The organism is Mesorhizobium shonense, assembly GCF_040545255.1.
Taxonomy (GTDB): domain Bacteria; phylum Pseudomonadota; class Alphaproteobacteria; order Rhizobiales; family Rhizobiaceae; genus Mesorhizobium; species Mesorhizobium shonense.
In genome coordinates this window covers 55,997-167,656 of sequence record NZ_JBEPLM010000012.1, presented here as the reverse complement: position 1 = coordinate 167,656, position 111,660 = coordinate 55,997, and the positions used below count along the sequence as shown (strand labels likewise).

The window sequence follows — 111,660 nt, the reverse complement described above, 5'->3', positions numbered from 1 at the left end:
GTGCTGGTGACCGGCACGGCGACGCTCTTGGCGTTGCTGATCGGCGTGCCGGCCGGCTACGGCATCGCCAGGCTCAAGGCGGAACGCTCGGCGGTCGTCATCATGATCGCGCGCATGACGCCGGGGCTCTCCTACCTCATTCCGCTGTTCCTTCTGTTCCAGTGGTTGGGCATCCTCGGCACGCTCTGGCCGCAGATCATCATCCATCTGGTGGTGACGGTGCCGATCGTGGTCTGGGTGATGATCGGCTATTTCGAGACGACGCCGATGGAACTGGAAGAGGCGGCCAATATCGACGGCGCCTCGTCCTGGCAGGTGTTCCGGCTGGTGGCGCTGCCGATCGCCAAGCCGGGCATCGTCGTCGCCTTCATCCTGTCGGTCATCTTCTCGTGGAACAACTTCGTCTTCGGCGTGGTGTTGGCCAGCCGCGAGACCAGGACGCTGCCGGTCGCGGTCTACAACATGCTGTCCTACGAGCAGGTGAGTTGGGGACCGCTCGCTGCGGCGGCACTGGTCGTGACGCTGCCGGTGCTGGTTCTGACCATGTTCGCACAACGGCAGATCGTCGCGGGCCTGACCGCCGGCGCGGTCAAGGGCGGCTGAGGAAGACCATGGCGAACGTCACTTCTTTCGGAGGTATCCAATGGCATCGGTAACCATCGACAATGTGCAGAAGGCCTTCGGCAACGCCAAGATCATCCACGACGTCAGCGTCGATATCGCCGATGGCGAGTTCGTCATCCTGGTCGGGCCGTCGGGCTGCGGGAAGTCGACGCTGCTGCGCATGATCGCGGGGCTGGAAACGATCTCGGCCGGCAAGATCGCGATCGGCGAGCGCACCGTGAACAATCTCAGGGCGCGCGATCGTAACATCGCCATGGTGTTCCAGAACTACGCGCTCTACCCGCACATGACGGTGGCCGACAATATGGGCTTCGCGCTCAGGATCAAGAAAGCCGATCCGGCCGACACCGCGAGCCGGGTCAAGCGGGCAGCGAGCATTCTCGGCCTCGAAAAGCTGCTCGACCGCTATCCGCGCCAGCTCTCCGGCGGTCAGCGCCAGCGTGTCGCCATGGGCCGCGCCATCGTGCGCGATCCGCAGGTGTTCCTGTTCGACGAGCCGCTCTCCAACCTCGACGCCAAGTTGCGCGTGCAGATGCGCGGCGAGATCAAGGCGCTGCATCAGCGGCTCGGCACAACGACGATCTACGTCACGCACGACCAGATCGAGGCCATGACCATGGCCGACAAGATCGTGGTGCTGCATGACGGCCTTGTCGAGCAGATCGGCGCGCCGCTCGATCTTTACGACCGCCCGGCCAATCTGTTGGTCGCCGGCTTCATCGGCTCGCCCGCGATGAACTTCATCCATGGCCACATCGAGGAAGGCATCTTCCGCAGCGCCGGCGGACTGACGCTACCGCTGCCGGAAGGTATCCAGCCGGCCGAGGCCGCGGGAAGGGAACTGGTCTACGGCATTCGCCCCGAACACATCCGGGCGACCGGCCAAGGTCTATTCGGCACAGTCACGCTTCTCGAGGCGACTGGCTCGGAGATATTCGCCACGGTCGACTGCGGCGGGGAGGCGATCTCCTGCCTCTTTCGCGAGCGGCTTGCGTTGAAGCAAGGGGAGAGCGTGCGGATCGAAATCGACCGCGCCTCGGCGCATCTGTTCGACGCCGAGACCGGTCGGCGCATCTGATCGCTGCCGGCCTTCTCTGACCAAGCTGGACGGGCGGCGCCTGGCCGTCCCGGAATGTACTCTTGGCCAAGCCATGCGACATCGATCACGTCAGCGTGATCGAAACTGGCGATCGTTTGGGAATAAACCGACGGTTCCACCGGTCTTCCCGGCAGATGCCGCTCACGGCATTGCAGGAGACCGACATGACCCATTGCGACAATGCGAACGCCGGGAGGCAGGGAGAGGGCATAAACCGCCGCTGGCCCCTGGAGCGACTGAGCTGGACCAAAATGATTTTGGCCTCGCCGTCATGCCACCGGGCCTGACACGGCGGTTCGCCGTTCCGTTGCTAGGCGCTTGACTCCGGTGACCCCTATGCCTTCACCTCCACCAAAGCAGGCGCCTTCGCCTGCAATCGCGATCTTCACCCGCTCGGGCAGGGACAGATCGGCGTCACCCGCTGAAGGTGGTCGCAAAGCCCTGGCGGGAGCGCCTGACGGTGGAACGGTGTTGAGCGAGAAAATGCTGGCCGCGCGTTTTGCCGAAGTGGTGCTGCCGCATCTTGGCGATGCGCTGTCGCTCGCCCGCTGGTTGACCGGCAACGCAGCGGACGCCGAGGATGTCGTGCAGGAAGCTTGCCTCAAGGCGCATGCCGGCATGGCCGGCTTTGCCGGTGGCAACTCGCGTGCGTGGCTGCTGACCATCGTGCGCAACGCCTCCTATACCTGGATGGCGCGCAACCGTCCCCGCGCGGTGGTTGCCGTCGGCGATCTCGCCGATCTCGACGACGTGTCGCCGCCGCCGGATAGCGACTCCGACAGTCCGGAGGCGGCGCTGATCGCCAAGGCGAACTCGGCGGCGGTGGAAGCGGCGATCGCAAGGCTGCCGGACGTGTTTCGCGAAACACTGGTGCTGCGCGACATAAACGGGCTCAGCTACCGCGAGATCGCGGCGATGTTAGGGGTGCCGCAGGGCACGGTGATGTCGCGGCTGGCGCGGGCCCGCAGCCTGCTGATGACAGACATTGGAGGGGCACCATGAGCCCGCGTGAGGATGGATTGCCAGAAGACCCGCAGGATATGAAGCTGATGATCCACGCTCTTGTCGATGGCGAGCTCGATGCCGCGGCCGCCCTTGCCGTCGAGCGACGCATCGCCGCCGATCCGGACCTTGCCGCCGAGCATGCGCGCATCCTCGCGCTGCGCAGCGCCATCGCGAACGTGCCGCGCCCCGAGATCAGCAGCGATTTCCTGGCGCGCATCGCAGCGATCGCAGAGGTGAAAGCTTCCGGCGAAGCCGAGGCCGCGCAGGCCGAAGCTGTGAAGGCAGACCCGCAACCGCAACAGGGCAAGGTCATCGAGATGCGGCCGCGCGCTACGGCACGCTGGTTCAACTCCTTCGACTGGCGCCAGATGGCGGCCTCGATCGTGCTCACGGCGTTTCTCGCCAGCGGCGCGACGCAGTGGCTGATGGTGGAGAATGCGCCCGACAGTTTCGCGGTCGCCGCCGCCAACGGCCATCGCCGCAGCCTGCTTGCGGCAACGCCGGTCGATATCGTCTCGTCCGACCGGCATACGGTGAAGCCATGGCTCGACGGCCGGATCGGCGTGTCGCCGCCGGCGCCAGACATGGCCAGGGACGGCTATGCGCTGCTCGGCGGACGCGTCGAAGTCATCGGCGACAAGCCGATGCCGGCACTGGTCTATCGCCACCACGAGCATCTGATCACGCTGGTGGCGGCGCCGCGGCAGTACGAGGCCAAGCCTGTGCCGGTGGCGGACGATCTCTCGGCCGGCGGCTTCCTCTTGGTCCACTGGACCGACGACGCCTTTTCCTACTGGGCGATCTCGGATGCCGAACGCCCCGCGCTGGACGATTTCGTCGCCCGCTTCCGGGAGGCCGCCGCCGCCAACCCGGCGGCCGGCAGCCCGGGCTGATTATTTGCCGCCGGGCCCATGGAAAGTCACCGGCAGGTGTAGCCGCCGTCGATCGGAAGGTGGATGCCGGTGATCATCGAGGCGGCATCGCTGAGGCGGAAAATGATGGGGCCGGCGACCTCGAAATCTTAGTCTAGATCACCGGCCGCGCCGACCATCTTTCGGTCAGGGTTATGGCCGCCCCGATGACCGCACCGAGGATCAGTCCCACGGGAAGTCCATAAGCCGCGGCGCCGCTGATCATCACAACCGGGTCGTCGAACTGCTGTTCCAAGCGGTGTGTTACATACTGCACGATGCCCAACGCATAAAGCGGCCCGAACACGACGACGGCCGCGAGGCCGCCGCACGCCAGGGCTGCAAGCGCGGCCAATGCGCTCGTGCCCATGCGCTTGGCATTCAACCGCTCGAAATCGAAATTCACGATCGAAAAAATGATGATCGAGGCGCCGATGATCGAACCCGGCAGAAGATACTCGGGTGTTACTTCCGGCCGGTTCATGCTGCCGAAATAGGCCATGAGCACCGGCGCCGTGACCAGCCCGGTGAGCATGCCGCCGCAAAGCGTGCCCAGCAGGATCCGCCGGCTGGTCGGTTGCTGAACAAGTTCCAGGCGCCCGTTCGACCATGTCACCCGCGTGAGGAAAATACATGCGATCCCGAGCAGGCAGGATATGAGCGCGGCCGCGGTTGCGATTTCCAGCGTCAGCACGCCGAGCGATTCCGGTTCGATCCGAGTGGTGCCTCGGCTGTATGCACTCGACCATGCCAAGAAATAGGGGACGCTGATCCAAAGCGCCGCGAGCTGCGCGCCCAGATAGCCGCCGATTCCTCCTTTCTGGAGACTGAGGAGCAGGTGGCTCCGGACGGTCGTTTGCGTGGCATCCGTGTATTTGAAGTTCCCACGAAGCCGCGAATACACGCTTTGCATGCCGAAGAGCAGAATAGCCAGCGAGATCAGCGGCAGCGCGATGGCGGCCGCAAGCTGTTTCCAGGTGACATTCCACGTGGCCAGAAGCAGCGAATAAGGGATGAACGAAAGCAGGAGCCCGAACAACGCCATGATGTTTCCGAAGAAAAGGAGAAGCGACCCCGGATTGAAGAAAAACGGATCCGTCAGCGAAGAGTTGTCCCATGTGCGCTGCTTGTCTTTGGTGATCGCCAACACTTCCTGGCGGACGCGCAACGTGAGATTGAAAAGCGGAAGATCGACCGCGTCTATGTTGGCGACCAGCGCCTGGGTGAATGGACTCATCTGCCCGCTGCCGTCATACGCAAAGCCGCCGGGCGCGGCTGCAAAGGCAATGAAGATATTTTTATTCGGATCTACTTTCATCGCCGTCAGGCCGGAAACGGTGTGCGCATCGTCTTCCGTGTTCTCTATGCGTCCGCCGACGAGCAAGGCCCTCGCATCGTCGATATTGCTGAGTCCGCGGGTTCCGATCTCGCGCTGCGCGCCCGGGTTGTTCCGGCAGGCGTCGAGCAGGACGAGCGTGACGTCGCTCGACATTTTTTCAATGAGCGGCTGAACTGCAACCATGTGCGTAGCCAGCGGTCCGCCATGTTTGTCGAAATCAACGGGCACGACATAGTTCTGGTCGTCGATCTGCAGGCCGTGGCCGGAAAAATAGAACAGACCGACCGATGCCCGATCCGTCTTAAGCCGATCGACGAAACCGTCTATGCTCTCTTTCATGTCTTTCAGCGTGGCGTCTTCAAGCTTGGTCACCTGAAAGTTCAGCGCCACGAGAGTGGCGTGCATGGCCCTGACGTCATTGCAAGGGTTCGTCAGCGCCATCTCCCCGCTGTAGGCGGCGTTGCCCACGACCAACGCATACTTTCCCCCAGCCATCGCCTTGTCCCCAACCGTTCCGTCGATGTTCCTCTTGCTGAATCCGTTTCCGCCGTATCCTTAGTCAGGCGAATACATCCGGCTCTATCTTCCACTGCTCCCAACTGATCTTCATGTCAGTCGGAAAGAGTTTTAGCACCCGCTTCTCACCCTTCGCCTTCGCCGCGGCGTTGTTCGTCCAGGAAGCCTCCCCGCCGAACCTGACCCCTTGGTAGATTGTCACGATCTTCAACTCCGCCACCTTGAGCTCTTCCATCACGGCTTTCAGCATATTGTCAGCGTCCTCTCTCGAGCAGGGCTGCGTCCAATAGAGGTAATCATGGATGATGGCCGCATAGGTGTAGCTGGCCGTCTTTGGCAGGAGCGTCCAGAACGCAGACGGAATGCTGGCCAGGTCGGTAACAAAGCCGATCGGCACACTCACTTTGTGGTTCGTATCAGTGTCTGAGTGCCACTCCAGTGGGTCTCTTGTGTAGTAGTAGTTCCAATCCGAGAACGGCACGACTGCTGCCGGAGGGCCGAGGAACTTCGGTTTTCCAGCGGGCGACGGTTTGGGCTTCACGGCCAACGCGGCGCGCATGAAGACCTGCCTGGCGTCCCTTGAAAGCTCCCCGGCGGTCATGACTGGCTCTCATAATCTTCGATTGTCTTCTTCGCGGCGGCGATTTCCGCTGCGGCGCTTGTCAACGCCGCGGCGGAATTGGTCATCTCGACCAATGTCGTGGCTTGCGACAGGCGGGCCTTGTCGGCTTGCTCGACTATATCCTGCAGGCTGGACAACCTCGATTTCAGCGCCTGCAATTTATCGCGAGCCGCGGTCTGCTCGGCGGCCGTGGCCTGGTCGATTAGCTTTTGCGTCCGGTCGATCAGATCGGCCGTCTTGGGCAGGCCGCCGATCGTCTTTTCGATCTGCGCGGCGGCTTGCGCCCGCCTGGATGTATCGGAATCGGTCTCCCCCGGGCGGGAGCCGAAGTAGAATCCGATCATCGCGGCCAGGATCGTCGATAGCATCGTAAGGATCTGCTTGGAGACATCCTCCTTCAGCCGATGGTCGACACGCGGATAGAAAACCACGTCGTAAAATGACTCGGCCGGCGCTGCTGCAAGCTCGCCGGCGCCTTCAGGCCTGCCTATCCCCGACGGCCTGAGTGCGAGAATGCCGTCAGTTTGCTGTGCAGCCTTTATGAAGGCTTGAGCCTCGGCCAGCGGCAAATGCATGGCCAGCGCCAGCGTATTATGCTCGTCGAAGGGAGAGCTTTCGTCGCTGTTCGTGATTAGAAAACTTGCCAGCACCGACACGATCACAATAAAGGCCATCGTCAAGACGGCCCGGATAGAGCCCTCGGGCAGGCCAAAGGCCTGCTTGGGGTCGAGAATTCCAATCCAGCTGGAGAGAAGGCTGAAGACTGCGATCAGCCCCAGAAAGCTTGCAAGCCCGAGCAGGATGAGCAGCGCAACCGCGCCAAAGCCCGACGTACTATTGTCGATCAGGATGCTATGGAAGACATAGCCCGTGCCCAAAGCCAGCGCTATGCCGGCCAGTACGCTGCCGCCTGCGTTAATAAGATTTATTGTAGAAGATTCAGTTGCCACGTTACCCCTCCCCCAAAGGACAACCAGAATAATCAAAGCATCAGTTTTTTGTCTGTCGGTGTCAATACCTTTGTATATATATGAATAATTGTCATATTTGCCTAATATCATTTGCATGATGAATGAACATTTTAATAGATAAGAAGGGTTTATTTATATATTATGATATATTAACTGTAGTATATGTCCACTATTCTCCACGATCAATGCTAAGAATAACCATGAAGCATTCAATTTCCGAGGGGTTGATTTCGGCGCTGACTGGGAAAAGGAGTAAGAAATAGGCCCGAGATGGCCAGCCCAGCCGTGCGGGAGCTGTCCCGGGTTGGGTGTGATGCCGGAGTGGTGGTCCTGACAGGAATCGAACCTGCAGATCAGGAACCTGCCGCTCTATCCTACTGAGCTACGGGGCCGTGCGGCCCGAATACACAACTCCATCAGCAGCCTTCGCCTGCTGTGAACACCTATTCCACCATGAACCGCGAGCTAAACGGAAGGCTTGCGGCTCCCACCGCCTTGGGCGAGCGCTCGATGTTGCCGGCGATGGCGGTGATGCCGGGCATGGCCTGCTCCAACTCCCGGCAGATCGCCTTGCACACCGCCTGGGGCGCGTAGGAGGACAGGACGACCGAAGCTAGCGGAACGAACTGCTTCAGCGCCCCTATCGACGACTTCATCTGCTCCACCAACTCGCGTTGCCACGCGGTCTCGGCCTCGCCAAACGACGGCCAGTCGGCCCCCCGTTCCCAGAGCTCGGAGGGCGAGCTGCCGCTCCTCCTGATCTCCTCCTCCAGGCGCAGGATGCCGACGTCGAAGCTGACCGCGGTGGCGGTGTTGTAGATCTGATGGTTGAGGATCAGTCGGCTGTGCAGCCGCGCGCCGAGATAGAAGAACAGATAGTCCGAAAGGTGCTTCGCCACGCCGAACATACTCTCGCCGCCTGCGGCGGCGGTGATGTCGTTCTGGACGTAGACCGGGTAGCCGATTTCCCTTTCGACTTCCTCCTGCAAAGCGTCGAACCGTTCACGGGCCGCCATGGGGGTCAGCTCGAGTTCCGCCTGGTCGCCGGGCAAGGCGAGGCCGATGCCGGCGATGCGCGAGTGGAGGTGCTGCGGCAGATCGGCAATGGCCTTGGCGATAGCGCTCATGAATTGCGGATGGTTGGTGTCATGCCTGGCCGCCGAGAGCGGCAGCACCGTGCGCGAGCGGATCGAGCCGACGAAGTCGACAAGCACGACCTCGACCTGCCGGTGGCCGACGCTGATGCCGACGGAATAGGCACCCTCGGGGTTGAGCGAGATCGGCACCGTCGGCGGCCCGACACGGCCGCGTTGGGCCTCGCCCTTGGCAATCAACCCTTCCTGCTCGAGCGAGCGGACGATGACGGACACCGTCTGCGCCGACAGGCCGGTCCGCTCGCCGATCTCGAGACGGGTGATGCCTTTGCTCTGGAGCAGCAGCGACAGCACGAGGCGCTCGTTGTAGCCGCGCACGCTGACGGCGTTGAGGCCGCTGGCGCGGTCCGCGATGCGAAGCGGATTGGGCGGCGCAAAGCGCATGTCAGGCATGGTGTGCCCTCTCGCAATCGGTCGTGTCCAATATGCCGCCGTCACTTTTCATCCCGCCACCCGATTGCTTCGACTTCGCGGGCCAGCGCGCTGCCCAGCAGCGCATGCGCCTGCCTGTTGATGTGGAACCCGTCGAGAGGGTCGCAGGTGGCGACCGAACCCGCATCGAAGAAATGCACTTCGAGCGAATCGGCGATTATCTCGAATTCGAGCGCCAGCTTTCGCGATTTCTCCGGCGCACCGGCAAAGATCGACCGCCATTCCTTGATGTCGTCCAGCATCGGCGGCGGCGAGACGATCATGATCTCGGGCACGCTGCCGCCCGGGCCGGGCTTCAGCTCCTTGATGTCGTAGACAAGGCAGCCCATGGCCATCGCGACTTCCGAAGCCGGCTGGTTGAAGCGTGCCTTGAGATCGTTGGTGCCCAGCATGATGATGACGAGATCGAGAACTGCGTGGCTCTGCAGGCAGGGCCTCAGATATGTGCGCCCGTTCTTGTGGGCTCCCTCGATCGGATCGTCGCGCACCGTCGTGCGGCCGCTCAGGCCCTCCTCGATGACATGCCAGCCGGCGCCCAGCTCCCTTGCCATGACGCCGGGCCAGCGCTCGGCCGGACCGTAGCGGTCCAGCGGCGTGCCGCCGGGTACCTGCCCGTGCGTGTTGGAGTCGCCATAGCACAAGACCGATCGCATGCTCCTCCTCCGATCTCGCCAAGGTTCTGATTTGCAGAGGTAATCGGACGAGAGTCGGTCGTCCGCCACACCGCGACCCTGCCATTTGGCGCAAAGGTAGCGCAAGCGGCGAAAATAATCCATCACTCTGAATAATTATTGACAGCCCGTCGGATCGATGGTTGAAGTGAGCCTGGGAGGAATGCCCCGAACCTTTTGCGCCGACCGGCTGCCATGACCCATGGCGGCAACGCTGGACCATGTCTCCGGCGGCCCTGGCGTACGGGTTGAGCAATGAACTGAAGCAATGCCGGGATCGTCTGGCAGGTGCGGCGCTCGGCCATGGCCGGACGCCGATGGGGAAGTCGTGACCCTGGCTCCAGGGTCGGAGGAGCTTGAGAAGGAGGATGGCTCAGTGAAACGGATAATACAATCAATCGCAGCGGCGGTGATCGCGACAACGATGTTGTGCGGTCCCTCGTTCGCCGACGAGGTGCCCCTGCTGGATGGCGTGACGGCACGTGCCGGCGACAACCCGACGGTCGAGGCGGGGAAGTTCAAGAAAGACGCGCCCTGGGTCATCGGCATGAGCCATTTCGGCGTCAATGCCAACACCTGGACCGTGCAGGTCGCGCATGAAGCCGAGGCGGCCGCCGCCAAGGACAAGCGCATCGCCAAGTTCATCCTGCTCGACGCCGGCTTCGACCAGAAGAAGCAGGTCGCCGACATCGAGGACCTGATCGCGCAGAAGGTCGACGCCATCATCGTCCAGCCGGTCACGTCCACCTCGGCCGACGCCAGCATCGCCAAGGCGGTTGCTGCCGGAATCCCGGTCATCGTGCACACCGGCCGCATCGAGAGCGACGCCTTCACCACCGAGATCCAGGGCGGCGCCGAGCATTTCGGCAAGGTGATGGGCGACTTCCTGGTCAAGGATCTTGGCGGCAAGGGCAACATCTGGGTGCTGCGCGGGCTCGCCGGCCATCCGGAAGACACCAACCGCTACAACGGCCTGCTGCAGGCGCTGAAGGGGACCGACGTCAAGATCATCGCCGAGGAGCATGGCGACTGGCAGTACGACAAGGCCAAGAAGCTCTGCGAGACGCTCTATCTCAACAACCCCGAGGTCGACGGCATCTGGTCTTCCGGCGCCGACATGACGCGCGCCTGCGTCGACGTCTTCAAGCAGTTCGGCGCCAAGATCCCGCCGATCACCGGCGAGGGCAACAACGGCTTCTTCGGCCAGTGGATCGCAGACGGCTTCAAGTCGATCTCGGCCGAATACAGCCCCGCCCAGGGCGCCGCCGGCATCCGCGCCGCCGTGGCCCTGCTCGAAGGCAAGGATCTGAAGAAGCACTATGACTACAACCCGCCGGGCTGGGATCTCGAGAAGGTCAAGAAATATTATCGCGACGATCTCTCGGCCAATGTCTGGTGGCCGTCGGAGCTGCCGGAAGACAAGCTCAAGGAGTTCTACGCCAAGAAGTAAAGGGTGGCGCCATCGTGGCGCGGGCGGCGCTGAGGCTGCCCGCGCCACGGAAAATTCTCCCGGACGCAACGGTGCTTTGGTCGTGAAAACCCCTGTCGCGAAAATCCTTGTCGAAATGTCCGAAATCCGCAAGGCGTTCGCCGGCACGGCGGCGCTGAAGGGAGTCTCGATCGCGCTCCAGTCCGGCTCCGTGCATGCGCTGATGGGCGAGAACGGCGCCGGCAAATCGACGCTGATGAAGATCCTTGCCGGCGTCCATCAGCCGGACAGCGGAGCCATCCTTCGCGAAGGGCGCCAGGTCGTCTTCCACAAACCGAAGGATGCGCTGGAGGCCGGCATCTCGACCGTCTTCCAGGAATTGTCGCTGCTGCCCAATCTGACGATCGCCGAGAACATGTTTCTCGGCCGCGAGCCGGTCACGGCCTTTGGCGGCGTCGACCACCGGCGCATGCGGCGCGAGGCGGGCAAGGCGCTTGCCGAACTCGGTCTCAGGCTCGATCCGGGTACGCTCGTCTCCAGGCTCAGCATTGCGGAGCGGCAATTCGTCGAGATCGCGCACGGCATCATGACCGATGCCAGCGTGTTCATCCTCGACGAGCCGACGGCGGCGCTGAATGCCGCCGATGTCGAAATCCTGAACCGCCATATCCGCAGGCTGAAGGATGAGGGCAAGGCGGTGGTCTACATTTCGCACCGCATGGACGAGATCTTCGCCATCTGCGACACCGTCACGGTTCTCAAGGACGGCGAGCTCGTCGGCACCAGAGCAATCGCCGAGATGACGCCGGCGTCGCTGATCGCGATGATGGTCGGCCGCGAGCTTACCGACCTCTTTCCGCAACGCGGCGATGCTTCGGGACCGGTTGTGCTTTCGGTCGAGGATTTCCGGATCACCGAGCGTTCCAGACCGTTCTCGCTGTCGCTCAGCCGCGGCGAGATCGTCGCGCTGGCCGGCCTGGAAGGGCAGGGCCAGCAGCGCTTCCTGCGCTCGCTGGTCGGCCAATACCATCCTTTCGCCGGCCGTGTGACGATCAAGAACAAACCGTTGTCGCTGCCGGTGTCGCCCGGCGGCGGCGTACGCCGCCTGCAAGCGATGGGCGTCGGCTTCGTGCCGGAGGATCGCAAGGAGGACGGGCTGTTCCTCGGCCTCTCCGTGGCGCACAACATTGCCGCCGCGCTCCATTCGAAACGGTCGGAATTAGCTTTTGCCGCAGGCTATCAGCGACTGATCGCCGACACGATGTCGAGCCTTGCGGTGAAGGCCAGCGGTCCGGCCGCCGCCGTCGGCACGCTGTCCGGCGGCAACCAGCAGAAGGTGCTGCTCGGCCGCTACCTCTGCGCCGACATCGACATCCTGCTCGTCGAGGAGCCGACGCGCGGCGTCGACATCGGCGCAAAATCCGAGATCTACCGGCTGCTGCGCGACTTTGCGCTGAAGGGCGGCGCTGTCTTGGTGCTGTCGCGCGAGACGGTCGAGCTTATCGGGCTCTGCGACCGCATCTGCGTCGTCCACAACGACACCATCGTGACGGAAATGCCGGCGGCCGACGCCACGGAGCACAACATCCTCGATGCGGCGCTCAGCGCCAACGGGGAGGCCAATGGGGCGAGAGGTGAGCGCCGATGACAGCCTTGAGCAGGCGCCTGACGGGCGCAAGGGGATCGCGGCAGGGCATGTGGGTGCTGCCCTTGTTGATCGCGTTGGCGATCGCGCTCTGGCTGAGCCTCGAGACCGCGCAGTTCCTCAACGGGGAGAATCTGCTCAATCTGGTGCCGCAGGCGATGCCGCTCGTCATCACGGCGGTGGGCCAGATGTTCGTCATCCTGCTCGGCGGGCTCGACCTTTCGGTCGGATCGATGATCAGCTTCACGACGGCAGTGTTTGCGCTTGGCGGACCCGGCTGGGTGCTGATCCCGGCCGTGTTCGTGCTGGCGGCCTTGGTGGGCTTCACCAACGGCTTCATCATCACGCGCTTCAACGTGCATCCGATCATCGCGACGCTGTCGATGCAGTACATTTTGCTCGGCATCACGCGGGTGCTGCGGCCGGTGTCCGGCGGCACGGTGCCCGATATCGTCATCAGCGCCGTGGCCGGCTCCTTCCTCGGGGTGCCCTTGCCGATATTCTGGGGGATATTCACCCTCCTGGTCGCCTGGAAGCTGCTCTACGGCTCGCGCTTCGGACTGCACCTTTTCGCCATCGGCGGCGGCGTGTCGTCCGGCGTGGAGGATGCGGCGCATAATTTCGGCATCGCCGACAGGCGCAACATCGTGCTGGCCTATGTGATCTGCGCCTGCTTCGCGGCCCTTGCCGGCGTCTTCCTCGCCGGGCGCATCGTCTCCGGCGACCCGAATGTCGGGCTGCTCTTCGAGCTCGACGCTATCACGGCCGTCGCCATCGGCGGCACCCAGCTTTCCGGCGGCATCGGCAGCCTGCACGGCACGGTGATCGGCGCGCTCGTCATGGCGCTGCTCGCCAACGGCATGAACCTGACGAATGTGTCGCCCTTCATCCAGACCACCATCAAAGGGGCGATCCTGCTTCTGGTGGTCGCCCTGCAATCGCGCAAGAAGATGGGGCTGTAAGTGGCTGCCGCGCTCGCCAATCCCGTCATGCGCCGCCTGCTTCGCATCCCGCCGGCATACTACGTCTTTGCCGTGCTGCTTTTGGTTCTGTGGATCGCGCGGCCGAACATGCTCAACCTCAACGTCATGGGCATATTCGTGCGCCAGATCGTGCCGCTCGGCATATTGGTGCTCGGCCAGCTTCTGGTGATGCGGGTGCGGAGCATCGACCTATCGGGCGGCGGGGTCATCCTGCTCATCAACTATACGATCTCGTCCGGCGTCTTTCCCGGCGCCTCGATGACGTTCTTCGTCGCCCTGGCGCTGGCCATCGGCCTTGCCGTCGGCCTCTTCAACGGCCTGATGGTCGGGGTCAGGCGCGTCTCGGCCGTCATCGTCACGCTGGCGGTCGGGATCGTGCTCGTCGGGATCGTGCAATACCTGTCCAGCGGCAAGCCGCCCGGAGACGTGCCCGGCATGTTCGGCGACATCTACAACACCAAGCTCGGCTCGCTGCCGACGCCTGTGATCTTCTGGGTGGCGGTTTCGGCCGCGCTGTCGCTTTTCCTGTCGCGCACGGTCTTCGGCCGCTACGTGACCTCGGTCGGCGAAAGCGTTCAGGCCGCGCATTTCTCCGGCGTTCCGGTCGCCCGCACGGTGGTGCTCGCGCACACGCTTGCCGGCCTGTTCGCCGGCATTGCCGCCCTGGTCCAGACGGCCTCGATCGCCGTCGGCAGCGTCAGGGTCGGTCTCGACCTGCCGATCCTGGCGGTCGCAGCCACCATCCTTGGCGGCGTCGTCTTCGGCCGTGGAGAAGGCGGCGTCTGGGGTCCCTTCTTCGGCGTGCTGTCGTTTGCGCTGCTGTTCGTCGTGATGACCACCTTCGGCGTCGACGAGCCCGGCAAGCTGATTGCGCAGGGCCTCATCATCCTGCTCGCGGCAATCCTCTACGGGATCAGGAGCAGGTCAACGTGACGGCATTTTTGAGGGGACGAGGCCGGAACGGCCAATGATCAATCGCATACGGGAAAATGGATTGGAGACATGACCAAGAGATCGATTTTGTGTTTTGGAGACTCGCTGACCTGGGGCTGGATTCCGGTCATGGAGGGTTCGCCGAGCCACCGCTATCCCTATCAGGACCGCTGGACTGGCGCGATGGCCTCGCATCTGGGCGACAGCTATCACGTGATCGAGGAAGGCTTGAGCGCGCGTACCACCAGCCTTGACGATCCCAACGATCCGCGCCTCAACGGCAGCGCCTATCTGCCGTCGGCTATCGCCAGCCACCTGCCGCTCGACCTCGCCATCGTCATGCTCGGCACCAACGACACCAAGTCGTTCTTCCGCCGCACGCCCTATGAGATCGCCAATGGCATGGCCAAGCTCGTCGGCCAGATCCTGACCAGCGCCGGCGGCGTCGGCACGCCTTATCCGGCCCCGCAGGCGCTGGTGATCGCGCCGCCGCCGCTGACCCCGATGCCGCATCCCTTCTTCCAGGGCATGTTCGCCGGCGGCCATGAAAAGACCGCCGCGCTCGCGGCCGAGTATCGCGCAATGGCCGATTTCGCGAAGGTCGATTTCCTGAACGCCGGGGATTTCATCACCACCGACGGCTGTGACGGCATCCACTTCACAGCGCAGAACAACCACGACCTGGGCAAGGCGATAGCCGCCAAGGTCCAGGAGATCTTCGCGCGACAGCCCGATCGCAAGGTTGCCTGAGGATCGCAGTCCCTTGCCGCGTATCGGCCCCTCCAGACCGATGCGCCGATTGCGGGACCGGCGCGGCACCGTCGGCCCGCATTTTTTCAAAGCCCGGGCGGAGGCCGCGCAACTCGCAATCGGCGTCTCGATAGCATGCTGCCAATGCTGCACTCCCGGCGCTGCGGCGGCTACCCGCGTCCTTGATACACCGGATTCATCCGCTAGCTATTTTAGAAAGGGCCATAGTCGCGAATTTTGCTTGGGGGCGGGAGCGGTTGTGCCGTTCTATCTGTATGCCGCGGAAAGACGGCTGGCCGACGCACCTTTGGAGGTCGCCGTGCATCAATCCCCTGGATTCAGCTTGGCATGTTTCGCATTCGCCTGCGCGATCGCGGTCGCTGGCGCAGGAGCCGCGGCCGGCGGCGAGCACGGCGGAGGGCGTGGCGCCGGCGGCCATCATGGCAATGACGGAAGCCATGGCGCTGGCAGCCAGCACGAAGGTCGCAACAGCGGCGCGCACAAAGGCCCGGGGGACGATCCTGACGTCTCCAGCGGTGATCCTCCGCCGGCCGACGGGACCAGCACTTTTACAACGGGGTCAACTAAGGCGGCCACAGCCGCCAGTGTCGTCCCCTCCGCAGACGGCGGACAGTCGCTCGACCTCCCGCCCACTCTGCAGCCTCCCGGCGACAGCACCATTCCATCAACAATCCATCCAATCGAAGTGCCGGGTGTCCCGGATGATGTCGTTCGCGCCTGTTATGATGCAATCAAATCGGCCGCGGCCCCCTTCGGCCCGGTTAGTGTGCGCGTCGGCAGCGCAGGTTCCCTACATCGATTGAGCTCAAACACGATCTCGGCCCCCGTTCAGGTCAGCATCGACTATGTACATCAAGGCCGCGTGGAGACGCGTCAGGCGCCGGTCGAGTGCGAGTTGAACGCCGAAGGCAGCGTGATCGGGCTGACATAGCGTATGGAGCGGAACTCCTCGCCGACGAGAACAGGATGAATTCGAACGGGCAATTCTTTCCCGTCTCCAGCGTCTCCCCCCACGTCGTTGCGTCCTGCCTCAGTTGCTGCCGGGCTATAGTCTCAAGCCTTCAAACATGGACCGCCCAGTCGTTTTGGAACTCAGTCCAACGCAAAGTGTCTTGGCCAGAGCGAATAAGGCAGCGTGATAGATCGTACGCGGGTCACCCGCGAGGTATTGCGAACCTTGCTGCGCACAGCTTTCTGGCTGACAGCCTTAACCTGGCCCGTGGCGTCTGATGTGCGACCAGAACGCGGCTTCAGCGGCGCCTCGTTCTGCGCGGCGCGACGCTCAGCCCTGAGCCTGTCATTGTCCGCGCGGGCGGCCGCCAAGTCGCGGGCTAGAGAAACAGTGGCCTCCCGTTGCTCGTCCAGAGCCTCGTTCAACCTGGTGACCGGCACCAGAAGGGCTCGGGCGGCGTCGCGCTCGAGGCGGGCTCTGTTGAGATCCTCCTGGGTCGAGACAGCTGCAGCGCGTTCTCGCGCCAAAGCCTGCGTCGCCTCGGCTGCACCCTCCTCGGCACGCTCTTTGGCTGAGACTGCTGCGGTTCGTTCCTGTTCGGCCATGTCGCGCCCGAGGCGGGCTTTTTTCAGCTCCTCACGAACCGACGCTGCCGCAGCGCGTTCTCGCGCCAGAGCTTGCGCCGTCTCGGCTGCGGTCTGCTCCACCCGCTCTCTCGCTGCCGCTGCACCGGTCCGCTCGCGCTCGGCCGCGTCCGCGCGCTCCACGAGCGCCGCATTGGATCGTGCCATTTCGGCGACGTCGCCGCGAAGGCCCGCCGACTTCCGGCGCTCGTCGTCAAGCACTCCGCTCGCTTGCGCCAGCGAAGCCTCGGCCTTGGCGCGATCCTCGGCGGTCTTGGCCTCAAGCTGTTCAATTTGCGCCCGCGCTTGCGATAGATCGCGCGCCATTCGTTCGGTTCGCTGTCGCTGCAGATGAGCAGCGGGCATCGCCGTAACGACATAGTCGATGGCCCTGCCCAGCAGCGTGTGTGCGTCTCCCGCAATGCGCCGCAATGCGTCGAACGCGCGGGCTGCCGCGAGTTCGTTGCGAAATCGCTCCTCGCGCGTTTTGTCGGCTTCCGTCATGCTTGTCCTTAGCGAGTCGATCTGCTTGCGCGACTCGAAGAGCGCACTCTGCAGGGCCGCGCTCCTGGCGCGCTCAGCTTCCACAGCTTGGTGTTCCTGGCCCGCCAATTCCCTCGCCGCGGCTGCCTGAACGCGGGCGGCCTCGGCTTGCGCCGTGGCAGCGGTGATATCCGGGCTGAGCAATCCGGCATTCGTGCGCTCGTCGATCCGGGCTGGTCCACGCAAATCCGGTGCGGCACTCGCCGGAAGCTCCAAGGGGCGCGAAAGGTCGGAGTGGCCCTGGGCCTGCGAAATGGCGGGGGCGCTTTCGACCAAGTTCTGCCTCGTCATCGCATAACCAAGCGGCACGGCCAGGCAGATTGTGGCGACGCCCAGGCGGGACGCAAGACCGATCGGCCTGCGAGCGGCAGGAGGTGAGGCCGTCGCGAGGGTCGTCGCGGCAGCGAAAGCATTGGGCTGGACCCCTTGCGAGCTCTCGCAGGCTTCAGGGTTCGCGTCGAAATACTCAATTCGCACCCCAAGCTGACGGCCGACATCCTGGGGCCGAACATCGGGGTCTGAAGGCACGGCAGACCGAGAAGGCTCGGTTGCAAGGTCGACCGGGCGCTCCCATACCCAAGAAGGCAAATCGAGGGGAGAAGACCCGTATTCGTTCAGATAGGCAGACGGTTTCGGGCGACGCCGTCGCACCGCGGCAAGGATACGCCGGAGCACAAGATAGACGCCCAAAAGTATCACTACCCCGCCTAGGACGACGAAATCTGCATCGTTTGCATAAAATCCGGCAAGATGATCTGGCATCGCCGTGCCCGTTCAGTCTTGGGTGTGCTTTTTAAGCCCGTGAAGTGGTGTTCGGCCCCTCGCCCAGGTGCGGTTTAAAGCCTCTGACTGCTCTCGAAACTGTCACTGCTTCAGGTCCCTCCAGTGCCCGTGCGAATTTGTTGTTGCATGGCGGAGCGCCGGTCGCCGGCTGTCCTCCGCGAACGGCGCGCAGGGCTCCGAAAAGCCCCATTCGCATCTCTCCGTTCTCAACATCCCGAGAGTTCTCCCACGGTGCGTGCCATTCCGCCATTTCGGAGTCTGGACGGTCCATCGTGAGCTTTAAGCTAGGTCACGGACCCCCCTGGTCAACCGCCTCGAAATGGAGTGGACTGGCAAGCCAGTCCAGATAAGGCACCGCGTCGCCCGGCACGGCGTAGGCGAGATAACCGAGACCGGTCGAGAGCAATACACCCGCATTCGCAGCCAGGATTGTTTCAAGAAGCGATCTCATCACGCGCGCAAAGAAAGGCAAACAAGGTGACACCGTTCAACAGAAAAGCTGTCAAATTCGATTGATCCGCGGCGTCGGATAACGAAAGCCGCAAATGAGGTCAGTTGCCTCCGTACATGACCTTCGGCAGCCATATGACGATCGAGGGGAACACGATGCACAGTCCCACTCCGATAGCCTGCAGGCACAAGAAGGGGACCGCGGATCGGAAGATTGTCGCCATCGATATCTCCGGCGGCGCGACACTCTTCAGATAAAACAGCGAATAGCCGAACGGTGGGCTCAGGAACGCCATCTGCATGTTGACCATGAAAATGACGCCATACCAAAGCGGCACATCTTCAGGAGCTACGCCGGCTAATCCGAAAGTGCCGCCGAATTGAAGCGTTTTTAGAATGGGCAGGAAGATCGGTACGGTCAGGAGGAGGATGCCCACCCAGTCCAGAAACATGCCGAGGACGAACAGGATGATCATCATCAGGACAAGAATGCCGTAAGGCGCCAAGCCTGTTCCGAGTATGGATTCGGCGACGAAGTTCTGCCCGCCCTTCAGGATGAAGAAGCCGACGAACATTGTGGCGCCGAAGAATATCCACATGACCATCGCTGTTGCCTTGAGCGTCGCGACCCCGGCTTCCCGGATCGTGTCCCAGGTGAGGCGCCGATGCGCGGCACAGACGATGAAGGCGCCGAACGTGCCAATGCCTGCAGCTTCGACCGGCGTGGCAATGCCCATGAAGATGACTCCGAGCACAAGCAGGATCAGCAGTATCGGCATGAACGTGCGGCGCAAAAGCTTGAGTTTTGCGACGAATGCGATGCGTTCGTTCGGCGACAGCGCCGGGCCGAGCTTGGGGTTGATGTAACAGCGCGCCGTTACGTACGCGACGTACATCCCGGACAGCAGCAGCCCGGGAAACACCGACCCGATCAAAAGCTCGCCCAGCGACTGTTGCGCCACGACGGCATAGACGATCGCCATGACGGAAGGGGGTATGAGAATGCCAAGGGTCCCGCCTGCAAGAAGCGAGCCGCACGCGAGCTTGGCGTCATAATTGCGGCGCAACATGGCGGGCAGCGCGATCATCCCCATCGTGACTTCCGTCGCCCCGACCACGCCGACCATCGCGGCCAGCAGCGTGCAGGAGACCACCGTGGCCGAGGCGAGTCCCCCCTTCAGCCCGCCCAGCCATTTGTAGACGACGTCGAACAATTCCTCGATGATGCCCGCCTTCTCGAGAATCGCGGCCATGAAGATGAAAAGCGGCACCGCCGAGAGCTGATAATCCGTCATGAACGGGAAGACCCGAGACGGCAGCATGTTCAGCATGGCCGAATTGCCAAACAGAAAGAGGAAAAGCACGGCAAGGCTGCCGGTGCAAAAGGCCATCGGCAATCCGAGCAGCAAAAGCACGCCCAGACCCCCGAACATCAATATGCTGAGCCACAGGATCGGAAGCTCGAGACCCATCGGTCAGCCAATCCTTCCGAATGCAGTGGCGATGTCCCGCATCAGCCGGGACAGACCCTGAAGCAACAGGAGCGCCGCCCCGATGGGGATCGCGAGCTTTACCGGCCAGTATTGAATGCCCCATTCGGTGAACGAGCGTTCGCCAACCGCCATGGCATCACTCGCAAATCGCCACCCTGTGACCAGCATGGTGCCGGTGAACAGGAAGAAGAAGGCCGAGGTGATGATGTCGCAGATAGCCCGACCGCGTTCGGAGAGATGGCTGTAGACGATATCTACCCTGACATGGGTTTCGTCGCGATAGGCATAGGCTCCTGCCAGCATGTACTGGATGCCAAACATGAGAAACATGCTCTCATGCACCCAGTTCGTCGGCGAATTGAAGACGTAACGGGCCACGACCTCGTAATAGTAGGCCATGACCGCGAGGACTGACCAGTAGGCGACCAACTCGCCCGTCACCTTGACCAGCCGGTCGACGGGCCGGAAGACAGCGAGCGGAGCTTTGACCGGCGTGGCGGGCACGTCGGCCACCAGCGGATGGGTGTCGGTTGGGGCCGGTTGAACCTCGCGTTCGCGAGCGCGGCGAACCAGGCCCGGCATCAGAAAGACGTCGCCCACGAGAACGAGGCCGAGCAGAAGTCCGGCAATTCGAGCAAGGGTGTTCGAGCGGGCGAGTCCAGCAATGGCAGCAGCGTCATTGCCGTGAGCCGTCACCGCATCCGCCTCGGCCTTCGCAAGGCGACCGGCGGCACCGCTCTTGCCGGATGTGACATCGGCCCTTGTTTGCGTCAGGACCCTTTCGGCATGCTCCGCTTGGGATCGAGCCAGCGACAATGCTTCGCGCCCATCCCGCACCTGGGCACTGGTCCAGAGCACAGCGACGAAGAACGGGATGAACAAGAACCCCCAGCGGCTCTTCAGGTAGAAACGGTGCATGCCGAGAAAACCGGCAGTGACCAGCAAGAAATAGGCGAGGAACAGGTTGGCTCGGCCGGCATCGCGTCGAGCCCGCTCGCGATAGACAAAGAAGACCGCGGCAAGCGGAAAAAGCACAAGGCTCGACCAGTAGAGCCAGTGCGGCAGCACAAATGTAAGTGAGGGCATCGGCGACTGCCTCTTGAAGGAGAGTGCGCCCGCCCGGACAGGACGGGCGCGGAGAGCCTCAGAGGTTGATCGACAATCCCTGATACATGTCCGGCGTGACGTAGCCGACGGTCGGGTTCTCCATCACCTCAAGCTGCAGCTTGAAGATGCGCGCCGCGTCCTTGTCCTTGTTGGCCCACTCGAACCAGATCGGCACCGCGATTTCCTGGAACTTTTGGAGATCTTCTGCGCCAAGCCGGTTGATTTCGATGCCCGCGTCGGTGAATTTGTGCCAAGCCTCCATGTCGGCCTTCTGGATCGCGCCGAAATGGGTGTTCGAATAGACCTGGATCTCGTCTTCCACGAACTTCTTGAGATTGTCCGGGAGTTGGTTCCAGACGTTCATGTTGACGGCGAAATCCATCAGGTCGACGGGCTGATACACCGACATCAGCCCAGGCGGCCCCATGGAAATGTATTTGGTCACTTGCTGGAAGCCGAGCGCCCAGTTTACCGCCGGGCCCGTGTAGTCGGCCGCATCGATCGTGCCTTTTTCCAGCGCGGAGAACACCTCGCCGCCCGGCAGCAGCGTGGTCTTGGCGCCGGCTTTCGCGAATGTCTCGGCGATCATGCCGCCCGGTACGCGCAGCTTCAGATCCCTGAAATCCTCGATCGAGCGGATCGGTGTCTTTGAGTGGATGATGTTCGGGCCGTGATGAATGCGGTTGACGTAGTAAAGACCTTGTTTGGCATAAAGGTCGCGCGCAGCCTGCAGGCCACCTTTCGAATAGAAGAAGATGTCCCATTCGTGCGGATAACGTAGCCCCATCGTGTACGAGGATAGGAACGCTGCAGCGGGAAGCTTGCCGGCCCAGTAAAGCGAAAACGAGTTCATCGCCTCCAGGACGCCGTTCTTCACCCCGTCGAGGAGCTCGAAATCACCAACGATGTCCTTTGCTTTGAACGGCTGAAATTCGAGTTGGCCGCCGGTCTTTTCCTTGATGGTCCCGCACCATTTCTGGAAAGTTTCAAGTCCGACACCCGCCGGCCACGAGGTTTGGATTTTCCAGGTGATCGTGTCAGCGGCCCCGGCCCTTCGAACCCAGGGAACGGTAACAGCCGTCGCCGTTAGCCCAGCGACAAGTCCACTCGTCTTCAGAAATCTTCGTCTTGATTGGGAACGCGATTCTCCGTCCATTGCCTTCCTCCCTGTTCGGCGAGCGGACAAATGATAGGCCCGCCGCCGGTCTCAAAATCGTAAAATCAATGACACAAGGGATGCCCGTTTCTTGTGGGACCAGAGCTGCCCCTTGTCCGCAATCGTTTTTCGCCAAATTGCCAACGCCACAACCGAGCGAAAGGAACTGGCGCAGCTTGCAAATAACATAGCGCGGCGCGACCATTTTCAACCGCCGCGCGCCCCGCCCAAGTATGCTTGTGCGCTATCAATAAATCTACCTATGAATGGGTTATCGCCTAGGCAATACAGCGTCGTCCGGCTCATCCGACGCCGATGTGATCTCCGTCCTTGCTGCTCTGGCTGGAAAAACGATGGCCGAGTGACTGCACTCTATGGTCCTGGTCTGCATCGAAGCGGCATGCCGCCAGCGGTGCTGATGGCAAGGCAATGCAAGGATTTGGAGCGCTGACTGCAATCCGTCTTTTCGCCCAACGAACTTCCAAATTCCGGTCGCGCGGCCGTTGCTGACCGTGCCAGCCACGAAGCATCCGCGACATTTGACATACTAATCTTCAGAAAAAGTACGACGGAAAACTCGCTAACCCATTGAAAACGTGGTGATCCCGGCAGGAATCGAACCTGCGACCTACAGATTAGGAATCTGCCGCTCTATCCTACTGAGCTACGGGACCACGCGGCCCGACACATAAACGCTTCGGGCCGGTTCGCCAAGAGGCGTTGCTGGCGTGCCGGGCAGCACTTTGCTCCGTGACGCCGGCCGTGCGGGCGGCGAGGCGAATCTCGCCGCCGCGCAGTGGAGGCGCTCAGGCGGCCAGCGCCGTCTCCGCCAGCCGCACCCAGTAGCTCATGCCATGCGGGATGACCTCGTCGTTGAAGTCGTACGCCGGATGATGGAGGCCGGCCGAGTCGCCGTTGCCGATGAAGATGAAGGCGCCGGGGCGCGCTTCCAGCATGTAGGAAAAATCCTCGCCGCCCATCACCGGCTGGATGGCGCGGTGGACGTGGGCGTCGCCGGCGACGTCGGCGGCGATATCGCTGGCGAAGACCGTCTCTTCGGCATGGTTGAAGGTGACGGGATAGTTGGCGTCGTAATCGACCTCGATCGTTGCGCCAAAGGCCGACGCAAGGCCGGCGCAGATGGCGCGGATGCGCTCTTCCGCCTTCCTCGCCACTTCCTTCTTCAGCGTGCGCACCGTACCGGCGATCTCGGCTTGTTCCGGAATGACGTTATAGGCATCGCCGGCGTGGAATTTGGTCACCGACACCACCACGGCCTCGACCGGATCGGTGCTGCGCGAGGCAATGGTCTGCAAAGCGCCCACCAGCTGGCTGGTGATGACGATCGGGTCGATGGTGCCGTGCGGCATCGCCGCATGGCCGCCATGCCCCTTGACGGTTATGGTGAATTCAGCGGTCGCCGCCATGATCGGGCCGGGCTTGATGGCGAACTCGCCGACGGGAAGGCCGGGCATGTTGTGCATGCCGAACACCTTCGAGATGCCGAAGCGCTCCATCATGCCGTCCTTGACCATTTCGTTGCCGCCGCCGCCGCCTTCCTCGGCCGGCTGGAAGATCACCGCCACGGAACCGGCGAAATTGCGCGTCTCGGCGAGATATTTGGCGGCGCCGAGCAGCATGGCGGTGTGGCCGTCATGGCCGCAGGCATGCATCTTGCCGGCGACCGTCGACGCATAGGGCTTGCCGGTGATCTCGTTGATCGGCAACGCGTCCATGTCGGCGCGCAGCCCGATGGTCGGGCCCTCGCCCTTGCGGCCGCGGATGATGCCGACGACGCCGGTCTTGCCGAGCCCCGTCACAACCTCGTCGCAGCCGAAGGCCTCCAGCTTGTCGACGACGAAGGCGGCGGTCTGGAACACGTCGAAGTTCAGTTCCGGCGTCTGGTGCAGATGGCGTCGCCAGCCGGCGACTTCTTCCTGCATTTCCGCGGCACGGTTGAGAATTGGCATAATCGGTCCATTTCTTTGTTGGGGCAGGCGGTTCAGGTCGGTTGCCCGGCAATTGTGATTGTGTGGCGCTTTGCCATTTTGGCGTCACATAGGCTAAATAGCACCGCATAATGCGGCACGGCGTCGAGGGACGGTCCGCACCATGCTGGCCATCGCGTAACGAAATCTTACGGAGCCAGCGGCAATTACGGCAAGAGGCGATTTCGGAATTGATCATGCGGCAAAGGCATTTCCTCAACCTATTGCTTGCGGGCGCGCTGGCGCTACCGGTGCTTTCGGGTGCGGCGCGCGCCAATCCGGTGGTGCTTTTCGACCTGAAGAGCGGCAAGGTGCTCGAGCATCAGGACGCCTTCAAGCGCTGGTATCCGGCCTCGCTCAGCAAGCTGATGACGGCCTATGTCACGTTCCGGGCGATCGCGGCCGGCGAGGTGGCGCTCGATTCGCCGATCAAGGTGACGAAACATTCCGCCGGCGAGCCGCCGAGCAAGATGGGCTTCAAGCCGGGCTCGGTGATGCGGCTCGACAATGCGCTGAAGATGATGCTGGTCAAATCGGCCAACGACATCGCCATGGCCGTCGGTGAGAATATCGGCGGATCGCAGGCCGCCTTCGCCGACCGCATGAACGCCGAGGCCGCCAGGCTCGGCATGGTCGGAACGCATTTCGTCAATCCGAACGGACTCTATTCGCCGGACCAGTACACGACCGCGCGCGACCTCGCTGTCCTGGTGACGGCGCTCCGCAACGACTTCCCGCAATATGCGCCGTGGTTCTCCATCGAGGGACTTGCCGTCGGCAAGAAGGCGCTCCCGAACTACAATCTGCTCATCGGCCGCTACCCGGGCGCCGACGGCATGAAGACAGGCTTCGTCTGCTCGTCGGGCTTCAACATGATCGGCTCGGCGACGCGCGACGGCCGCACGCTGGTCGCCGTGGTGCTTGGCGAAAAATCCGCCATCAGCCGCGCTGAAGCCGCGGCGAAGCTGCTCGACCAGGGTTTTGACACTCCGGCGGCCGGCTCGACGACGCTCGCGGCGCTCAAGCCCTATGGCGACACGCTGTCGCCCAACGACATGAATGACGAGATCTGCAAGAAGAAGACGAAAGAAGAGCAATCCGAGGCAGCGCCCACCGTGGATGCCAAGGACAAGCCGAAATCGCCTTATCAGGTGAAGCTCGACCACCCGACGCTGATCGCGGTCGGCCTCGGCGGCGCGACCGGACCGGCGCCGAAGGCCTTCGTCGACCAGACCGATCAGAACTATGCCGATGTGCCGCTGCCGAGCTGGCGGCCCGACAAGCCGCTGCCAGCCGGCGCCGCGCCCGCCGCCACCGCTTCCGCGGCGGCGCAGGGAGATCAGCCGGCCAAGGCCGCGAACTAGCGATGAGCGGCGGCTTTCCCATTCCCGTCTCGGTGCTCACCGGTTTTCTCGGCGCCGGCAAGACGACGCTGCTCAACCGGCTGCTCAAGCATCCGCAGCTCGCCGACACGGCCGTCATCATCAACGAGTTCGGCGAAGTGGCGATCGACCATCTGCTGGTCGAGCAGGCTTCGGACGGCATCATCCAGCTTTCCGACGGCTGCCTCTGCTGCACGGTGCGCGGCGACCTCGTCGACACGCTGGCCGACCTCGTCGACCGGCTGCAGACCGGCCGCATCGCCAGGCTGGCGCGCGTCGTCGTCGAGACCACAGGGCTTGCCGATCCCGCGCCGGTGCTGCAGTCGATCATGGCGCATCCGGCGCTGGTGCAGGCTTTCCGGCTCGACGGCGTCATCACGCTGGTCGACGCCGTCAACGGCGAGGCCGCGCTCGATGGCCATGTCGAGGCGGTGAAGCAGGCGGCGGTCGCCGACCGCATCGTGCTGACCAAGACCGACCTCGCCGAGGGCAGCGATGTCGAGGCCCTGAGGGCCCGACTTCACCAGATAAACCCGGGCGCCCTGCTGCTCGACGTCAACGATCCGGGCACGGGCGCCGCGTCTCTGTTCAATTGCGGCCTCTACAACCCGGAGACCAAGAGCGCCGACGTGCGGCGCTGGCTCGGCGAAGAGGCCGCGCATGATCATCACCACCATGATGACCATGATCACAGCCACCATCATCACGACCACCGCCACGACAGCCGCGTGCGCTCCCACGCACTCGTCCATGACGGCCCGGTGCCGTTCTCGGCGATCGAGATGTTCCTCGATCTTCTGCGCTCCACGCATGGCGAGAAGCTGCTGCGCATGAAGGGTGTCATCGAGTTGATGGAGGATCCGTCGCGGCCGCTGGTCATCCACGGCGTGCAGAAGATCCTGCATCCGCCGGCGAGGCTGCCGGCCTGGCCGGACGGGCAGCGCGGCACCCGCCTGGTGCTGGTCACGCTCGACATGCCGCAAGACTACATCCAGCGGCTGTTCGCCGCCTTTACCAACAAGCCATCGATCGACACGCCGGACCGGACGGCGCTCGAGGCCAATCCGCTGGCGATCGCCGGACTGTAAGCCGAAAAGCAGTTAGGTTGAGGTCGCGCCGCCGCGCTCGACCAGGAAACGATGGCCGCCGTCGACCGCGGCCGTCTCGACCAGCTGGTGGCCGGCATCGGCGCAGAAGGCCGGAATGTCGATCACGGCCAGCGGGTCGGTGGTTTCGAGCCACAGACGGCTGCCGGGCCGCATCGCCGCCAGGCGTTTTCGCGCCTTGAGAACCGGCAATGGGCAGTTCAATCCCTTGAGGTCGTAAGTGGCTGGCCTGGGCAAGGCAAAAATCTCAGCCGCCGAACATGCCGAGCAGCTTCTTCTTCAGCTTCGACACCGTGCCCTCGTCGGCGCTTGCCGCCTGGGTCTCGATCGCCGGTTGGGCGGGCGCTGCCTCGACGCCCGCAGTGACCACCGGCTGCTGGGCCGCCTGCTTGGCGGCTTCCTTCTCGGCCAGCGCCTGCGCCTTGGCCTGTTCCTTGGCGGCCCTGGCGGCCTCGATCGCCGCCAGCCGCTGCTCCTCGGCCTTGCGCTTGGCCTCCTTCTCCGCATCGATCGCCGCCATCTTGCGGCCGAGCGGGGAATCGATGCGGCCCATGCGCGTCGTCTCCGTCACCGAACCGTCGGAATTCATCGAAGGCGGATCGATCGGAACGCGTTCGCCGCGGGCGCGGCGCTTCGACCAGTCGGAAACGATGCTGGCTTCCTTGATGCCGGCGATGGTCGGCTTCGGTGCCGGGGTGCTCGACTTCACGGCCGAGTTGAAGGCCGCGTCGTAGCCCTTCTCATAGTTGGCGTAGGCCGTCTTCAACGAGTCCGGCTGGGTGCTTGCCGGGCAGGGGCCGGTCGGATCGAAGGTCGTGCCTTCGGGCGCCACCTGGTTGAAGACGTAGCGCTTTTCGCAGACGTCGACCTTCGGCGGCACCTTGGTGATCTCGAAATTGTCGTAGCCGACCTTCAGCATCTTCCAGAACTCGTAGTTCGGGTCGTTGCGGTAGCGCGCCATGTTGGCGGCGGTCATGCGGAACGGGAAGGCCTGGATCTGGAACTCGGTCTGGCCGCCCTGGAAGGCGTCGCGGCCGAAGGCATAGATCTGCTCGATCTGCGCGTCGGTCATCGAATAGCAGCCGGAGGACGAACAGGCGCCGTGCACCATCAGATTGGCGCCGGTGCGGCCGTTGGCGCGGTCATAGGCGTTGGGAAAGCCGATGTTGAAGGACAGATGGTAGTTCGAGCGCGGATTCATCTGCGACGGACGCACCGTGTAGAAGCCTTCCGGCGCCTGGCGGTCGCCCTCGGTGTATTTAGGGCCGAGCTTGCCCGACCATTTGCAGATGTCATAACTGGCGACGAGATCGTAGCGGCCGTTGGTCTTGGCCTTCCAGATCTCCAGCTTGCCTTCTTCCTTGAAGATGCGCGCCATCACCGAGGAGGTACGCACCATGCCCTTGGCCCTCATGTCGGCCAAGATCTTGTCCGGCAGCGGCTTGTTGGCCTCCGGCGCGAAATCCTTCATCGACGAATCGTTGCAGCCGGCGACGCCTATCGCGGCGATCAGGACTCCGGTGCGGGCAAGCTTGGCAAACATCGGTGCGGCTACGTCTTTCTTTCGGGCCAACGGCTTCGGCATGGCCGGGCCCGCAGGCTGAACACCAATGGACCGTAAGCCCGTTAACCTTGAAAATTCCTTACCGCAAGCCTCGGCCAACCCCTCACGGCGATTTCCATTGAACCGAATCCGGCGGCATTTTTGTGGCGGAATTGTGCGTTCCCGCCACAGTTTACCACGAAGAGCCTGATTAAAGGCTGCGTCCCATCGCCAGATATTTCTCGCGGCGCTGCTCGCGGAAATCGGTGTTGGCGCCGGCAAAGTCCTTCATCGTCTTGGCGATGAGATCGCCGGTGGCGGCTATCACCGTTTCCGGCGCGCGCTGGGCGCCGCCCATCGGCTCGGGAACGATGGCGTCGATGATCTTCATCTCGAGCAGGTCCTGGGCGGTGATCTTCATGTTGGTGGCCGCGTCCTTGGATCGGGTGGTGTCGCGCCACAGGATCGAGGCCGCGCCCTCCGGCGAAATGACCGAATAGATGGCATGCTCCAGCATGTAGACGCGGTTGGCGGTGGCAATCGCAATGGCGCCGCCCGAGCCGCCTTCGCCGATGACGACCGAGATCGACGGCACTTTCAGCGCCAGGCAGGCCGAGGTCGAGCGCGCGATGGCCTCAGCCTGGCCGCGTTCCTCGGCGCCGACGCCGGGATAGGCGCCTGCGGTGTCGACCAGCGTCAAAAGCGGGATCTTGAAGCGGTCGGCAAGCTCCATCAGGCGCACCGCCTTGCGGTAGCCTTCAGGCCGCACCGAGCCGAAATTATGCTTGATGCGGCTTGCCGTGTCCGAGCCCTTCTCCTGGCCGATCACCGCCACCGGCTCGCCGCGGAAGCGGGCGAAGCCGCCGACGATCGCCTGGTCGTCGCCGAAATTGCGGTCGCCGGCCAAAGGCGTGAAATCGCTGAACAGGCCCTTGATGTAGTCGACGCAATGCGGCCGGTCGGGATGGCGCGCGACCTGCACCTTCTGCCAGGGGGTGAGCGCCTTATAGAGGTCGCGCAGCGCATCGCGCGAACGCTTCTCCAGCCGGTTGATCTCGTCGGCGACATCGACCGCCTCGCCGTTTTCGGCAAGCTTCTTCAGCTCGAGGATCTTGAGCTCCAGATCCTGCACCGGCTTTTCGAAATCGAGGTAATTGTACATGCTTGGGCGGACCGATCCGTCGGAAGGCAATGGCAGGCGGAACCTTAGAAATGCTGGCTCCGGGCGGTGGAACGTCGCCCTCACATAGCGATATGAGACCTAGTCGGCAAGCGGATGATGATCGTTGACCAGCCGCACCAGCCGCTCCTCCAGCACATGGGTGTAGATCTGTGTGGTGGAGATGTCGGCGTGGCCAAGCAGTTGCTGGACGGCTCTCAGATCCGCCCCGTTCTGCAGCAGGTGGCTGGCAAAGGCATGGCGAAGCACATGCGGCGAGATTTTGGCCGAGGCGATGCCGGCCCGAGCCGCCAGCCCCTTGAGATCGCGCGCGAAGACCTGCCGGGAGAGGTGGCCGCTGTCGGAGGCGGCGGGAAACAGGTAGGGACTGTCGGTAAGGGCGGGCCTGGATGCCCGTTCTGAAAGCCATGCCCGCATCGCGGCGCGCGCCTTGGCCGACAGCGGCACCATGCGCTCCTTGTCGCCCTTGCCGCGCACCATGAAGAAACGGTCGTCGCGCTGCGCCACCGTCACCGGCAGGCCGACCAGCTCGGAGACGCGCAGGCCTGTGGCATAAAGCACCTCGACCAACGCGTGCAGGCGCAACGCCGCCAGCCGGTCGCCGTCCGGCGCGGCACCGGCCGCTTCCTCGGCCGCGCGATCGAGCAGGCGGCCGGTCTCGGCTTCGGTCATCGTCTTCGGCAGCGGCCGGCCCTTCCTCGGGCTGTCCAGCGTTCCCGTCGGGTCGTCCCCACGCAGACCTTCGGCGTAGAGGAATTTGAAGAACTGGCGGATCGCCGACAATTTGCGCGCCTGCGAGGTCGGCGCGAAGCCTCTGGCCGCGATGTCGTCGAGATAGGCGCGGATATCGGCCGCTCCCGCTCCCGCCAGCCCGCCGCCGATGGCTTCGGAGGCGTCTTCCAGGTCGCGGCGGTAGGAGGAAAGCGTGTTCTCGGCCGCCCCCCGCTCGGCGCTCATCATCTCCAGGAAGGCTTCGATGCGGGCCGCGCTGTTCATCTGGCCGGATCAGTTCTTCTCGGTTAGTTTTTCTTCGGATTGAGCTTCTCGGCGGGAATGCGCACGCTCATTTCCGCCTTCTTCGGTTCCACGAACATCGCCAGAGCGAACATCGCGCCATAGGCAACGCCTGCAAGAACCGCCAGCGTCACGACAAAGCGAAACAATGTCGGCATTCAGTTTTTCGCCCGTCTTCTTGTTCTGCGTTTTCCAAACCCTGTGCCCTTATGGGACGCCAATCCGGGCAATTCAAGGACGAAGGGTTTGTCGACGAAGGTTCCGGGTGGAAAGTCGCGCGATCCGCTCCGCTTGCGGCGCCGTGCTTGACGCAAACAGGCTTTTGATGTCGATACGGCGCAAAGAGGGTTCCGCATGAACGCGCTACCAGCAAATCCGCCGGACGAAGGCCGTGCCGCGCTGCTCGAGCAGCTCGGCAGCCGGTCGATCGTCTTTGTCGGGCTAATGGGCGCCGGCAAGACGGCGATCGGCCGCAAGGTGGCGGCGATGCTTTCGCTGCCCTTCATCGACAGCGACCAGGAGATCGAGAACGTTTCGCGCATGACCGTGCCGGAGCTGTTCGAGCGCTATGGCGAGCCGGAGTTCCGGGCTCTGGAGCAGCGGGTGATCCTGCGCCTGCTCGAAAACGGCCCGCAGGTGCTGTCGACCGGCGGCGGCGCCTTCATGAACGCGCAGACGCGCGAGGCCATTTCCAGCCATGGGATATCGGTGTGGCTGAAGGCCGATCTCGATCTCTTGATGGAGCGGGTCTCGAAGAAACAGAACCGTCCGCTGTTGAAGAATCCCGATCCGCGCGGCGTGCTGGAGCGACTGATGAGCGAGCGCTATCCGGTCTATGCCACGGCCGACATCACGGTCCCGACCCGCGACGACCGCAAGGAAGTCATCGCCGGCGAAGTGGTGTGCGCGCTTTGTTCCTTTCTCGGGATCGCCGCCATCGCGACCAGCGACGAGGTGGACCCGTGAGCCATACTGAGCCAGTGAAGGTCGAGGTCGGCCTCGGCGACCGTGCCTATGACATTTTGATCGGCCCCGGCCTGCTCTCCGGCGCCGGAACGGAAATTGCGGACCGCCTTCCCGGCACGCGCGCGGCCATCGTCACCGACGAGAACGTCGCCGCCGCGCATCTCGAAACGTTGAAGGCCGGCCTGGAAAAGGGCGGCATCCGGGCGGCCGTCATCACGCTGCCGGCCGGCGAAAAGACCAAGAGCTTCGCTCACCTCGAAGAGGTCGTCGACGGCGTGCTCGCCGCCAAGCTCGAACGCCGCGACGTGGTGATAGCGCTCGGTGGCGGCGTGATAGGCGATCTTGCCGGCTTCGCCGCCGGCATCGTGCGACGCGGGATGAACTTCGTGCAGGTGCCGACCTCGCTGCTGGCGCAGGTCGATTCTTCCGTCGGCGGCAAGACCGGCATCAACAGCGCGCGCGGCAAGAACCTGGTCGGGGTCTTCAACCAGCCAAAACTGGTGCTTGCCGACACCGGCGTGCTCGACACGCTGCCGATACGCGAGTTCCGCGCGGGCTATGCCGAGCTTGCCAAATACGGCCTGATCGACCGCCCGGGCTTCTTCGCCTGGCTGGAGGAGAACTGGCAAAAAGTATTCGCCGGCGGAGAGCAGCGGACCGAGGCCATCGCCGAGGCTTGCCGCGCCAAGGCTGATGTCGTGGCCCGCGACGAGTTCGAGACCGGCGACCGCGCGCTGCTCAATCTCGGCCACACTTTCGGCCATGCGCTCGAAGCCGCCACGAATTATGACGGCGCCCGCCTCGTCCATGGCGAGGGCGTCGCCATCGGCATGGCGCTGGCGCATCGTTTTTCCGCGCGCCTCAACCTGGCGAGCCCGGACGACGCGGAGCGCGTGGAAGCGCATCTTCGCGCCGTGGGCCTGCCCTGGCGCATGGCCGATATTCCAGGCGAATTGCCCGACGCCGAAGCGCTGCTTGGCTTCATCACCCAGGACAAGAAGGTCTCGCGCGGCGCGCTCACCTTCATCCTGACGCGCGGCGTCGGCCAGGCCTTCATCGCCAAGGACGTGCCGCCGTCGGAAGTGCTGTCCTTCCTCAAGGCGAGCCATCCCAATGGCTCAAGATGAGCCATTCCAGATGATCGACGCCGGTTGGATCGCCGCCGCCATCCTTGCCGCCATCGTCGTGCTGGCGCTTGTCTTCCTCACCCGCCTCTTCGCGGCGCTCGGCTATAGTCTGCAGCCGATCGAGCCGATGGCGCCCGAGGACGATCTCTCGGACGAGAACGGCGACGATCCCCGCCGCAACGGGCAGGCGCGCGAGGACCGCAACCGGCTGGGCGAGCTTTTCGATCTCGAGGAGCTCGAAGTGTCGGATGTTATGGTCCATCGCACCAACATGCGCTCGGTCAATGCCGACGATCCGCCGGAAATGGTGGTGCGTGAGATCCTGCAGAGCCCGCACACGCGCATGCCGCTCTGGAAAGGCTCGTTCGACAACATCGTTGGCGTGCTGCACGCCAAGGATCTGCTCAGGGCCCTCAACGAGGTCGGCAACGACTTTTCCAAGATCGACGTGACGAAAATAGCGTCGAAGCCATGGTTCGTGCCCGACACCACCACCTTGCAGGACCAGCTCAACGCCTTCCTGCGCCGTAAGGCGCATTTCGCCATCGTCGTCGACGAATATGGCGAGATGGAAGGGCTGGTGACGCTGGAAGACATCATCGAGGAGATCGTCGGCGAGATCGCCGACGAGCACGATGTCGACATGCAGGGCGTCAAGCAAGAGGCCGACGGCTCGGTCGTCGTCGACGGCACGGTGCCGATCCGTGACCTCAACCGTGCGCTCGACTGGGACCTGCCGGACGAGGAGGCCACGACGATCGCCGGCCTCGTCATCCATGAGACGCAGACGATCCCCGAGGAGAAGCAGGCCTTCACCTTCCACGGCAAGCGTTTCGTCGTGATGAAGCGCGACAAGAATCGCATCGCGAGATTGAGGATCCGGCCCGCCGGCGAGGGCTAGTTGCCGGGCACAGAAATCTTGACCGGGTCGGCTATGTTGCGTTGGCAGGTCGCATACCTTGGAGATTGGCCGAAACACCCATCGCGATCGTCATCCTTGGGCGGAGCGGGAAGCGAAGCGTACCGCGTAGACCCAAGGATCCATTCCGTTACATATGAGCGTTGCAGCGGTACAGAATTCTGCTCCGCTGCCCTCTTCGATCAAGGTAACGGAATGGATCCCAGGGTCTCCGCGACGGAGCTTCGCTCCTGCTTCGCCCTGGGATGACGAGGTTGGGAGGCTTCAGCCAATCCCCAGCGTCTGCACTGATTTACGGAAATGAACGGTGAAAATCTCGCCCATCGACAAATGGCAACCGTTCAGACCCCTATGTCGAGGAATTAGGCGGCTCAAAGTTCCTTTGTCGAGCGCTCGCTGAGCATCGCGCCGGTTTCGCCGTCCATAGCCGCCAGGCTGACGTCGTAGCCCCAAAGGCTTCGGATATGGCGCAGGGTCGCGTCGCGGCTTTCGTCCTCGAGCAGGATGCCGTCCTTGACATTGTGCTGCAGCCGCAGATGCCGGTCGCCCAACAGGTCGACGTCAACCACCTGGATGTCGGGCCTGGTCGCCCCCACGTCGTAGCTTTGGGCCAGCGCGGACCGTATCTTGCCGTAGCCGCGCTCATTGTGGATCGAAGCGACTTCGTAGTGCGGCTCGTCGGCGCCGTCGGCCAGCACGAAGAGCCGCCATTTCCGGATCAGAGTCGGGCTCAGATACTGGCGGATGAAGGATTCGTCACGGTGGTTGGCCCAGGCGTCGAGCAGGGTGTCGCGCCAGTCGCCGCGGCCGGCGATGTCGGGAAACCAGTCGCGATCCTCCGCGGTCGGTGCGGTCGAGATGCGCTGGATGTCCTGCATCATGTCGAGCCCGAGGGCATAGGGATTGATGCCGGAAAAACGCGGGTCGTCGAAGGCCGGCTGGAAGACCACGTTCGAATGGTTGCGCAGGATCTCGAGCATGGCGCCTTCGCTGATGCGGCCGCGGTCGAAAAGCATGTTCATGAGCGTGTAGTGGACGAAGGTGGCGCAGCCCTCGTTCATCACCTGGGTTTGCCGCTGCGGGTAAAAATATTGCGCAATGACCCGCACGATTCTGATGATCTCGCGCTGCCAGGGCTCAAGCACCAGGCTGTTCTTCTCGAGGAAGTAGAGCAGGTTCTCCTCGGGCAGATTGAGCGATTTCTTCCGCTCGGCAAAACCCGCGTCCTCGGCTTCCGGCTTGTTCTTTCCCTGCGAGGGGGGCAGCGTGCGCCACAAATCATTGTAGGAACGCTCCTCGTATTCGAGGCGTTCGCGAAGCCCTTCGCGCTGCTGCTCCGACGACAGCTTCGGCGGCCGATGGTAGCGGAAGACGCCTTGTTCCATCAGCGCGTGGGCGGAATCGAGGACCGCCTCCACGGCCGCCGGGCCATGCCGTTCCTCGCATCGGGAGATGTAGCTCTTGGCAAAATCCAGATAGCTCAGGATGCCTCCGGCGTCCGTCCATTGCCGGAAGAGATGATTGTTCTTGAAGAAATGATTGTGCCCAAGCGCGGCATGAGCGGTCACCAGGGCCTGCAAGGCCATGGTGTTCTCTTCCATGAGGTAGACGATGCAAGGGTTGGAGTTGATGACCAGTTCGTAGGCCAAACCGCGCGCGCCCTTGCGGTAGAGAAGCTCGTTGTAAAGGAAATGCTTGCCGAATGACCAATGCCGATACATCAGCGGCATGCCTACCGAGGAATAGGCGTCGAGCATCTGCTCGGAGGAAATGACCTCCATCTGCACCGGATAGATGTCGAGGCGAAGTTCTTCGACCCCGATCGATTCGATCTCTTCGTAGGCCCGCGACAGTTTCTTGAAATCCCAGTCGGCTCCAGAAAAAAGCAACTCGGATTTGCGCGCCTGACTGACCATCGGCCTCTGTCCCATCGGCCCCTGTCCCTTCGGCCTATGCCCTCACGCGCTCTTGCGCAAGGCGGGTTGCCTGGCGAAAAGCTCGCGAAAGACTGGATAGATATCGGCCGGAGCAGCGATGCGCCTCATCTGGAAGTTCGGCCATTTCTCGTCGATGGCGCTGTAGGCGCGCCACAGCGACGTCCCGTTTTCGGTCGAGCCGAAAATGTGGCTTTCCCGCTCGTCGATGATCTCCACATAGGCGAAATACTGGCAAAGATGCATCAGCCTGCGGTCGAGCAGTTCTATGCAGCGTTCCGAGTCGGTGGCGAAGTTGTCGCCGTCGGAAGCCTGGGCGGCGTAGATGTTCCATTCGGCGACCGGATAGCGTTGCTCGATGATGCGGTGCATTTCCTCGAGCGCCGTGGAAACGACGGTGCCGCCGCTTTGCGTGTGGTAGAAGAATGTATGCTCGTCCACCTCCTGGGCTTCGTGGGTGTGGCGAATGAAGACGATCTCGGTGCGATCGTAGCGCCGCGTCAGGAACAGATGCAGCAGCACGAAAAAGCGTTTGGCCAGATCCTTCTCGCGCTCCCCCATCGATCCCGACACGTCCATCAGGCAGAACATGACCGCGCTGGCATTCGGCACCGGCTGGGGGTCGAAGCGATTGAACCGAATGTCGACCGGATCGACATAGGCAATTCGCCTGCGCCGCCGTTCAAGGCGCTCAAGATCCTTGCGCAGGGCCGCGATGCGGTCGCGTGCTGCCCCGTTTGGCGGTTTCGATTCCAGTTCGGCCAGTTGCCTGGCAACCGCGTCCAGTTCCTCTTGCTTGGGCCGCTTGAGCGCGATGCGGCGCCCGTGGCTGTTGCGCATCGTGCGCCCGACATTGATGTTGGTCGGCGCGCCGCTTGCCGTGAAGCCCGCCCGCCTCGGCTTGAAGCTCAATATCTGCTTCAGGCTGAGCTTGACCAGATCGGGCAGTTCGAGATCCTCGAAGAAGAGGTCGAGCACTTCCTCACGCGACAGCACAAAGCGGAAGTCGTCTTCGGATTCGGTGGTCCCCGGACCCGAAGGGCCCGTGCCCCCGCCGCTGGGCTTGGGGATCAGGTCACCGGGGCTGAACGACCTGTTGCCGGGCAGGATATGCTGGCGCCGTCCGCTGTCCTTGGCGCCGCTGAAGGTCGGCTCGCTGGTGCCCTTGCGAGGCATCGGCACGGCATGCTCCCGGTCGAGCTCCGCGATGCGGCCTGTGCGGACGTGGTCGCGAATATTCCGCTTGAGCTCTTCCCGCGCGCGCCTCAGGAAGCGCTGACGGTTGCCCAGGCTTTTGTCCTTCGGGTTCAGGCGGCGGTCGATGAAGATCGGCATGGAACCGTCCCGGTTTTGCTCAGCCCGCCTTGTTCACGCGCATGTACCAGTCGACCAGCCGGCGCACCTGCCGCTCGGTGTAGCCGCGTTCCACCATGCGCTGCACGAATTCATTGTGCCGCTTTTCCGTGACGCTGTCCTGCTTGGAGCCGAAACTGATCACCGGCAACAGATCCTCGACCTGGCCGAACATGCGCTTCTCGATGACCTCGCGAAGCTTTTCATAGCTTGTCCAAGACGGGTTGCGGCCATGGTTGCGAGCCCGGGCGCGCAAGGTGAATTTCACCACTTCGTTGCGGAAGTCCTTGGGATTGGCGATGCCGGCCGGCTTCTCGACCTGCGACAATTCCTTGTCCAGAACCTCACGATTGAGGATCTGCCCGGTATCGGGGTCTTTGTAGTCCTGATCCTCGATCCAGGCGTCGGCATAGGCGATGTAGCGGTCGAAGAGGTTCTGGCCGTACTCGCTGTACGATTCCAGATAGGCCTTCTGGATCTCATGGCCGATGAACTCGGCATAGCGCGTTGTGAGCTCCGACTTGATGAACTCGAGATAGGCGGCTTCGGTCTCTTTCGGGAATTGCTCGCGCTTGATCGCCTCCTCGAGGATGTACATCAGATGCACGGGATCGGCGGCCACCTCCTTGGTGTCGTAATTGAAGGTCTGCGACAGGATCTTGAAGGCGAAGCGCGTGCTGACCCCGGTCATGCCTTCGTCGACGCCCGCGGCATCGCGATATTCCTGGACCGACTTCGCCTTCGGGTCGATTTCCTTGAGATTCTCGCCGTCATAGGCGCGCATCTTGGTGTAGAGCGGGGAGTTCTCGTGCTCGGCAAGGCGGGTCGAGACGGTGAAACGGCTCAAGATGTCCAGCACTTCAGGCGCGCAGGGGCTGTTCGCCAGATCGCTTTCGCGCAGCAGCTTCTCGTAGATTTGCCTTTCTTCGGTGATGCGAAGGCAATACGGAACCTTGACCACCAGGATGCGATCGAGGAAGGCCTCATTGTTCTTGTTGTTCTTGAACTGCTGCCATTCCGATTCGTTTGAATGGGCAACGACGATGCCCTGATAGGGGAAGGAGCCGAAATTCTCGGTGCCGTTGTAGCTGCCTTCCTGGGTTGCCGTCAGCAACGGGTGCAGGACCTTGATGGGCGCCTTGAACATTTCGACGAACTCGAGCAGGCCCTGCGTAGTGCGGTTCAAGCCGCCGCTGTAGGAATAGGCATCCGGATCGGACTGGCTGAAGTTCTCCAATTGCCTGATGTCGACCTTTCCGACGAGGGCCGAGACGTCCTGATTGTTCTCGTCGCCGGGCTCGGTCTTGGCGATGGCGATCTGGCGAAGCCGCGACGGCAGGAGCTTGACCACGCTGAATTTGGAAATGTCGCCGGAAAGCTCGTCCAGGCGCTTGGCCGCCCAGGGCGAGATCAGCCCATTGAGCCGACGGCGGCTTATTCCGTATTTGTCTTCCAGCAAATCGCCCATCCGGTCGGGATGGAAAAGGCCGAGCGGCGATTCGAAAACGGGGCTGATCTGGTTGCCGACCTTCAGCGTGTAGATCGGGCGCTGCTCCATCAGCTTCTTCAGCCGTTCGGCGAGCGAGGACTTGCCGCCGCCGACCGGGCCGAGGAGGTAGAGGATCTGCTTGCGCTCCTCCAGCCCCTGCGAGGCGTAGCGGAAATAGCCGGCGATGCGCTCGATCGTATCCTCCATTCCGTAGAAATCGGAAAAGGAGGGGTACACCTTCACGGTGCGGTTCGAGAAAATGCGCCCGAGCCGCTCGTCCTTGCTGGTGTCGACCAGGTTCGGCTCGCCGATTGCCTCGACCATCCGTTCGGGTGCCGAGGCATACATCGACTTGTCCTCTCGGCAGCCAAGCAGATATTGCTGGAGGCTCAACTCTTCCTGGGCTGCGTTGGAATAAATCTCCGAAAACAGATCGAAGACGTCGGATTGGTTCTCACGCATGATATTGTGCCCTCAGAGCCGCTCTGGCTTCCAGTCGGCCAAGTCGGCCCGTCTCGTATTCAACTGCCGGAAAGCATTGTGGTTCCCTCACATGAAGGAGAGCGTCTGCAATCGGGCATCGACGTCTCAAAGCACCCGACTCAGACGGAATGCTCACCTGTTATATTTAGGTGGTGATAGCCGGGAGAGCTTCAAGGAGAATCTTGGTTTTTCCCCCACTTACATGTCGTGGTCGGGAACATAGAGGCAGAACGAGTGCCGGGAATTTGCGTCGCCGCCGGGCTTGCACTCGTGAAAGAACTCGTCGCCCGAGCGCTTGATCCGACTGTCGGAGTAGGGAATGAGCTCTCCGGTGGAGAGCTGGTAGCCATATTTCGTCTCCTTCACGTCGGCCGTGGGCGCCTGGTAGCAATCCATCCCCGAGCAGCATGAGCTGTCGTACTGCCAGCCCTTGGGAGCCTGATGCGCGGCGGCGGGACCGGAAAGGAAAGCCGCGAGCGCAATTGCGGGAAACAGCCGCAGAAGCCGCAAACTGCCTGGGCGCCCGTTACGATGCGCGGCTGGAACTCGATACGTCTTCTTCATGGGTAATCACCGTTCGGAAAGCACCGGCTGAGGGCGTCGGTGGTCCGGTCTGACTAGCAATCCGCCCGGCAATCAAAACTGCCAGACTAGGGAAATGTTCCATGGTCCGCCCAGGCGGCTGAGTTGCGCGCCGGCGCATTCGACGGGCGAAAGTTGGCCAACTGTTGACGAGCCAATCGTGCGGCCGATGAACAATCCTTAACTGGACGCCCGCCGCGCTCGCATGCACTCTTTGCTGGCGCGGTCGGGGCCGAGGGGGGTCAGGGCGGGATGGGTGGTCAGGAGATGACGATGATCGATCGGCGACATTTTGTCCTTGTGTCCGTTGCCGCGCTGCTGCCGACAGGTGCGCAGACAGCCTGGCGCCTGCGCCGGCCGCCGCAGACGCTCGACTATGGGCCGGCCAAGCTCGACGTCTCCGCACGCGACGGCGCCAAGGGCGATCCGGTCGTCTTGTTCATCCATGGCGGCGCCTGGCGGCTCGGTAACCGCAACAATGTCAACGCCAAGCCGGGCTTCCTGCTCGCCAACGGCTTCCTGTTCGTCTCTATCGACTACCGCATGCTGCCCAAGGCGGATGTCGCCACCCAGGCGAGCGACGTCGAGAAGGCCTATGCCTATGTGCGGGCCAATATCGCCAAATATGGCGGCGATCCCGACCGCATCGTGGTGATGGGCCACTCGGCCGGTTGCCATCTCGCGGCGCTGACGGGGTTTCGCGGCGGCTTGCCGGGCGCCGCCGGGCTGGTGCTCGACGATACCGAAGCCTATGACATCGAGGCTCTGGCCAAGGCGCAGGGCGGCACGCTGCGGCCGATCTACGCGCAAGCCTTTTCGGATCCAAGCCAGTGGCGGGCGCTGTCTCCGGCGACCTATATCGGCAAGGACAAGCAGCCGCCTGTCTTCATCGCCTATTCGAACGCGCCGATCCGCGCGGCCGTGGCGCGTGATTTGGCGGATCGGCTGCGGGCAGGGGGCACCAAGGTCACGCTGTTCGACGGCAGCGCCTATTCGCACATGGCGATCAACCGCCGCGTCGGCGAGGATGGCGATGCGCTGACCGCCGCGGTCATGGCTTTCCTGAAGGCGACGGTCGCCTGAACGCCGGCGAAACCGGATCACGTCAAAGTCGGTGGAAGCGGCCGCGCCGGCACGTTCGAACGTTTCGACGCGCTGCTCGAAGGCGCGCTGTCGCGCCCGGGGCTGTTCCTCATCGAAGCGGTGGCCAGGCACGCTGCGACTAATTGTCGGCGCGGCGGTGCAACCTTTGGGGAGAAGGGGCGTTCGCGTTCTAGTTGAACGTCACCCCTGAAAGGTCTTGCCCGAGATGATTGATAAACGCGCGCAGGCGACCCTGATGGCCGCATTGTTGCTCGTCATTGGGTTTGCTGCCTGGCCAACATATGCTGCCGAGCCAGCCTTGAAGAATGCCCGGCTGATCGGACGGTTTCTCGACACCGGCGATCAAGCGGTTTTCGAGTGGCCCGGCAGCGCGATCGAGTTCGCGTTCGAGGGCAGTTGGCTGGACGTCGTGCTTGACGACCGCGGCAAGAACAGCCTGGTGCTGGATGTCGACGGCAGACTGTCCCGGATCGATCTGAAGAAGGGCTCCAACACCTACCGTCTCGTCGCGAGGCAGGGCGCGGGTCGCCACTCCGTCCGGCTCGTGCGCCGTACCGAGGCGTTTTTCGGAACCACCACTCTCAAGGATGTGCGCACCGATGGCACGCTTCTGCAGCCTGAGCGGAAGAAGCGCAGCCTTTTGGTGATCGGAGACTCGATTTCCGCCGGTTACGGCATCGAGGGCAAGGACGCAAAATGCAAGTTCAGCGCCGATACGGAAAACCAGTACCTGACCTATGCCGCGATCGCGGCGCGACGCTACGATGCGGACGTAATCACCTTGGCCGCTTCGGGAAAGGGGCTCGTTCGCAACTTTCAGGGAGCCAAGGGGCGCACAATGGTGGATTTGTACGACCGGGTTCTGCCCTCGCGGCGGGATCGCGAAACGCTGCCCAAAACCGACGTCATCATCGTTCATCTCGGGACGAACGATTTCAGCGGCGGTGCCCGGCCCGCCAATTTTGCAGCCAGCTATGCCGAACTGCTGGCGAAACTGCGCGCCAATGCACCTGATGCGATGATCTACGCCGGGTTCGGGCCATTGCTAACGGGGGAGGACTTCGCCGCGGCGGACAAGGCAGTGGACGACGTGGTCAAGCAGCGGCGTGACGCCGGCGACAGCAAGACGGCGATGATCCGCTTCACCGAACCGCCTGGGGCGTCGTTGCGCGGCTGCGACTGGCATCCCAACGAGGCCGGCCAGAAACGCATGGCCAATCAGCTTGAGGACCGGATCGAGGCGGACCTCGGCTGGACGCACACCCAATGAGGGCAGCATCCACGACTGGCTTGCAAGACGCCGGCGCGCCGCCGCGCGGGCCGTCCGTCCGTTCCAAACTGCTCGGCCTGCAGGTGCTGCGGTTTGTGGCCGCCTTTTTCGTGGTCCTGTTTCATCTTGGCGTCAGTTTGCAGGCCGAATTTGGAAACCGGACCAACATCTTTCGCAACGGAGCGGTTGGGGTCGACATCTTCTTTGTCATCAGCGGCTTCATCATCGCCTACACGACCGATCCCAAAACAGGCGCGCTGTATTTTGTCAGGCGTCGGCTTATGCGCATCGTCCCACTCTACTGGACGCTGACCGCGGGCATTGCGGTCCTGGCCATGCTGAAACCCGATCTGCTGAATTCGACGGTGGTCAACGGCGAGACCTTGATCAAGTCCCTGTTCTTCATCCCGTTCGCAAAAGCGAATGGAGCCGTGCAGCCGATCCTGTTTCTGGGTTGGACGCTCAATTATGAGATGTTCTTCTACGCCACCTATGCCGCGTGCTTGGCGCTCGGCCAACGCAGCCCGCTCGTGCCGGCCGCAATCATCGTACTTCTCGTCGCCGCGGTGAGTCTTGTGAAGTTGGATTATGTCCCGTGGCGGTTCTATACCAATCCTTTGATGCTCGAATTCGTGCTCGGCATCGGCCTTTACCTTCTTTACAGGCGCAGCCCCGCGATCTTTCACGGGCGCTCGTTGCCGATATTCCTCATGTTCGTAGCGGCTATGGCGTTGCGCGCGCCGCTGCTTGAAATCCATTGGCTGGTGGCCAACGGCATTCCGGCGGTCCTGCTGGTCGCCGCCGTCCTGCCATGGGCGCCGGCCCCGACGCCAATCGTCCTGTTCATGGTTCTGCTGGGGAACGTGTCCTATTCGCTTTATCTGTCGCACCCTTACGTGCTTCAACTCGCCGTCAAACTGATGCCGGACCACGCGGGGACTGCCACGCAGGTCCTGCTGGGCGGTGCCGCCTGCGTGCTTTCAATTGCCCTGTCGATCGTGCTGTATTTTGTGATCGAACGGCCGGCGCGGCTTGCCGCGCCTGTCCCGAAGCCACAATGACAGGGCTCGCTGCACTTACCAGCGGGTCTTCTCGCCGGGCGCGGCCGGCTCGATCGCCAGCGCGTGCACGCCGGCCTTCAGCTCGTCGGCAAGCAGCTGGTTGACGGCGCGGTGGCGGTCGATGCGGCTCATGCCGGCAAAATCCGGCGAGACGATGCGGACGCGGAAATGCGTCTCGCCGGTGCCGTCAAAGGTGGCGTGATGGCCCGACTCGACATGATGATGGCCGGCGTGAAGGTGGCTTTCGTTGATGACGGTGAGTCTTTCCGGCGAAAATGCCGCCTTCAGCTTGTTTTCCATCGTCGACTGTATGGACATCGGGCCTTCCCTTCACCACATCTGCGGCATAGCCGCAAAATCTCAATTTTCGACCGCTTTTAAGCCGCGATTCAGCGGTTAGGGCGATCATGGGCGAAATGTCAATTCTTGTTTCGCACTAGCGAACAGCCCATAAATGGGTGAGATGAAACCGTACCCCAAATATTTCGAGAAAATCCGCATTCGGCCGGAAAAGGATGCGGAGCTGAAGTCGCGCGCCCCGATCTGCCAGTGGGACGGTTGCAGCGAGGCGGGGACGCATCGCGCGCCGGTCGGACGCCTGAAGGAGGGCGAGTATTTCCGCTTCTGCTTCGAGCATGTGCGCGAATACAACAAGGGTTTCAACTATTTCTCGGGCGTGTCGGACAGCGAGATCGCCCGCTTCCAGAAGGAGGCGCTGACCGGCCACCGGCCGACCTGGCGCATGGGCGCCAATGGCGGCGGGATGCGTTCGGCGCCCGATTTCGCGCAGCAGCGTTCGGGGCGCGCCGGTTACTACAATCGCATGCGCGACCCCTTCAACCTGTTCGGCGGCGGAACGCGGGAGGTGCGCGAGCGCAAGGCAAAGCCGCTTGAGGCCAAGGCGCTGGAAACGCTTGGCCTTGATACAAAGGCGACTGGCAAGGATATCAAGGCGCGCTATAAGGAACTCGTAAAGCGCCACCATCCCGATGCGAATGGCGGCGACAGGGGTTCGGAAGACCGGTTCCGCGATGTGCTGCAGGCCTATCGCGTGCTCAAGCAAGCAGGATTGTGCTGAGCGACCCTACGGTCCGTGTCGTTTTCCAACTTACATAAGGTTGGAAAAGGCTCTAAGACCGCCCCCGAACAAAATCGATTGCCGGCGAAACGCGGCGTTTCGCCCGTGGAGACGTTGATAGTGATGAACAAGGTCGATCGCGACATCGCCAACCTGCCCGACACGACGGTGCCGGTGAAGGAGAAATTCGGCTTCGATTCCAAGATGGTGGTTCCCGCCTATTCGGTCTCGACCGAGCATGTGCCCGACATCGACCCGGACTACCTCTTCGACAAGGCGACGACATTGGCGATCCTCGCCGGCTTCGCCTACAACCGCCGCGTCATGGTGTCGGGCTATCATGGCACCGGCAAGTCGACGCATATCGAGCAGGTCGCCGCGCGCCTCAACTGGCCATGCGTGCGCGTCAACCTCGACAGCCATGTCAGCCGCATCGACCTCGTCGGCAAGGACGCCATCGTCGTCAAGGAAGGCCTGCAGATCACCGAATTCCGCGACGGCATCCTGCCCTGGGCCTATCAGCACAATGTTGCGCTCTGCTTCGACGAGTACGATGCCGGCCGCCCGGACGTGATGTTCGTCATCCAGCGCGTGCTGGAATCGTCTGGCCGCCTGACGCTGCTCGACCAGAGCCGGGTCATCCGCCCGCATCCGGCCTTCCGGCTGTTCGCCACCGCCAACACGGTCGGGCTGGGCGACACCACCGGCCTCTATCACGGCACGCAGCAGATCAACCAGGCGCAGATGGACCGCTGGTCGATCGTCACCACGCTCAATTACCTGCCGCATGACAACGAGGTGTCGATCGTGCTGGCCAAGGCCAAGCACTACCGCGACAGCAAGGGCAAGGAGATCGTCAACAAGATGGTGCGCGTCGCCGACATGACGCGCTCGGCCTTCATCAATGGCGACCTGTCGACCGTTATGAGCCCGCGCACCGTCATCACCTGGGCCGAGAACGCCGAGATCTTCGGCGATATCGGCATGGCGTTCCGGCTGACCTTCCTCAACAAATGCGACGAACTGGAGCGGTCGGTGGTCGCCGAATTCTACCAGCGCGCCTTCGGCGAGGATCTGCCGGAGAGCGCCGCCAACGTGGTGCTTGGCTAAGCGCGTGCCGGAAGGCTTGGCCTTTCGGGCCAAATCGCGCAGGGAATGATCGATGGCGGGTCCGGGCGACAACACGCGCAACAAGCCGAAGAACGGGTCTGAAGCCGACAGCTTCAAGCGCGCCGTCACCGTCTGCATGCGCGCGGTCGCCGGCGACAAGGACCTCGAGGTCGGCTTCGCCAAGGACCGGCCGGCGCTGGCGGGAAACCGCGCCCGCCTGCCCGAACTGCCGAAGAAGGCGTCCCGCACCGACATCGCGATCACCCGCGGCATCGGCGATTCCATGGCGCTGAAGCGCGCCTGCCACGATCAGCGCATCCACACGAAGCTGGCGCCGGAAGGCAAGCTGGCGCGCGCCATCTACGACGCCGTCGAACAGGCGCGCGTCGAGGCGATCGGCAGCCGCGCCATGCAGGGCGTGGCCGACAACATCGGCTCGATGCTCGAGGACAAATACGCCAAGGCAAACCTCGTCGACGTCAGGGACAAGGCCGATGCGCCGCTCGAGGAGGCGGTGGCGCTGATGGTGCGCGAGAAGCTCACCGGCCGCCCCGTGCCGAAGAGCGGCGAGCGGCTGGTCGATCTGTGGCGCCCCTGGGTCGAGGAGAAGGCGAGCGCCGATCTCGACGGCCTGTCGTCCAAGCTCGATGATCAACAGGCTTTCGCCCGGATCGTGCGCGACATGCTCGTCTCCATGGAAATGGCCGAGGAGCTCGGCGACGACCAGGAGACCGAGGACTCCGAGGACAACGAAGAGGACGAGCAGCAGGGCGAGGAGCAGAGCGAGGAGGGCGGCGAGGACGATTCCGGCTCCGAGCAGTCGCAGTCGGAGGATGCCGAGGCCTCCGCCGACGAGGAGGACTCTGCCGAGACGGAGGCGACGGACGCCACATCCGACGACCTCTCCGACGAGGACGATTCCGACGCCGAGACGCCGGGCGAGGCGCGCCGCAACGACAATCCGTTCCTCAACCTGCCGAAGGAAATCGACTACAAGGTCTTCACCACCGCCTTCGACGAGACGGTCGGAGCAGAGGACCTTTGCGAGGAAGAGGAGCTCGACCGGCTGCGCGCCTTCCTCGACAAGCAGCTCGCCAATCTCTCCGGCGTGGTCGGCCGGCTCGCCAACCGGCTGCAGCGTCGCCTGATGGCGCAGCAGAACCGCTCCTGGGATTTCGACCTGGAGGAAGGCTATCTCGATCCGGCGCGGCTGGTGCGCGTCGTCATCGATCCGATGCAGCCGCTGTCCTTCAAGCAGGAGCGCGACACCAAGTTCCGCGACACGGTGGTGTCGCTGGTGCTCGACAATTCGGGCTCGATGCGCGGCCGGCCGATCACGGTGGCCGCGACTTGCGCCGACATCCTGGCGCGCACGCTGGAGCGCTGCGGCGTTTCGGTGGAAATCCTCGGCTTCACCACCCGCGCCTGGAAAGGCGGGCAGGCGCGCGAGAAATGGCTGAAGGACGGCAAGCCGCCGAATCCCGGCCGGCTCAACGACCTGCGCCACATCATCTACAAGTCTGCCGACCATCCGTGGCGGCGCGCGCGCCGCAATCTCGGCCTGATGATGCGCGAGGGCCTGCTCAAGGAGAACATCGACGGCGAGGCGCTGCTTTGGGCGCACAACCGGCTGATCGGAAGGCCGGAGCAGCGCAAGATCCTGATGATGATCTCGGACGGCGCGCCGGTCGACGATTCCACTCTGTCGGTCAACCCAGGCAACTACCTGGAGCGTCACCTGCGCGCGGTGATCGATCTCATCGAGACGCGCTCGCCGGTCGAATTGCTCGCCATCGGTATCGGCCACGACGTGACCCGCTACTATCGCCGCGCCGTCACCATCGTCGACGCCGAGGAGCTGGCGGGCGCCATGACCGAGCAATTGGCCTCGCTGTTCGACGAGGAAAGCGCGCGAGACGTGCGGCGCGGTGGCCTGCGGCGTACGGGATGATCTTCTCGCGGGGCGGGATACGGCAAGCGCTTCTCGCTTGCGTGTTGGCTTGCGCGTCGGTTTCGCCGGCATTCGCCGAGGCGCGCGCCCCGGTCGAGGCGATCGAGGTTTCGGCGCGGCCGATCACTGAGTTCCAAGTCGGTCATAACCAAAAGCTGTTCGGGCCGCTGGAATTCGTCGGCGGGCTGGAGATGACCGCATCCTCGCGCGATTTCGTCGCGCTGTCGGCCTTTCGCTTTCTCAAGCCCGGCGGCGATTTCATCGGTGTCGCCGACACCGGTTTCTGGTTTTTCGGCACCATCACGCACGATGCCGACAAGCGTCCCTCGGGCGTGTCGGATTTCCGCATGCAGCAGATGGTCGACGCTTCGGGCCGGCCGATCGAGGAGAAGTGGGAGGTCGATGCGGAAGGCCTCGCGGTCAAGGACGGCATCGCCACCGTCGGTTTCGAGCGCGAGCAACGCGTCGTCCAGTTCAAGATCGATCCGGACAATATGAAGGCGCCCTTCAAGACGCTCGACTATCTGGTGCCGGCCCGGGAGCTGCGCCAGAACCGCGGCTTCGAGACGGTCGCTCATGCCAATCCCCATGGCCAGCACGAGGGCGGCCTGGTCGTGGTCTCGGAAAAGAGCCTCGACAAGGCCGGCAACATCTATGCCGCCATCATCAAGGGACCGAGGAAGGGCGTCTTCACCGTCAAGCGCAACGGCGATTTCGACATCACCGACGGCGCCTTCCTGCCGGACGGCGACCTGCTTCTGCTCGAACGCAGCTTCTCGATGGCGCGCGGGGTGAAGATGCGGCTGCGGCGCATCTACGGCGAGAGCATCGAGAAGGGCGCGGTGGCCGACGGCCCGGTGCTGATGGAAGCCGATATGGGCTACCAGATCGACAATATGGAAGGGCTGGACGTCTGGACCCGCGACGACGGCGCGCTGATGGTGTCGCTGGTGTCGGACGACAACCACTCGATCCTGCAGCGCAATCTCTATCTGGAGTTCATTCTCCATCAGGATTGAGCAGCGCTCTATTCCTATTTCAGACAATCCCTGGAATTGATCCTCAGCGGACCTTGTAGATCTCGACGGGCTTGTCCGCCGTCGAGATCACCAATTCCAGCCAGTCGGGCACGTCTCGCTTCAGCAACCGCGCGGCCAGGCCCGTGGGAGCTTCGGCGGCGAGCGACATCTCTTCCGAATTGCCGCGGCATATGGCGACCAGCCCGACATGTTCGCGCTCGACGATGGCGCGGGCGGCGTCCGGCGTTCCCATGAAGGCGTCGAGCATGGCGAGGTTGCCGCCGACATTGCGATGGTAGGGGCCGGCCAACGCCCTGTGGCCGGTAAACATCACTATTGCCGAGCCGAGATTGGAAGACGCTAGCACCGTCGTCGCCGGCATGGCGGCCAGCTCGCTGAAGTCCGAAGCCTTGCTGCAGGTCAGCGCATGATCCGCATCGGAATTGACTCCTGTCGGCGCCTTTTGGACCACGGACTGCGCGGCGACCGCAACGCCCGCCCAGGTCGCGTTGAGCGACACCAGCCATGCCGCCGCGATGCGGAAGGAGATGCGCCATGACTGGGCGGCGCTCGCCTGCAGGCGAATCCCGGCGATCCAGGTCGAGAGCGGCAGCACCGCGAAGGCGACCGAGAAGGTCGAGCCGCGCACCTGCCAGAGGCTAACGACGAAAGCGACGACCAGCAGCACTGCGGCAAGGGCTTCCTCGCGGCGCAGGCGGCGGCTGCGCAGCTGAAGACCGATCAACAGGATCGCGATGAAGGGCGTCACATAGCGCGCCGCCATCAACTTCGGCTGGTTCACGGCAACGCTGAGGAAGGGCTGCGCCTCGACGACGTCGTTCAGCCAATAGGTGCGAACGCGCTCGTCGATGCCGGCATAGGGCGCTGCCAGGCATTGCGGGAAGAACAGGATCGCGACGGCCGCGACCGCCACGGCCAATGCGGACATCGAGACGAGCCGCGCCCTGGCCGTCGATTGCCCGGACAAGCCGGCAACCGCCGCCAGGCCGAAGCCGGACAGCGCCGCGATGACGAACTGAAAGGCCGAGAAGGCGTCGCACTGGGCTACGGCCCAGGCCGCCGGCGGTATGGTGGCGACAAGGACCAACGAGGCTGTTGCGGCAAATCCGATGCCAAAGCCGCGCGCGGTCAGGCGCTCCTTTTCATCGAGGATGAAAAGCACGGCGGCACAGGCGCCAAGTGCGGCCACATAAGGAGCGGTCTCCATGCCGACGGCCAGCGTGAGGCCCGCGCACAGCCCGGACAGAAGGGCTGCGGGCCGCCAGAAGGGAGCCTCCATCAGAAGCCAGAGACTGGCCGCCGTCAAAAGGAGCTGGACATTGTGATGGTCGAGCGTGCCGGGGCTGAAAACGCCGAGAAAGAACAGCGCCGCGGTCGCGAGCACCAGCGACGGCATCGCCACGTCCGCTCCCGCAAAACGCCGCGAGGCGCGCAGGATGACGAATATGGTGAGCCCATAAAGAGAGAGCGGCCAGATGATCTGCGCGGCTCTTTCAGCGGCGGCGGTGCCGGCGCCCAGCGCGTGGAAGGCGAGGATGATCAGGGCGATCGGCGTGTCGACCAGCCGCGACCAGTGCATGACGAAGCCGCCGGTCAGGCCCATCCTATATTGGTGGAGATCGAACCAGCCCTGGCCAGCCAGCAGGTCGCGAACCTCGACCAGCCTCAGCATGCTGTCGTTGTCGGGGCCAAGGTCCGCGATCGTCGGGAAGCCCGAGATCGCATTGATCGCCAGCACGACCAGCGTCGCGCAAAGCGCAAGCAGGAAGTCATGTTTCCAACCGGTGCCCTGGATGGTCATGCTGATGGCGAGGTCCTGGATCGTTTTCGCGATCCTGCACCAATGGCCGTAACAAAGCGTAAAGCCGATGAAGGCGGATAGCGCGGATCGCCAGGCGATGGCGGGCTGGCCCAGGTGGGCGGTGGGCAGCCTGCAGAGGTCAGCCCCCGTTGGTTGCGATCCAGATGACATGGCGGGCGCCGCGCTTGCCGCGGGCGCGCGTGTTGATTTCCTCGACCACGAAACCTGCCTGTTTCAGGCGCCGCGTGAAGCCGCTGTCCGGTCCCTGTGACCAGACGGCCAACACGCCGCCGGGTTTCAATGCGGCACGCGCGGCTGCGAGGCCGGCCGTGCCGTAGAGCGCGTCATTGCCCTTGTAGACGATGCCTTCCGGGCCATTGTCGACGTCGAGCAGGATGGCGTCCCAAGCGGCCGCTTGCGCCCTTATCAATTGACCGACATCAGCCTCGCGAATGGTGACTCGAGGGTCGTCGAGGCAACCGCCGAAGATCTCGGCCATCGGGCCGCGCGCCCAGGCGACGACCGCGGGGACCAACTCGGCGACGGTGACGGCAGCGTCTCCATCAAGTGCGGCCAGAGCGGCGCGCAGCGTGAAGCCCATGCCGAGCCCGCCGATCAGGGTTCTCGGCTGCTTGCGGCCAGCGATCCGCTCGCAGGAAAGCCTGGCCAGTGCCTCCTCGGAGCCGCTGAGGCGGCTGTTCATCAGCTCATTGGTGCCCAGCATGATCGAGAATTCAGCGCCGCGCTGCTTCAGGCGAAGTTCCTGGCCGCCATCAGGCGTGCGGGCTGAGTCGAGCTGAACCCAAGGGATCACGATTATACAGCGATCGCGGGCTGGCTCCAGCGGGTGGCAAGCAGCCGGTAGGGGATCAACGCAACCACCGCGATGATCAGCTTGACCGAGAGATCGCCCAACGCCCAGGACACCCAGCGCATCGTCTCGACAGGCAGCACACCCATCAGCGGCGCCGTCTCCAGCGCGAAGCCGTCGTTCGGCCCGGCAAAGGCGAAGGCGGCGGAGAAGGCGACGCCGAAGAACACCACCGTGTCGAAGATGGAGCCGACCAGCGTGCCGACGATCGGCGCGCGCCACCAGCTTTGCCGGCGCAGCCGGTTGAACACGGTCACGTCGAGCAGTTGCGCGGTGAGGAACGCGGCGCCGGAAGCAGCCGCGATGCGCACCAGCCGGTCGGCGGCGGTCTCGAATTCGATCAGGCCGTGGCGGAACAGGAAGGGCGGAACCAGGATCGAGCAGATCACTGCCGTCATGAAGCCGACGAACACCACCTTGCGCGCCACGGCCGGGCCGTAGCGGCGATTGGCAAGGTCGGTGACCAGAAAGGAGAAGGGATAGGTGAAGGCGCCCCAGGTGAGCAGGTCGGCCAGCGACAGGCCGCCGATCTGACCCTGCATCGGGAACTGGACAAGAATGTTCGACGCCACGACGACAAGCGCCATGGCGGCCACGAAGGGCAGGTATCGTGTCAGGAAGTTCATTTTTTTATCCTGGGTAATGGAACCAGCGGAATGTCATGCCGAATCCGCACGACACTCCTTGGAAGGCGGTTCGTCCCCGCCTGAAAGCGGTCTTAGGCGGCCGGTTGCTCAGCGAGCTTCTTGGCGATCTGCTTCTTGAGCAGGCGCGCGCGCTGCGACAGGTCCTTGGCGTCGGCCTTGGCCAGGAAGGCGTCGAGGCCGCCGCGATGCTCGACAGAACGCAGCGCGTTGGCCGAAATGCGCAGGCGCACGTTCTGGTTCAACACTTCGGAAATCAGCGTCACATTGACCAGGTTCGGCAGGAAGCGGCGCTTGGTCTTGTTGTTGGCATGGCTCACATTGTTGCCGGTCTGGACTGCCTTGGCAGTGAGCTCGCAGGTACGGGACATCTTGTCTAACCTTCAGTTCTAAATCTGCCAAACCATTCTGCCCGCGCCAGGCGGCGCGCGGTCTCGGTCAGGCGGCCTTTGGAAAAGTTGGCGTTCCATAGTTGCATTTCGCCACCACGTCAAGCTCCGGCACGTGCGGGTAGTGTCTCAGTTTGAAATTTGACCATGCGACGCACCCTACTAGCACAGCACGAAATAGCTCGTATCGACGCCGCGTTCGATCTGTCTTATAGACAGATGAAGAATGGGAGGGGTGAAGATATGGCGAAGACGAAGAAAGGCCTGATGGAAGATCGTACCGCGCGAGCACCAGCACACGCCGCACTGGCCGACCCTGGCGTTCATGTGTTTGTTGACGATCAAAATCTGTTCTGGGGCATCACGAATGATGCGCGATATGGGAAAAGCTATCGCATGGATTTCGGCAGATTGCTTCTTGAAACAGCAAAGGGTCCAGACGGACGAGCTAGGCCGGTGAGGTCTGCTTACATCGCGGGTGTTATTCCTGATGACGATTACTTTTGGGAGGTAGCCAAAAGCCAAGGTTTTCAAGTGCGGCGTGGTTACTTGGGTTCCAACAATCGCTCAAAACAGGATGATGCATTTCTTATTACAGAGATCATGGAAACTCTCTATGAGAAGGCAGGCCCTGCCACGATGGTTCTAGTGGCAGGAGATGCGGACTATGTTCCACCGCTGCAAAAAGTTTTAGCGAAGGGATGGCGTAGCGAGGTAGCTTTCATCGGTCATGGCGTATCTGTCTCGCTAGAGCCTGTCGCGGATGAGTTTAAAGAACTGCAGCCGAGCACGATCCAAAAGTATCACTCATAGGTCGCGCTTTTTGTAGGAGCCGCGTTTGCCCGACTTCGGCGCAACAGCGTCCATCTTCTCGCAAAGGTCTTCCATCGACCAGAGCGTCTGAGACACGCCAGCCGCCACAGCCAGCATCGACCAGCAACTTGGAAACCGTATTGATCGACACATCGGCAACGCGGGAGATCGACCGCATCGAGCTATCCTCGCAGAGCATCGAGAAGATTTGGACGCGGGTCTGCAGGGGGAGCTTGTTCATGCCCAATGTGAACTTTCATGCTTAGTGTCAAGCATGAAAGGTCATTTAACTACGCGAAGGAAACCTGCTGTCGCTCCGGTCTCGCCGACGATCTCTGGCCGATACATTGATTGAAATTCTTCCACAGTCAGATGCAGCATGTTGGCAAGGTCGGTGACGGAGTAACCCAGTTTCTTGATGTGGAACGCAACCATCCGGCGAAGCAAAGATGGTATTTCCTTGGGCGGCTCATTCGGCTCTCGCTTTCGATATCCAAGCCGCCCCATTTCCATCCAGAACGATTTTCGCTGGTAAGGGGTAATGAGACTGAGGCGATCAGCTCTTACGGCGAGAGCCGCCATGGAAACCTTCCAATAGCCCTTCATGTTCATCAATTGACGGAGGTCAAACCGCCGCAATTGTGGTCGAACCTCCGCTGCCGGCAACAGGAAGGCACCGGCGAAGGCATCGGCTTCGTCTTCCATTTCTTCGTCGCTCTTAACTGCTATCGTATGAAGCAGCATGTGCCCCAGCTCATGTGCAAGGGTATGCCTCATTCGATCTGCCGGCGCGTTTACGTTCACGAAGAACAGCACCGGCAACCCGTCGATACGCTGGCTCATGGCGTCGATAAGATCGGATCCAAAATCGCACGGTACAACGACGCCCCCCAAATCCTCGATTAGCTCGACCATGTTCGGGATTGGGCCGGTCGGGATCATCCATTGCTCACGCATATGGCGAGCGATCTCCTCAATAGAGAACGCGGCTCTCGACTTGCCGATGTATTCGTCGCGATCAATCTCGGGGATGAAGCCGTTGGTCTTGTGCTCGTAGGATCGCAGGAATTTGACGATATGCATTCGACGGATGTTCATTTCCGCCACAATGCGCGCAAGCGCCTTCGCCGATAGCTTCTTCCGCTTGCGGTAGTGGAACGGCGGCATGCCATACGGTCTGCCGACTTCGAAGAAAAAGTTGATTTGATAACGCAGGATGCGTGCGACATCCTCGACGAAAGCAGAGGGCGGGTCTGACAATCCGCCCTCATATTTTGAATACGTCCCCTGTCCCACGCCAAGCAAGTCGGCCAATTCTGACTGGGTCAGGCCCCGCGAATCTCTCGCGAGCATCATCATGTGATGATTAAAGTGTCCCATATGCTGTACCCGAAAGTGCGTTAGGCGGCGAAACGCGACTGTCTGGTCACATCGATCCAAATCGGCTTATCGGCTTCCCGATCTTCCTGCGCAACAATCGCGGCGCACCAAGCGATAGAACGACCTTCTGGATGCGCAACTTGCGAGCGCACAAATTGCGTCCCCGTGCGGTCCAGATGATAGCCAATCGTCAGACGTACCGGGGGCATGGGCAAATTCGGCAGTTCCTTGCCGGCGTCAAAGGCCTTGGCCTGTTTTGTCGGGTAGCGCCTGGAAGCGCCATTCTCATCCATCTTCTTCAAGCGGATAACGACGTTCGGCTCATCGAGGAGCCACACCTTAAGGCCGCGAATCTCAAGCGGGCGAACGCGCGGCCTTCCGTCGAATCGGCGATCGGCGGCGGCGACCATATGGGCATAAGTGCATGCCGCCTGCGCCCTTACGTCCAACTCCAAGAGGTCTGCCGGACTGTAAGCCCGATATCGAGAGTGCGCTTCTCGCGCAATCTGATCAAAATCATCAAGGAAGCCCTCCATCGCTTCCATGATTTCCGTAATCGAACGTTTCGGCATGTGGTTTTACCCCGCTGAGTCCCGAGGTGAAAGCATACCTTTCACGCGACAAAAATCAAGAAAAATATTCCGAGAATTATTCGAGGCGACCACCCCAGCGCTTTTCCGCCGCCTTCTTAGCGATCTCTGCGCGCCGCTCCGGCGTCATATTGGCGGCGCGCTTCTTCCCACCTTTCGGACCAAGCTCTTTGGCGGCGGCGCTCTTGCCGTCATCAATCACGTCGTCGGCTTCCTCGCCTGTGGCAATGCGCATAGCGCGGACGGCGTTGCCAATCACGTCGGCTGGTTTGCCTCCACAAGTTGGAACGTGTCGGCGCTAAAGCCTCTCTGACCAGCTTGAAGCGCCGCTGCGTCCAATAAAGCCTGAACAGCTGCACCATTGAATGCCGGATCGCCTGGGTTCAAAGCCAAGTCCGTTTCGATTGTTATCGTGGTTGACGTTACGCCCCGTGAATATGCCAAGGTGGTCCACACCGTCTTCGCGTTCGGGTGATTTACGACGAGCCCCATGCGTTTCTCCCATGCTTTTGCGCTAAGCATATAGGAGTTCGGCCTGTCAGGCGACAGTCAGGCGACCACCATTGACGGCGGCGCAAATTTCAAACTGAGACACTACCGCGTGCGCGGTGACGTGACACGCTCCATATTAAGGCCGGATTTCGCCCTATAAGCCCTTCGCGAAGGGATTGCCGGGCTGGAACCGATGCGTTTCCGGCCAGTATCAAGGACTTACCGCCCGCCATGCTTCGACCATCCCATGCCCTTGCCGCCCTGCTCGCCGTCTCTGTGCCGACGACGGGCTTCGCCGCTGCCTCGCCGCAGTCCTTCAAGGGCGAATACACGGTGTCTTTCCTTGGCCTTTCGGTCGCCAGGGCGACTTTTTCGAGCCGTTACGACGGCGACAACTACGCCATCAACGGCACTGTCTCGGCCGCCGGCATCGCCAAGCTGTTCGACGACACGAAGGGCACGATCTCATCGCAAGGCACGATTTCGGGCCAGCAGATGCGGCCGCAGGCCTTCCGGGCGGATTACACCTCCGGCAAGAAAGCCTCGGTGGTCGACATACGCTTCGCCAAGGGCGATGTCGCCTCGACGAAGGTCGTCCCGGAACCCGGCAAGCGCGATCCCAAGAGCTGGGTGCCGGTCGGCGACGGCGACCTGAGGTCGGTGCTCGACCCGATGGCGGCGACCGTCATCCACGCCGACAGCCTGGACAAGGTCTGCGGGCGGACCGTCAAATTCTATGACGGCGAGATGCGCGCCAACCTGTCGCTGACCTATGCCTCGAAAGGGTCGATCTCGGTGCCCGGCTTCAAGGGCGACACCGTCACCTGCAAGATGGGCTTCGAGCCGGTCGCGGGCTATCGCAAGGGCCGCAAGGCGCTGGAGTTCCTCAAGAACAAGAGCCGCATTATGGTGACATTTGCGCCGGTCGGCCAATCCGGCGTATATGCGCCGATCCGCGCCACGGTCGGGACCCAGATCGGTCCGCTGACCATCAGCGCGAGACGGTTCGAAGCCGTCGAGTAATTTTATGCAATTCCGGACGGAAAACCGCCACGCATTTTTCCTGGGATTGCTCTAGTCATTTGTTTTTACGCAGTTCCGAACGGTTACACACTTTTCCTGGAATTGCTTGAGGGGCGCCCCGGCGCGCCGTCGGGGGGCAGCTATGGGGCGCGCAACACTGATCGGCTTCTCGGCGGTCGCCATGTGGGCGCTGCTCGCACTGCTCACCGACGCCTCGGGGCAGGTGCCGCCATTCCTGCTGTCGGCAATCACCTTCGCCATCGGCACCTGCGTCGGGCTTGCCGCCAGGCTGGTGATGCCTTCTCGCGACAAGAGCCGGAAGGTACCGCCGCAGGTGTGGCTGATCGGAATTGCCGGCCTGTTCGGCTACCATTTCTTCTACTTCACCGCGCTGCGCAACGCGCCGGCCGTCGAGGCGAGCCTGATCGCGTATCTGTGGCCGCTCTTGATCGTGCTCGGCTCGGCGCTGATGCCTGGCGAGCGGCTTGCCTGGAACCATGTCGTCGGCGCGCTGCTCGGGCTGGCCGGCACTTTCCTCATCGTCACCAAGGGCGGTGGGCTCGCCTTCGACGCGCATTACGCCTTCGGTTATACGATGGCGGCCGTCTGCGCGCTTTTGTGGTCGTCCTATTCGCTCTTGTCGCGGCGCTTCCCGTCGGTGCCGACCTCGATCGTCACATGGTTCTGTGCGGCGACGTCGGTGCTTTCGCTCGCCTGCCACTTGCTGCTCGAAAAAACCGTGCTGCCCGACGGCCCGGGCCAGTGGCTGGCGGTCATCGGGCTCGGCCTGATGCCGGTGGGGGCCGCCTTTTATGCCTGGGACATCGGCGTCAAGCGCGGCAACATCCAGGTGCTGGGCGCCGCAAGCTACGCCGCGCCGCTTTTGTCGACGCTGGTGCTGATCGCCGCGGGCGTGGCCGAGCCGTCGCCGCGCATCCTCGCGGCCTGCGTGCTCATCACCGGCGGAGCAGCACTCGCAGCCAAGTCGCTGTTGCCGCGCAGGCCCGCGACCGGCGGGGCGCACGCATGATGCCGTTTCCAGGCGGCATCGACGCCAACCCGAACGCGACGCTTTTATTTTCGATCGCAGCTGCTGCGATCTACGCCTTTGCGCTCGAACTGTCGCCGCGGCTCGCCCGCTCCGCCGCGAAGACGCTGGCCGTCGCCTTGCTGGCGGCGCTCGCCGTCATGCAGGGCGGTCCGCTGCTGCTCGTCGCGGCGCTGGCGCTGAGCGCCGTCGGCGATGCGTTCCTCTCGCAGCACGGCGAGAAGGCCTTCCTCGGCGGGCTGGCGAGCTTTCTTGCCGCGCATATCGCCTATGTCGCCCTGTTCCTCGAGGCAGGCGGCGGGATCGGGCTGCTCGCCGCAGAATCCTGGCGTGGTGCGATGGCGCTGGCGATGGCGGCGTTCGTCATCGTTATGCTCGCCGCGTTGTGGCGCCGCGTCGGCCCATCGCTCCGTATCCCGATCGCTGTCTATGTCGCCGCGATCCTCGCCATGGGCATCTCGGCGCTCACCGGCTACCATCCCTGGGTCATCGCCGGCGCCGTGCTGTTCATGGCCTCGGACGGGTTGCTGGCAGCGGAGCGTTTCCTGCTAGCGGCGATCTCGCCGCAGCGCGTCTGGATGCGCTACGCGGTCTGGGTGCTCTACTATGCAGCCCAACTCGCCACTACGCTCGGTTTCCTGCTGAGTTAAGCGGTTTTCGGCTGCCAACCCGGCTCGGCCAGCTCGAAGGCGGCGAAGTCAAAGCCAGGCGCCACCGTGCAGCCGACCAGCGTCCATTCGCCGAGGCTGCGCGCCGACTGCCACCAGCCTGCCGGCACGACGATCTGCGGCCGCTCGCCCGAGGCAAGTGCCGCGCCCAGCACCTGTTCGATGACGGCGCCGGTGCCTTCCTCATGCATGGCGAGCGCGAGCGGCGCGCCGGCATAGAAGTGCCAGACCTCCGCGGCATCCTTCACCCGGTGCCAGGCCGAAAGCTGGCCTTGCTCCAGAAGGAAATAGATCGCGGTCGAATGGCCGCGCCTGCCTCCCGCACCATCGCGAAAAGTCTCGGCATACCAGCCGCCTTCGGGGTGCGGCTCGAGGCCGAGCGTTGCGATGATTTCAGCGGCGCTGGTCATGCCGGTCTTTGTTTGATGCATGTCGTTATCCCAGAACCGCTCTTTATTTTAGCGCAATTCCGGTTTCACACTTTTCCTGGAATTGCTTTGCGCACTTTCGGGCAACAGCTCTAGAAATGGTCCTTGCGCTTGCGGATTTCCGCGAACACCTCGACGTCGCTCGCCCGCTCCATGCCGAGATGCCTGCGAATCGCCGGGTCGTGCCAGCGCAGGAACGGGTTGGTCGACAGTTCCTCGCCGATCGTCGTCGGCAGGGTCGGCTTGTTGTCGGCGCGAAGCGCCTCGATCCTGACGGCGCGCTCCTTCAAGGCTGAATTCGTGGGGTCGACGGTCAGCGCGAAGCGGGCGTTGGCTAAAGTGTATTCGTGGCCGCAATAGACGACGGTCTCGGCCGGAAGGGCGGCAAGCTTCTTCAGCGAGTCGTGCATCACCGGCGGCTTGCACTCGAAGATCCGGCCGCAGCCCAGCGCGAACAGCGTGTCGGCGGTGAAGGCCACTTTCGAGGCCGGCAGATGGTAGGAGACATGGCCGGCGGTGTGGCCGGGCGTTTCGATGACGTCGATCCTTTCCTCGCCAAGCCGGATGACGGAACCTTGCCTGACGGTCTCGTCGATGCCGGGGATCTTCGCCTTTTCCGCTTCCGGCCCGACGATGGTGAGCTTGAAGCGCTCTTTCAGGGCCAGGTTGGCCTCGACATGGTCGCCATGGTGATGCGTGGTCAGGATCATCGTCGGCGTCCAGCCGGTGCGCTTGATCGCGGCCAGGATCGGGGCTTCCTCCGGAGCGTCGATGATCGCCGTCTGCCCGCTTTCGGGATCGTGCACCAGCACGCCGAAATTGTCGGTGCGGCACATGAACTGTTCGATTTCGACCGGCATCCCATCGCTCTCCGCTAGAGCGCCGTGCAACCAGGTGGATGCACAAAAGGACACTCTAATACTTGGTATCTGCCGCATCGTGCTTTCCGAAATCGAAACCGATTTCGGGCCGATGCAGGAGCTGCCGCAGACATAGGGCGGCCGGCGGCCGATGTCATCGGCCTTTGTTGAACTCGGCATTTATCGCGGCTACCGTCGCCCGCATGCATTCGGACATCGTCGACCTCCGTTCCTTCTATTCGACCACGCTCGGCCGCCTGGCCGAGCGCGCGATCACCATGGCGCTCTCATCGATATGGGCAAGCGTTCCCAACGAGCGTCTGGTCGGCCTCGGCTACACGCTGCCCTGGCTGGAGCGATTCGGCACCGATGCCGAGCGAGTCTTTGCCTTCATGCCGGCGACGCAAGGGGCGGTGGTGTGGCCGGCGACGGGACCGACGGCGACGGCGCTGGTCTTCGACGAGGAGCTGCCGCTGGTCGATTCCTGCATCGACCGCATGCTGCTCGTGCATTCGCTCGAACATGTCGAAAATCCGCGCGAGACGCTGAACGAGATCTGGCGCGTGCTGTCGCCGGCGGGCAGAGTCGTCATCGTCGTGCCCAACCGGCGCGGTGTCTGGGCACGCTTCGAGCATACGCCCTTCGGCAATGGCCGGCCGTTCTCGCGCGGCCAGCTCACCGAATTGCTGCGCGAGGCGAATTTCACGCCCGCCGCATGGTCCGACGCGCTGTTCTTCCCGCCATCGCCGCGGCGTTTCATGATGCAGTTCCACAATGTGCTGGAGCGCGCCGGCCGGCGCTTCTGGCCGATCTTTTCCGGCGTCATCGTCGTCGAGGCGCAGAAGCGGCTCTACCAGGGCGTGCCAGTCGCGCAGCGCGCCTCGCGCCGCGTCTTCGTGCCGGTGTTCTCGCCGCAGGGCGCGACGCGGCTTGGACGAAAGACGACCGAGGCAATGTCCCGGACCGGGCAAGTGACGCGTTCGTGATCGGGATCAAGCCTTGCGCCGCACGGCAATCATCGCCCTATCTCAGGGACGGGGACACGGCGCGGCATCGGCGTCGATGACCATTCCCGAAAGCAGGGATTTTGCACATGGACTACCAAACGGTTGACAAGCCAGAAACCGAACAGACTGTCTCGGTCGAGGCAAGCAGCCTGCGTGACCAACTGGCGACAATCAGGCAGGCGCTGAAGACGTCTCCGGTTCGCAGGCAGCTTTCGTGGGTATCGATCGGCATTGTCGGCGTCATCGTCGCGACATCGGTCGGGCAGGTCCTGCTCAATCGCTGGAACCAGCCTTTCTACGATGCCCTGGCGCGGCGCGACTTGCCGGGTTTCCTGCACCAGCTGATGGTTTTTGCCGTAATCGCCGGTAGCCTCCTGGTGCTCAACGTCGGCCAGACCTGGCTCAACCAGATGATCCGGCTGAGGCTGCGCGAGGCGCTGACGCTGGACCTCATCGATGAATGGATGCGGCCGGCGCGCGCCTTCCGGCTCACCCACGCGGGAGCCATCGGCGTCAACCCCGACCAACGCATGCAGCAGGATGCCGGCCATTTGTCGGATCTGTCGACCGATCTCAGCGTGGGCCTCTTGCAGTCCTTCATCCTTCTTGTGTCCTTTATCGGCGTGCTTTGGGAGCTCTCTTCCGGCTTCGTCTTCCATGTCGGCGGCCATTCCCTGGCCATACCCGGCTACATGGTCTGGGCGGCGATCCTCTATGCCGGCATCGCCTCGTGGCTGAGCTGGCTGGTGGGCCGGCCGCTGATCCGCTTCAACAGCGATCGCTATACGCGGGAGGCGGAGCTGCGCTCCTCCATGGTCCGCATCAACGAGAATATCGACGCCATCGCGCTTGCCCATGGCGAGGCCGACGCCAGCCGGCGGCTCGATGTCGACCTCGGCGGCGTGCTTGGCGCCATGCGGCGCATCTACGGCGCTCAGATCAACCTGTCCTGGGTCACCGACGCCTATGGCTGGGTCACCGTGGTGGCGCCGATCCTCGTCGCGGCGCCGGTCTATTTCGCCGGCGACATCAGCTTCGGCGGACTGATGATGGCGGTCGGCGCCTTCAACCAGGTGAATTCCTCGCTGCGCTGGTTCATCAACAATATCGGCGCCATCGCCGATTGGCGGGCAACGCTGATGCGCGTCGCCGACTTCCGCATCGCACTTGGCGAAACGGACATCCTGCACGCCAAGGAAAAGCGCATCGAGTTCGGCGAGAACGAAAATGGCAAGCTGACATTCGACAAGCTCGAAGTCGCGTCGCCCGACGGCTGCACCAAGCTTGCCGAGACGAGCGTCGAGATCCAGGCCGGCGAGCGCGTCATGATCACCGGCGATCCGCGCGCCGGCAAGACGCTGTTCTTCCGCGCCATCGCCGGCCTCTGGCCATGGGGAAGCGGCCGCATCGGCATGCCGGCGGGGGAGACGCCATTCTTCGTGCCGCGCACGCCCTATTTTCCGCTCGGCACGCTGCGCGACGCGCTCAACCATGCCGAAGGCGCGAGGATAGACGACGCCGAGATTTCAGCGGTGCTGAACGAAGTCGGCCTGGAGCGCCTGTCATCCCAGCTCGACCGCTCGGCGCGCTGGGAGCATGAGCTGGCCGACGACGAGCAGCGGCTGCTCGCCTTTGCCCGGCTTGCGCTGAGGAAGCCGAAATGGGTGATCATCGACGAAGCGCTGGATACGTTCGACGGCGCCACGTTGCGGCGCGTGCTGGCCATGCTGCAGGCGAGACTGGCGGACGCTGCGATCCTCAATATCGGGCGCGGCCTGCACAACAACCAGTTCTTCCCGCGCGCGCTTACCATCGTCAAGGACAGCGGCGGATCGGCGCTCAAGCCGGCCCGCCTGCGCGCCGGGGCGATCGAACCGCCACCGACCGCGGCGAGAGCCAAGAAATAGCTTTATTTCGCCGCGATCGCCGGGAAGAATCCCGGCGTGGTCGGAGCTGTGCCATGCTCAAGCTGCTCAGTCTGCTTGCCTGCCTTGCCTGCGCCGAGGCGGCGCCAATGCCTGCAATCGGCGGCGATACGCCCGTCGATGTCGAGCTCGTGCTGGCTGTCGACATCTCGCAGTCGATGGACGAAGGGGAGTTCGCCCTGCAGCGCGCCGGCTATGTCGAGGCGCTGCGCCATCCCGACTTCATCAGCGCGGTGCGCTCAGGCCCGAAGGGCCGTATCGCGCTCGCCTATTTCGAATGGGCGGGCGTCGTGCGCGACGACGGCGTGATCGCCTGGCAGGTCATCGACGGCGCAGACAGCGCCAACGCCTTTGCCGACAAGATCGCGGGCCGGCCGTTCCGGAGCTTTCGCGGCACCTCGATTTCCGGCGCTCTCGGCTTCGGCGCCGGGCTTTTGGAGAAAAATGGCTTTTCGGCGCCGCGTCGGGTCATCGACATATCGGGGGACGGGCCCAACAATGCCGGGCTGCCTGTCGCCCTGACCCGTGACGCCGCCCTGGCCAGCGGCATAATCATCAACGGCCTGCCGATCCTGATCAGCCCGTCGCCGAGCGTCAGCCGTCTCGATCGCTACTATGCCGATTGCGTCACCGGCGGCCCCGGCTCGTTCGTGTTGCCGATCTATGCGGCGTCCGAATTCTCGACCGCGATCCGCCGCAAGCTGATCCAGGAGGTGAGCAGTGTCGGTGATGCCACAAAGATCCGCGTCGATGCGGAGGCGCCGACCGACTGCCTGCTCGGCGAGCGGCTGCGGCAGCGGTTTTCCGATCCGTATTTTCCGGAGCTGGATCGGTGAGGCACCACTTGGTGCGCCTCAGGCCGCCCGGGCGCCATATTTGGCGCGGAATTCGTCATAGCAATCGCGACGCCAGCGGCGGCCGACAACATAGCCGCGCAGCAGTTGCGGCAGCGAATAGCCGAGGGCTTTGGACGACCGGTTGGCCAGATAGCCCGAGAAAGCCTGAGGCAGCCGGCCTTTCAGGGTATCGGCGATGATCTGGCGCGCGATCATATAGGGCGGCACGTCGGGATAACGGTCGGCGATATAAGGGTGCTTGCCGATCAAGTTGGCATAGGCCTCGACATAGCCATCGCGGCGGCCGGAGATCGAGTTCTCCGAATTATACTTCTTCCAGTCGATCTCCTCCGACAGCAGGGCGCCGCCGCGGTTGGCAAAACGCAGCAGCAGCTCGCGGTCCTGCATGCGCGTGATGTCGCTGTCGAAGCCACCGATCGCAAGCAGCGATTCGTGCCGGGCGCTAATCGCCGAACCGGCGATGAAGATCGTCTGCGAGACCAGCGCGCGCTGCAGCGTGCTCTTGTCGAGCAAGGCCTGGCGATTGATACATTTGGTGCTGCGGTTGCCCTTCACCGAGATGAAGGAGCTGATCAGCACTTCGAGCGAAGGGTTTTTGTCGAAATGCGCCACCGTCCGCTCCAGGCGGTCCGGCAGATAGACATCGTCCGAATCAAGGAAGGTCACGATCGGCGCCCGCGCGCGCTCGATGCCCGCGTTGCGCGCGGCATTGGCGCCGCGCCATTTCGCCCCGACATAGATCAGTCTGGGGTCGCGAATTTCGGCGAGCGCCAGGGCCGTCCCATCGGTCGAGCCATCGTCGACCACGATGTGCTCGAAGCGCGTAAGTGTCTGGGCAAGAACGCTTTCCACGGCGCGCACGACCTGGCTGCGCCGGTTGTGCGTCGGCGTGATCACGGTGATCAGCGGAGCTGTGTCGGAAGCAGCCGGCATCTAACTTTCGTTGTGGAGCGGATACGCGATGATCGGTTGGATCTCGTACCTGCCCCTCCGTGTCCGCCCCCGGATGGACAAAACGCTACAGAAAAGAGGCGTCTATGTCACCTGAAGCGTCGCGTCAGGATCAAGTTCGGAGCATATTTCTTCAAAGCCATGCGGTTTGAAAGCAACACTTTGCGGGCGACTTGTCCTCAACTGTGGCCCACATAGTCCGGCACGATCTCGATTTCGTCGCGAACGAGACCGGCTGCGAGGCTGAAATGGCCGAAAAATGCCAGCGTGTAAAAGGCCAGGCCGACCGCCACTGAAAACGGAATCTGCCAGATTGGCATGCCCGTTTGCGGCGCATGACCGATCACGCGTCGTGTCGTGCGCCACGACATCGTCCCCCAGCGTGTGAACGATTTGACGATACGCTGGGCGCGGGTGGGGGAATGGAGCTCGACGAATTTTCGGTCGGCATCCCTGCCGGTCACCAGCGCGCGCCAATAGAAGAACCGCCAGCCGCGCGGCGAGTAGTGATAGACGCGCGCATCGACATTGACGATTCTGTGGCCCTCGCGCCAAAGCTGGTGCATCAGCAGCGTGCAGGAAACCTTGAAGCCGTTGTGTGCCGGGAACGGATGGCTGGCTATCCAGTCGCGTTGGAAGGCAATGTTGTTGGCATTGATCGCACGTTTCGAGGCGAACCTTTCGTCCCCCCGGGCCATCGGGAAGAACCAGATCAAAGCAAAGGTTCGCGAGAAAAAATCGTCGTAGGAAAGATAGGTATGCCCGTTTACGCAGAGGGTTTCCGGGTGTTGGAAGGGCTTCAGCAGAGTTGAGAGCCAATCCCGCTCGGGGACTGTGTCGGAATCCAGGAAAACGACGATGTTTCCTTCGGTCAAGGGCACGCCATTGTTCTTGAGGTCGTAATACCGACCACCGGAGCAGGCCGCGAATGTCAGTTCGGCAACCTGCGTAAGTTGAGGTGCTTCAGCGTCGATGCTCGCTCGCAGCAAATCGGCGTCCGAATCGGGCCCGCCATGCGACACGACAACCTTCGGCCTTGCGAAACCAGTTGCGGAAACGGCAGCAATTTCACGCGCCAGGGCCTTCAGGCCCACGCCAATCTCGTCCCAGTCAATGGATTTGGCGTTCTCCATCTCCACGACGATCGAATAGGTTGGATGTTCAGCCATAGAGTTAATCACCACCAGCTTATCGGGATAGTCGCTATAGCCCTGAACGTATGCTGTCAAACGATCAAAGGCGCCATCTATTTGCGAGTTTCCGCTTCGATTGGCGGTTCACCGATTGCTAGTTCTTCAAGAAGCCACGGATATAGTTTTTTCCATGCCGGAAGCTCGACGGGTCGGTATATTCAGACAGGAAACGCTTTCTCCATTCGTCGTTGATCGCGTCGCGCTGGACTTCGAGACCTGACTCGAGGTTCGTTCTCCAGACGGGCTCTACACCCGCCAGCTGCGCGATCGTCTTGAGGCTTCCAACCGGATCTTGCTGAATTTGCTCATAGGTCAATGCGAGAAAAGACAGTCCGTTTTTCGCGAACCAAGCATCCCAAGCCAAATTCTCCATCAAAATCTTCTCAAGCGACTCGGCAATCGCTCCGCTGTCGTAGCGTGGCGGTGCATGGCTGACTTCAGTGGAGCGGAATCTGCGGGTTTGCCGCGCGCGTGCCCATGAGATCGCCTGGCCCAGCAGATCGCTACGCGTCAGGCGCACATAGCGCGGGTTCGGAAGACTGGCCGGCAGGTTCACCTTCTTGGCCACTTGAGCGAACTGGCTCGCGAAGAGCTTGATCGCGTAGACTCCGGAAGAGGACCGCCCCTCCGTCAACGCACGAAGAAGCTGGGCGCTCGGTTCGCGCGGGTAGCCGGGCAGTTCAAGCAGACGGCGACCGCCAAACCATTCCAGTGGATTGCCCAACCCGGCCGAAGCCATTAGTCCTGCAAGATGATTGCTGCCGCTGCGCGGCGATGTGCAGACGAGAATTCCCGCTCGTATCTCCGACAGAATGTCCGGAGGGATTTTAACCGTCGGCGGCCGCCGACGAAAAAGCTGCATCCCGATCATCGCTTCAGCAAAAACACCGCCTGCTGGCCGAAGAAATTCCAGAACCACCAGGGCATCGACAGGCCGATCTTCTGGCCGTTGGCGTCGAGTGCGGTCGCCTTCTCGACCGTTGCGCCAAGCTCCTCGCACAGATTGACGAAGTCGCGGATGGTGCAGAAGTGGATGTTCGGCGTGTCGTACCAGGAATAGGGCAGATCCTTGGTGACCGGCATCCTGCCCTTGATCAGCAGCGAGAAGCGCACGCGCCAATGGCCGAAATTGGGGAACGATACGATGGCGCGGTTGCCGATCCGAAGCAGCTCGTCGAGCACCAGCTTCGGATTGCGGGTCGCCTGCAAGGTCTGCGACAGCACAACGAAATCGAAGCCCTTGTCGGGATAGAATTCGAGGTCCTTGTCGGCATCGCCCTGGATCACGGAAAGGCCGCGCGCCACGCATTCGTTGACGCCGCGCTGCGACAGCTCCATCCCGCGGCCGTCGACCTGTTTTGTCTCCTGGAGAAGCTCCAGCAGCAGGCCGTCGCCCGAGCCGACATCGAGGACACGCGAACGGGCCGGGATGAGATCGTTGATAACCTCGAGATCGACACGTTGGGCACGATTGACGCTCATGGGAACACCCGCGGCCTTAGAGCATTCGAAGCCAAAGCGGAATCGCTCGGTGTCGCAGAAATGCTGCTAAAACGAAGAGATCGCGAGCCGCTCATAGGCTGAGTCCCCTGGCGCGGGCGGCCGAGGCGATGAAGCCGTTGATGGCCGCGAACAGTTCCGGTTCGTCGAGCAGGAAGGCGTCATGGCCGCGATCGGTCTCGATCTCGACGAAGGAGACGGAAGCGCCGGCGGCGTTCAGCGCATGAACGATCGAGCGGCTCTCCCCGGTCGGGAACAGCCAGTCTGATGTGAAGGATACCAGGCAAAACCGCGTCTTGGTGGCGGCGAAGGCATCGGCCAGCCGTCCGCCATGGTCGGCGGCGAGGTCGAAATAGTCCATTGCGCGGGTCAGGTAGAGGTAGGAGTTGGCGTCGAAGCGATCGACGAAGGTCATGCCCTGGTGGCGCAGATAGCTTTCGATCTGGAAGTCGGCGTCGAAACCGAAGGTGAGCGCCTCGCGGTCCTGCAGGTTGCGACCGAACTTGCGGTGAAGGGCCGCCTCCGACAGATAGGTGATGTGGGCGGCCATGCGCGCCACGGCGAGCCCTTTTTCCGGACGCCTGCCGAAATCGAGATATTTGCCGCCGTGCCACTCCGGATCGGCCATGACGGCCTGCCGCCCGACCTCATGGAAGGCGATGTTCTGCGAGGAATGGCGGGCTCCGGTGGCGATCGGCAGCACCGAGAAGACGCGCTCCGAATGGCTGGCGGCCCACTCCAGCACCTGCATGCCGCCCATCGAGCCGCCGAGCACGCAAAACAGCTTCTCGATGCCGAAATGGTCGACCAGCATCAGCTGCGCGCGCACCATGTCGCGGATGGTGATGATCGGCAGGTCGAGGCCGTAGGGCCGGCCCGTCGCCGGATTGATCGAGGCCGGGCCGGTGGAGCCGAGGCAGCCGCCGACGACGTTGGAGCAGATGACGAAAAAGCGGTTGGTGTCGATGATCTTGCCGGGGCCGATCAGCACCTCCCACCAGCCCGGCTTGCCGGTCACCGGATTGGTGTTGGCGACATGCTGGTCGCCGGTCAGCGCGTGGCAGACGAGGATGGCGTTGGAGCGGGCGTCGTTGAGGATGCCATAGGTCTGGTAAGCGACCTGGAACGGCGACAGCACCGTGCCCGCATCGAGCTTCAGCGGCTTGTCGGGGCCGAACTGCAACACCGGGCTCGATGGGTGGTCGGCCTCGTTGTTGGTCCTTAGAGCGCGCTGAGCGGCCATCGCATTCCCCATCCAGTCCGCATCGATTTCGCCGATGCGGTATCCGGCCGGCAGCGGACAACAAAAAACCGGCCTGCCTTCGCAAAGCCGGTTACAGGTTGCAAACGGCCCTTTAGCGAATTGTTTAACGTGGCTGCAAGCCGACCGGCCAAATCACCACGGAGTCCGGCTGCTCTTCTAGGACCAGCGCCGCGCTTCGTCAACGGGCAGCATCCTGGGGGCAGCATCTTGGGGGCAGCACCTTGGGATCAGGATCTTGGCGCAAGCACCGGCACTCGACATTCGGGGCCACGGCCTGTATTTCCGCTGCGGCCTCGACGGCCTTCTCGACGGATTTGTGACATGAAGCAGGATCAGCCACGTCCGACGCCCCGCGCGGGCATCATGGACATCGAGGCCTACGTGCCGGGCAAGAGCACGGCACCGGCCGGCGTGACGAAAGTCTACAAGCTGTCGTCCAACGAGAACCCGCTCGGGCCGTCGCCGAAAGCGATCGAGGCCGCGCGGGACGTGGCTTCCAGGTTGGACGTCTATCCCGACGGCTCAGCTCGCCGGCTGCGCGAGGCGATCGGCGACGTGCATGGGCTCAATCCGGCAAACATCGTCTGCTCCAACGGCTCCGACGAGATCCTCGGGCTCCTGGCGCAAACCTATCTTGCGCCGGGCGACGAGGCCGTGTTCACCGAACACGCCTTCATGGTCTACAAGATCTACATCCAGGCCGCCGGCGCCAGACCGGTCGCGGTCAAGGAAACCGACGAGCGCGCCGACATCGACGCGATGCTCGCGGCGGTGACGCCGGCGACCCGGATCGTGTTCCTCGCCAATCCCAACAATCCGACCGGCACCTATGTGCCGTTCCAGGAGGTGCGCCGGCTGCATGCCGGGCTGCCGAAGAACGTGCTCCTGGTGCTCGACGCGGCCTATGCCGAATATGTGCGGCGCAACGACTATGAAGCGGGCATCGAGCTCGCGGGCAGCGCCGAGAACGTGGTCATGACCCGCACCTTCTCCAAGCTCGGCCTCGGCGGCGCGCGCGTCGGCTGGATGTACGGCCCGGCGCATATCGTCGATGCGATCAACCGGGTGCGTGGGCCGTTCAACGTCAACGCGACAGCGATCGAGGCGGGCATCGCGGCCATCCGCGACCGCGCCCATGTCGAGCGCAGCGTGGCGCATAACGAGAAATGGCTGGCCTGGGTCAGCGAACAGGTGACCCTGCTCGGGCTGCGCGTGACGCCGAGCGTCGGCAATTTCGTGCTGATCCACTTTCCCGACGACAGGCGGCATTCGGCGGCGGCCGCGGACGATTATCTCAGCGCAAGGGGCTATATCCTGCGCCGCGTCACCGGCTACGGCTTCCCGAACGCGCTGCGCATGAGCATCGGTACCGAAGAGGCCAATCGCGGCGTCGTCGACGCGCTGACGAGTTTCCTGAAAAGCTGAAGCACCATGACATCACCGATGTTCGAGAAAATAGCGCTGGTCGGCATCGGCCTGATCGGCTCGTCGCTCGCCCGTGTCATCCGCCGGGAGGGGCTTGCCCGCCATATCGCCATCGCCACGCGCAGCAAAGCGACGCTCAAGCGGGCCGAGGAGCTCGGCCTCGGCGATTCCTACACGACCGAGGCCAAAGAAGCGGCACGCGACGCGGATCTCGTCATCATCTCGGTGCCGGTCGGCTCGTCCGGCGAGGTCGCCGCCGAGATCGCGCCGGCGCTGAAGAAAGGCGCCATCCTCACCGATGTCGGCTCGACCAAGGCATCGGTGATCGCGCAGATTGAGCCGCATGTGCCCGACGGCGTGCATTTCATCCCGGGCCACCCACTGGCGGGTACGGAAAAATCGGGCCCCGATGCCGGCTTTGCCGATCTTTTCGACAACCGCTGGTGCATCTTCACGCCGCTGCCGGGCACCGATCCTGAGGCGCTGGAGAAGCTGTCGGAATTCTGGCGGCGCTGCGGCTCGAACATCGACACGATGGACCCGCAGCATCACGACATGACCCTGGCCATCGTCTCGCACCTGCCGCATATCATCGCCTACAACATCGTCGGCACCGCCGACGACCTGGAATCGGTGACCAAGACGGAGGTCATCAAATATTCCGCTTCCGGTTTTCGCGATTTCACCCGTCTGGCGGCCTCCGACCCGACAATGTGGCGGGACGTGTGCCTGCACAACAAGGACGCGATCCTGGAGATGCTGGCGCGGTTCTCGGAGGATCTCGCCTCGCTGCAGCGGGCGATCCGCTGGGGCGACGGCGAAAAGCTGTTCGACCTCTTCACCCGTACCCGCGCCATCCGCCGCTCGATCATCGAGGCCGGCCAGGACATCGATGTGCCGGATTTCGGCCGCCAGGCGGTCGAGCATCCTGGGGCCAAATCTTAGTCAGGTCGACGACGGCCAGTGCGCTGCCATCATCGCCAGCGTCTCGGCCCTGTCCGGAGCGCCGAGCCGGCCGCCGAAGCGCAGGCATTTGAGCGCCGCGGCGGCGCTGGCAAAGCGCAGCGCCCGCTCGGGCGGCATCGCTTCGGCAAGGCCGACGGCAAAGGCGCCGTGGAAGACGTCGCCGGCGGCGAGCGTATCAACCGCCTTGATCTTCGGCGCCTCGACATGGCGGACGCGGCCGGCTTCCCGGTCATGCCACCAGGTTCCGGCAGCGCCTCCCGTCACCGCGACAAAGGCATCGGTGCGCGAGGCAAGATCTGCGCAGGCGCTTTCAGGGGCGGGCGCGTGGCCGCAGACGATGCGGGCCGCCGGTTCCGAGGCGACGATGTGCGAGGCTAAAGGCAGCAGTCGCTCCAGCACCTCGACGGGCGCTGTGTCGGCGTCGAGGATCGCCGGATGGCCAGCGTCCCGCGCGGCCGTCAAGGCGAGCGCGGCGGCGCCCGGCCAGCGCACATCCACCAACACGGCATCGAAGGCGGAGAGATCGGCGAGCGGCAAGGAGTGAGGGTCAGCCTGCGCTTGTCCGTCGTAGAACGGCACGATAACACGCTCGCCATGGGCATCGACCAGGATCGCGGCCAGCGCCGAGCGCGCGCCGGCGACGCGGCGGACCAGGCTGCAGTCGACGCCCTCCGCCTCGATCTCGGCGATGAGCTGGTCGCCGACCGCGTCGTCTCCCGCGCTCGCCCAGAGCGATACGCTGGCGCCGAGGCGATGCGCGGCGCAGGCGGCGCTCGTTGCCATGCCCGAGGCGATCTGGACGCCGTCGCTGGCGATGAACTTGCCCTGATGCGTTGGAAGCGTCTCGACACGAAGGATAGTGTCGAGGGTGAATGCGCCGACGCTGAGCAGTCTGACCGGTTCCGCCATCGCAGCCCTCAATCGACCGGCTTGATCTTGCCGAGCGGAATGAATCCGAGCGAGGCCTTGCCCTTGACGATCCTGAGCGGCATGGACGGCTCGTTGCCGAGCATGGCCAGGCCGGCAAAACCTTGCTCGATCTCGCTTTTGTGCTCGGGGATCGCACCTGAGAGAATGGCGGCCACCGCCTTCGGATCCTTGAGCTTGATCGTCAGATTGGCGTCGATCAGCCCGTCCGCGTCGACCGAGACCGGTCCGGACACCGTCACGCGCGCCGTTCCGGACGACAGGTCGAGCTTGGCGATGTCGACCGACTGGCCGCGCAGGCTTTTGGGCGGTGCCGCGATCAGCGCGACGCCGTTCTTCAGCGTCGCCTCACCGCCGCCATCGAGCGCCGGCAGCACGCGGCCGCCGATCGCGTCGGCATCGATTTCAAGATCGCTGAAGCTGCCGGTATAGACGACGTCCTGGTCCTTGGGGGCCAGTTGCCCGGCCGCGTTTGCCGCGTAGAACAATTCGGCTGGATCGGAATCGTCAGCCGGGTCGGTCTGGCCTGACAGGCCTTCAGCCTGCAGCGACACGCGCCTGGGCAGCGGCCAGGACAGTTTGACCGTCGCGTTCAGCTTGTCCCAGTCGATCCAAAGCGGCGGCATGCCCGGCGCCGAGGTTCTGAGCGGGCCCCGCACGTCGGCCACCGGCGACAAAGGCTGCGTGATCCCGGCGACCGCGTTGAAGTTGCCCGTGGAGGCGGCGATGTTTTTGCTATCGTCCTGATAGGCCAGGCTGTCGCAGGAAACGGCAAAGCTCAGCGGATAGCCGCTGACGGTAAGGTTGGCGCAGCCGGCGGCGATGCCCTTGGTGCCGAGTTTGGCCACCGCCTGGTCGGTCTCCGTCTTGAGGCGGTCGGCAAGATAGAACCAGCCGGCGCTGTAGAGCGCGAACAGCACGACAATGAATGCGGCAAGCCAGAACAGCCGGCGGCGAGGTTTGCGCGATCGCTCGTCACTTGACGTCATGCTGCGGCTCTCGTTAACCCCTCGTGCGGCGAGCGGGCTGTTAATCTCATGCACAACAAGCGGGGGACAGAAGAAACACCTCACGGTGCGATGTCGTCACTCGAGTGCGATCAGGCTTGGCGATATGGGCGATTTTTGGGTTTTTGGCTATGGGTCGCTGATCTGGCGGCCGGGATTCGCACATGTCGAGACGCGGCGGGCCCGCCTTTACGGCTATCGCCGGTCGCTTTGCGTCTATTCCTTCGTGCATCGCGGCACACGCGAGAGACCGGGCCTGGTGCTGGGTCTCGACCGCGGCGGCTCCTGCATCGGCCTGGCGTTCCGCGTGCCGGGCGATTTGCGGAATGAAGTGCTTTCCTACCTGCGCGAGCGCGAGCTGGTGACCAATGTCTATCTCGAACGCATGCTCGATGTCCGGCTCGACGGGAATAGGGCGGGAGGAGACCGAACGGTCGAGGCGGTCGCCTACATCGTCGACCGCGCGCATGAGCAATATGCCGGCGGACTCGACGCCAGCCATGCCGCGGCAGTCGTTCGCGGCGCCGTCGGCCAGTCGGGCCGGAACGAGGACTATGTGCTCAGCACGCTCGAGCACCTGAAAGCGCTCGGCATTCGCGATCACTGGCTGGAGCAGGTTGGGCGGCAGGTCGCGCCTTCGTGACGGCCTGGCCCGATCAAAAAGCAAAACCATGCCTTTGACCTCGGCGGGACAAGACCTAGCTTAACCGCAATCCATCTCGGCAATCCATCCTTGGGCGGCGTCGAGGCCCCATCCCAGCATCGGAGATCAATCTTGCAGAAACGCCGTCTCGGTCGCACCGACCTTTCCATCGCGCCGCTGGTTCTGGGCGGCAACGTCTTCGGCTGGACCGCCGACGAGAAGACTTCCTTCGACCTGCTCGACCGCTTTGCCGAGGCCGGCTTCAATGCCGTCGACACGTGGGTCCCGGGCAACAAGGGCGGCGAATCCGAGACCATCATCGGCAACTGGATGAAGAGCCGCGGCAACCGCGACAAAATAGTCGTCATCACCAAGGTCGGCTCCGACATGGGCCAGGGCAGGCGGGATCTGTCCGCGGCCTACATCGAGAAAGCCGTCGATGCGTCGCTCAAACGGCTGCAAACCGACGTCATCGACCTCTATCTGTCGCATTGGCCGGACCCGGCCACGCCTTACGAGGAAACGCTCGGCGCCTATCAGCGCCTGCTCGAGAAGGGCAAGATCCGCTATCCGGGCTGTTCCAATCTCGATGCCGGGCAATTCCGCGCGGCCCTCGACGTCGCCAGCCTGCGGAGCCTGCCGCGTTATGAAGTTCTGCAGCCCGAATACAATTTGTACGACCGGTCTTCGCTGGATGGCCCGCTGCTCGATCTCTGCAAGGCGGAGGGTCTCGGCGTCATCACCTATTTCAGCCTCGCCAAGGGGTTCCTGAGCGGCAAATACCGCTCCAAGGCCGATCTCGGTCAGAGCGAGCGCGGTGAAGATGTGGCCGAGTATCTCAACGAGCGCGGCATGCGCATTCTCTCCGCGCTCGATGCCGCCGCCGGGCGCCATTCGGCCAAGCAGGCGGAAGTGGCGCTGGCCTGGATCATAGCGCGACCGGGCGTCACCGCACCAATTGCCAGCGCCACGACGCCCGCCCAGATGGACAGCTTGATCCGTGCTGCATCGCTGAAACTTTCCGCGGACGATATCGGAGCGCTCGACCGGGCCAGCGCCTAAGGCGTGTTGATATTCAGGTGATGCCGGTCTGCAAATGGCGGCCTCCTGCGCTTCCGGCCTTCGCCGGCCGAAGCATCCATGACTTGAGAGTGGTGTGGCAGTTAAGGCTACGGCCGGCGTGGGCCGGTGCTCACGTACTTTAAGTACGCTCCGCTCCGGTTCTCGGATGCCGCCATTTTGGTCGCTTCGCGCCCGTCTTCGACTCCGGCTCGGCCTGACCTGAATCTCAACATACCTTGGTGCAGTCCGCACGATCGTCCAAGACCATGCGGGAGCCCCGCGATAATTCCTTGCCGTATCGCGGCGGGAATTGAGGTTCGGCATGGCCGGAGGAGTTCTGTCTGGAGCGCAGCCCTGGCAGCAATTGCTGGCGCTGGTGTTGGCGGCCACCGTGGTGATGGGCAGTCCGGGTCCGGCGACGATCAGCGTCACGGCCGTCGGCGCAGCCTTCGGCCTGCGGCCCTCGCTGCGCTACACTTGCGGCGTCGTGCTTGGAACGATCGCCGTGCTTCTGGTGGTGGCCGCCGGCATTGTCAGCGTGCTCACTTCGATGCCGGGACTGGCGCCCATGCTGACGATCGCTTCGGCCGCCTATATCCTCTATCTCGCCTTCAGGATCGCGACGGCGCGGCCGTTGACCGAAGGCGGAAACGACGCGGCACATCCCACCTTCCTTGGCGGCTTCATGCTCGCCGTCGCCAATCCGAAGGCCTATGTGGCGATCGGCGCCGTGTTTGCCGGCGCTTCGTCAAAGGTCGATGAGCTGGGGCTTTCGAGCAAGCTGCTGGTGCTCGCCGCGATGATCGTCGCCATCCATGTGCTCTGGCTTGTCGCCGGAACGGTCTTCGCAGGGCTGCTGCGCAATCCGTCGGCGTCGCGGGTCATCAACCTGGTTTTCGCGGCGACGCTGGTGCTGACCACCGCCTTGGCGGCGCTGCCGTGAGTCAGGCCTTAGATCGTGATGGCGTTTCGCTGAATCGCCATCCCGATCTAACTCTTTGCGGAGCATGATCTTTCTCCGAAAACCGGTTCCCACTTTTCGGGATCATGCTTTAGCCTGTGCCGCCGCGCCAAGCTCCGCTAGCCGCTTCACCGCCGTCGGCGGCATGGGCGGCGGGTTCGGCGCGCGCGAGGCTTCGATCAAAAGCTGATCGCAGGCGGCTTCGGTCTCGCCGATCAGCCGCTGCATGAATTCCTCCTTGTCGAGCCCGGGCGGAATCGGCGGCAGGAAGCGGGCCTTGATGGTGCCGGGATAACGCATGAACTTGCGGCGCGGCCAGTAGAGGCCGGCGACATGGGCGACCGGCACCACGGGAACGCCAAGCTGGGTGTAGAGCTCGACGATGCCGTATTTGTAGGACGGCTCGGCGCCCGGCGGGCGGCGTGTGCCCTCGGGATAGATGATGAGCTGGCGGGGATTGCGCGCCATCTCTTGCCTGGTCGCGGCAACGACCGCCTTCAACGCCTTCGAGCGGCTGCCGCGGTCGACCGGGATCATGCGCATCTTCATGATGTACCAGCCGAAGAAGGGGATCCAGGTCAGCTCCCGCTTCAGGATATACAAGGCGTCGTCGAGATAAGGAAAAAAGGCGATCGCATCCCAGAAGGACTGATGCTTGGGAGCCAGGATGAAGGACCCTTCAGGCAGGTTCTCGGCGCCCGTGATCTCGCTCCTGGTGCCGGCGATCTTGTCGTAGAGCCACATCGAGGTGCGCGACCAGAATTTCGGCACGAACCAGGCGCGATGGCGTGGCGACAGGAAATAGAAGGGCGTCCAGAAGATCATCTGGACGACCAGGCTGAGATAGAAGGCAAGGTTGAACGCCAGCGAGCGGATATAAAGCATGCGGGAAGGAGCCCGGTGTGAAAGTGTGCGTTGGTTACACCAAGCGCGGCCAAAAAGGAAACGGCGTGGCGAGCGAACCCCGTCACAATGACCGCGCCAGCCTCTCCCTCAGGCGCGGCGCGGCGAAATCGAGGAAAGCGCGCAGCTTCACCGGCAGCAGGCCCTGGCCGGCATGCACAAGGCTGACCGGCCAGGGCGGCGGCTCGAACGGCTCGAGCACCACGCGAAGCGCGCTGGCGCGCACGGCGGCGTCCGCCTGATAGGAGAGCACCTTGGTCAGGCCGAGACCGGCGATCGCCGCATCGATTGCCGCCTCGGCGGTGTTGACCTGCAGCCGCGAGCGTACCGAAACCGCGGTCTCGCTCTTGCCCGTGCCGAAGCTCCATGTCGCAAGAGCGGCAAGCCCTTCGAAGGTTATGCAGTCTTGGCCGACGAGGTCGCGCGGTTCAAGCGGCACGCCGTGCTCGGCGAGATAGGCCGGGCTTGCGCAGACGATGCGGCGGATCGCGCCGACGCGCGTTGCGACCATGGCCGAATCTGGAAGCTCGCCGATGCGCACGGCGAGATCGATATGCTCCTCGACCAGTTGGGTGATCCGGTCGGACAGCGTCAGGCGGATGTCGACGTCGGGATAGGCGGCGAGGAAGGCGGTGACCACGGGCAGCACGTGCAGGCGGCCGAAGACGACCGGCGCAGTGACGGCCAGCTCGCCGGTCGGGCTCAAATATTCGCCGGCGGCGGCGCGCTCGGCTTCGCTCACCTCATCCAAGATGCGGCGGCAGGCGGCCAGGTAGGATTGGCCGGCATCGGTCAGTGTGAGGCGACGCGTCGAGCGGTTGAGCAGGCGCGTCTTCAAATGCTTTTCCAGCTCGGAGAGCTTGCGGCTGACGGTCGCCAGCGGCATGCCGGCGCGCCGCGCGGCGGCGGAGAGGCTGCCGGCCTCCACCGTAGCGACGAACAGGGACATGGCGTCGAGGCGATCCATTCATTCTTCCGGAAAATGGAAGGACAGATTACGAATATGCCTTCTACCTCCGGATTTCGGAAGGGACTAAATGTCCTGCTACTTGGTTTGAGGAGCGCCGCCATGAATGCCTTCACCAGCGATGTCGCCTTCACGCCTACGGTCAAGGCCATCCAGTCCCGCAAAGGTTCGCGCGGAACCTATGGGCGGGTCGAGGAGCGGGGCGGCTGGCAGGCAACGATCACGCCCGATCTTGCCGCATTCATCGAGGCGCAGACCAGCGTGTTTCTGGCGACGGCCAATGCTGGGGGTCAGCCCTATATCCAGCACCGTGGAGGCCCGGCCGGCTTCCTAAAGGTGCTCGACGAGCAGACGATCGGCTTTGCGGATTTCTCAGGCAACCGGCAGTTCATCACCCAGGGCAATCTTCAAGACAACGCCCAAGCCTTCCTGTTCCTGATCGACTACATGCTTCGGCAGCGCATCAAGATCTGGGGCAGGGCACGGGTGGTCGAAGACGATGCGGCGCTGACGGCAAGGCTGATGCCGGCAAACTACAAGGCGCGGCCGGAGCAGTCGATCCTGTTCACCATCACGGCCTGGGATGCCAATTGCCCGCAGCACATTCCGCAGCGTTTTGAAGCAGCAGACGTGGCCGCGGCGCTTGCCGAACGCGACCGGCGCATCGCCGATCTGGAACGGGAGGTCGCAGGCCTGCGCGACAGCGCGGGGAATGAAGCCTAGTTCTTCGACACAGGGATTTTGAAAGGTTGCAGATGCTCGTTTCGGTGAATCATCGCAAACGTTCGTGATTAGGCGAGGCTTTCCCAACGTCGTCATCCCAGGGCGTAGCGACGCGAAGCGGAGCGAAGACCCAAGGATCCATGCCGTGACCTTAGCCGAAGAACGCAGCGGAGCAGAATTCTGCACCGCAGCGGCACGTCGAAGCCACGGCATGGATCCTATGGTCTGCGCCGCGTCGCTTCGCTCCTTGCTCCGCCATAGGATGACGAAGCGAGGGGCGTTTTCGGCCAATCGCCAAGGCATGCGATCTGCCAATGCAAGCGCTATCCGATTCGCTAAAATTTCTGTGCCGGGAGAAACTAGTTCTTCCTGACTGTGGAAGCTTCGGCGATGGTGACGCCCTCGGCGGTCGGGCGAAGCGGAACGACGCCGCGCGCCAGCGCCAGCACGTATTTGCTGTATTCGGTGAGCAGAACGCGCAGCGCTTCAGGCTTGGTCAGCCAGCTGCCGTTGCCGAGTTTGGTGTTGACCACCGGATAGGGTTCGAGCCGCGCGCCATGCAGCAGCCGGCCCATCTCGAGCAGGCTGCGCGGCATGTGATAATTGTTGGTGACCAGGATGATGCTGCCATAGGCGTGGCTTTCCACCCATTTGGCGCTCTCCTCGGCATTGCCGATCGTGTCGAGCGCGGCGCGGTCGATGTCGACGCAGCAGGAGAACAGCTGCTTGTCGCCGCCCATCGCCACTTGCAGCTGGCGGCGGCTGGCCGAGGGGTGAACGCCGCTGATCAGCAACCGCTCGCCTTTGCCCGACGCCAGCAGATCCATGGCGGCGTCGAGCCGCGACTGGCCGCCGGTGAGCACGATGATGGCATCGGCCTTGGCCGGATTGGCCGGCGTCGTCATGCTGCTGACTTTGTCGGCGAACCATCCGAAGCCGCCGGCGAAAAGCGCCAGCAGGGCAAGCACGAAGAAGGAGCAGATACGAAGCGCAAATCTCAGACGCCCGGACCTTGCAGGCACCGCGCCGCGCGCAAGCGCTGCTGGCATCCGTCCAGCCGTTCCGATCGAATCCCGCGCGTCCATCATCCCCAGGTTAATCCTGAAAACATCCTATGGTTAACTCTGAAATGCGGCCTTTGATAGATAAGGCGGCGCACATTGCGTTACGGCAGCTCCCACTCTGTGATCGTTTTCCTTCCCGAACATAACGGTTTCAGACCGGTGTTCATTTCGTCCCACGGCGATCGCGTCATGATCAGCCCGCATCCGGCTGGCGGATGTCGATATCGCTGAGATAGGCAACGACCGTGGCATGCGAGGTCGCCGCCGTCAGCGCGCCGATCACCAGCACCATCAGGCCGACGCCGAGATAGCCGGTGGAGCCGATGGCGAAATTGCCGAACAGCGCGGTCGCCTGGTCGGCCTCAGGCGTCGCCATGTTGCGCGACGACCACCAGGAAAAGACGATGAAGACCAAAATGGCCGCCGCGCCGCCGGCGGCGGCACCCTTCATGCCGGTGACCAGGAAATGCCAGCGGAATTCGCGCGCGATGAAGCGGGCTTCGGCGCCGACGAAATGCAGCACTTCGATGATGTGGCCGTTGCCCGCCATGGCGCCGCGCGTGGCGAACACCACCGTCAGCACCGTCGCCGACAATATCAGCGCCAGAACGGCAAAGCCGATCGTCACCGTTGTATGCGCCATTGCGACCAGCCGGTCGACCCAGGTGCGGTGATCGTCGAGCGCAGCGCTCGGCAGCTTGGGCGTGATCGCGGCGCGCATGGCGGCGAAGTCGGGCGGACTGGCCTCGTCGATGGTGACGACGATGAGGCGCGGCACCGGCAGTTCGTCGATGTTGAGGCCGGTGCCCAGCCACGGCTCCAAGAGGCGCGCCGTCGCCTCGCGGTCGACGATCTTCGTGCCCTTCACGCCGGGAAACTCGCTGGCGATCTGCGAGGCCTGCGCGAGGGCTGCTTCCATGTCGAGGCCCTCGACCGGCTTGATCTGGATCGTCGCCTCGCGCGAGATCTGGTTCTCCCACACCGAAGCGGTGTCGCGCACCAGCGTCACGGCGCCGAAGGTCAGGCAGGACAGGAAGGTCATGATGGCGATGACCAGCACCAGTGCCCGGCCGGCGATGTTCTGCGCCGGCACGATCGGCGCCATCTTGCGCTGAACGCGCCGCACCGTCGCCGTCGTCTCGACGGCCTCGTCATGCATGTGATCGGCCGGAAGGTCAGTCATAGACGTCCAGCCTTCCGCCGGCGAGAATCATGCGGCGCGCATCGACCTGCTCCATCAGGCCGAGATCGTGGGTGGCGATCACCACGGCGGTGCCTAGTCGATTGAGCTCGATGAATAGCCTCAGCAGCCGGCGCGCCAGCGGCGGATCGACATTGCCGGTAGGCTCGTCGGCAAGCAGGATCTCCGGCTGCTCGATCAGCGCGCGTGCGATCGCGGCGCGCTGCTTCTCGCCGCCGGACAGCACCGGCGGCAGCACGTGCATGCGGTCGCCGAGGCCGACCCATTTCAGGAGCTCGGTGACGTCGGTGCGGTAGCCTGCCTCCTCGCGCCCGCGCACGCGCAAAGGCAGCGCGACGTTCTCATAGGTAGTCATGTGGTCGAGCAGGCGGAAATCCTGGAACACCACGCCGATACGGCGACGCAATAGCGGCAGCTCGCCGCGCGAGATGCGCGAGCGGTCCTTGCCGAAAATGGTGATCAGCCCACGCGTCGGCTTCAGCGACATGAAGAGCAGCCGCAGCAAGGTGGTCTTGCCTGCGCCGGAGGGGCCGCTCAGGAACTGAAAGGAGCGCTCCGGAATGTGCAAGGAGATGTCGCGGAGGATCTCCGGACCCATGCCATAGCGGAGGCCGACATTTTCGAAGCGGATCACGTTCGGCGACCTGAAACCTTGGGCGGCGTTCTGCCAGCCTGTTCTGTGCCAAGACCATCGGCCGGCATGGTTAATGGTCGGTTAATTTCGGCTCGTTTTCGACGTTTCACAGCGGTTCCGGTGGGGAAGCGTTAACCATTTGCGTTTACCCAAAACAAACGAAGATTGCACTGGGGCCGTAATGGCTGAGGATAGAACCGCGCGCCCTGTTTCCGGCGAAATCATGACCGGCCGGGCGGCGAATGCCGCGCCGGAGCGCGTCGTGCTCGATGTCCCGCCCGACATCGTCGACGCCGACTATGTGGTGCTGCCGCGTTTCGCAACTCGTCCGGAACCGATCGCGCCGCCGCCGCCAACGCCCTCGACGCCCTCCATCGAAGGCATGGGCATGCTGCGCAAACCGGAGGCCGCGCCCGCGCGCCCGGCTTCGCGCGGCGGTCCGGTCTTCTGGACCGCCGGAGTGGGCGCGGCGCTCGTCGCTTTCTGGGTCTCGGGCGGGCACGCGCTGGTGCGTCAGAGCCCTTTCTGGGCGGCTGCGCAGCCGGCAAGCGCGCTCAGCATTTCCGGCGTGACGTCGCGAATCGATGCCTCGGGATTGAAGCCCGTTCTTTTCGTCGACGGCGAGGCCGCCAATGACGGCGCAAGATCGGAGTCGCTGCCGCCAATCGAGATACGCGTCACAGACAAAGCCAGCAACGTCATCCGCTACAGGCTGGGGACATCCAACCGCCCGCTGGCACCCGGCGAAAGATTCGGCTTTTCCAGCCGGCTCGATGTGCCTAGAAACGGTGTAAAAACCGTCTCTGTAATCTTCGCCGGCTAGGCGATCTCTCAAGAAAGGCAATCGATGCCAGTTGTGCGCGGCAAGGACATCGAGGTCCTGTTTTCGGCGTCGGCGATCGCCCGCCGCAATCTCGAGCTCGCCAAGGAGATCGCCGGGCGCGACTACCACGACCTTCTGGTGATTTCGATCCTGAAGGGCTCGTTCGTCTTCGCCGCCGATCTGATCCGCGCCATGCACGATGTCGGCCTGTCGCCCGAGGTGGAATTCATCTTCATCTCCAGCTATGGCGCCGGTACCACCAGCGGCGAGGTCAAGGTGCTGCGCGACATCGACAATGAGGTTGCCGGCCGCGACGTGCTGCTGATCGACGACATACTGGAATCCGGCAAGACGCTTTCCTTCACCCGCGACCTCATGCTGTCGCGCGGCGCCAGGAGTTGCGCCATCGCGGTGCTGCTCGACAAGCGCATGCGGCGCCAGACCACGCTCAACGCCGATTATGTCGGCTTCGACTGTCCCGACTATTTCGTCGTCGGCTACGGCATGGATGTCGCGCATGCTTTTCGCGAGTTGCCGTTTGTCGGCGTCGTGAAGGGCGATGCGTAGGGCGGCGCTGACAACGTTTCGCCGACCTTTCGAATTTTCAGAAAAAGTCAACGTTTCCCAGCCATGTATTTCGGCATGGCAAAACTTCTGATCGTCGAGGACGATGAGTCCGTCCGTACCCTCGCCGCCCGCGCGCTGGAGCGCGATGGGCACAACGTAGCCATTGCCGCCGACGGCGCGCAGGGCCTGGCGCTGATCCGGCAGGCGCATGGCGGCTACGATCTCGTGGTGTCCGACATCCGCATGCCGGAGATGGATGGCATCGAGATGGCGACGGCGGCAGCAAAACAGTTCCCGGCGATGAAGATCATGCTGATGACCGGCTATGCCGACCAGCGCGAGCGCGCCGAGGAACTGAACGGCATCATCCTCGACGTCGTGCAGAAGCCGTTCACGCTGGCCGAAATCCGCGCCCGCGTCGGTCGGGCGCTTAGCTGCTTCGCTTGACCGTTTAGACAGCATCGCCGGTCGCGGCGACCGTCGGTGCCGCACTGCGCCGGCGTTCACCGTTGAGCGCAACCAGGCCGGCGCCGATAATGAGCGCCGCGCCCAGCACCGTCGTTTCGCGCGGCACCTCGGCGAAAAACAGGAAACCCCAGAGCGGCGACCAAAGGATGCCGGTATATTCGAAGGTGGCGACGCGGTTCGCGGGCGCCATCCGGTAGGCCTGCGACAGCAAAATCATGCCGGCGGAAGCGACGAAGCCGCAGGCGGCCATCTTCAGGAAGTCCGGCAGCGCCGGCCACACCCATGGCCGCACCAGGAAGTCGAGGCTCGGATGGCCCGCGTGGGTGATGCCGGCAAGATGAAATATCGTGGCGACCGCCACAGCGCCGGTGAGATAGGCACCGTTCTGGTAGAAGGCCATGACGGTGGAGGATTCGGTGTCGCCGATCCGGCGCGCCATCAGCTGCGAGAAGCCGTAAAGAAACGCCGAGCCGAGCGACAGGAGTGCTGCCCAGTCGAACAATCCGGCGCCCGGACGCAGCATCACGACCACCCCGACCAGGCCGATCAGCACCGTCGTCAGCGTCCGCCAGGAGACGTGCTCACCGAGATAAGGCCCGGCAAGCGCCATGATGAAGAGTGGCGCCATGAAATAAAGCGCTATGGCGTCGGCCAGCGATAGGGCGGCGATCGCCAAATAGTAGACGGTGTAGGAGCTGAATTGGATGAAGGCGCGCAGCGTCAGCATGCCTGCTCGCTTCGACAACAAAGCCTTCAGACCGACGTCGGCCTGGACGATAACGATAAGGATCGGCAACGCGACGATGGCGCGGATCGCTATCACTTCCGTCACCGGATAGCCGCCTGAAACCGCCTTCACCAGCGGGTCCTGCAACGAAAAAACGAGAACACCCAGGCAGAGGCTCAGAATGCCAAGCGCCGTCCGGTTCTGCATGGTCGATCCAGCGAAAAAGAGCCCGCCACCGTTTCGGGCAGCGGGCACGAGTGAGGACTCTTCGAATTGGTCCGCGGCCGAATCTCGCGGCCGCATATCCAATGGGTAGAGCAACTATCCTGCGGCGTTTGACATGTTGCAAACGAATTGGAATGATACCAGCAATCAAAATTTCTTATGGCGACTTCGATGAAGCCCACCCTCGACAGCGACCTCCTGCGCACCTTCGTGGCGGTGGCCGAGACGGGCAATTTCACCAAGGCCGCCGAAAGGGCCGGACGCACCCAGTCGGCGGTATCCATGCAGATGAAGAAGCTGGAGGACATGGTCGGCGACAGCCTGTTCGAGCGCGGCTCGCGCGGGGTGGCGTTGACACGGCGCGGCGGCGAACTCATCGGCAACGCCCGCCGGATCGTGTCGCTGCTCGACGAGACGGCGGCTTCGCTGGTGGCGCCACCGCTCGGCGGGCTGGTGCGCATCGGGATCCCTGCCGAATACGGCCGTTCGATCTTGTCGCGGGCGCTCGGCGAATTCGCCAAACGCCACCCGCGCGTGGAGGTTACGGTGCGCTATGCCCACTCGGCCTCGCAGGTGAGGGCGCTGGCGGCGGGGGAGCTCGACCTCGCCGTGGTGTTCGAGTGGGAAGGCTTTTCCGGCGGCGAGGTGCTGATGCACGATCCGACGGTGTGGGTGACATCGACGCTGCACCACATGCATGAGGAGCGGCCGGTGCCGATCGCGCTCTACAGCCGCGACGGCTGGTGCCGCGACTTCGCGATCAAGTCGCTGCAGCAACGCGACCTCGATTACCGCGTTGCCTATACCAGCGACACCAATGGCGGCCTGGCGCTGGCGGTCACTTCCGGTCTCGCGATCGCGCCGATCTCGCGCAGCAACATCCCGCCGGATTGCCGCGAGCTGACGGCGGCCGACGGCTTCGGAGACATCGATTCCTCCAATGTGGTGCTGCACCGCAATCCGCAGGCGGCCGGCGAAGCGATCGACGGCATGGAGGACGCGATCCGCGAGGCTTTCATGCTGACCAGGCAGGCGCAAGCGACAGCCGATCTTTGATTGACTGAAACCGCCCGGCTCGCCCGGAACTTCGACAAAGTGGCCTGACGGCTACTTCAGCTCGAGCAGCCGTTCGAGGTAGCTGCGCTCGATGTCCGGGCTCAGCGCGTTGCCGAGCCGCTTGCGGATCGCTTCGAGGATCTGGCGGGCGCGCTGCACATCGATCTCGTCCGGCACCTTGACCGAATTGCCGTCGTCGGGACCCTTGGTGGCGCGCGGCCGGCCGAGCGGATCGCGGTCGGCATCCTGCTGACGCCCGCCCTGCTCGCTGCCGCCCTGGTCGCCTTGCATGGCCTGCATCTGCTTCATCATGTCCTTGGCGCCGCGGCGCAGGGCCTCCAGCGCCCGGCCCTGATGGCCGACCGCCTGGTCGCCTTCGCCTTCGCCAAGCGCATGCTCGGCATCGCCCATGGATTTGCCGGCCTCGCCGAAGCCCTCATTCGGCTGCATGCCCATGCCTTCGAGGCCCTTCTTCAGCTTGTCGAGCTCGCTCTGCAACTGGCCCTGGCCCTCCTGCAGCTGCTTCAGCGCGTCGGAGAATTCCTGCTGCGTCATCGGCTTCTGCCGGCCAAGCGGGTCGCGGTCGTCGCCGGGGCCTGGCTTCTGCCCTTCCTGCGACTGGCCCTGCTCGCCATCCTCACCCATCTGCTGGTCGCCGTTCTGGCCGCGCTGGCCACGCTGCATCTGGTCGAGGCGGAAGGTGTCGTTCATCATCTCCTGCTGGCGGCGCATGATCTCGCCCAGCTTGTCCATCTGCTGGCGCATCTCGCTGTCCTGCTCGCCGCCCTGCTGCTGGCGGCCGGCCTGCAGGTTGTTCATCATGTCCTGCAGCTCCGACAGGAGCTGCTGGGCCCGGTCGCGGTCACCGGATTTGGCGAGGTTCTCTATCTCGTCCATCATCCGGTTGATGTCGCTCTGGCGCAGTTCCCGGCCGTTCTGCTGCATCTGCGGCGCGTTCGGGTTCTGCTGCGCGCGCTGGGCGAATTCCTGCAGGAACTGGTTCATCGCCTCGCGCAGTTCCTTCATCGCCTTCTCGAGCTCTTCATCGCTGGCGCCGTTCTTGATGGCGTCCTGCAGCGCCTGCTGCGCCTGGCGCAAGCGCCGCTCGGCGGCCGACAGATTGCCTTCCTCGATGCCGAGCGCGATCTCCCACAGATAGCCCACCTCGTTGCGCAACTGGTCGTCGGTCCCGGAGAGTTTCAGCCGGCTCCTCGCGCTCATGATCGCGAGATAATGCGACATGTTGTCGAAGGTATCCTCGGGGCGCAGCGTGATCGCGTCCATCAGATCGAGCACGCGCGGCTTGGCGTTGGTGTCGAGCGCCAGCAGCCGGCGCTGCTCGATCACGGCGCGGGCCAGCGGATTGGCGAAGGGCCGCTCCGGCATCACCAAAGTCCTGGTTTCGCTGGTGGCGGTGTGGCCGGCATCGTCGGTGGCGATGAGCTTCAGCTTGATGGTGCTGCCGGCCCAGACATGCTCGGTCAGGTCCTTGGTCGTCTTGGCCGTGTTCGCCTTGCCGCCGCGACGCGGCAGGGTCAGGGGCATGTCGGGCGGGCCATAGAGCGGATGCGCATTGGCCGGCGGCGGATCCGACAGCTCGAAGGCAGCCTTGGCGGAGGCCGCGCCATAATCGTCGTCGATCTGGTAGTTGAGCTCGATGGCGCCGTTGACGGCGCGCTTCGGCTCACCGACGAAACGGATCGTCGGCGGCTTGTCCGGAATGATGGCGAAGGCCCAGCGGCCGAGGTCGTCCTCGCCGGACTTGAGCGTCAGCGTGCCATTGGTGCTCAGCTTGCCGGAGAACTGGCGCACCTTGGGTCCGGGCTGGGCGGCGGCTGGGGCGACACCCTTCGGCGCGGCCGGCTCGATGGCGCGGTCATTGCCGTTCGTGTCGGCATAGCTCAACGTTTCCTCGCCCGAGCCGCCGGTGACGCGCAGCGAGACGTCGCTGCCCTGCGGGATGCTGAAGGTCTGCGCGGCCTGCTTGACGTCGGCGGTCAAAAACAGCGGCGGCTTGCCGGTATAGGCGGGCGGCGTCACCCAGGCATCGATGCGCGGCGGCACGGTATCGCGCGCGGCGCTGGCGACGAAGCCGTCGCCGATCCTGCCGCCGAAAGGACCGAACGAGAAGGCAAAGGCGGTGACGAACAGCAGCCCAACCAGAGCCCGCAGGCCCCAGCGGTCGTAATCCGGCACGCTTGTGCGCGGCCTGTCGGCGCCGAGACTGGAGAGCCGCTCGGCCATGCGCTTCTGGTGCTCGCGCCACAGAGCCTGAGAGAAAAGGCTCTCCGCGCCGCTCGGCCTGTCGGTCTGCACCTGTACGGGGCTGTGCAGCAGCTCGTTCGCGGCCTCGATGCGCCGGTCGACCTCGGCAGTGGAAGGAAGGCGGAAGAAGCGCAGCGGATAGAGCGCCGCCAGCGCCAAGATGGAGAATAGGATCACCAGGCCGATCCGCGCCGGATCCGGCAAACGCTGGAACAGGGCGAACCACGAGACGCTGAGGAACAGGCCGGCGACCACTGCCAGCGGCAGCAGCAACGGCCAGCCACGCTCGAAGATCATCGAGGCCCGCGTCGCCAGCCGACTGAGCGCCAGACGCCCGGCCAGACCGCGTTCGCTGGAAATGGGTCGTTCCGTCATCGGCCCTTCCTGCCCGGGCAGGACAGCCCGAGCCTCATGAGCAAAAGAATAACAGCAAACACGGCAAAGGCGAGGCGGGTTCCAAAATCGTGAAGAGCTTCGCCCAGATTATCGTTAGAAATTCGCGGGATTTGTGTTGGAACCGCAGACCAGGACGGCCACGCGCTCGCCAGGTGCCGGCGCGTAGCGGCCGGAAAGCATCGCGGCGAAGGCAGCGGCCCCGCCGGGCTCGGCGATGATTCGCGCGCGGTCCCAGAGCGCTCTCTGGGCGGCCACGATGTCGTCGTCGCTGACCAGGATCGAGCGCTCGACGAAGGCTTCCGCAATCGGGAACATCATCTCGCCGACGCGCTTCGGCGCCAGCGAATCGGCGGCGATGCCTTCCGCCGGCGCATCGACCGGCTTGCCGGCCTCGAAGGCGCGGTAGAGCGTCGGCGCGCCTTCGGGCTCGATGGCGACGATGCGGATGCGGCCAGCGAACCAGGCGGCGATGCCGCCGATCAAGCCGCCGCCGCCGACGGCGACCAGAAGTGTGTCGATCTCGGGCAGGTCGGCCTCGATCTCGAGGCCGAGCGTGCCCTGGCCGATAAGCGTCTCCTCCTGGTTGAAGGCATGGATCTGCAAGGCGCCGGTCCTGGCGGCAAAATCCTCGCTGGCGGCCAGCGCCTCGGCGTAGCGCGCGCCGCCGACGACCAGCTCGGCGCCATAGCCGCGGATGCGTTCGAGCTTGGCCGGCGGGCTGACCTCGGGCACGAAGATCGTCGCTTTGTGCCCGAGCTTCATGGCGGCGTAGGCGACGGCGGCACCATGATTGCCGCCGGAAGCGGCAACGACGCCTGCTTCCGGCACCTGCCGCTCGAGCAGGTTGGTGAAGGCGCCGCGCGCCTTGAACGAGCCGGAATGCTGCAGGCATTCGAGCTTCAGGTCGACCGGGAAGGCAGGCCGGCCGAAGTCGGCCATGTCGACGCGCATCACCGGCGTGTGGCGGACGTATGGGCGTATGCGCGGCTCCACGGCGGCGATGCGTTCGCGCGTGATCGTCCTGCTGTTCAACATGCCTTGCTCCCTGGGATTGACATCAATTAGTAACTTAGCAAAATGGCTAAATGCAAGAGGTCGAAATCTTCAAGGCGATTGCCAGTGAGCGCAGGCTGCAGATCCTCGATTGGCTGAAGGATCCGCGCGCGCATTTCCCGCGCCAGGCCGATGGCGATCTGGTCGAGGACGGCGTCTGCGCGCTGCTGATCGCCGAAAAGCTCGGCATCACCCAGGCGACGCTCAGCGAACATATGCGCGTCTTGACCCAGGCGGGCCTGCTCAGCGCCAAGCGCACCAAGCAATGGATATTCTATCGCCGCGACGAGGACAGGATCGCCGAAGCCAAGGCGCTCATCCAGCAGAAGATTTAGGCGTCACTCCAGCCAATCGGGCAGCGAGTCCAGTCCGATCAGCTCCTCATAGGTCTGGCGCTGCCGTACGACATGGAAGCGGTCGCCGTCGACCAGCACTTCGGGCACCAGGAGCCTGGTGTTGTAGGTGCCGGCCTGCACCGCGCCATAGGCGCCGGCGGTGGCGACGGCGATGAGGTCGCCGGCCTTCAGCCTGGGCATGTCGCGGTCGAGGCCGATGAAGTCGCCGGTCTCGCAGACCGGGCCGACAATATCGACCTTCATGCGCGGCGTGACAGCCGGCGGCTGCACCACCGGCTTGATATCGTGGAAGGCGTCGTAGAGCGTCGGCCGGATCAGGTCGTTCATGGCGGCGTCGACGACGAGGAAGTTCTTGGCGTCGCCTTCCTTCACATAGATCACTTCCGACACGAGGATGCCGGCATTGCCGACGATCAGCCGGCCAGGCTCGAACATCACCTTCAGGCCGAGCTTGTTGACGTGCTTGCGGACGATCTCGGCATAGGCGTCAGGCAGCGGCGGCGGGTTGTTGTCGACGCGGTACGGGATCCCGAGGCCGCCGCCGAGGTCGATATGCTCGATGGCGTGGCCATCGGCGCGCAGCACGCCGACCAACTCAACCAGCAGCGCGAAGGCGTCGTCGAAAGGCTGCAGCTCGGTGATCTGGCTGCCGATATGGGTGTCGATGCCGGTCACCTTGATGCCGGGGAGCTCTGCCGCGCGGGCATAGACCTGGCGCGCCCGCTGCCATGGAATGCCGAACTTGTTCTCGGCCTTGCCGGTCGAGATCTTCTTGTGGGTCTTGGCATCGACGTCCGGATTGATGCGCAGCGAGATCGGCGCCACCTTGCCGAGGGCGGTCGCGCGCGCCGAAAGCAATTCCAGCTCAGGCTCGGATTCGACGTTGAAGCACAGGATGCCGGCCGCGAGCGCGAAATCCATCTCGCGCGCGGTCTTGCCGACGCCCGAAAACAGGATCCTGCCGGCCGGGATGCCGGCGGCCAAAGCGCGGCGCAATTCGCCTTCCGACACCACGTCGGCACCGGCGCCTTGCCTGGCAAGCGTCTTCAGCACGGCCTGGTTGGAATTGGCCTTCATGGCGTAGCAGACCAGCGCGTCGAGGCCGGCAAAAGCTTGCTTGAAGACGCGGAAATGCCTGGTCAGCGTCGCCGTCGAATAGCAGTAGAAAGGCGTGCCGACCTGCTTTGCGATGTCGGGGATCGCGACGTCCTCGGCGTGAAGCACGCCGTCGCGGTAATCGAAATGGTTCACGGGAAATGGTCCGAAAGTTGGAGCACGATGAGATCGGGCGATCTCATCGGCTCTAGAGCAAGGGGTCGAGAATGAACTTCTTGTCCTTGACCGGTTTCTCCGGCTCGGGCGGCAGCGGCTGCTTCGCCTTCTCCGCGTCCTTGCGCGCCTGGACGGCAGCCTCGTAGGGCGTATCGAGGCCGGCCCTCCTGCCGCAGGCCGTGACGGTGACAACCGCCGCCAGCAGCACGAGCGTCACCAAAATCCTGCCTCGGGTCATCGATCCATCCGTTCGAAACTGTTTTCTTGTGCCGCCGCTTTTAGCTGAGTTTTCGGCGCATTGCATCCCGGCATTACGCCTTGGCCAGGCGCTTTTTCCAGTAGCGGATCTGTTTCCGTACTTCCGACGGCGCGGTGCCGCCGAAGCTCACGCGGCTCTTCACCGAATTCTGCACCGCGAGCACCGAGAAGATGTCGCTGGTGATGCCGGAATGGATCGAGCGCAGGTCCTCCAGTTGGAGCTTTTCCAGGCCGACTTTCTTCTCTTCGGCCAGAGCGACGGCGCGGCCGGTGACATGATGGGCCTCGCGGAAGGGAAGGCCGAGGTTGCGCACCAGCCAGTCGGCAAGGTCGGTCGCGGTGGCATGACCGGCGCCGGCGGCCTTCTTCATGGCGGCGGCATTGATGGCCATGTCGCGCACCATGCCGGTGGTCGCCGCCAGCATCAGGTCGAGCGTCTCGGCGGCGTCGAAGACCGATTCCTTGTCTTCCTGCATGTCCTTGCCGTAGGTCAGCGGCATGCCCTTCATCACCGTCAGCAGGCCGACGAGGTGGCCGTTGACGCGGCCGGTCTTGCCGCGCACCAGCTCGGCGGCGTCCGGGTTTTTCTTCTGCGGCATGATCGAGGAGCCGGTTGAGAAGGAATCCGACAGCCGGACGAAGCCGAACTGCGGCGTTGACCAGATGATGATCTCCTCGGCGAGCCGTGACAGATGCGTGCCGCAGATCGCGGCGATGGACAGGAATTCGAGCGCAAAGTCGCGATCGGAAACGCTGTCGAGAGAGTTGCGCATCGGCTCGCGGAAGCCGAGCGCCTTCGCCGTCATGTGACGATCGATGCCGAAGCTGGTGCCGGCGAGCGCGGCGGCGCCCAACGGGCTCTCGTCCATCCGTTCGATGGCGTCGCGGACGCGCGACAGATCGCGGCCGAACATCTCGACATAGGCCATGCAATGGTGGCCGAAGGTCACCGGCTGCGCCGCCTGCATGTGGGTGAAGCCCGGCATCACGGTCGCGGCGTGCTCCTCGGCGCGTTCGAGGAACGCGGCGATGAGGTCCTTCAGTGCCAGGGCGACCCGCTGGCATTCCTCCTTGACCCAGAGTCTCAGATCGACCGCCACCTGGTCGTTGCGCGAGCGGGCGGTGTGCAGGCGGCCGGCGGCCGTACCGATCAGGTCGGCAAGGCGCGCCTCGACATTCATGTGGATGTCTTCGAGCCTGGTCGAGAATTCGAATTTGCCGGCCTCGATCTCTTTCAGGATCGTGTTCAGCCCGTGAGCGATTTTTTCTTGATCGGCCGCCGAAATAATGCCCGTTTGCGCCAGCATCTCGCTGTGGGCGATCGATCCGCGGATGTCCTGCGCATAGAGTTTGCGGTCGAAGGAGATCGACGCGTTGATCGCTTCCATGATCGCGGCCGGACCCGAGGCAAAACGTCCGCCCCACATCTGGTTGCTGGCCTTCTTGTCGCTCATCGCTATAACCCGTGCTCCGGAGCAGTTTTTAAGAAAATGGCAGACGGCAATAAATTCTTCCCGGCCCCGCGCCTCATCCTCGCCGCCCTTGCGGCGGGCGTGCTGGCGGGCGCGGTCGCGGTATATGTCAGCGAGAGCGGTTCTGGCAACAACGCGCCAGATCAGGTTGCCGCCGCCGGCAGCAGCAAGGACGACGTCGCGTGCAAGGCCAAGGGCGAGCGGGCCAGGCAGGTCGCGGCAAAGGCCGTCGGCCAGGTGGCAGCGCTGCAGCCGGCCGATCCGCCGCAGTCGCTGAAGAGCCTTGCCTTCAACGGCCCCGACGGCAAGCCGATGACGATCGCCGACCGTGCCGGCAAGACGGTGCTGCTCAATCTCTGGGCGACATGGTGCGCACCCTGCCGCGCCGAAATGCCGGCGCTCGACGCGCTGCAGAAGGAAAAGGGCAGCGACGCCTTCGAGGTCGTCTCGGTTAACGTCGACACCGGCGACGACGCCAAGCCTAAGAAATTCCTCAAGGAGATCGGCGTCGAGACGCTCGGCTATTACCGGGATCCGACGATAGCTTTGTTCAACGAGGTCAAGACACGCGGGCTGGCGCTGGGCTTGCCGGTGACGATGCTGATCGACGGCGAAGGCTGCCTGATCGCGCATATGAACGGGCCGGCCGAATGGTCGAGCCCCGACGCCAAGCGGCTGGTGGAGACCGCATTGGCGCCGTGAACGCGGGTCTGCCAAAATTTCAGTTCGGGAGAAGTTCCCGGGTCAGCTATGCCCATCTAATAACAGAGAGAAATCTGCCTGCGCGGTGTCCTGTCCGTTGATTCGAAACGAAACCCCGTGCGCGCCTGGATAGTGCCGCCGCGTCGTGACCTCCTTGAAGGCGTGCCGGCGGCTGAATGTCGTCGCCTCGCCAGGGGCGAGGACGATATTCCCACCCTTGAAGACTTTCGGTCGTCTTGAACCGCCGGCCTTCAGGAGATGCAGCACATAGTCGATGGTCAGGCGCTGCGATTGCGTCGACAGCGACCGCAGGGTGATTGACAGGTCGATTGTTTCGCCCATCCTGACTTCTCGTGCCGACAGCCTGGGCGGTTCCATCTCGATTTCCGGTCGGCGGCTTCCGAAAATCGCAAGGGCGTCTGCCTGGCCTTGCTTGATGAGCGTGCGGCAGGCGTGCCGAAGCAACGCTTTGCGCTCGCCCTCTGCTCCGATCATCCATCGAGCTGCAAGTTCGACAACTATGGCGGGATGATCTTTGGAAATGTCGTTGAGGTGGTTCGCCACTGATCGACGCACATAAGGTTCGGGGTCGTCGCGCAATCGTTCAAGCAGCGGTATAACTGGCCCCGGATCGGTTATCAGCGCCGGCAATTGCATGGCCCAGGGCAAGCGCGGCCGTGTACCTTCTGAAACCAATCGTCGCACATGGCGGTTGGGATCGCCGATCCAACCCGCCATGATCGCCAATGCGCGGGGCTGGTCCGCGAGCAGCAAGTAGCGGATGCCGAACTCCGCTGAAAAGCGCGTGGTCAACTCGCGCATGAGCGACATCGAACGGTCGAAATCGTCGATCCCATGGTGGCCGACCAGCATCGTCAGCGGCATGATGGCCCATCCGCAGATGCCGTCTTCATCGGAAGGCTGATCGGCATGATCGAGCCGGTCAGGGTGGAGCATCGCAAGCAGGATTTCCGCGCGACGAGCCGGATCGGCAGGCAGGGCGTCATGCAGCTGGTCTGCAATCAACTGTGCTCGTGCTTTGAGCTCCAGCCCGGCAAGCCGCGGCTCGATTGCGGCAGCAAAGGCCGCGGCATCGAATCCTCGCATGCACCGCTTCAGGTGCGCCGCCAGACAGCGCACCAAATCCGGCGAGAAGACGTTCTTGAACGGCTCCAAGAGCGGACCTCAGCCGTAGACCGCGAGGGACGTATAGTGAGCAACCCCCTCGTCGGGCTTGTCCGCGTCCATCGCCATAACCGCGAAATACGCCTGGCACTGGGGCGACTCCATCGCATGCTCCATTACCGCTCTGGCGTCGGCAGCGCTTCGCCAATGGACAAGATCGAGGTAGTTTCCTTCGTACAGCCGTAGAAGCTCACGGCGGAGGAACCCCGGTTGCCTGCCAAGAAACTCTCGCTGAAACCGTTCTGATGCAGCGACGAGTTCGGCTTCTGATTTCCCGACGGCCAAATTGATCTTCGCCATTTCCACAGTGATTGCAGTCATTGTCGTATCCTCGATTGCGATGATTTCTCGTAGTTTTAAAGCTGTCATTTTATGGCATATTTCTCCAATGCCACGTGCCTCTGCCCGCAGCCGGCTTGACCGGCTTGATTTGCTCGCGAGCCGTCTTAAAGCGGACGAACCAATGACCATCGCTGAGATCGCCAGCGAGCTCGGCATCAGCGCGCGGACGCTCGCCCGCGACCTCGAGATCCTGCGCGAGCGAGGGCTGCCGGTAGAGTCGGATCGAGGTCGAGGGGGCGGCGTCCGGCTGCACCGGACATGGGGTATTGGGCGCGTGACGCTGACCTATCGCGAAGCGGTCGACCTGCTGGTTAGCCTCGCCATCGCGGAGCAGCTTCAGTCCCCCTGGCTGATTGCCAATCTATCCTCGATTCGGCGCAAGCTGACGGCGTCCTTCGCCCCGGCCCTCCGCGACCGCATCGAAGCGTTGCGGAACCGTATCCTCATCGGCCACAGCGCATCCGCTTCGGTCGTACAGGGCTTCGCGGTCCCCGACGGCGATAGCATCAATGCGCTGTTTCGCGCCTTCCTCGAAACACGCGTGTTGCGTTTCAGCTACACGGACGTGCAGAACAGAAAAGCGATGCGGCTGGTGGAACCGCAACTCCTGCTATTGAACTATCCCGTCTGGTACGTGATCGGATGGGATCGAGATCGTGACGCAGTGCGCAGCTTCCGATGCGACAGGATGAGATTCGCGCTCGTCGAGGAGGAACAGTTTCAGCTGCGGCGGCCTGAAATTTTCGACAAAGCGATTGAAGGCGTGGACGTGATCAAGCCTTAAACATGAGCCGGCGCTGGGCCTGCCCGATCGCGCATATGAACGGCCCGGCGGAATGGTCGAGCCCCGACGCCAAGCGGCTGGTGGAAGCAGCGGTCAGTCCGTCAGGCTGAGCGCGATGCGGCGGCCGGCTCCAGCATCAGGATGCTGCCGCCGCGAGCCTGGGCGCGATCGTTGGCCGCCGGCGCCGGCACGCCGGTCAGCTCGCTGAAGGTCTCGATCGGGCCCGGCCTGCCGAGATAGTATCCCTGGCCGATCTCGCAGTCCTCGGCATCGAGGAAGCGCAATTCGTCCAGCGTCTCGACGCCTTCGGCCAGAACCGGCAGGCCGAGACCGCGCCCCAGCCCCAGCACGGCGCGCACGATGGCCGCGACCTGGCCGTTCCTGTCGACCGATTTGATGAAGGAGCCGTCGATCTTGATCTTATCGAAGGGGAAGGCGCGCAGGTTGGACAGCGACGAATAGCCGGTTCCGAAATCGTCCATCGCGACGCGGACACCAAGCGCCTTGACCTGCCGCAAGGTCGCGAGCGCCCGCGGCATGTCCTTGATAAGCGCCGTCTCGGTCACCTCGAGCTCCAGCCGGCCGGGTGCAAGGCCGGTGCGGAGAAGGATCTCGTGCACCTTGCGGCTGAAATTCGGATTGTGCAGTTGCACTGCCGAAACATTGACGGCGATCGTCAGCGGATTTTTCCAGCGCGCGGCCTCCTCGCAAGCCGTCGCCAGCACCCATTCGCCGATCTGGGCGATGCCGCCGCTGTCTTCGGCGACCGGGATGAAAACGGACGGCGGGATATTGCCTCGTTCGGGATGATGCCAGCGGATCAGGGCTTCGAAGCCGATCATCTTGCCGCTGCTGATTTCCTTTTGCGGCTGGTAGACCAGCCGGAACTCGCCGCGTGCCACCGCCTGGCGCAGATCGTGTTCCATGGCGCGCCGGTCGCGCGTCTCCGCACCCATCGAAGCCTCGAAATAGCGGTAGGTGTCCTTGCCCTCGGCCTTGGCGCGGTAGAGGGCGGTGTCGGCGTGGCTGACCAGCGCCGCCTGCTCGTCGGCGTCGAGCGGGAAAAGGGCGATGCCGATACTGGCCGACACCAGTTCGCCGCCGGGCGACAACTGGCTTTCCTGGCGCAGTTTTGCAAGCACGGCCTCGGCGATCCGGCCGGCGGCCTGCGGATCGGGAAGGTTCGGCGCGATGATCGCGAACTCATCGCCGCCGAGGCGGGCCAGCATCTGCCCGTGGCGGAGCACACTCGATGTGCATTGCGCCACCCTTTGCAGCACGGCGTCGCCGGCCGCGTGACCGAAGAGGTCGTTCACTTCCTTGAACCGGTCGAGATCGAGAAGCATGAGCGCGAGCTGCCCGCCCTTGCGGCTCGTGCCCGCCGCGGCGATCTCGGCTTCGAGCCGGCTGGTGAAGCTGCGGCGGTTGGCAAGCCCGGTCAGCGGATCGAAATGCGCCAGGTGAAGGATCTCCTGTTCGGCCTTCTTGCGCTCGCGAATGTCGCGGACGGCGACGACGTCGTGAGGCTTGCCGCAATAGTCGATGCTGCGGGCGATCAGCTCGACGGGGATCCGGGTGCCGTCCTGGCTGCGCAACTCGGCTTCCTGCGCCTGGCCGGTGCCGCCGGCGACGCCTAAGGCAACGCGCTCGCCGAAAAGATCGCCAAGCGTCATCGTGTTCAGCGTGCCGGCGGTGACGCCGCTCAGCGCCGCGATGCTGTCGTTGGCGCTGACGATGCGGCTGCCGTCGCAGACGATGAGCCCTTCCACGGCGGCGTTGGCCAGGCCATGCATGCGCTCGGCCTCGACCCGGTGACGGCGGAAGCGCAGATCGATCCTGAGCGCCGCGGCCGAGAGCACGAGGATGACCAGGCTCGCCGCCGCGGCGGCAAAGGCCTGCGACAGCGGCGCTATCGTGAATTGAGAGATCTCTATCGAGGAATCCGGGTAGATCGAGACGGCCCCCATGGCGATGAAATGCAGGGTGCAGATCGCCAATGTGAGCAGGATGGCGGCGGCGATCGTCGTAAGTGTCGACGGGCGGCGCAGCACAACGAGCAGCGAAAGCGCGGCAAGCGTGATGCCCGCCACCAGCGAAAGAGCGACGAGCAGCTCATTCCAGACGATCCTGCCCTGGACCTCGAACGCCGCCATGCCGGTATAGTGCATCACGGCGATGCCTGCGCCGAGCACGGCGCCGCCGACAAGGTAGTGATCGATGCCGCCACGCATAGTGGCGATCCACATTCCCGCCGCCGTCAGGATGACGGAAGCGGCCAGCGACAGCGCGGAAAGCTCCGCGTTGTAGGCGTTGGGTATTCCTGGCGTGAAGGCGACCATGGCGATGAAATGCGTCGCCCAGATGCCGAATCCTGTCGCCGTGGCGGCGATCAGCAGCCAGGCATAGCGGTTTCGACTGGTCGATTGCTGGACGTGGCGAAGAAGATTGACCGCGGAGTAACAGGAGATTCCGCAGATGAGCGCCGCAAGCGCGACCAATCTCAGATCGTGCTCGTGCACGATGCAATTATAGACGGTCAACATCCTGCTTCACCTGATCTTCCCGCATCAATCAAGTCGGAATTGATTAGGGCTCGACGATTGAAAAATCAGTTATTGCGCATGCAACTACAGCGTGCTTTGCGGGTTGTAGAGCACTGGACGGTTTGCAATGACAATGGGCAGAGGCCGACTTAGCAGACAATCCTTCCGGGCCGGCGTATCGTTCGCCCTTTGGTGAGCCGGCTATCTACATTGCTTCTCGCTATTTTAGCCGGAAGCGAAGTATGCCGAGGAGCAACAAAACCGTTGTCCGACGGAGGCGGGCGGCACATATTGGCTTTGCGGGAGTATTCCTTCCGCCAATGACAAACGGGAGATGAAACATGAAGTTCTTCGGCTTCGCGGCCGGTGCCGCCTTGATGCTGTTTTCCACCACCTCTGCCTTTGCCGTCACACAGATCAGCTGGTGGCACGCCATGACAGGCGCCAATGCCGAGGTCGTCGACAAGATCTCGAAGGACTTCAACGCCAGCCAGAGCGACTACCAGATCGTGCCGGTGTTCAAGGGCACCTATCCCGAAACGCTAAATGCCGGCATCGCTGCCTTCCGGGCCGGCCAAGCGCCAGACATCATCCAGGTGTTCGACGTCGGCACCGGCGTCATGATGGCAGCCGAAAGCGCGATCAAGCCGGTGGCCGATGTGTTGACGGGCGCCGGGATGACTTTCGACAAGAGCCAGTATCTGCCCGGGATCGTCGGCTACTATTCGAAGCCGGACGGTACCATGCTGTCCTTCCCCTACAATTCGTCCTCGCCGATCCTCTACTACAACAAGGACATCTTCCAGAAGGCCGGCCTCGACGTGAACAGCCCGCCCAAGACCTGGAACGAGGTCTGGGAAGCGGCAAAGAAGATCAAGGCGAGCGGCGCCGCTCCTTGCGGCTACACCTCGACATGGCTGACCTGGATCCATCTGGAGAATTTTGCCGCTTGGAACAATGTGTCCTGGGCGACCCAGCAGAACGGACTGGCCGGAGGCGATGTCGAGCTCAAGATCAACGCGCCGATCTTCGTTAACCACTTTCAGGCGCTGGCGGACCTCGCCAAGGACGGCACCTTCAAATATGGCGGACGCACCTCCGAAGCAAAGCAGATATTCCTCGCCGGCGAATGCGGCATCTTCACGGAATCGTCAGGTGGCCTCGGCGACATCGTCAAGTCCGGCATGAACTACGGCATCGGCCAATTGCCTTACGACAGCGACGCCAAGGGCGCGCCGCAGAACACGACGCCGGGCGGCGCCAGCCTCTGGGTTTTCAGCGGCAAGTCGGATGAAGAATACAAGGGCGTCGCTGCCTTCTTCGCTTATCTCTCCAAGACCGAGGTGCAGGAATATCTGCACCAGAAGTCGGGCTACCTGCCGGTAACGCTCGCAGCGTATGAGGCGACCAAGAAATCCGGCTTCTATGACAAGAACCCCGGCCGCGAGACACCGATCCTGCAGATGACCGGCAAGGCGCCGACCGAGAATTCCAAGGGTGTGCGGCTGCCCAATCTGCCGCAGGTGCGCGATATCCAGAACGAGGAGTTCGAGAAGATGCTGGCCGGCCAGGAAACGGCCCAGCAGGCGCTCGACAATGCCGTCTCGCGCGGCAATGCCGCCATCAAGGACGCGTTGGGGAACTAGACCCTGGCTGTCGAGACGGAACGTCGCCCGCGCAGGTTCGCGTGGGCGACCCTCGCATGATGAGAGCACGAAGCTGACCCCTCGCGTCGTTTTTCCCAACAAGGTCCTGCCTTACCTGCTTGTGGCGCCGCAACTCGCCATAACGCTGGTTTTCTTCTACTGGCCGGCCGGGCAGGCGCTCTACCAGTCCATGCTCAGGCAGGATCCGTTCGGGCTGAAGAGCAAGTTCGTGTGGTTCGCCAATTTCCGCAAAGTGCTTGCCGATCCGGCCTATCTCAACTCGATCAAGGTCACGGTCGTGTTTTCGCTTGCCACCGCGATCGTGGCGATGGCCGTGGCATTGCTGCTTGCCGTGATGGCCGAAAAGGTGGTGCGCGGCAAAGCGCTCTACCGCACGCTGATGATCTGGCCCTATGCGGTCGCGCCGGCGATCGCCGGCATGTTGTGGCTGTTCCTGTTCAACCCCTCGATCGGCTCGCTATCCTATGTGCTGAGAAGTCTCGGCATCGCCTGGGACCCGCTGCTCAACGGCAACCACGCCATGATCCTTTTGGTGTCCGCCGCGGCATGGAAGCAGATCAGCTACAATTTCCTGTTCTTCGTCGCCGGGCTGCAGGCGGTGCCCAAAACCCTGATCGAGGCGGCGGCGATCGATGGCGCTCGCGAGACCAAGCGCTTCTGGACCATCGTCTTCCCGCTGCTTGCGCCGACGACCTTCTTCCTGCTGGTCGTCAATACGGTCTATGCCCTGTTCGACACGTTCGGCATCGTCCATGCCGTCACCGGCGGCGGACCGGGCAAGACGACCGAGACGCTGGTTTACAAGGTCTACAATGATGGCTTCGTCAACCTGATCCTCGGCGATTCGGCGGCGCAGTCGGTAATCCTGATGGCCATCGTCATCGCTCTCACCGCCATCCAGTTCCGCTATGTGGAACGCAAGGTTCATTACGGCTGAGGCGAGCGATGATCGGCCAGTCCCCGTTGCGCATCCTGATCGCCCATGCCGCTCTCATCCTCGGCATTCTGATCGTCGCGTTTCCCATCTACTATACCTTCGTCGCCTCGACGCAGACGCTGCAGACGATCCTCAAGCCGCCTTTGCCGCTGCTGCCCGGCGACCAGTTCTGGAACAATTACGGCGAGGCGCTGTTCGGCGGTGTCGGGCGCATCGGCGGGGTCAGCGTCGGCAGGCTGCTTTTCAACACCACGATCATGGCGCTCGGCGTCGCGGTCGGAAAGATCTTCATCTCGATCCTGTCGGCCTACGCGATCGTCTTTTTCCGTTTTCCGCTGCGCATGACCTTCTTCTGGCTGATCTTCATCACCCTGATGCTGCCCGTCGAGGTGCGCATCCTGCCGACCTACAAGGTGATGGTCGATCTCGGCATGATCGACACCTATGCCGGCCTGATCATCCCGCTGATCGCTTCGGCCACCGCGACGCTGTTGTTCAGGCAGTTTTTCATGACCATTCCGGGCGAGCTCGTCGAGGCGGCGCGCGTCGACGGGGCTGGGCCGTGGCGCTTCTTCTTCGACATCCTCCTGCCGCTGTCGCGCACCAACATCGCGGCGCTGTTCGTCATCCTCTTCATCTATGGCTGGACGCAATATCTGTGGCCGCTGCTGGTCACCAACAGCAACGACATGAACACCATCGTCATCGCGCTGAAAAAGATGGTCTCCTTCGCCGATGCCGACACCCAGTGGCACCTTGTCATGGTAACGGCGATGTTGGCCATCGTGCCGCCGATCCTTGTCGTGGTGCTGATGCAGCGCTGGTTCGTGCGCGGGCTCGTTGAATCCGAGAAGTGAGGGCCGATGGCGACCGTTGATCTGAACGATGTGAAAAAGGTCTATGCCGGTGGCGTCGAGGCCGTGAAAGGCGTTTCCATCGCCATTCCGGACAAGCAGCTTTGCGTGCTGGTCGGTCCTTCCGGCTGCGGCAAGTCCACGCTGCTCAGGATGATCGCCGGACTCGAGACCATCTCTTCCGGGACGGTTGCGATCGACGGCAAGATCGTCAACGCCATCGGTCCGACCGAGCGCGACATCGCCATGGTGTTCCAGAACTACGCGCTCTACCCGCACATGAAGGTGTACGACAACATGGCCTACGGCCTGCGCAATCGCGGCACGCCGAAGGCCGAGATCGACAGCAGGGTGCGCGCGACCGCCAAAATCCTGGAACTGTCGGCGCTGCTCGACCGGCGCCCGCGCGAGCTTTCCGGCGGGCAGCGCCAGCGCGTCGCCATGGGCCGCGCCATCGTGCGCAATCCGAAAGTCTTCCTGTTCGACGAGCCGCTCTCCAACCTCGACGCGAAGCTGCGCGGCCAGATGCGAGTGGAAATCAAGAACCTGCAGCGTTCACTAGGCGTCACTTCGGTCTATGTCACCCACGACCAGCTCGAGGCGATGACTTTGGCCGACATGCTTGTCGTCATGAATGCCGGGCTGGTCGAGCAGATGGGCGCTCCGCTCGACATCTACGAAAAGCCGGCCTCGACATTCGTCGCGTCCTTCATCGGCGCGCCGCCGATGAACCTGCTGCCCCTGGCGGAACGACCGGCCGGTCTGGCGCTGTCCGATGGGACGGCGATCAACCTCGCGCCCCCCGAGCGACGAGCCGCAACGATCGGTTTTCGGCCGGAGGATGCCGATATCGCGGTCGCCGCGGAGATGCCGACCGGCGCTCTGGTCTTGCCGGCGACCGTCGAAGCCGTCGAGCCGGTTGGGGCCGAGAGCTTCCTTCACTGCGCGGCCGGCGGCGGCCGCATCGTCGTGCGCGTCGGCGGCCGCGCCAGCGCCAAGCCGGGCGACCGGCTGCATGTCGCTGCCGGCGCCGAAAAGCTGCACTGGTTCGACGGCGACGGAAAGCGAGTCGGCTGAAGCGGCGTCGCTCGGAGATCGATCGCGGCCGGCAAGGCCATAAGGCGCTGCAGGCCGAGGAAGCCGTGTTCCGTCGCCGCGCAACCTGACTTTTCCACAACGCCCCGAGCCACAGCAGAACTGTCACATACCTTCTCTAAGAGAGCAGGCAAGGACTTGCGCAAGCCCGTTGTCTTCAGCCACTCAAGAGGGAATAAATCCATGTCGATCATCAAGCAGGGCCTTGCGGCTTTTGCCGCCGGCACGCTCGGCGTCGCGCTCGCGCTGCCTGCCGCCGCAGCGCCGGTTAAATTCGATTTCTGGTTCGGCCTGTCGGGCGATCTGGCACGCGTCGTCGACACGCTGTGCAAGAACTTCAACGCCTCGCAGTCCGACTATGAGGTGGTCTGCACCAGCCAGGGCAATTACGATGCCACGCTGCAGAACACGATCGCCGCCTTCCGCGCCGGCAAACAGCCGACCGTCGTCCAGGTCTATGACGTCGGCACCGCCACGATGATGCTGTCGGGCGCCTACAAGCCCGCCGACAAGCTGATGGAAGAGAACGGCTACAAGATCGACTACAGCGACTATTTTCCCGGCATCGCCCGCTACTACGCGACGTCGAAGGGCGAGATGCTGTCCTTCCCGTTCAACTCGTCCACCGCGCTGATGTACTGGAACAAGGACGCTTTCACCAAGATCGGCAAGACCGAGGCGCCGAGGACCTGGGAAGATGTCGGCGCCGACCTCAAGGCGCTGAAGGACGCCGGCTATGATTGCCCGATGGCGATCAACATCTCCGGCAACGAAAGTTGGCAGCTGATGGAGCAGTTCTCGGCGCTCCACAACCAGCCGATCGCCACCAAGAACAACGGCTATGACGGTCTCGACGCCCGCCTGGAAATGAACAAGACCAAGTTCGTCCAGTACGTCACCGACCTGAAGAAGTGGTATGACGACGGCCTGATCAAGATCAAATCGAAGGACCTCGGCCAGGATATGGTCCAGGCCTTCGCCACCGGCACCTGCCAGGTCATCATGACCTCGGTCGGCGACCACGGCACGGTCGGCAAGACCCAGAAGGAAGGCATGAACTGGGATGTCGCCGAGCTGCCGGTCTATGCCGGCACCGAGCGCAAGAACTCGCTGGTCGGCGGCGCGTCGCTGTGGGTGCTGTCCGGCAAGTCGGACGCGGAGTACAAAGGTGCCGCCGCCTTCCTCAACTTCATACACGACCCCAAGACCGCGTTGTTCTGGTCGACCAACACCGGCTACATCCCGGTGACGAAGTCGGGCTTCGAATACATGAAGGCAAACGGCTTTTACGACAAGGCGCCTTACAAGGGCCGTGAAGTGGCGATCGAAAGCCTGACCGCCTCGGAGCCGACCGAGATCACCCGCGGCATCCGCCTCGGCAACTTCACCCAGATCCGCGCCGAGTTCGGCACGCAGATGCAGGCGATCTTCGCCAACAAGGAGAGCGTGCAGGACGGCATAGACTCGCTGGTCAAGAACGGCGACGCGATCCTCGACCGCTTCCAGCAGACCTACCCCAACAAGATGCTGCCCTAAGCGAATAGAATTCAAGGCCGCTCGCCGGCAGCCGGCGAGCGGTCTTTTCTTATCAGGGCTAGCCGCTCGACGGCTTCGGCGGATCGATGGAAAAACGCGTTACCTTCGGCAAATGGACGATCGGCATCCTGTTCGCGGTGCCGCAGCTGATCCTGATCTTCACCTTCTTCTACTGGCCGGCCGGACAGGCGGTCTATTGGTCGCTGACGCTGCAGCAGCCTTGGGGCGGCGGCAATATCTGGGTCGGGCTCGACAATTTCCGCTCGATCCTCGCCAACGCCGACTACTGGAATTCGATCACAGCCAGCCTTGTCTTCGCGGCGACCAGCACCGGGCTCGCCATGGTCATCGCGCTGGTGCTCGCCACTTTGACCGACCGGCAGCTTGCCGGCTCACGTCTCTACCGCGTCGTGCTGATCTGGCCTTACGGCATCGCGGCACCCGCGCTGGCGCTGGCCTTCCGTTTCATCCTGGCGCCGGAAGCCGGCTTCATGGCCGCCGTCAACAAGTTCTGGCCGGGCGTCTGGGACCCCGGCCTCAACGGCGCCGACGCTATGGCCTCCGTCATCATCGCCTTCTCATGGAAATATGTCGGCTACAATTTCATCTTCTTCCTCGCCGCCCTGCAGGCAATCCCGCGCTCGCTGATCGAGGCGGCGGCGATGGACGGCTCGGGCGTCGTGCGCCGCTTCCGGGACATCCAGTTTCCGCTGATCACGCCGACGATCTTCTTCCTGCTGGTCATCAACATCACCGAAAGCTTCCAGGACTCCTTCGGTATCGTCGATATCATGACCGCCGGCGGCCCGGCGAACGCCACCAACCTGATGGTCTACAAGATCTATTCCGATGGCTTCAAAGGCCTCGATTATTCGGGCGCGGCAGCGCAGAGCATTATCCTGATGCTGCTCATCATCATGCTCACCATCGTCCAGTTCCGCTTCATCGAGCGGCGCGTGCATTATCGGTGAGGCGGCCATGGTCGAGCGCACCCCGATCCTCAACTTCTTCACGCATCTGATCTTGTTCGCCGGCTTCGTTTTGTGCGTGGCGCCATTCGTCATCGTGGCGATCGCCGCCTCGCACAATCTGAAGGAGGTCAATGATGTGCCGATGTCGCTGCTGCCGGGCAGCGACTTCTGGGTCAACGTCAAGACCGCCTGGACGACGGCCGACCTCGGTCCGAAGCTCTTCAACAGCTTCGTCATGGCGGCGGGCGTCGCCGCCGGCAAGGTGATCGTCTCGGCGCTCACAGCCTTCTCGATCGTCTATTTCCGCTACCCCGGGCGGATGCTGATCTTCTGGCTGATCTTCGTCACGCTGATGCTGCCGCTGGAAGTGCGCATCGTGCCGACCTACGCGGTGGTCGCCAACGTCTTGTCGCCCTATCAGGCGATCATGGACCTGACCGGGCTCTCCTGGCTGATCGAGAAGATATCGGGCGTGCAGGTTTCGCTGAGCCTGGGGCTGCTCAATTCCTACAGCGGCCTGATCCTGCCGCTGGTCGCGACCGCCACCGGCACCTTCCTCTACCGGCAGTTCTTCCTGACCGTGCCGGACGAATTGACAGAGGCGGCGCGCATGGATGGCGCCGGCGCGCTGCGTTTCTTCGTCGATATCCTGCTGCCGCTGTCGCGCAACAACATGGCGGCGCTCGGCACCATCATGTTCCTGTGGGCCTGGAACCAGTATCTGTGGCCGCTGCTGATCACCACCGATCAGTCGCATGCGACGGCGGTGACCGAGCTGAAGCAGCTCATCCCCAATGTCGGCGGCGCGCCGGAGTGGCATATCGCCATGGCCGGCACGCTGATCGTCATGCTGCCGCCGCTGATCGTCGTAGTGCTGATGCAGCGCTGGTTCGTGCGCGGCTTGATCGCCACCGAGAAATAAGGAGACGGACAATGGCCTCCATCACCATTCGCGACGTCCGCAAGAGCTACGCCAAGATGCAGGTCGTGCATGGCGTCAATCTTGACATCAAATCCGGCGAATTCGTCGTCATCCTCGGGCCGTCAGGCTGCGGCAAGTCCACGCTGCTCCGCATGATCGCGGGGCTGGAGGAGATCTCCGGGGGCACGATCGCCATCGACGGCACGGTGGTCAACAAGCTCGAGCCGCGCGAGCGCGGCTGCGCCATGGTGTTCCAGAACTACGCGCTCTATCCGCATATGAGCGTGGCCCAGAACATCGGCTATTCGCTGAAGGTGGCCGGCATTGCCGCCGCCGAACGCACGCAGCGCATCCAGGCCGTCGCCCGCGTCCTGGAGCTCGAGCATCTGCTCGACCGCAAGCCGATGGCGCTTTCCGGCGGCCAGCGCCAGCGCGTCGCCATGGGCCGCGCCATGATCCGCGAGCCCAAGGTCTTCCTGTTCGACGAGCCGCTCTCCAACCTCGACGCCAAATTGCGTGTGCAGATGCGTTCGGAAATCCGCAAGCTGCACCGGCGGCTCAACGCCACCTCCGTCTTCGTGACGCACGACCAGGTCGAGGCGATGACGCTGGCCGACCGGCTGGTGGTGATGAATGGCGGGCGCGTCGAGCAGGTCGGCACGCCGGCGCAAGTCTACAGCCGGCCGGCAAGCCGCTTCGTGTCGACTTTCGTCGGCGCGCCGGCGATGAACATGCTCGAAGGCACGGTCACGCTCGACGGGCTGTCGCTGCTTGGCGGCAGCCGCAAGCTCAACGTATCGCGCACGGGCCTCGCCGTGGGTTCGAAAGTCGCGGTCGGCATCCGGCCGGAAGCCGTGCGCATGGTGGCGCCGGGCACGCCGGGCGCACTCGATGCAACGGTCGACCTCGTCGAGGAACTGGGCGCCGGCCGGGTTGTCTATGTCGATCTCGACGGCGCGCCGTTCTCGGTGGTGACCTCCGAGACCGTTCACCCGGAGCCGGGCAGCGCCGTCGGCCTGCAATTCACCGAGAGCGACCTGCACTTCTTCTCGTCGGAAACCGGAAACCGGCTCGACGTGTTCAAGGCTTCGGCGCCGGAGCCTGCGCTGTAAGGATCGAAAGAGGATTCACGGAATGAAGATCATCCAGGTGACCGACGTCCACCTCGGCCGTCGGGGCGAGGTCCGCTTCGGGGCAAACCTCAATGAGCGGCTCGACCGCTGCGTCGACCATATCAATGCCCGCCATGGCGACGCGGCGCTGTGTGTCTTCACCGGAGACCTGACCGAATCCGGCGAGACCGAGAGCTATGCCGACCTGGGATCGGCGCTGAGCCGGCTCTCTGTGCCGTACCGGCTGCTGCCCGGCAACCACGACCGGCGCGCCAACCTGATCGCCGCCTTTCCGGAAAACGGAACCGACGGCAACGGCTTCGTGCAATCGGTCTTCGCCACGCCGGAGGGGCGGCTGGTGTTCCTCGACAGCCTGGCCGAAGGCCGCGTCACCGGAGAACTGTGCGACAATCGCCTCGCCTGGCTGGACGCCCGGCTTGCCGAGGCGGCCGGCAGGCCGGTCTATCTGTTCCTGCATCATCCGCCGGTCGAGCTCGGCTTGACTATTCTCGATCCGCTCGGCCTCGAGCAGCCGCAGCGTCTGCTCGACGTGCTCATGCGTCACGGCAATGTCCGCTACATCTTCTTCGGCCATGTCCATCGCGACATTGCCGGTACGGTCGCCGGCATTCCGTTCTCGGCGCAGCGCGGCCTGCATGCCCGCTTCATGCTCGACTTGGTCGGCGATGAGGTGGTCGAGCAGGCGCCGCCTGCCTATTCGATCATACTGATCGACGGCGCACGCGTGCTCATCCACAGCTGCGATTTCCTGGAAAGCTGGCCGCTCTGGTCGCCGGCGACGGGCGAGCGCGTGCGGTAGACCAAAGCGCGTCGCGCTGAAACGGATTCAGGCGACGCGCTTTAAGTCCTTGTTTTTATGCATGTCGTTTTCGCAAAACCGCTGCGCACTTTTGCGCGACATGCATTAGTGCGTTTCACCGTTTCACGGAAACGGCGAACCGCTCTATTGCTTTTTGTTTTTGACGCGGATCGAGGCGGATATGTCGGGCCGCGCAACTCGGTAACTTCTATCCAGCACCCAAACAAACTCGCAGAGCGCTTGAACGCTGATCGAGACCAACTCGGCCCCTTCCAGGGTCCCGGCTGCTGTCCGTTGCTGCGCTACGTCATCCCCGACCATAAGGCGCAACAGCACGTTCGTGTCGAGGCTGATCTTCACTTGCGCTCGGTTCCGCGCATCCCGCCCGAAGCGCCGGCGTCGGCGATCGCATCGTTGATCTCCTCGATCGAAAGCCGTGCGCCGTTCGTTTTGCCCTTGAGCATCCCGCTCAACTCTTGCCAGGAGCCCTTGCCCGGTCGGCTTTCAGCTCCGCTCGCCCATCGGGTAGAAGATCAAGCCTGATCTTGTCGCCGGGCTGGATGCCGAGGTGCTTGAGCACGTCCTTTCGGAACGTGACCTGGCCCCGTGCTGTAACCGTCAATGTCGTCATGATGTGGCCTCCGAGCGCTAAAATAATGCAGAGTTGCATTATTTTCAGGGAGGAGATCAAGCGAATACGTGCGCCTTGCCGATGACGGTGAGGCGCACGATCTCGCCGACCGCCGGCGCGTCCATGCCTGTCTTGCGCAGGATGAGCGGCGTGTTGCCGATAGCGGCCGCATCTGGCGGGTCGGGGCTGTTGAGCAGCCGCACCGCGACGGTGCAGACCGAGCCGGCGAATTCGGACGCAGTCACTTCGCCGAACAGCATGTCCGGCGTTCCGGACATGCCCTCGCGCGACGTCCGCTTGAGCTGAACCTGCTCGGGTCTGAGCATGATGCGGGCGACGTCGCGCCGCTCGGCCGTGTCGACGGCGATACGGCCGAGCGGCGAGATGGCGAAGCCGTCCGCGATCTTGGCCGGCACGATGATGGCATCGCCGAGGAACTCGGCAACCATCCTGTCCTTGGGCTGGAAATAGAGCTCGCGCGGCGTGCCGACCTGCGAGAACAGGCCGTCGCGCATGACGGCCACCTGGCTGGCGAAGGACAGCGCCTCGGCCTGGTCGTGAGTGACCAGGATGGTGGTGATGCCTGCTTCCTCCAGAAGTTCGGCCACCGCCTTGCGCATCGAAGCGCGCAGGCCGGTGTCGAGCGCCGAGAACGGCTCGTCGAGCAGCATCAGCCTGGGTTTCATCGCCATGGCGCGAGCGAGCGCGACGCGTTGTTGCTGGCCGCCGGAAAGCTCATGCGGCCGGCGCTTCAGGATGGCCTTGTCCAGCCCGACGATATAGGCGAGCTCTACGATGCGCTCCATGCGCTTTTCCTCGCCGCGCGCCATGCCGAAACCGATATTGTCGGCGATGGTGAGATGCGGGAACAGCGCGCCGTCCTGCGCCACCACGCCGATGCTGCGGCGATGCGCCGGCACGGCGGCGCCGCCATTGGCGAGCACCTTGCCGTCGAGCGCGATGCGGCCACGGTCCGGCGCCTCGAAGCCGGCGATCAGCCTCAGCAAGGTGGTCTTGCCGCAGCCGGACGGCCCGACGATCGCGGTGCGGCTGCCGCTTTCGACTTGCAGGTCGACGCCGGCAAGTGCTGCCACCTTGCCATAGTATTTCGCCACACCATTGAGTTCGAGGAAGCTCATCGTCCGGCCATCCGCTTCGACTGGACATAGAGCATCAAGGTCATCGGCAGCGAGATCGCGACCATGATCAGGGCGTAGGGTGCGGCGGAGGCATAGTCGATTTCACCGCTGTAGGACCAGAACGCCACCGCCAGGGTGCGGGTGCCGTTCGGCGCCAGCATCTGGGTGGCGGTCAGTTCATTGGTGATGCCGAGCGCCACCATCGCCATGCCGGCCGCGGCACCCGGCGCCGACAGCCGGATCGTCGTCGCCCACAGCGCCTTGAGCGGCGGCCGGCCGAGGCTTGAGGCGGCGCGTTCAAGCTCCACCGGCGCCTGCGCGATCGAAGCGCGCAGGCTGACCAGCGCGCGCGGCAGGAACATCAGCGCATAGCCGAACAGGATGGTGAACAGCGTCTGATAGAGCGGCAAGGCGACGCGCACGGTGATGGTCACCAGCGCCAGCGCGATGACGACACCGGGCAACGACCCGACGATGTAGTTGCAGCTCTCGAGCAGGCGCTGCAACGGGCCCGGCGCGCGGATCGAGATCCAGGCCATGGGCATCGCGGCGATCGTGGCAAGCAGCGCGCCGGCGATGGCGAGGAACAGCGTCTGGCTGAATGCGGGGGCGATCTCGTCCCAACGCCAGATATCGGCGCCGCCGGCAAGCAGCCAGCGGCCGACCGTTACAAAGGGCACGCCGAGCGTGAGCAGCGCGGTGCCGACAGGCAGCAGCAGGCAAGGCAGCATGGCGCGGCCGAGCCGGGTGCGCTGCTGCTGGCGCGCCGCGCCGGAACCGACGCGCGCATAACGCTCCTCGCCACGCACGATCACCTCCACGCCGAGCAGCACGAAACAACAGGCGACCAAAACGGCGGCGAGCATATTGGCCGCCGGGCCGTTGAAGGTCGACTGAAACTGGTCGACGATCGCCGTGGTGAAGGTGTCGAAGCGGATGAAGACATAAAGCCCGTATTCGGCAAGCAGGTGCAGACCGACCAGCAGCGAGCCGCCGCAGATGGCGAGCCTCAATTGCGGCAGCACGACGCGCGCGAAGACACGCCATGGGCCGAGGCCAAGGGCGGCAGCGGCGTCCTCCAGCGCGGGGTCGAGCCGGCGCAGCGCCGCCGCGATCGGCAGATAGAGGAAGGGAAAATAGGCGATGACGGAGACCAGCACGCCGGCCCAGAGCCCGTGCAGGCCAGGCACAAGGCTGATCCAGGCATAGCTGTGGACGAAAGCAGGAATGGCGAGCGGCGCGACCGACAGCCACGACCACAGCCGGTTGCCGGGCAGATCGCTGCGCTCGGTCAGCCAGGCGAGCGCCACCGACAGCACGATGGCGATCGGGACGGTGACCACGACGAGCAGGATGGTGTTGACCAGGAGCTCGCCGACGCGCTGGCGGAAGATCAGCGCGATCACGGTTTCCCACCCGGTCTGGATCGCTGTCCAAGCGATGAAGGCGAGCGGCAGCAGCGCGATCAGCGAGATCAGTGCGGCGGCAAGCGTGATCCACGACGTGGACCTTCGGCGCTGCCTTGCGGCAGCCGGCAAGCCTGCAGGCGTGAGGTCGATTGCGGACGCCATCAGGGGGTGTGCATCGCCAGGCTCGACGAACGAAGGCGATTCGATGAACCGCTGACGCGGCCGGAAAGGCAGCTGATCGTCATCGACGAGGCCATCTCCAAAACAAAAACGCTCCCGCGGAAAGCGAATTCCCGCAGGAGCACGGTCGGTTGTCCTTTTAGGACGAACGCGAACTAAAGCAAGCCGGCTTGCGTCATCAGGTCGATGACCTTCTTGGAGTTCAGGTGCGTCGGATCGATCTTGGGTGCCTGCAGATCGGCCAGCGGCACGAGCTTCGGGTTGGACTCGGCACCTTTGCCCACAGCGTATTCATAGGAGGTTCCGGTTTTCAGCACCTCCTGGCCGCCCTTGCCGGTCACCCATTTCAGGAAGGCCTGAGCCTCCTTCGGATGCTTGCTCGAGGCCAGCACGCCGCCGCCGGAGATCGACACGAACGCGCCCGGGTCCTGGTTCTTGAAATAGTGCAGGCCGACATTCTTGCTGTTCTCGCCGGTCTTGGCCTGGTCGCCGAAATAGTAGTAGTGGTAGATCACACCGCCATCGATCTCGCCGGCATTGACCGCCTTCATCACCGTGCTGTTGCCCTTGTAGGCGGTGAAGTTGTCCTTCATGGCCTTCAGCCAGTCGGCGGTCGCGGCTTCGCCCTTGAGTTCGAGCAGGGCGCTGACGATGGCCTGGAAATCGGCGCCGGCCTGCGAGGCGGCCCAGCGGCCCTTCCAGCTCGGGTCAGCGAGGTCAAGCAGCGACTTGGGCAAGTGATCTTCCTTGAGCTTGTCCTTGTTGTAGGCAAAGACGGTGCTGCGGGCGGCGACGCCGACCCATTTGCCGCTCGAGGGCTGGTATTCCTGCGGCACCTGCGCCAGCGTGTCGGCATCGACCGGCGCGAACAGGCCCGCCGCCTCGACCAGCGCCATCGCCGGCGAGTTTTCGGTCAGGAACACATCGGCCGGCGAGGCAGCGCCTTCGGCTACGATCTGGTTGGAGAAATCGCTGTCGCCGCCATTGCGCAGCGTCACCTTGATGCCGGTTTCCTTGGTGAAACCCTTCGCCCATTCCTTGGCGAGGCTCTCATGCTGGGCGTTGTAGACGATGATGCCTGCATCCTCCGCCATAGCCGGCGCTGCGATCAGGCTGGCCGTCAGCGCAACGGCGCCGGCAAGGGTCGAAAAGGCAAGTTTCATGGGCATCGTCCTCAAAATCTGGAGACAGGGGTTCGGGCACGGCTGCACCTAGCAATACCTGATTATCATAGTCAACATTGTGATGCTGCTTCAATTGGTCGCCCGCGCCGCAAACTTTCGTGATTTTCCGGTACTTTGGCTTGGACATTATTTGACCGGCCACGTAACAAATCAGCGCCGAGGCACGAAAATCGGGGGAGTGGACTCTGTGACCGGCAAGGACGAGACCGAACTCTCCGGGCTGTTCAGGGCCGCAATCGCGGGAAATGAAAGGGCGTATGCCGACTTTCTGCACCGGATTGCCGCTCTCGTTCGCGGCTTTGTCCGGCGCAAGATCGTACAGGGCGGGGTCGACCCCGAGGATGTCGTGCAGGAAACCTTGCTGGCCATTCACGTCAAACGGCATACCTGGCGCGAGGACGCGCCGGTGCTGCCATGGGTCTATGCGATCGCCCGCTTCAAGCTGATCGATGCGTTCCGCAGGCGTGGGCGTCGGATCGAGATCGAGATCGACGAAATCGCCGAGACTTTCGCCGAGCCGGAAGCCGAGACGGTCAGCGAGCGCGACATCGCCAGGGCCCTGGACGGCCTGCCGCCGACGCAGCGTTCGGTGGTTTCCTCGATTTCGGTCGATGGCCGCTCGATCGGCGA

Annotated in this window: 108 protein-coding genes, 1 tRNA gene, 3 pseudogenes and 1 riboswitch (2 of these 113 only partly in view); of the genes and pseudogenes, 53 read left to right on the top strand and 59 right to left on the bottom strand. The window is 63.4% G+C overall.

The features are described 5' to 3' along the window. The 4 genes from ABID26_RS26790 to ABID26_RS26775 form a co-directional block, all read left to right on the top strand. Positions 1-603: the 3' portion of a carbohydrate ABC transporter permease gene (locus ABID26_RS26790; protein WP_126097614.1), read on the top strand. It extends 219 nt beyond the left edge of the window; the window shows 603 of its 822 coding nt (coding positions 220-822); its start codon lies beyond the left edge, outside the window; its stop codon occupies positions 601-603. A 40-nt stretch (positions 604-643) separates the two neighbouring features. Continuing rightward, positions 644-1,702 (top strand): ABC transporter ATP-binding protein, encoded by a 1,059-nt coding sequence (locus tag ABID26_RS26785; protein ID WP_292299692.1) that lies wholly within the window; start codon positions 644-646, stop codon positions 1,700-1,702. Between the two features lie 492 nt (positions 1,703-2,194). Next, positions 2,195-2,725: a sigma-70 family RNA polymerase sigma factor gene (locus ABID26_RS26780; protein ID WP_292299693.1), complete on the top strand. Its 531-nt coding sequence runs from the start codon at positions 2,195-2,197 to the stop codon at positions 2,723-2,725. Beyond that, the gene (locus ABID26_RS26775; RefSeq protein WP_292299694.1) at positions 2,722-3,621 is read left to right on the top strand and encodes an anti-sigma factor family protein; all 900 of its coding nucleotides are present in this window, start codon (positions 2,722-2,724) and stop codon (positions 3,619-3,621) included. The genes ABID26_RS26780 and ABID26_RS26775 overlap by 4 nt, the downstream gene beginning before the upstream one ends. Positions 3,622-3,754: 133 nt before the next feature. On the opposite strand, the gene ABID26_RS26770 is transcribed toward ABID26_RS26775, so the two are convergent. From ABID26_RS26770 to ABID26_RS26750, 5 genes are all read right to left on the bottom strand, one after another. Beyond that, entirely contained in the window at positions 3,755-5,473 is a 1,719-nt protein-coding gene (locus ABID26_RS26770) for a caspase family protein (RefSeq protein WP_292372926.1), read from the bottom strand. Positions 5,474-5,537: 64 nt separating this feature from the next. Next, entirely contained in the window at positions 5,538-6,095 is a 558-nt protein-coding gene (locus ABID26_RS26765) for a DUF1353 domain-containing protein (protein WP_292299697.1), read from the bottom strand. Continuing rightward, entirely contained in the window at positions 6,092-7,066 is a 975-nt protein-coding gene (locus ABID26_RS26760; RefSeq protein ID WP_292299698.1) for a hypothetical protein, read from the bottom strand. The genes ABID26_RS26765 and ABID26_RS26760 overlap by 4 nt, the downstream gene beginning before the upstream one ends. 464 nt (positions 7,067-7,530) lie before the next feature. Next, entirely contained in the window at positions 7,531-8,634 is a 1,104-nt protein-coding gene (locus tag ABID26_RS26755) for an ROK family transcriptional regulator (RefSeq protein ID WP_292299699.1), read from the bottom strand. Positions 8,635-8,675: 41 nt separating this feature from the next. Next, on the bottom strand, positions 8,676-9,326 hold the full coding sequence (locus tag ABID26_RS26750) for an SGNH/GDSL hydrolase family protein (RefSeq protein ID WP_292299700.1): 651 nt from the start codon (positions 9,324-9,326) through the stop codon (positions 8,676-8,678). A gap of 442 nt (positions 9,327-9,768) precedes the next feature. Between ABID26_RS26750 and ABID26_RS26745 the strand changes: the two genes are divergently transcribed. The 6 genes from ABID26_RS26745 to ABID26_RS26720 all read left to right on the top strand — a co-directional run bounded on the left by ABID26_RS26745 (position 9,769) and on the right by ABID26_RS26720 (position 16,036). Beyond that, on the top strand, positions 9,769-10,794 hold the full coding sequence (locus ABID26_RS26745) for an ABC transporter substrate-binding protein (RefSeq protein WP_354417086.1): 1,026 nt from the start codon (positions 9,769-9,771) through the stop codon (positions 10,792-10,794). 115 nt (positions 10,795-10,909) lie between these two features. After that, positions 10,910-12,421 carry a sugar ABC transporter ATP-binding protein gene (locus ABID26_RS26740; RefSeq protein WP_292299712.1) on the top strand — a complete coding sequence of 504 codons (1,512 nt, stop codon included), beginning with the start codon at positions 10,910-10,912 and terminating at the stop codon, positions 12,419-12,421. Continuing rightward, the gene (locus ABID26_RS26735; RefSeq protein WP_292299702.1) at positions 12,418-13,380 is read left to right on the top strand and encodes an ABC transporter permease; all 963 of its coding nucleotides are present in this window, start codon (positions 12,418-12,420) and stop codon (positions 13,378-13,380) included. The genes ABID26_RS26740 and ABID26_RS26735 overlap by 4 nt, the downstream gene beginning before the upstream one ends. Before the next feature lie 27 nt (positions 13,381-13,407). Next, on the top strand, positions 13,408-14,334 hold the full coding sequence (locus ABID26_RS26730; protein WP_189521533.1) for an ABC transporter permease subunit: 927 nt from the start codon (positions 13,408-13,410) through the stop codon (positions 14,332-14,334). A 69-nt stretch (positions 14,335-14,403) separates the two neighbouring features. Next, positions 14,404-15,084 (top strand): SGNH/GDSL hydrolase family protein, encoded by a 681-nt coding sequence (locus ABID26_RS26725; protein WP_292299703.1) that lies wholly within the window; start codon positions 14,404-14,406, stop codon positions 15,082-15,084. Between the two features lie 259 nt (positions 15,085-15,343). Beyond that, a complete protein-coding gene (locus ABID26_RS26720) occupies positions 15,344-16,036 on the top strand; it encodes a hypothetical protein (RefSeq protein WP_292299704.1) in 693 nt (230 codons plus the stop codon). Positions 16,037-16,197: 161 nt separating this feature from the next. Here ABID26_RS26720 and ABID26_RS26715 read toward each other — a convergent pair whose 3' ends face one another. From ABID26_RS26715 to ABID26_RS26685, 7 genes are all read right to left on the bottom strand, one after another. After that, positions 16,198-17,985, bottom strand: a complete 1,788-nt coding sequence (locus ABID26_RS26715) for a coiled-coil domain-containing protein (protein WP_292299705.1) — start codon at positions 17,983-17,985, stop codon at positions 16,198-16,200. A 310-nt stretch (positions 17,986-18,295) separates the two neighbouring features. Then, positions 18,296-18,457, bottom strand: coding sequence for a hypothetical protein (locus ABID26_RS26710; protein ID WP_189521434.1), 162 nt, complete (start codon positions 18,455-18,457; stop codon positions 18,296-18,298). A gap of 100 nt (positions 18,458-18,557) precedes the next feature. After that, on the bottom strand, positions 18,558-19,871 hold the full coding sequence (locus ABID26_RS26705) for a TRAP transporter large permease (RefSeq protein ID WP_354417038.1): 1,314 nt from the start codon (positions 19,869-19,871) through the stop codon (positions 18,558-18,560). Positions 19,872-19,931: 60 nt separating this feature from the next. Beyond that, complete coding sequence (locus ABID26_RS26700) at positions 19,932-21,035, bottom strand: TRAP transporter small permease subunit (RefSeq protein WP_126097627.1); 1,104 nt, start codon at positions 21,033-21,035, stop codon at positions 19,932-19,934. Between the two features lie 58 nt (positions 21,036-21,093). Beyond that, the gene (gene dctP / locus ABID26_RS26695) at positions 21,094-22,212 is read right to left on the bottom strand and encodes a TRAP transporter substrate-binding protein DctP (protein ID WP_292299707.1); all 1,119 of its coding nucleotides are present in this window, start codon (positions 22,210-22,212) and stop codon (positions 21,094-21,096) included. Positions 22,213-22,809: 597 nt separating this feature from the next. After that, positions 22,810-22,886 (bottom strand) — tRNA-Arg (locus ABID26_RS26690). 132 nt (positions 22,887-23,018) lie between these two features. After that, positions 23,019-24,182 (bottom strand): M20 aminoacylase family protein, encoded by a 1,164-nt coding sequence (locus tag ABID26_RS26685; RefSeq protein WP_292299708.1) that lies wholly within the window; start codon positions 24,180-24,182, stop codon positions 23,019-23,021. 215 nt (positions 24,183-24,397) lie between these two features. Between ABID26_RS26685 and ABID26_RS26680 the strand changes: the two genes are divergently transcribed. Together ABID26_RS26680 and ABID26_RS26675 are read left to right on the top strand one after the other, a co-directional pair. Beyond that, positions 24,398-25,564, top strand: a complete 1,167-nt coding sequence (locus ABID26_RS26680) for a D-alanyl-D-alanine carboxypeptidase family protein (protein WP_126097630.1) — start codon at positions 24,398-24,400, stop codon at positions 25,562-25,564. 2 nt (positions 25,565-25,566) lie between these two features. After that, positions 25,567-26,670, top strand: coding sequence for a CobW family GTP-binding protein (locus ABID26_RS26675; RefSeq protein ID WP_354417034.1), 1,104 nt, complete (start codon positions 25,567-25,569; stop codon positions 26,668-26,670). A 12-nt stretch (positions 26,671-26,682) separates the two neighbouring features. Here the strand turns inward: ABID26_RS26675 and ABID26_RS26670 are convergent, their stop codons facing one another. The 5 genes from ABID26_RS26670 to ABID26_RS26650 all read right to left on the bottom strand — a co-directional run bounded on the left by ABID26_RS26670 (position 26,683) and on the right by ABID26_RS26650 (position 30,583). Then, positions 26,683-26,925, bottom strand: coding sequence for a sulfurtransferase TusA family protein (locus ABID26_RS26670; protein ID WP_189521435.1), 243 nt, complete (start codon positions 26,923-26,925; stop codon positions 26,683-26,685). Positions 26,926-26,935: 10 nt separating this feature from the next. Continuing rightward, positions 26,936-28,231, bottom strand: a complete 1,296-nt coding sequence (locus ABID26_RS26665) for a L,D-transpeptidase family protein (RefSeq protein ID WP_126097633.1) — start codon at positions 28,229-28,231, stop codon at positions 26,936-26,938. Positions 28,232-28,442: 211 nt separating this feature from the next. Continuing rightward, complete coding sequence (locus tag ABID26_RS26660) at positions 28,443-29,393, bottom strand: acetyl-CoA carboxylase carboxyltransferase subunit alpha (RefSeq protein WP_059187997.1); 951 nt, start codon at positions 29,391-29,393, stop codon at positions 28,443-28,445. 99 nt (positions 29,394-29,492) lie between these two features. Next, a complete protein-coding gene (locus ABID26_RS26655) occupies positions 29,493-30,407 on the bottom strand; it encodes a site-specific tyrosine recombinase XerD (protein ID WP_292304849.1) in 915 nt (304 codons plus the stop codon). Between the two features lie 23 nt (positions 30,408-30,430). Next, entirely contained in the window at positions 30,431-30,583 is a 153-nt protein-coding gene (locus ABID26_RS26650; RefSeq protein ID WP_066990358.1) for a histidine kinase, read from the bottom strand. Between the two features lie 196 nt (positions 30,584-30,779). Between ABID26_RS26650 and ABID26_RS26645 the strand changes: the two genes are divergently transcribed. The 3 genes from ABID26_RS26645 to ABID26_RS26635 are packed head-to-tail and all read left to right on the top strand — an operon-like array spanning position 30,780 to position 33,419. Continuing rightward, entirely contained in the window at positions 30,780-31,391 is a 612-nt protein-coding gene (locus ABID26_RS26645; RefSeq protein ID WP_292304848.1) for a shikimate kinase, read from the top strand. After that, positions 31,388-32,518 carry a 3-dehydroquinate synthase gene (gene aroB / locus ABID26_RS26640; protein ID WP_292345966.1) on the top strand — a complete coding sequence of 377 codons (1,131 nt, stop codon included), beginning with the start codon at positions 31,388-31,390 and terminating at the stop codon, positions 32,516-32,518. Before ABID26_RS26645 ends, aroB begins: the two co-directional genes overlap by 4 nt. A 10-nt stretch (positions 32,519-32,528) precedes the next feature. Beyond that, positions 32,529-33,419, top strand: coding sequence for an HlyC/CorC family transporter (locus tag ABID26_RS26635; RefSeq protein ID WP_126102521.1), 891 nt, complete (start codon positions 32,529-32,531; stop codon positions 33,417-33,419). A gap of 389 nt (positions 33,420-33,808) precedes the next feature. On the opposite strand, the gene ABID26_RS26630 is transcribed toward ABID26_RS26635, so the two are convergent. From ABID26_RS26630 to ABID26_RS26615, 4 genes are all read right to left on the bottom strand, one after another. After that, positions 33,809-35,353 carry a SpoVR family protein gene (locus ABID26_RS26630; protein WP_292301002.1) on the bottom strand — a complete coding sequence of 515 codons (1,545 nt, stop codon included), beginning with the start codon at positions 35,351-35,353 and terminating at the stop codon, positions 33,809-33,811. Between the two features lie 42 nt (positions 35,354-35,395). Continuing rightward, positions 35,396-36,706: a YeaH/YhbH family protein gene (locus tag ABID26_RS26625; RefSeq protein ID WP_292300996.1), complete on the bottom strand. Its 1,311-nt coding sequence runs from the start codon at positions 36,704-36,706 to the stop codon at positions 35,396-35,398. A gap of 19 nt (positions 36,707-36,725) precedes the next feature. Beyond that, positions 36,726-38,675 (bottom strand): PrkA family serine protein kinase, encoded by a 1,950-nt coding sequence (locus ABID26_RS26620; protein ID WP_292300994.1) that lies wholly within the window; start codon positions 38,673-38,675, stop codon positions 36,726-36,728. Positions 38,676-38,894: 219 nt separating this feature from the next. Then, positions 38,895-39,260: a hypothetical protein gene (locus tag ABID26_RS26615; protein ID WP_126097639.1), complete on the bottom strand. Its 366-nt coding sequence runs from the start codon at positions 39,258-39,260 to the stop codon at positions 38,895-38,897. Between the two features lie 291 nt (positions 39,261-39,551). Here ABID26_RS26615 and ABID26_RS26610 point away from each other — a divergent pair, with 291 nt between their 5' ends. From ABID26_RS26610 to ABID26_RS26600, 3 genes are all read left to right on the top strand, one after another. Further along, positions 39,552-40,361: an alpha/beta hydrolase gene (locus tag ABID26_RS26610; RefSeq protein ID WP_292372929.1), complete on the top strand. Its 810-nt coding sequence runs from the start codon at positions 39,552-39,554 to the stop codon at positions 40,359-40,361. Positions 40,362-40,587: 226 nt separating this feature from the next. After that, positions 40,588-41,652, top strand: a complete 1,065-nt coding sequence (locus tag ABID26_RS26605) for an SGNH/GDSL hydrolase family protein (protein ID WP_292373006.1) — start codon at positions 40,588-40,590, stop codon at positions 41,650-41,652. Next, on the top strand, positions 41,649-42,713 hold the full coding sequence (locus ABID26_RS26600; RefSeq protein ID WP_354417028.1) for an acyltransferase family protein: 1,065 nt from the start codon (positions 41,649-41,651) through the stop codon (positions 42,711-42,713). The genes ABID26_RS26605 and ABID26_RS26600 overlap by 4 nt, the downstream gene beginning before the upstream one ends. 15 nt (positions 42,714-42,728) lie before the next feature. Here ABID26_RS26600 and ABID26_RS26595 read toward each other — a convergent pair whose 3' ends face one another. Then, positions 42,729-43,031, bottom strand: a complete 303-nt coding sequence (locus ABID26_RS26595) for a BolA family protein (RefSeq protein WP_126097643.1) — start codon at positions 43,029-43,031, stop codon at positions 42,729-42,731. 136 nt (positions 43,032-43,167) lie between these two features. Here ABID26_RS26595 and ABID26_RS26590 point away from each other — a divergent pair, with 136 nt between their 5' ends. The 4 genes from ABID26_RS26590 to ABID26_RS26575 all read left to right on the top strand — a co-directional run bounded on the left by ABID26_RS26590 (position 43,168) and on the right by ABID26_RS26575 (position 47,871). After that, the gene (locus ABID26_RS26590) at positions 43,168-43,791 is read left to right on the top strand and encodes a J domain-containing protein (RefSeq protein WP_126097644.1); all 624 of its coding nucleotides are present in this window, start codon (positions 43,168-43,170) and stop codon (positions 43,789-43,791) included. A 123-nt stretch (positions 43,792-43,914) separates the two neighbouring features. Then, on the top strand, positions 43,915-44,901 hold the full coding sequence (cobS, locus tag ABID26_RS26585; protein WP_059187986.1) for a cobaltochelatase subunit CobS: 987 nt from the start codon (positions 43,915-43,917) through the stop codon (positions 44,899-44,901). Between the two features lie 52 nt (positions 44,902-44,953). Next, positions 44,954-46,852, top strand: coding sequence for a cobaltochelatase subunit CobT (cobT, locus tag ABID26_RS26580; RefSeq protein ID WP_292372931.1), 1,899 nt, complete (start codon positions 44,954-44,956; stop codon positions 46,850-46,852). After that, positions 46,849-47,871: an esterase-like activity of phytase family protein gene (locus ABID26_RS26575; RefSeq protein ID WP_292372933.1), complete on the top strand. Its 1,023-nt coding sequence runs from the start codon at positions 46,849-46,851 to the stop codon at positions 47,869-47,871. Before cobT ends, ABID26_RS26575 begins: the two co-directional genes overlap by 4 nt. Positions 47,872-47,914: 43 nt before the next feature. Here the strand turns inward: ABID26_RS26575 and ABID26_RS26570 are convergent, their stop codons facing one another. From ABID26_RS26570 to rpmB, 4 genes are all read right to left on the bottom strand, one after another. Continuing rightward, a complete protein-coding gene (locus ABID26_RS26570; RefSeq protein WP_354417025.1) occupies positions 47,915-49,693 on the bottom strand; it encodes a GtrA family protein in 1,779 nt (592 codons plus the stop codon). Positions 49,694-49,832: 139 nt separating this feature from the next. After that, on the bottom strand, positions 49,833-50,507 hold the full coding sequence (locus ABID26_RS26565; RefSeq protein WP_292372938.1) for a spermidine synthase family protein: 675 nt from the start codon (positions 50,505-50,507) through the stop codon (positions 49,833-49,835). A gap of 2 nt (positions 50,508-50,509) precedes the next feature. Next, positions 50,510-51,190, bottom strand: coding sequence for a queuosine precursor transporter (locus tag ABID26_RS26560; RefSeq protein WP_292372939.1), 681 nt, complete (start codon positions 51,188-51,190; stop codon positions 50,510-50,512). A 92-nt stretch (positions 51,191-51,282) separates the two neighbouring features. Continuing rightward, the gene (gene rpmB, locus ABID26_RS26555; protein WP_059187982.1) at positions 51,283-51,579 is read right to left on the bottom strand and encodes a 50S ribosomal protein L28; all 297 of its coding nucleotides are present in this window, start codon (positions 51,577-51,579) and stop codon (positions 51,283-51,285) included. A gap of 261 nt (positions 51,580-51,840) precedes the next feature. On the opposite strand from rpmB, the gene ABID26_RS26550 reads away from it, so the two are divergent. Next, positions 51,841-52,410, top strand: coding sequence for an NYN domain-containing protein (locus ABID26_RS26550; RefSeq protein WP_354417023.1), 570 nt, complete (start codon positions 51,841-51,843; stop codon positions 52,408-52,410). Between the two features lie 109 nt (positions 52,411-52,519). Here ABID26_RS26550 and ABID26_RS37100 read toward each other — a convergent pair. From ABID26_RS37100 to ABID26_RS26530, 5 genes and pseudogenes are all read right to left on the bottom strand, one after another. Continuing rightward, a pseudogene (locus ABID26_RS37100) lies at positions 52,520-52,651 on the bottom strand (IS1 family transposase); the annotation flags it as partial. A gap of 41 nt (positions 52,652-52,692) precedes the next feature. Beyond that, positions 52,693-53,769, bottom strand: coding sequence for a helix-turn-helix domain-containing protein (locus ABID26_RS26545; protein WP_354417021.1), 1,077 nt, complete (start codon positions 53,767-53,769; stop codon positions 52,693-52,695). 41 nt (positions 53,770-53,810) lie between these two features. Continuing rightward, positions 53,811-54,362 carry a hypothetical protein gene (locus ABID26_RS26540; RefSeq protein WP_354417019.1) on the bottom strand — a complete coding sequence of 184 codons (552 nt, stop codon included), beginning with the start codon at positions 54,360-54,362 and terminating at the stop codon, positions 53,811-53,813. A gap of 76 nt (positions 54,363-54,438) precedes the next feature. After that, positions 54,439-54,639 (bottom strand): RNA-binding protein, encoded by a 201-nt coding sequence (locus ABID26_RS26535; RefSeq protein WP_292372946.1) that lies wholly within the window; start codon positions 54,637-54,639, stop codon positions 54,439-54,441. Then, complete coding sequence (locus ABID26_RS26530; protein WP_354417017.1) at positions 54,636-54,872, bottom strand: hypothetical protein; 237 nt, start codon at positions 54,870-54,872, stop codon at positions 54,636-54,638. Before ABID26_RS26530 ends, ABID26_RS26535 begins: the two co-directional genes overlap by 4 nt. Positions 54,873-55,103: 231 nt before the next feature. Here ABID26_RS26530 and ABID26_RS26525 point away from each other — a divergent pair, with 231 nt between their 5' ends. The 3 genes from ABID26_RS26525 (at position 55,104) to ABID26_RS26515 (ending at position 57,593) form a co-directional block, all read left to right on the top strand. Next, on the top strand, positions 55,104-55,895 hold the full coding sequence (locus ABID26_RS26525; RefSeq protein WP_126097650.1) for a DUF3108 domain-containing protein: 792 nt from the start codon (positions 55,104-55,106) through the stop codon (positions 55,893-55,895). A gap of 142 nt (positions 55,896-56,037) precedes the next feature. Beyond that, positions 56,038-56,925 carry an aromatic amino acid exporter YddG gene (yddG, locus tag ABID26_RS26520; protein ID WP_126097651.1) on the top strand — a complete coding sequence of 296 codons (888 nt, stop codon included), beginning with the start codon at positions 56,038-56,040 and terminating at the stop codon, positions 56,923-56,925. Beyond that, positions 56,922-57,593, top strand: coding sequence for a lysoplasmalogenase family protein (locus ABID26_RS26515; RefSeq protein WP_126097652.1), 672 nt, complete (start codon positions 56,922-56,924; stop codon positions 57,591-57,593). The genes yddG and ABID26_RS26515 overlap by 4 nt, the downstream gene beginning before the upstream one ends. Here ABID26_RS26515 and ABID26_RS26510 read toward each other — a convergent pair. Both ABID26_RS26510 and gloB read right to left on the bottom strand, forming a co-directional pair. Next, positions 57,590-58,021, bottom strand: coding sequence for a cupin domain-containing protein (locus tag ABID26_RS26510; protein WP_126102522.1), 432 nt, complete (start codon positions 58,019-58,021; stop codon positions 57,590-57,592). The genes ABID26_RS26515 and ABID26_RS26510 overlap by 4 nt on opposite strands. 110 nt (positions 58,022-58,131) lie before the next feature. Next, positions 58,132-58,899 (bottom strand): hydroxyacylglutathione hydrolase, encoded by a 768-nt coding sequence (gene gloB, locus ABID26_RS26505; RefSeq protein WP_292300978.1) that lies wholly within the window; start codon positions 58,897-58,899, stop codon positions 58,132-58,134. Between the two features lie 203 nt (positions 58,900-59,102). Here gloB and ABID26_RS26500 point away from each other — a divergent pair, with 203 nt between their 5' ends. The 3 genes from ABID26_RS26500 (at position 59,103) to ABID26_RS26490 (ending at position 62,667) form a co-directional block, all read left to right on the top strand. Next, positions 59,103-59,885: a class I SAM-dependent methyltransferase gene (locus ABID26_RS26500; RefSeq protein WP_126102523.1), complete on the top strand. Its 783-nt coding sequence runs from the start codon at positions 59,103-59,105 to the stop codon at positions 59,883-59,885. A gap of 107 nt (positions 59,886-59,992) precedes the next feature. Further along, on the top strand, positions 59,993-61,813 hold the full coding sequence (locus ABID26_RS26495; RefSeq protein WP_126097654.1) for an ABC transporter ATP-binding protein/permease: 1,821 nt from the start codon (positions 59,993-59,995) through the stop codon (positions 61,811-61,813). 53 nt (positions 61,814-61,866) lie between these two features. Continuing rightward, entirely contained in the window at positions 61,867-62,667 is an 801-nt protein-coding gene (locus ABID26_RS26490) for a DUF1194 domain-containing protein (RefSeq protein WP_126097655.1), read from the top strand. A gap of 18 nt (positions 62,668-62,685) precedes the next feature. Here ABID26_RS26490 and ABID26_RS26485 read toward each other — a convergent pair whose 3' ends face one another. The 5 genes from ABID26_RS26485 to metX all read right to left on the bottom strand — a co-directional run bounded on the left by ABID26_RS26485 (position 62,686) and on the right by metX (position 67,575). Next, entirely contained in the window at positions 62,686-63,621 is a 936-nt protein-coding gene (locus ABID26_RS26485) for a glycosyltransferase family 2 protein (protein WP_126097656.1), read from the bottom strand. Between the two features lie 197 nt (positions 63,622-63,818). Then, the gene (locus ABID26_RS26480) at positions 63,819-64,808 is read right to left on the bottom strand and encodes a glycosyltransferase (RefSeq protein ID WP_126097657.1); all 990 of its coding nucleotides are present in this window, start codon (positions 64,806-64,808) and stop codon (positions 63,819-63,821) included. A 118-nt stretch (positions 64,809-64,926) separates the two neighbouring features. Further along, positions 64,927-65,751, bottom strand: a complete 825-nt coding sequence (locus tag ABID26_RS26475) for a Stf0 family sulfotransferase (protein ID WP_126097658.1) — start codon at positions 65,749-65,751, stop codon at positions 64,927-64,929. Then, the gene (gene metW / locus ABID26_RS26470; RefSeq protein ID WP_126097659.1) at positions 65,700-66,314 is read right to left on the bottom strand and encodes a methionine biosynthesis protein MetW; all 615 of its coding nucleotides are present in this window, start codon (positions 66,312-66,314) and stop codon (positions 65,700-65,702) included. Before metW ends, ABID26_RS26475 begins: the two co-directional genes overlap by 52 nt. 91 nt (positions 66,315-66,405) lie before the next feature. Continuing rightward, on the bottom strand, positions 66,406-67,575 hold the full coding sequence (metX, locus tag ABID26_RS26465; RefSeq protein ID WP_292300971.1) for a homoserine O-acetyltransferase MetX: 1,170 nt from the start codon (positions 67,573-67,575) through the stop codon (positions 66,406-66,408). 92 nt (positions 67,576-67,667) lie between these two features. Next, positions 67,668-67,745, bottom strand: a riboswitch (SAM riboswitch). Positions 67,746-67,917: 172 nt separating this feature from the next. Here metX and hisC point away from each other — a divergent pair. Then, the gene (gene hisC, locus ABID26_RS26460) at positions 67,918-69,021 is read left to right on the top strand and encodes a histidinol-phosphate transaminase (RefSeq protein ID WP_292300969.1); all 1,104 of its coding nucleotides are present in this window, start codon (positions 67,918-67,920) and stop codon (positions 69,019-69,021) included. Positions 69,022-69,027: 6 nt separating this feature from the next. Then, complete coding sequence (locus ABID26_RS26455; protein WP_189521436.1) at positions 69,028-69,966, top strand: prephenate/arogenate dehydrogenase family protein; 939 nt, start codon at positions 69,028-69,030, stop codon at positions 69,964-69,966. On the opposite strand, the gene ABID26_RS26450 is transcribed toward ABID26_RS26455, so the two are convergent. Together ABID26_RS26450 and ABID26_RS26445 are read right to left on the bottom strand one after the other, a co-directional pair. After that, on the bottom strand, positions 69,967-70,896 hold the full coding sequence (locus ABID26_RS26450) for a sugar kinase (RefSeq protein WP_292300967.1): 930 nt from the start codon (positions 70,894-70,896) through the stop codon (positions 69,967-69,969). Between the two features lie 8 nt (positions 70,897-70,904). Beyond that, the gene (locus ABID26_RS26445) at positions 70,905-71,903 is read right to left on the bottom strand and encodes a DUF2125 domain-containing protein (protein ID WP_292300964.1); all 999 of its coding nucleotides are present in this window, start codon (positions 71,901-71,903) and stop codon (positions 70,905-70,907) included. Between the two features lie 124 nt (positions 71,904-72,027). Here ABID26_RS26445 and ABID26_RS26440 point away from each other — a divergent pair, with 124 nt between their 5' ends. From ABID26_RS26440 to ABID26_RS26430, 3 genes are all read left to right on the top strand, one after another. Continuing rightward, on the top strand, positions 72,028-72,564 hold the full coding sequence (locus ABID26_RS26440) for a gamma-glutamylcyclotransferase (RefSeq protein ID WP_126097665.1): 537 nt from the start codon (positions 72,028-72,030) through the stop codon (positions 72,562-72,564). Between the two features lie 132 nt (positions 72,565-72,696). After that, positions 72,697-73,626 carry an aldo/keto reductase gene (locus tag ABID26_RS26435; protein ID WP_354417011.1) on the top strand — a complete coding sequence of 310 codons (930 nt, stop codon included), beginning with the start codon at positions 72,697-72,699 and terminating at the stop codon, positions 73,624-73,626. A 322-nt stretch (positions 73,627-73,948) separates the two neighbouring features. Next, positions 73,949-74,569, top strand: coding sequence for a LysE family translocator (locus tag ABID26_RS26430; RefSeq protein ID WP_126097667.1), 621 nt, complete (start codon positions 73,949-73,951; stop codon positions 74,567-74,569). 102 nt (positions 74,570-74,671) lie between these two features. On the opposite strand, the gene ABID26_RS26425 is transcribed toward ABID26_RS26430, so the two are convergent. After that, a complete protein-coding gene (locus ABID26_RS26425) occupies positions 74,672-75,472 on the bottom strand; it encodes a lysophospholipid acyltransferase family protein (protein ID WP_126097668.1) in 801 nt (266 codons plus the stop codon). An 82-nt stretch (positions 75,473-75,554) separates the two neighbouring features. Then, a complete protein-coding gene (locus tag ABID26_RS26420; protein WP_292340851.1) occupies positions 75,555-76,457 on the bottom strand; it encodes a LysR family transcriptional regulator in 903 nt (300 codons plus the stop codon). 102 nt (positions 76,458-76,559) lie between these two features. Here ABID26_RS26420 and ABID26_RS26415 point away from each other — a divergent pair, with 102 nt between their 5' ends. Further along, positions 76,560-77,180 carry a pyridoxamine 5'-phosphate oxidase family protein gene (locus ABID26_RS26415; protein WP_292300960.1) on the top strand — a complete coding sequence of 207 codons (621 nt, stop codon included), beginning with the start codon at positions 76,560-76,562 and terminating at the stop codon, positions 77,178-77,180. Between the two features lie 359 nt (positions 77,181-77,539). Here the strand turns inward: ABID26_RS26415 and ABID26_RS26410 are convergent, their stop codons facing one another. The 3 genes from ABID26_RS26410 to ftsE all read right to left on the bottom strand — a co-directional run bounded on the left by ABID26_RS26410 (position 77,540) and on the right by ftsE (position 80,079). Beyond that, positions 77,540-78,229 (bottom strand): YdcF family protein, encoded by a 690-nt coding sequence (locus ABID26_RS26410; RefSeq protein ID WP_292300958.1) that lies wholly within the window; start codon positions 78,227-78,229, stop codon positions 77,540-77,542. A 208-nt stretch (positions 78,230-78,437) separates the two neighbouring features. Further along, positions 78,438-79,427, bottom strand: a complete 990-nt coding sequence (locus tag ABID26_RS26405; protein ID WP_292300956.1) for a cell division protein FtsX — start codon at positions 79,425-79,427, stop codon at positions 78,438-78,440. Next, positions 79,420-80,079, bottom strand: coding sequence for a cell division ATP-binding protein FtsE (ftsE, locus tag ABID26_RS26400; RefSeq protein WP_126091697.1), 660 nt, complete (start codon positions 80,077-80,079; stop codon positions 79,420-79,422). Before ftsE ends, ABID26_RS26405 begins: the two co-directional genes overlap by 8 nt. A 181-nt stretch (positions 80,080-80,260) precedes the next feature. Here ftsE and ABID26_RS26395 point away from each other — a divergent pair, with 181 nt between their 5' ends. The 3 genes from ABID26_RS26395 (at position 80,261) to ABID26_RS26385 (ending at position 81,916) form a co-directional block, all read left to right on the top strand. Then, entirely contained in the window at positions 80,261-80,902 is a 642-nt protein-coding gene (locus ABID26_RS26395) for a hypothetical protein (RefSeq protein ID WP_292300954.1), read from the top strand. A gap of 24 nt (positions 80,903-80,926) precedes the next feature. Continuing rightward, entirely contained in the window at positions 80,927-81,469 is a 543-nt protein-coding gene (gene hpt / locus ABID26_RS26390; RefSeq protein WP_059187960.1) for a hypoxanthine phosphoribosyltransferase, read from the top strand. A 75-nt stretch (positions 81,470-81,544) separates the two neighbouring features. After that, positions 81,545-81,916, top strand: coding sequence for a response regulator (locus ABID26_RS26385; protein WP_292300951.1), 372 nt, complete (start codon positions 81,545-81,547; stop codon positions 81,914-81,916). Positions 81,917-81,920: 4 nt separating this feature from the next. Here ABID26_RS26385 and ABID26_RS26380 read toward each other — a convergent pair whose 3' ends face one another. Continuing rightward, the gene (locus tag ABID26_RS26380; protein WP_292300949.1) at positions 81,921-82,871 is read right to left on the bottom strand and encodes a DMT family transporter; all 951 of its coding nucleotides are present in this window, start codon (positions 82,869-82,871) and stop codon (positions 81,921-81,923) included. A 189-nt stretch (positions 82,872-83,060) separates the two neighbouring features. Between ABID26_RS26380 and ABID26_RS26375 the strand changes: the two genes are divergently transcribed. Further along, positions 83,061-83,945: a LysR substrate-binding domain-containing protein gene (locus tag ABID26_RS26375; RefSeq protein WP_292300947.1), complete on the top strand. Its 885-nt coding sequence runs from the start codon at positions 83,061-83,063 to the stop codon at positions 83,943-83,945. 51 nt (positions 83,946-83,996) lie between these two features. On the opposite strand, the gene ABID26_RS26370 is transcribed toward ABID26_RS26375, so the two are convergent. Both ABID26_RS26370 and ABID26_RS26365 read right to left on the bottom strand, forming a co-directional pair. Then, positions 83,997-86,585, bottom strand: a complete 2,589-nt coding sequence (locus ABID26_RS26370) for a TIGR02302 family protein (RefSeq protein ID WP_292300945.1) — start codon at positions 86,583-86,585, stop codon at positions 83,997-83,999. 114 nt (positions 86,586-86,699) lie between these two features. Beyond that, complete coding sequence (locus ABID26_RS26365) at positions 86,700-87,641, bottom strand: threonine/serine dehydratase (protein ID WP_292300943.1); 942 nt, start codon at positions 87,639-87,641, stop codon at positions 86,700-86,702. Positions 87,642-87,691: 50 nt separating this feature from the next. Here ABID26_RS26365 and ABID26_RS26360 point away from each other — a divergent pair, with 50 nt between their 5' ends. Continuing rightward, entirely contained in the window at positions 87,692-87,994 is a 303-nt protein-coding gene (locus ABID26_RS26360) for an ArsR/SmtB family transcription factor (protein WP_292300941.1), read from the top strand. A 3-nt stretch (positions 87,995-87,997) separates the two neighbouring features. Here ABID26_RS26360 and lysA read toward each other — a convergent pair whose 3' ends face one another. The 3 genes from lysA to argH form a co-directional block, all read right to left on the bottom strand. Next, complete coding sequence (lysA, locus tag ABID26_RS26355) at positions 87,998-89,266, bottom strand: diaminopimelate decarboxylase (RefSeq protein WP_292300939.1); 1,269 nt, start codon at positions 89,264-89,266, stop codon at positions 87,998-88,000. Between the two features lie 52 nt (positions 89,267-89,318). After that, entirely contained in the window at positions 89,319-89,525 is a 207-nt protein-coding gene (locus ABID26_RS26350; RefSeq protein ID WP_292300938.1) for a hypothetical protein, read from the bottom strand. A 73-nt stretch (positions 89,526-89,598) separates the two neighbouring features. Beyond that, positions 89,599-90,999 (bottom strand): argininosuccinate lyase, encoded by a 1,401-nt coding sequence (gene argH / locus ABID26_RS26345; RefSeq protein ID WP_292300936.1) that lies wholly within the window; start codon positions 90,997-90,999, stop codon positions 89,599-89,601. A 36-nt stretch (positions 91,000-91,035) separates the two neighbouring features. Between argH and tlpA the strand changes: the two genes are divergently transcribed. Beyond that, a complete protein-coding gene (gene tlpA, locus ABID26_RS26340; RefSeq protein ID WP_292300934.1) occupies positions 91,036-91,719 on the top strand; it encodes a thiol:disulfide interchange protein TlpA in 684 nt (227 codons plus the stop codon). 42 nt (positions 91,720-91,761) lie between these two features. Here tlpA and ABID26_RS26335 read toward each other — a convergent pair whose 3' ends face one another. Together ABID26_RS26335 and ABID26_RS26330 are read right to left on the bottom strand one after the other, a co-directional pair. Next, positions 91,762-92,895 (bottom strand): DNA alkylation repair protein, encoded by a 1,134-nt coding sequence (locus tag ABID26_RS26335; protein WP_292300932.1) that lies wholly within the window; start codon positions 92,893-92,895, stop codon positions 91,762-91,764. A 9-nt stretch (positions 92,896-92,904) separates the two neighbouring features. After that, on the bottom strand, positions 92,905-93,225 hold the full coding sequence (locus tag ABID26_RS26330) for an antibiotic biosynthesis monooxygenase (protein WP_126097685.1): 321 nt from the start codon (positions 93,223-93,225) through the stop codon (positions 92,905-92,907). A gap of 19 nt (positions 93,226-93,244) precedes the next feature. Between ABID26_RS26330 and ABID26_RS26325 the strand changes: the two genes are divergently transcribed. Continuing rightward, the gene (locus ABID26_RS26325) at positions 93,245-94,030 is read left to right on the top strand and encodes a helix-turn-helix transcriptional regulator (RefSeq protein WP_354417082.1); all 786 of its coding nucleotides are present in this window, start codon (positions 93,245-93,247) and stop codon (positions 94,028-94,030) included. Positions 94,031-94,050: 20 nt separating this feature from the next. Continuing rightward, positions 94,051-94,140, top strand: a pseudogene (locus ABID26_RS26320) (TlpA family protein disulfide reductase); the annotation flags it as partial. Here the strand turns inward: ABID26_RS26320 and ABID26_RS26315 are convergent. Continuing rightward, the gene (locus ABID26_RS26315) at positions 94,132-96,573 is read right to left on the bottom strand and encodes a sensor domain-containing diguanylate cyclase (RefSeq protein WP_292344736.1); all 2,442 of its coding nucleotides are present in this window, start codon (positions 96,571-96,573) and stop codon (positions 94,132-94,134) included. The pseudogene ABID26_RS26320 and the gene ABID26_RS26315 overlap by 9 nt on opposite strands. A gap of 341 nt (positions 96,574-96,914) precedes the next feature. Here ABID26_RS26315 and ugpB point away from each other — a divergent pair, with 341 nt between their 5' ends. The 9 genes from ugpB to ABID26_RS26270 all read left to right on the top strand — a co-directional run bounded on the left by ugpB (position 96,915) and on the right by ABID26_RS26270 (position 106,487). Continuing rightward, a complete protein-coding gene (gene ugpB, locus ABID26_RS26310) occupies positions 96,915-98,219 on the top strand; it encodes a sn-glycerol-3-phosphate ABC transporter substrate-binding protein UgpB (protein WP_292300927.1) in 1,305 nt (434 codons plus the stop codon). Between the two features lie 73 nt (positions 98,220-98,292). Further along, on the top strand, positions 98,293-99,177 hold the full coding sequence (gene ugpA, locus ABID26_RS26305) for a sn-glycerol-3-phosphate ABC transporter permease UgpA (protein ID WP_292300999.1): 885 nt from the start codon (positions 98,293-98,295) through the stop codon (positions 99,175-99,177). An 8-nt stretch (positions 99,178-99,185) separates the two neighbouring features. Next, complete coding sequence (gene ugpE / locus ABID26_RS26300) at positions 99,186-100,034, top strand: sn-glycerol-3-phosphate ABC transporter permease UgpE (RefSeq protein ID WP_292300925.1); 849 nt, start codon at positions 99,186-99,188, stop codon at positions 100,032-100,034. Positions 100,035-100,040: 6 nt separating this feature from the next. Beyond that, a complete protein-coding gene (locus ABID26_RS26295) occupies positions 100,041-101,108 on the top strand; it encodes a sn-glycerol-3-phosphate import ATP-binding protein UgpC (RefSeq protein WP_292344737.1) in 1,068 nt (355 codons plus the stop codon). A gap of 201 nt (positions 101,109-101,309) precedes the next feature. Beyond that, positions 101,310-102,662 carry an extracellular solute-binding protein gene (locus ABID26_RS26290; protein ID WP_292303221.1) on the top strand — a complete coding sequence of 451 codons (1,353 nt, stop codon included), beginning with the start codon at positions 101,310-101,312 and terminating at the stop codon, positions 102,660-102,662. Between the two features lie 86 nt (positions 102,663-102,748). Next, entirely contained in the window at positions 102,749-103,633 is an 885-nt protein-coding gene (locus ABID26_RS26285; protein WP_126097692.1) for an ABC transporter permease subunit, read from the top strand. 7 nt (positions 103,634-103,640) lie between these two features. Beyond that, on the top strand, positions 103,641-104,555 hold the full coding sequence (locus ABID26_RS26280; RefSeq protein WP_292303220.1) for an ABC transporter permease subunit: 915 nt from the start codon (positions 103,641-103,643) through the stop codon (positions 104,553-104,555). 11 nt (positions 104,556-104,566) lie between these two features. Beyond that, positions 104,567-105,667, top strand: coding sequence for a sn-glycerol-3-phosphate ABC transporter ATP-binding protein UgpC (gene ugpC, locus ABID26_RS26275; protein WP_292303219.1), 1,101 nt, complete (start codon positions 104,567-104,569; stop codon positions 105,665-105,667). 22 nt (positions 105,668-105,689) lie between these two features. Continuing rightward, positions 105,690-106,487 (top strand): phosphodiesterase, encoded by a 798-nt coding sequence (locus tag ABID26_RS26270; RefSeq protein ID WP_292303218.1) that lies wholly within the window; start codon positions 105,690-105,692, stop codon positions 106,485-106,487. Between the two features lie 144 nt (positions 106,488-106,631). Here the strand turns inward: ABID26_RS26270 and ABID26_RS26265 are convergent, their stop codons facing one another. The 5 genes and pseudogenes from ABID26_RS26265 to ABID26_RS26245 form a co-directional block, all read right to left on the bottom strand. Next, positions 106,632-106,847, bottom strand: a complete 216-nt coding sequence (locus ABID26_RS26265; protein WP_292303217.1) for a PIN domain-containing protein — start codon at positions 106,845-106,847, stop codon at positions 106,632-106,634. Further along, positions 106,844-107,118, bottom strand: a pseudogene (locus ABID26_RS26260) (AbrB/MazE/SpoVT family DNA-binding domain-containing protein). Before ABID26_RS26260 ends, ABID26_RS26265 begins: the two are co-directional and overlap by 4 nt. A gap of 56 nt (positions 107,119-107,174) precedes the next feature. After that, positions 107,175-108,257, bottom strand: a complete 1,083-nt coding sequence (locus ABID26_RS26255) for an ABC transporter ATP-binding protein (RefSeq protein ID WP_126097696.1) — start codon at positions 108,255-108,257, stop codon at positions 107,175-107,177. Then, positions 108,254-109,828 (bottom strand): ABC transporter permease, encoded by a 1,575-nt coding sequence (locus ABID26_RS26250; protein WP_354416999.1) that lies wholly within the window; start codon positions 109,826-109,828, stop codon positions 108,254-108,256. The genes ABID26_RS26255 and ABID26_RS26250 overlap by 4 nt, the downstream gene beginning before the upstream one ends. A 173-nt stretch (positions 109,829-110,001) precedes the next feature. Next, a complete protein-coding gene (locus tag ABID26_RS26245) occupies positions 110,002-111,009 on the bottom strand; it encodes an iron ABC transporter substrate-binding protein (protein ID WP_292303215.1) in 1,008 nt (335 codons plus the stop codon). Between the two features lie 208 nt (positions 111,010-111,217). Between ABID26_RS26245 and ABID26_RS26240 the strand changes: the two genes are divergently transcribed. Further along, positions 111,218-111,660 carry the 5' portion of a sigma-70 family RNA polymerase sigma factor gene (locus ABID26_RS26240; RefSeq protein WP_292303223.1) on the top strand. Its footprint extends 94 nt past the window's final position, so only the first 443 of its 537 coding nucleotides appear in the window; the start codon lies at positions 111,218-111,220; its stop codon lies beyond the right edge, outside the window.

Bases quoted from the DNA above. Each gene is read 5' to 3' on its own strand.
- ABID26_RS26785 (WP_292299692.1), top strand. From the start codon at position 644: ATGGCATCGGTAACCATCGACAATGTGCAGAAGGCCTTCGGCAACGCC.
- ABID26_RS26775 (WP_292299694.1), top strand. From the start codon at position 2,722: ATGAGCCCGCGTGAGGATGGATTGCCAGAAGACCCGCAGGATATGAAG.
- ABID26_RS26770 (WP_292372926.1), bottom strand. From the start codon at position 5,473: ATGGCTGGGGGAAAGTATGCGTTGGTCGTGGGCAACGCCGCCTACAGC.
- ABID26_RS26765 (WP_292299697.1), bottom strand. From the start codon at position 6,095: ATGACCGCCGGGGAGCTTTCAAGGGACGCCAGGCAGGTCTTCATGCGC.
- ABID26_RS26755 (WP_292299699.1), bottom strand. From the start codon at position 8,634: ATGCCTGACATGCGCTTTGCGCCGCCCAATCCGCTTCGCATCGCGGAC.
- ABID26_RS26750 (WP_292299700.1), bottom strand. From the start codon at position 9,326: ATGCGATCGGTCTTGTGCTATGGCGACTCCAACACGCACGGGCAGGTA.
- ABID26_RS26745 (WP_354417086.1), top strand. From the start codon at position 9,769: ATGTTGTGCGGTCCCTCGTTCGCCGACGAGGTGCCCCTGCTGGATGGC.
- ABID26_RS26740 (WP_292299712.1), top strand. From the start codon at position 10,910: ATGTCCGAAATCCGCAAGGCGTTCGCCGGCACGGCGGCGCTGAAGGGA.
- ABID26_RS26735 (WP_292299702.1), top strand. From the start codon at position 12,418: ATGACAGCCTTGAGCAGGCGCCTGACGGGCGCAAGGGGATCGCGGCAG.
- ABID26_RS26730 (WP_189521533.1), top strand. From the start codon at position 13,408: ATGCGCCGCCTGCTTCGCATCCCGCCGGCATACTACGTCTTTGCCGTG.
- ABID26_RS26725 (WP_292299703.1), top strand. From the start codon at position 14,404: ATGACCAAGAGATCGATTTTGTGTTTTGGAGACTCGCTGACCTGGGGC.
- ABID26_RS26715 (WP_292299705.1), bottom strand. From the start codon at position 17,985: ATGCCAGATCATCTTGCCGGATTTTATGCAAACGATGCAGATTTCGTC.
- ABID26_RS26710 (WP_189521434.1), bottom strand. From the start codon at position 18,457: ATGAGATCGCTTCTTGAAACAATCCTGGCTGCGAATGCGGGTGTATTG.
- ABID26_RS26700 (WP_126097627.1), bottom strand. From the start codon at position 21,035: ATGCCCTCACTTACATTTGTGCTGCCGCACTGGCTCTACTGGTCGAGC.
- dctP (WP_292299707.1), bottom strand. From the start codon at position 22,212: ATGGACGGAGAATCGCGTTCCCAATCAAGACGAAGATTTCTGAAGACG.
- ABID26_RS26685 (WP_292299708.1), bottom strand. From the start codon at position 24,182: ATGCCAATTCTCAACCGTGCCGCGGAAATGCAGGAAGAAGTCGCCGGC.
- ABID26_RS26680 (WP_126097630.1), top strand. From the start codon at position 24,398: ATGCGGCAAAGGCATTTCCTCAACCTATTGCTTGCGGGCGCGCTGGCG.
- ABID26_RS26675 (WP_354417034.1), top strand. From the start codon at position 25,567: ATGAGCGGCGGCTTTCCCATTCCCGTCTCGGTGCTCACCGGTTTTCTC.
- ABID26_RS26665 (WP_126097633.1), bottom strand. From the start codon at position 28,231: ATGTTTGCCAAGCTTGCCCGCACCGGAGTCCTGATCGCCGCGATAGGC.
- ABID26_RS26660 (WP_059187997.1), bottom strand. From the start codon at position 29,393: ATGTACAATTACCTCGATTTCGAAAAGCCGGTGCAGGATCTGGAGCTC.
- ABID26_RS26655 (WP_292304849.1), bottom strand. From the start codon at position 30,407: ATGAACAGCGCGGCCCGCATCGAAGCCTTCCTGGAGATGATGAGCGCC.
- ABID26_RS26650 (WP_066990358.1), bottom strand. From the start codon at position 30,583: ATGCCGACATTGTTTCGCTTTGTCGTGACGCTGGCGGTTCTTGCAGGC.
- ABID26_RS26645 (WP_292304848.1), top strand. From the start codon at position 30,780: ATGAACGCGCTACCAGCAAATCCGCCGGACGAAGGCCGTGCCGCGCTG.
- ABID26_RS26635 (WP_126102521.1), top strand. From the start codon at position 32,529: ATGATCGACGCCGGTTGGATCGCCGCCGCCATCCTTGCCGCCATCGTC.
- ABID26_RS26630 (WP_292301002.1), bottom strand. From the start codon at position 35,353: ATGGTCAGTCAGGCGCGCAAATCCGAGTTGCTTTTTTCTGGAGCCGAC.
- ABID26_RS26625 (WP_292300996.1), bottom strand. From the start codon at position 36,706: ATGCCGATCTTCATCGACCGCCGCCTGAACCCGAAGGACAAAAGCCTG.
- ABID26_RS26620 (WP_292300994.1), bottom strand. From the start codon at position 38,675: ATGCGTGAGAACCAATCCGACGTCTTCGATCTGTTTTCGGAGATTTAT.
- ABID26_RS26615 (WP_126097639.1), bottom strand. From the start codon at position 39,260: ATGAAGAAGACGTATCGAGTTCCAGCCGCGCATCGTAACGGGCGCCCA.
- ABID26_RS26610 (WP_292372929.1), top strand. From the start codon at position 39,552: ATGATCGATCGGCGACATTTTGTCCTTGTGTCCGTTGCCGCGCTGCTG.
- ABID26_RS26605 (WP_292373006.1), top strand. From the start codon at position 40,588: ATGATTGATAAACGCGCGCAGGCGACCCTGATGGCCGCATTGTTGCTC.
- ABID26_RS26600 (WP_354417028.1), top strand. From the start codon at position 41,649: ATGAGGGCAGCATCCACGACTGGCTTGCAAGACGCCGGCGCGCCGCCG.
- ABID26_RS26595 (WP_126097643.1), bottom strand. From the start codon at position 43,031: ATGTCCATACAGTCGACGATGGAAAACAAGCTGAAGGCGGCATTTTCG.
- ABID26_RS26590 (WP_126097644.1), top strand. From the start codon at position 43,168: ATGGGTGAGATGAAACCGTACCCCAAATATTTCGAGAAAATCCGCATT.
- cobS (WP_059187986.1), top strand. From the start codon at position 43,915: ATGAACAAGGTCGATCGCGACATCGCCAACCTGCCCGACACGACGGTG.
- cobT (WP_292372931.1), top strand. From the start codon at position 44,954: ATGGCGGGTCCGGGCGACAACACGCGCAACAAGCCGAAGAACGGGTCT.
- ABID26_RS26575 (WP_292372933.1), top strand. From the start codon at position 46,849: ATGATCTTCTCGCGGGGCGGGATACGGCAAGCGCTTCTCGCTTGCGTG.
- ABID26_RS26570 (WP_354417025.1), bottom strand. From the start codon at position 49,693: ATGACCATCCAGGGCACCGGTTGGAAACATGACTTCCTGCTTGCGCTT.
- ABID26_RS26560 (WP_292372939.1), bottom strand. From the start codon at position 51,190: ATGAACTTCCTGACACGATACCTGCCCTTCGTGGCCGCCATGGCGCTT.
- rpmB (WP_059187982.1), bottom strand. From the start codon at position 51,579: ATGTCCCGTACCTGCGAGCTCACTGCCAAGGCAGTCCAGACCGGCAAC.
- ABID26_RS26550 (WP_354417023.1), top strand. From the start codon at position 51,841: ATGGCGAAGACGAAGAAAGGCCTGATGGAAGATCGTACCGCGCGAGCA.
- ABID26_RS26545 (WP_354417021.1), bottom strand. From the start codon at position 53,769: ATGATGATGCTCGCGAGAGATTCGCGGGGCCTGACCCAGTCAGAATTG.
- ABID26_RS26540 (WP_354417019.1), bottom strand. From the start codon at position 54,362: ATGCCGAAACGTTCGATTACGGAAATCATGGAAGCGATGGAGGGCTTC.
- ABID26_RS26530 (WP_354417017.1), bottom strand. From the start codon at position 54,872: ATGGGGCTCGTCGTAAATCACCCGAACGCGAAGACGGTGTGGACCACC.
- ABID26_RS26525 (WP_126097650.1), top strand. From the start codon at position 55,104: ATGCTTCGACCATCCCATGCCCTTGCCGCCCTGCTCGCCGTCTCTGTG.
- yddG (WP_126097651.1), top strand. From the start codon at position 56,038: ATGGGGCGCGCAACACTGATCGGCTTCTCGGCGGTCGCCATGTGGGCG.
- ABID26_RS26515 (WP_126097652.1), top strand. From the start codon at position 56,922: ATGATGCCGTTTCCAGGCGGCATCGACGCCAACCCGAACGCGACGCTT.
- ABID26_RS26510 (WP_126102522.1), bottom strand. From the start codon at position 58,021: ATGACCAGCGCCGCTGAAATCATCGCAACGCTCGGCCTCGAGCCGCAC.
- gloB (WP_292300978.1), bottom strand. From the start codon at position 58,899: ATGCCGGTCGAAATCGAACAGTTCATGTGCCGCACCGACAATTTCGGC.
- ABID26_RS26500 (WP_126102523.1), top strand. From the start codon at position 59,103: ATGCATTCGGACATCGTCGACCTCCGTTCCTTCTATTCGACCACGCTC.
- ABID26_RS26495 (WP_126097654.1), top strand. From the start codon at position 59,993: ATGGACTACCAAACGGTTGACAAGCCAGAAACCGAACAGACTGTCTCG.
- ABID26_RS26490 (WP_126097655.1), top strand. From the start codon at position 61,867: ATGCTCAAGCTGCTCAGTCTGCTTGCCTGCCTTGCCTGCGCCGAGGCG.
- ABID26_RS26485 (WP_126097656.1), bottom strand. From the start codon at position 63,621: ATGCCGGCTGCTTCCGACACAGCTCCGCTGATCACCGTGATCACGCCG.
- ABID26_RS26480 (WP_126097657.1), bottom strand. From the start codon at position 64,808: ATGGCTGAACATCCAACCTATTCGATCGTCGTGGAGATGGAGAACGCC.
- metW (WP_126097659.1), bottom strand. From the start codon at position 66,314: ATGAGCGTCAATCGTGCCCAACGTGTCGATCTCGAGGTTATCAACGAT.
- metX (WP_292300971.1), bottom strand. From the start codon at position 67,575: ATGGCCGCTCAGCGCGCTCTAAGGACCAACAACGAGGCCGACCACCCA.
- hisC (WP_292300969.1), top strand. From the start codon at position 67,918: ATGAAGCAGGATCAGCCACGTCCGACGCCCCGCGCGGGCATCATGGAC.
- ABID26_RS26455 (WP_189521436.1), top strand. From the start codon at position 69,028: ATGACATCACCGATGTTCGAGAAAATAGCGCTGGTCGGCATCGGCCTG.
- ABID26_RS26450 (WP_292300967.1), bottom strand. From the start codon at position 70,896: ATGGCGGAACCGGTCAGACTGCTCAGCGTCGGCGCATTCACCCTCGAC.
- ABID26_RS26445 (WP_292300964.1), bottom strand. From the start codon at position 71,903: ATGACGTCAAGTGACGAGCGATCGCGCAAACCTCGCCGCCGGCTGTTC.
- ABID26_RS26440 (WP_126097665.1), top strand. From the start codon at position 72,028: ATGGGCGATTTTTGGGTTTTTGGCTATGGGTCGCTGATCTGGCGGCCG.
- ABID26_RS26430 (WP_126097667.1), top strand. From the start codon at position 73,949: ATGGCCGGAGGAGTTCTGTCTGGAGCGCAGCCCTGGCAGCAATTGCTG.
- ABID26_RS26425 (WP_126097668.1), bottom strand. From the start codon at position 75,472: ATGCTTTATATCCGCTCGCTGGCGTTCAACCTTGCCTTCTATCTCAGC.
- ABID26_RS26420 (WP_292340851.1), bottom strand. From the start codon at position 76,457: ATGGATCGCCTCGACGCCATGTCCCTGTTCGTCGCTACGGTGGAGGCC.
- ABID26_RS26415 (WP_292300960.1), top strand. From the start codon at position 76,560: ATGAATGCCTTCACCAGCGATGTCGCCTTCACGCCTACGGTCAAGGCC.
- ABID26_RS26410 (WP_292300958.1), bottom strand. From the start codon at position 78,229: ATGCCAGCAGCGCTTGCGCGCGGCGCGGTGCCTGCAAGGTCCGGGCGT.
- ABID26_RS26405 (WP_292300956.1), bottom strand. From the start codon at position 79,427: ATGACTGACCTTCCGGCCGATCACATGCATGACGAGGCCGTCGAGACG.
- ABID26_RS26395 (WP_292300954.1), top strand. From the start codon at position 80,261: ATGGCTGAGGATAGAACCGCGCGCCCTGTTTCCGGCGAAATCATGACC.
- hpt (WP_059187960.1), top strand. From the start codon at position 80,927: ATGCCAGTTGTGCGCGGCAAGGACATCGAGGTCCTGTTTTCGGCGTCG.
- ABID26_RS26385 (WP_292300951.1), top strand. From the start codon at position 81,545: ATGGCAAAACTTCTGATCGTCGAGGACGATGAGTCCGTCCGTACCCTC.
- ABID26_RS26380 (WP_292300949.1), bottom strand. From the start codon at position 82,871: ATGCAGAACCGGACGGCGCTTGGCATTCTGAGCCTCTGCCTGGGTGTT.
- ABID26_RS26375 (WP_292300947.1), top strand. From the start codon at position 83,061: ATGAAGCCCACCCTCGACAGCGACCTCCTGCGCACCTTCGTGGCGGTG.
- ABID26_RS26370 (WP_292300945.1), bottom strand. From the start codon at position 86,585: ATGACGGAACGACCCATTTCCAGCGAACGCGGTCTGGCCGGGCGTCTG.
- ABID26_RS26365 (WP_292300943.1), bottom strand. From the start codon at position 87,641: ATGTTGAACAGCAGGACGATCACGCGCGAACGCATCGCCGCCGTGGAG.
- ABID26_RS26360 (WP_292300941.1), top strand. From the start codon at position 87,692: ATGCAAGAGGTCGAAATCTTCAAGGCGATTGCCAGTGAGCGCAGGCTG.
- ABID26_RS26350 (WP_292300938.1), bottom strand. From the start codon at position 89,525: ATGACCCGAGGCAGGATTTTGGTGACGCTCGTGCTGCTGGCGGCGGTT.
- argH (WP_292300936.1), bottom strand. From the start codon at position 90,999: ATGAGCGACAAGAAGGCCAGCAACCAGATGTGGGGCGGACGTTTTGCC.
- tlpA (WP_292300934.1), top strand. From the start codon at position 91,036: ATGGCAGACGGCAATAAATTCTTCCCGGCCCCGCGCCTCATCCTCGCC.
- ABID26_RS26330 (WP_126097685.1), bottom strand. From the start codon at position 93,225: ATGACTGCAATCACTGTGGAAATGGCGAAGATCAATTTGGCCGTCGGG.
- ABID26_RS26325 (WP_354417082.1), top strand. From the start codon at position 93,245: ATGATTTCTCGTAGTTTTAAAGCTGTCATTTTATGGCATATTTCTCCA.
- ABID26_RS26315 (WP_292344736.1), bottom strand. From the start codon at position 96,573: ATGTTGACCGTCTATAATTGCATCGTGCACGAGCACGATCTGAGATTG.
- ugpB (WP_292300927.1), top strand. From the start codon at position 96,915: ATGAAGTTCTTCGGCTTCGCGGCCGGTGCCGCCTTGATGCTGTTTTCC.
- ugpE (WP_292300925.1), top strand. From the start codon at position 99,186: ATGATCGGCCAGTCCCCGTTGCGCATCCTGATCGCCCATGCCGCTCTC.
- ABID26_RS26295 (WP_292344737.1), top strand. From the start codon at position 100,041: ATGGCGACCGTTGATCTGAACGATGTGAAAAAGGTCTATGCCGGTGGC.
- ABID26_RS26290 (WP_292303221.1), top strand. From the start codon at position 101,310: ATGTCGATCATCAAGCAGGGCCTTGCGGCTTTTGCCGCCGGCACGCTC.
- ABID26_RS26285 (WP_126097692.1), top strand. From the start codon at position 102,749: ATGGAAAAACGCGTTACCTTCGGCAAATGGACGATCGGCATCCTGTTC.
- ABID26_RS26280 (WP_292303220.1), top strand. From the start codon at position 103,641: ATGGTCGAGCGCACCCCGATCCTCAACTTCTTCACGCATCTGATCTTG.
- ugpC (WP_292303219.1), top strand. From the start codon at position 104,567: ATGGCCTCCATCACCATTCGCGACGTCCGCAAGAGCTACGCCAAGATG.
- ABID26_RS26270 (WP_292303218.1), top strand. From the start codon at position 105,690: ATGAAGATCATCCAGGTGACCGACGTCCACCTCGGCCGTCGGGGCGAG.
- ABID26_RS26255 (WP_126097696.1), bottom strand. From the start codon at position 108,257: ATGAGCTTCCTCGAACTCAATGGTGTGGCGAAATACTATGGCAAGGTG.
- ABID26_RS26250 (WP_354416999.1), bottom strand. From the start codon at position 109,828: ATGGCGTCCGCAATCGACCTCACGCCTGCAGGCTTGCCGGCTGCCGCA.
- ABID26_RS26245 (WP_292303215.1), bottom strand. From the start codon at position 111,009: ATGAAACTTGCCTTTTCGACCCTTGCCGGCGCCGTTGCGCTGACGGCC.